We start from the raw sequence: 115,343 nt of genomic DNA, 5'->3' as shown, positions 1-115,343 counted from the left end.
TGTCACCTCCCGACAGAAACAACGCAAACGCAGGTTTACCGATCATTAACCGAAAAGCCCCCGGTGATCATTCACCGGGGGCTCTGGTGTTACTCAGGCACTGGCCTTAAGGATCAGAATGCCAGGCGTAACCCCACATTCGCTCCCCAGGGTTGCTCGATATGCCGACCTTTCATGTAATCGAAGTCTGCGTGCAGTTTCAGACGCTCGGACAGCGACACCGATACCCCGGCGCCCAGTTCGCCGCGCGAACCGAACAGGCTGTTATCGAATTTCACATCGTTGGCTTTCACCTCGTTGCGGCGCGAAAACTCCTGTGCAACGGCGACGCGCACATAAGGCTGCAATACCCCGCCGTCCTTGAGCGCGACACTGCGGCCCAGCGAGGTGCCCACCTTGCCCAATACCGATTGGGTCTGATCGTTCTTCGCTTTCATGCCGTTGTCCAGGCGCAGTTCCTGTCCCTGAACGACGACACTGGACAACTGAGCGAACGGTTCGAGAAAGTAATCGTCCGCCAGTTTGATGTGGCGGCCGAACTCTACCCAGCCCCCTACCCCGTTGTTGGTATAGTCACCCTTGGCCTTGCTTGCATCGCTCATGGCAACATCTGCCTTGTTGCGAAAGCGGTTGAGTTTGAGCACGCCGTCAACGTAGTAGCCATCGTCCGACAGCCAGGTGGCATAGGCGCCTGCATAGTAGCTGTCGACTTTACCCGTAGTACCACGGCTCAAATCGATACCGGACGTGCTGTACCCTCCCAGCACACCGACCACCAGTTGGCCGTTGCTGACCTCGACGGGCGCATCGGCCCCTAGCGACAGGCCACTTTGCTTCTGCCGATAGTCGACACCGTCACTGGTCGTGGCATTCAGCCTGTTGCCATAGGCGCGCATCCAGCCGCCCGCCCTGCCGCTAGCACGAACCTCGCCCATGCGCGAACGCAGGGTAGAGAGCTCACTCATCCAGATGGCAGGTGCCGCGCTATAAAGCGCAAGCGCGCTCTGGGTCGAGGGGCTTATGACCTTGTCTTTACCGACGATGAACCAGTCATTGCCCTGCTGTTCCAGCAAATACGAATAGGCGCCGAGGTCGACACGCCCGCCCAGCAGGCTGAATTGCGCGTCACCACCTTCGGTATGCACCACCTTGAGCGGTGCCATGTCAGCAGAGACAACCTCCACCCCCGTGTTGCGCACCCGCAACCCGAACTGACCACTGGCCTGGCCGTTGACGTCGATGAGATCTCCGACACCGTTGTCCAGATCCACGCGCAAACCAAACGTGCCGCCCCCTGACAACTCATTCAGCGAAAGTGTATGGAACCCTTCATCAGCAAACGAAACCCTCCCCCCGTGCAGGGAAAGCGACCTGACGGCATTGTCGCCCTGCATCTGCCAGTGACTGCCCGAGGTAATCGCCAGACGGTTGCCATTGACGATGTCGCCGTTCAATTGTGCGCCGTTTTGCAGCGTGATGTTCAGGGTGCTGGTGTCATCGGCGACAAGGTTGCCATTGAGGGTGCTGTTGTCGACGTTGAAGTTGACAGTGCTGTGATCTTCCACCTCCAGCAGGTTGCCATTTCCGGCCCATAGCTCGGAATGGTTTTGCACAGCAATGTCGGCCTCGATGTCGAACGTAGCGCGCTGGTTTACTTTGATAGCGGCCCCGGCCAAACCCTGGACTATCGATCGGTCAATCACAGCAACGGACTTGTTTCCGACCAGTATTCCGGCTTGGGATCCATCCACCAGATGGATTCCATTCATGTCGCCTGTCACATGACTGTTGTCGGCGATCAGCACATTGGCGCCAGAAACAAAAATCCCCTGGCCACTTTTGCTTTGCGACGCAAACCCGCGCACATCGGTATTGAAAATACTCAGCGCCCCCCACAACCCGACTGAAATACCGTCGCCCGATCCCGATACATCGCTTGAATGAGCCGATACCGTGGAGCCAGGGTTGATAGAGCCCATCACTCCATGAAGAACGATGCCGCTACCTGTCGCGTTTTTCACGGTAGCGTTGGAGAGATTACCCAGCGCATCGGAAAGGCTGATACCGCTCTCAACCACGCCGGACTGAATATTGACCGTAGCGTCTCTCACGACCACCTGGTCTGCTCGCCCACCGACAATATTAAGAACACTTTGATAACCAATGTGATAAGAATCGAAAGGAGTATCAGGACCTACGGTAATGATTTCAGCCCGTCTAACGGTTTCATCTGGCAACTCTTCATCCGGCCACAATCCGGTGACTGCTGCAGTGTCTAAAGGCAGACCATTATTATCGCCCGATGCCGCTGCCGACGCCTGTACATTAGCGAGAGCGCCAAAGGCAATCACGGCAAGTTGAAACGCGCCACCCCGCGACTTAACGACGTTACTTTTTCTACTAGACACCGTCCATCTCCTCGTTTTTTTGAGAGTGGAAAGATAGCTTACTTAATTCATAAACCCTGGCCCTGTTCAATACCCAAAACGTAGGAGCCTTCCCAAAATAATATAAGAAGTTTCTTACAGCGAGCATCCAAATGGGCGCCAAGCAAAAAACTCTCAAACTAATTAAATAATCCCCATACAACCACTTGACCAGCCCACCAAAACCCTATTACGTCCAATTTTGACTGAGAACATCATTGGCTCTTTCGCCAAGTACCAACCAAAAAAATCTCATTCAGAAACACGTTCGAAAAAAGTAGGAAATCCCCTACAAAATTTTAATGATAAGGCCTCTACACATGAAAAATTGCTCAAACAATTATCTCCCAACACCTGTTTCAATTTCCGGAAACAGGCATAGAAACTTGAATCTTGTATTGGCCGCACCCGATATTGCAGGCGCATTTCATGATCAGGATACGCCAGGGCTCATACCGGTCGCTGAGGCATCACAACCGTTGACGGTCGATCTCGTTGTATGGCCAGCGGCACTTCCTGGTTACACATATCAACTGCTGTTCAACAGTATCGCGACTGGCCCCCAAAAACTGATTCTGCCCTCACATGCACCAGGAGACCCCCTGCACTTGGAGATCCCGGCCGAGCTGTTGCTGGAAGGTTTCCACGATGTCGCGTACGTCGTTGTCAATCCGATCAATCAGGTAGAACAGAGATCGGAAATTTTCCGGATTCAGATCGACCGGACAGCGCCAGGCGCTCCGGAGCTTGCTGCCATACAGTTCCCAGCCGAGATCCAGAATGGTCTGACTGCCGCCGAGCTCGATCAACTGGGTGGCCAACTTGATGTGCAGATTCCCGGCTACACCGGTATGGCCAAGCATGACCGCATTCTGACCAGGTGGGGAGATATCGTAGGCCCCACTGCCGTCGTCAACGAAACCGACATGGGTCTGGACAAGGTCTCGGTCACTTTTACACGAGCGTTTCTGCAAACGTTGGGGGAGGAAGAAAAGCAGGTGTGTTACCAGGTCATCGACCGTGCAGGAAACCCTTCAATCCTCTCGAACACTGTAGCGGTGAAATTAAGGCTGAACGACTTGCCTTCTGATTATCCGGCACCTGTCATTGATCAAGCGGTAGGCGATCTGATTGATTATCTGGAAGCTCAGGCCGGAGTATTGGTCGACATCCCCCATTATCCAGGCGCGGCGGCGCTTGATAGCATCCAGCTATTCTGGGGCACCAATAATCCCTTGACCCCTGTCTTCGTTGCACCTGGCGACGAAAATGAAGCCGTCATACTCACGTTGAAACTGCCATTTGAGGCCATTGCCCAAGGTCCGCAAGGCGACACCGCGGTTCATTATGAAGTGTTTCGCAACGGCGAACTGACCGGCACATCGCTGGACACCCACATAGACGTTTTTACAACACTTCCCTTCCCCACCCCCTTGAACAATTTGACGATACAAGGGACGAGCGTACAAAACCCGAACACCCAGGACAACTTCATCGACGAAGACGATTACGAGTTGAACGGCAGAGGCGTAGTGCTCTGGAATACGGGATTCGAAATCAATGATGATTTGAACCTGTACTGGGGCAATCAGGTAAAAACGCAGTGGTATCAAATACGGTCTAGCGACGTTGCAGCGGCAAGAGACTTGATTATTCCGATTGATAACGAGCTGATGAAGTTGCAAGGCACCGGCGAGGCCATTCCGGTGTACTTCACAGTCACGCGTACAGGAAACCCAAACAGTATGACGAGTCCGACTCAGCCTGTAACAGTACGGTCTCGAGAAGAGCAACCCGGTGGCGAAAACGGATTGACCGGGCCCACGTTCAATCTCACGTCCAACGGAGTGCTGGGGCCCAATGAAAATCCAGACGGTGCCGATGTAAAAGTCTCACCTTATGTAAATATTGCCGAGGGCCAGAAGATCACCTTCACGTTCAAGGGTTTTGACGACTTCAACAATCCCATCGAAGCCGCTACTTATGTGACGACTCGTAAGCTCGATGAAGTGGATGTTGTGCAAGGGCATGTATTCAAGGTCCCTCAGATCAACACACTGCTTATTTGCACCGGGTTTGCGGAGGCGAGTTATACCGTCGACCCTGTCGAAGGCAGCAATCAAAGTCCGGCAACCTCCACGGTCACTCGCGTCATCGTGCATATGCTTAAACCTACCGACTTTACCTGTCTGAGTCGCTAAACCGTTGCGGGCTCACCAGGCCCGCAACTTTTACACGTAGAAGGAACGCCCATGTATAACCTTGCGACTGAAAAAAAAGAAAACGTGCTGACTTCGCCAGTCATCGCAGCCGCCTTGAACGGTGGACTATTACCCGTCGACAGTTTGAACACGCCCCTCGAAGTGCTGTTGAACGTCTGGCAAGGCGCGCGCCCCGGCTATACCTATCAGCTGTACTTCGATGGAGTGCTTATTGGTCTCAAGAAAGAGATACTGCTTTCGCAGATGCCAGGTGACGATCTCATGCTGCACATTCCATCCGAGCTGTTGACGGAAGGCCGTCACTCGGTGGCTTACGCGGTCGAAAACCCGATCAATATGGTCGTCGAGTTTTCTGCCGAGACAGTTGTAATCGTAGACCTTACCCCGCCTGGCGATCCGCTGCTGGCCCCCATCATTTTTCCCACGCAGGTACAGAACGGTCTGACCTCAGAAGAACTGCAAACCATGGGTAACGTGCTTTCAGGGACGATTGCCAGCTACAACGGCATGCAGGAGGGCGATGTTGTCCGCACCTACTGGAATGATCTGCCCGGTCCGATGGCGGTGGTGAGCAGTGATGACGTGGGTCTTAAACGAACAATGGTCGACTTCGCCAGGCCGTTTCTGGAGTTGATCGGTGACATTGAGGCGCCGGTCTACTACACGATTACAGATCTGGCAGGGAATCTGTCCATGGCCTCGGAGTCGGTGGACGTGAAGCTGCAACTCGCGCAAGCAACGCCCCTGCCCACCCCAACCATAAAAGAAGCCATCGGCACCATACTCGACCCGGCCAACGCTTCATCCGGTGCAACCGTGGTGATCGACGCCACCGCCAACCTGAAAGCCGGCGATCAGGTGATCGTGCAATGGCAAGGGCCGAACGGCAGTGACACCCAGGAAAAGACCCTGTCGAGCGCAGAAGCCGGCAAGACGCTGGAGATGCTGTTTGCGTTTGCTCTGGTAACGGCAAACGCCGGGCAGACGGTGGCGATTTCTTATGTGGTCAATCGCGTCAACGGTCTGGTGCAGGTATCCGGCATGCTGGCCTTGCAGATTCTGGCAGCGCAGCCCGAGTTGCTGCTGGACACCTCGCCGGTCACGCTGGCTGGCAAGGTGTATCTGCTTCCGGGCTCGCCGGACCTGTTGCCGAACTTCCCGTCCGATACCACCCTTCTGCGTCAGGCCAGTGGCGGACAGGCACCCTATCAGTACGCTTCGAGCGACCCGCTGGTCGCGAAAGTGGACAGCAATGGCCTGACCTCGGTTCGAGGCAACGGCACAGCCACCATTACGGCGACCGATGCTTCGGGCGCGAGTAAAAGCTACCTAATCACCGTCACCGGCGTCATCCATTGCATCGGTCTGGGCAGCGGCAGCTTTTCTCAGATCAGCAAAAATGCGGGCAACAACAGCGCGAGGATTCCGACCATTCACGAACTGGTGGAGATCTACAACCTGTACGGCAATCGCTGGCCGATGGGCAACGGCAACTATTGGTCGTCGACTGTTTCAAGCGCCGGCATCGGCGGATGGAACTGGTATTACGTGAAAAACATGGTCACTGGCGGCAACTTCAAACTGAAGAGTCACAATTCCAGTCTCGGCGTAGGCATCAGATGACCGATTGCTGAACCCATTGTTCATCCGGCAGGGCGTTGCGCTAAAGGCGTAACGCCCTGTCACCGTTTTCAGGAGTTTCCCAGGGCCAGCCCATGCACCGTCCGACTCCCTCACACCAACGCTGCGTTCAACCTGCAACCCATGAAGGCCGCTTTGCCGCGAGCATCAACTCACAGCCTTTCAGGACGTCCTCACTGACAGGTCGGCTGACGCTGAGATCGGAGCTGGAACAGTCCCCCGCTCAGTGGATATGGCAGGTCATCGCCGACGGCAAGGTGGGTAAAATGCGAACCACCATCGGCCTGCCTTGCCGGTGACTCAGACGCGCAGGAACCCGGCAATCTCTCTCGCGGACTCAGCCAGGCAGTGCTCATGGCTGATACCCGCGACCTTCAGGGGTTTGAGGTCGTGATTGGCAGTCGGCAACCAGTGCAGCCGAATGGCACTCGACAATGCATAGCCTTCTACGGCTTCGCGATTGCCTAGCGCGTCGCGTTCGCCCTGCACGATCAGTGTGGGTGTCTTAAGGTCGGCCAGATGCGCCACGCGTGGTTTTTCAGGCTTGCCCACGGCGTAGAACGGATACCCTAGACACACCAGCGCATCGACCTCAAGCTCATCGGCGATCAGGCTGGCCATCCGCCCGCCCATTGATTTGCCGCCGACCGCCAGACGCCCGCGGATGTGAGCACGCACACAGGCGAACACCTCTCTCCAGCATTCCAGCAATTGTGCCTGTGGATTGGGTGGACGCTTGCTGCCGCCCCGACGCCGCTGCGCCATATAAGGAAACTCGAAGCGCAGGACGCTGATACCTTGCGCCGCCAGATCAGCCGCCATGCGGTTCATGAAGTCGCTGTCCATCGGTGCACCTGCACCATGCGCCAGCAACAGGGTCGGCGCGTCCAGCGCACCCGCAAGTTGCGCGGGCGTCCACAGCCAGCCTCTTTCACTGACCAGCTGCAGCCATTGATCCTGACCGATACCGGGCTTAAAGCCGTTGCTCATGTTTGCCTCATTCAGGTGGGTCGCAAAGTAGCCCATCACTATAGCGGCGAACCGGGTCGCGAATCCCGTACGAATCGCGAGCGCACGGCGCATCAAGACGCCCCGCCCCGTCGGACAGCCGCCATTCAGGTCTGCCCGGGTACTCTGTCAAGGTGCACTAGGTAAAGTACCCAGGCGATGAGCGCCCCAAACCTGACACCGCCGGGCGGTTTCATTGACGGCACTGGCCTCGCACACTGCAACAACACCGCTGAGTCGGTCACCAGAGTCATATGCCTGCTCAGGCCGATTTGCTGGGCAATGACAGGTGTTACTGCCGACTGAACATACGTGACAGTCTTTGCGCGGGTCCTGATCAACTCGTCTGTACGCGAAGGTCGCCACCGCTGTGTTCCAGTCCAGCGGCGATGCGTGAACTCCGCACCCTGCAACGGGGTGCGGAATACTCGCTGACGCATTGCGCAGCATCTTTTCGTACAGAACCTGCGACTTCCCACACCCCCTGTTTCAACGCTAAACTCGTGACACGCGTCTGCCGCAGCCCTTTGACGCTCATTGATGTGCCTGTCTGTTCCTGCCCCTGCCTCTTCGGTGTGCTTCGATGCGATTGCCAGCGCTGCATCGCCCTGGCCCGATTACGTCTGCGGTAACCCTCTGAATCGTGGAAGTCTGCAATGAGCACAACAATCAGTCCTACAACCTACAACTACACCGTGGTGCGCCAGTTTGCCATCATGGCTGTGGTCTGGGGTGTGGTCGGCATGAGCCTGGGCGTGTTCATTGCTTCGCAACTGGTCTGGCCAGGGCTGAACCTGGAACTTGAATGGACCACCTTCGGACGCCTGCGCCCGCTGCACACCAATCTGGTGATCTTTGCCTTCGGCGGCTGCGCGCTGTTCGCCACCTCTTATTACGTGGTGCAACGCACTTGCCAGACGCGGCTGATTTCCGATGGTCTGGCGGCCTTCACCTTCTGGGGCTGGCAGGCCGTGATCGTCGGCGCCATCGTGACCCTGCCGATGGGCTACACCACCACCAAGGAATATGCCGAGCTCGAATGGCCGGTGGCGATTCTGCTGGCCATCGTCTGGGCCGCCTACGCTGCAGTGTTTTTCGGCACCATCGTCAAACGCCGCACCCGGCATATCTACGTCGCCAACTGGTTCTACGGCGCGTTCATCGTGGTGACCGGCATGCTGCACATCGTCAACCATATCTCGTTGCCGGTCAGCCTGTTCAAATCCTATTCGGCCTACGCTGGCGCGACCGACGCCATGATCCAGTGGTGGTACGGACACAATGCCGTCGGTTTTTTCCTGACCACCGGTTTTCTCGGCATGATGTATTACTTCGTGCCCAAGCAGGCCGAGCGCCCGGTCTACTCCTATCGTTTATCCATCGTGCATTTCTGGGCATTGATCACCCTGTATATCTGGGCCGGTCCGCACCATCTGCACTACACCGCGCTGCCGGACTGGGCGCAGTCGCTGGGCATGGTCATGTCGATCATTCTGCTGGTGCCCAGCTGGGGCGGGATGATCAACGGCATGATGACGCTGTCGGGCGCGTGGCATAAGTTGCGGACCGATTCGATACTGCGCTTTCTGGTGGTCTCGCTGGCGTTCTATGGCATGTCGACCTTCGAAGGCCCGATGATGGCAATCAAGACCGTCAACTCGCTTTCGCACTACACGGACTGGACCATCGGCCATGTCCACGCCGGGGCGCTGGGCTGGGTCGCGATGATTACCATCGGATCGATCTACCACATGATTCCGAAACTCTATGCCCGACCGCATATGTACAGCGTCAGCCTGATCAACACACACTTCTGGCTCGCGACCGTCGGCACCGTGCTTTACATCACCTCGATGTGGGTCAATGGCATCACCCAGGGCCTGATGTGGCGCGCGGTGAACGACGATGGCACGTTGACCTATTCCTTCATCGAAACCATGCAGGCCAGCCACCTGGGCTATATCGTGCGGGCCATCGGCGGCGCGATTTTCACCAGCGGTATGTTGCTGATGGCCTACAACGTCGTGCGTACGATACGTGCCTCGGACCCGCAGGCGGCCGAGGCGGCCACCCGCATCGCAGTCGCGGGGGCGCATTGATGAAGCATGATGCGCTGGAAAAAAACATCGGCCTGCTGGCCTTCTTCATGGTGATTGCCGTGAGCATCGGCGGACTGACGCAGATCGTCCCGCTGTTTTTTCAGGACGTGACCAACCAGCCTATCGAGGGCATGAAGCCACGCAGCGCGCTTGAGGTGGAAGGCCGTGATGTATTCATCGCCAACGGCTGCGTCGGTTGCCACTCGCAGATGATCCGACCGCTGCGCGCCGAAACCGAGCGCTACGGGCATTACTCGGTGGCAGGCGAAAGCGTCTGGGATCATCCTTTCCTGTGGGGCTCCAAACGCACCGGGCCGGACCTGGCACGGATCGGCGGTCGTTACTCGGACGAGTGGCACCGTGTACACCTGAACAACCCGCGCGACCTGGTCCCGACCTCGATCATGCCGGCTTATCCGTTTCTGGCCGAGAAGACCATCGACAGCACGCAGACTGCGAAAAAGCTGCAGGTGCTGCGTACCCTCGGCACCCCTTACACCGACACGGATATCGCCGGTGCGGCGGCTGCGGTGCAGGGCAAGACCGAAATGGACGCGCTGGTGGCCTATCTGCAAGGCCTTGGCACGCTCATCAAGAGCAAACGGTGATCATGATGGACATCGGAATGATTCGAGGCCTTGGCACACTGGTCGTGATGGTGGCGTTCATCGGCCTGATGCTGTGGGTGTTCAGCCCTGCCCGCAAGGCAGACTTCGACGACGCGACTCTGCTGCCTTTCGCGGATGACCCCGAGGCCATCGGCAAGGTCGAGCGCGCCAGAGCTGAACGGGGAGACCAACCATGAGTACCTTCTGGAGCCTGTACGTCGCGGTCCTGACCCTGGGCACCATCATCGCCATGCTCTGGCTGCTGCTGTCCACGCGCAAAGGTCAGCCCGACGAACCGACAGATGAAACCGTCGGCCACACGTTCGACGGTATCGAGGAATACGACAACCCATTGCCCAGATGGTGGTTCTACCTGTTTCTGGCGACCATCGTCTTTGCGCTGGGCTATCTGCTCCTGTACCCGGGACTGGGCAACTGGCAGGGTTTGCTGCCGGGTTATGAATACCGGGACCAAGACAGCAAGACGCAATTCGCCGACGGCCAGCAAGGCTGGACCAGTGTCCACGAATGGGAGCGGGAAGTGGCAAACGCCGAAGCCCGCTACGGGCCGCTGTTTGCCAGGTACGCCGCCATGCCCGTCGAGGAAGTGGCCAAAGATCCGCAGGCGTTGAAAATCGGTGCACGCCTGTTTGCCTCCAACTGCTCGGTCTGCCACGGCTCTGACGCGAAAGGTGCCTACGGCTTCCCCAACCTGACCGATGCCGACTGGCGTTGGGGAGGCGATGCCCAGGCGATCAAGACCTCCATCCTCGCCGGGCGTATGGGCGTGATGCCGGCTCTGGGCAGCGTGCTCGGCGAACAGGGTGTTCGCGATGTGGCGGCCTACGTGCTGACGCAGCTGGACGCCCGCCCGCTACCGGAGGATGCGAAAGCTGACCCGGTGGCCGGACAAAAGACCTTCGCCAGCCTGTGCGTTGCCTGTCATGGGCCAGAGGGCAAGGGAATGCCGATTCTCGGCGCGCCGGACCTGACCCACCCCAACGCGTTTATCTACGGTTCCAGCTTCGCGCAGTTGCAGCAGACCATTCGTGATGGCCGCCAGGGCCAGATGCCTGCTCAGCAGGCACTGCAAGGCAATGACCGGGTTCACATTCTGGCTGCCTATGTTTACAGCCTGTCGCGTCAGGAGAAACCGGCAGAGCCCAAGTGATGTTGTTTTGCCGATAGCAAAACCTGGCATCGTGATAGCGCAAAAAACTACGACTGCCATCAGCGACAGATCAAGGCTTGGGACTGCATCTCATCCGCATGCCGTTCAACGCAGAATCGTCATCGCTACCCTGATAGATTTCGACGCGGGTTTCAAAGCCGGTGGCAACCATTCCGGTGGGGCAACGGTAAGTTTTCCTCCAGACACCATAGTTTGTGTCGTAAGGTGCAGCTATATACTGACCTCCTTCACAGACGAGCCTGACGGAGTCCACCGCAGTGTCGTCACCGTTTCCTTGATGAGCCTCCATTTTCAACTGAAACCCGTCCACAGCTTTGCCTGAAGGACAGCGAACGATCGCGGTCCAGTCTCCCCAGCCCGCTTCCTCGCTCCTTAATACCTGATTATTATTGCAATACATAACGATCGCGTTGATGGCTGTATCGTCACTGTTACCTTGCCACTTTTCCGCTTTGACCTGAAAACCATTTATATGCTGCGTCTCTGAACAAGATGCCGTGCCCCCCCAGCGCCCCCAAAGCCCTGCATTGTCATATTCGTCAACGGGAGGAACAGCAACGGACAGTTTCAACGGCAACGCACCCAAATATTGAGCGGCTTGCGGATTATTGTTCTTAACGAGCCAAACCTGAAAAAGACTAGAACTTTCATTGACATCAACAATGAGAAAAGTTTCTTCAGTTGCCGAGCCACTCAGAAAAACAGGCACCCCATCATAAGTGCTGGAGTAGCGTCCAGCGCTGGCGTGGAAGTGGCCCGCAAAGATAGCTGAAACATCGTAGAGCTTTAGTAAGTTACGGAACCGAGTCAATATTTCTCTCGTGCGCGAGTTAGGGGAATACGTCCATTCAGCCGGATCATGCATGCCGATAATAACGAATTTCCTCTGAGCCCTTGCATCTATCAGCACACGCTCCAGCCAACCATTTTCGACAGGTGACTGGATATCAAACTCATACTTTGACCTGACCAGCGGTGTGCCTAAGGAATAAAACCAGTTGATATAAGAAGGCTCCAGATTCAATTGAATATACCGTACCCTACCCAAATCTTTATAGTAAGCAAAGCTTCCGGAATATCGCTTGGTTGGAGGAAGACCACCGCCATTATCCAGACTGTAATCCATATTATTACCGCCCATCCGGCCAATGAGGTCGTTCATACTGTCTCTGGCGCAGCCGTTGTTTTGGCAGTTACCCACATTGTTCTTATAATCATGATTACCCAGTCCAAAATACCAATTCGTCGACAATATTGAATCCAGTGTCCCGTACAAAAATGCCCTTTCATCGCCATGGCCAAACGCCGTCATGTCTCCGTTTATGATGACCGGGTTATTGCCTGTCCCGCCCATGGCTCCGGCACGCCATTTTTGTATCGCAGAATATTGATTTCTGATGAGGTCTTCAGTACTGACCTCGTTAACCGAGGAACGGGATGGCAGTAGGACGTCCTGCGATTGCTGGTGCGGCAAAGCGCCCAGACTGTCCTCTATGTTTTTTTTATCCTTTGACCAAGGGTATTGAGGGTCAGAAGCAAATATAATATGCCTTATTATGCCCTTCGGCCCGACCGCGCTCGCCACAGCGTCTGGGCTTTCATTTTTCACATCACTAACGCACCCGCACATCAATAACAATGTGCTGAACAACGCACAAGGAAAAAGCCTGTAGTTAGACATATCAAAACCCTCATGAAAACTAAAACCCCAGAACCAAAACACGGACAGAGAGCGTTACTCAGAGCATTTCGGCTGTACTCATTATTACAAACATCTGCTAAAACTCTACTATCAGAACTGATAGGTCGGCTATTAGATACCGATGGCAGTTCTTTGAGTGACAAACGGCACGACGTTTAATAAGTAGCCCAGTCATAGGGGCTGCTTATTACTCCACGCCTACGTGACGGGCTTCGGTAATAAATTTTGCATTTTTACAATCTGAAATACCAAGAGAAGCTGGCGACGCGCACTGACGCGCATGCAGATAAGCACTGCATACGCCGTAGTCAGCAAAGCTGACCCATATGCTGCGTCAGGAACCATCAGACCAAGTGGATTTTTAGCATCGGGATACCAGGCAAGCAGTGCGCGGTAGTAATTTGCGTCACTGCACGCATTGTAGTTACATCTCTACACGCTTAGAATTGCTCATTATGACAACGATGTGTCTGCCCATTCCAGAGGTCGCTTTCATGACAACAACCCTCTCAAGCCGCGAATTCAACCAAGACACCAGCGGGGCCAAGAAAGCGGCTAACGAAGGTCCGGTGTTCATTACCGACCGCGGCCGCCCGGCCCATGTGCTGCTTTGCATCGAGGATTACCTGAAGCTGACCGGCAGTGCGGCAAGCATCGCCGACATGCTGATAATGCCCACTGACATCGATATCGAGTTCGAGCCTCAGCGCGCCGTGATCACGCCCCGACAGGTTGACCTGTCCTGATGTTCCTGCTCGACACCGACGTGGTGTCCGAACTCAGAAAACGCAACGCCGATGCGAACGTGCTCCGTTGGTCGCGAACACAGATGGCCTCCAGCCTGTTCATCTCGTCCATCACGATTCTTGAGCTCGAAACAGGTATCCTGCGTATCGAACGCCGCGACCCGGCACAGGGCGCAGCATTGCGAATGTGGCTTGAGCAGCATGTAATGAAGGCGTTCGCCGGACGTATCCTGACAGTCGACACTCAGGTCGCAAGGCGCTGCGCGCAATTGCACGTTCCCGACCCGCGCAGCGAAAGCGATGCGCTGATCGCCGCCACTGCGCTGGTGCATGGCATGACCGTGGTCACACGCAACACAATGGACTTTCAGTCGTGCGGGGTCGCGCTGCTCAATCCCTGGGTCAGCCAGTTGAATGAAGAAGCGGCCGTTTATTCACGTGCATCACGTTGAACGCGGGTGTGAACCTGCCAGACCTTTATAGGCCGGGGCCAGGCCACCGCCGCTGGACTCATCGATGACCAAGCAGATTCCAGTACACGACATCACCCCGGCATCCGAAATAAACGGCGAATTCACCGACCTCTACGCTTCGCGCGAGAAAATCCAGACCCGCGCGTTCAAGGGTCTGTTTCGAAATGTGCGGATGCTCGGCGGCGCCCTGTTGCTGCTTATCTTCTTCGGCACGGTCTGGCTGAATCGAAGCGGGCATCAGGCGGTCTGGTGGAACCTGCCGGAACGCAAGTTCTACATCTTCGGCGCGACGTTCTGGCCACAGGATTTCATCCTCTTGTCCGGCATTCTGATCGTTGCAGCGTTCGGGCTGTTCTTCATCACCGTTTATGCCGGCCGGGTCTGGTGTGGCTATACCTGCCCGCAGAGTGTCTGGACCTGGATCTTCATGTGGTGCGAGAAAGTCACTGAAGGCGACCGCAACCAGCGTATCAGGCTCGACCATGCCCCGATGAGTGCCGGCAAACTGCTGCGCAAGTTCGCCAAGCACAGCCTGTGGCTGCTGATCGGGCTTGCCACCGGCATGACCTTCGTCGGGTATTTCTCACCCATCCGCGCGCTGTGCGTGGATCTGTTCACGGGCCAGGCGGATGGCTGGGCCTATTTCTGGGTCGGTTTCTTTACCCTGGCCACTTACCTGAATGCCGGCTGGCTGCGCGAACAGGTATGCATTTACATGTGCCCCTATGCGCGATTCCAGAGCGTGATGTTCGACAAGGACACACTGATCATCTCCTACGACCAGAATCGTGGCGAAGCCCGAGGCCCGCGCAAGAAGGAGGCTGATCCTCATGCACTGGGGCTGGGTGACTGTATCGACTGCACGATGTGCGTGCAGGTCTGCCCGACCGGCATCGACATTCGTGACGGCCTGCAGGTGGAGTGCATCAGCTGTGCGGCGTGCGTCGATGCCTGCGATACGGTCATGGACAAGATGGACTACCCTCGCGGCCTGATTCGCTACACCACCGAACACAATCTGTCCGGGCAACGCACCCGCACTCTGCGCCCACGTCTGGTCGGTTATGCGCTGGTCCTGCTGCTGATGATTGCGCTGCTGACGGCTGCTTTCTGCATGCGCACGCTGGTGGGTCTGGAGGTCAGCAAGGACCGCATGCTGTTCCGGGAAAACGCCGAAGGCCGGATCGAAAACGTCTACAGCCTGAAAGTGATGAACAAGGATCAGGTGGACCACACCTATGTGCTGCAGGCCAGCGGCCTGCCCGACCTGAGACTGCAGGGCCGTCGGGAAATCAGTGTCCCGGCGGGCGAAATCGTCAGCCTGCCGGTGGAGCTGTCCAGTGCGCCGGAAAAACTGCCGTCGCACAGCAACGAGGTAACCTTTACCCTCAAGGACATCGACAGCGATACTCAGGTCGAGACCCAAAGCCGCTTCCTCGGCCCACCCATTCGTTAAGAGCACCGTCATGCCCGCTGCGACTGCTGCAAGCCCCTGGTACCGGCACCTCTGGCCATGGATCATCATCGCCATCCTCACCGGTTCGGTGACCTTGAGCCTGTCGATGGTGTTCATCGCCGTGACCCACCCGGATCCGCTGGTCACCGATAACTATTACGAGGCCGGCAAAGGCATCAATCGCTCGTTGAATCGCGAAGTGCTCGCCCAGACCCTCAAACTGCACGCGCGCCTGCACCTGGATGAGCTGACCGGAGAAGTCGGGCTGGACCTGAGCGGCAACAGCAACCCGGAGCGTCTGGAACTCAACCTCATTTCGCCCACGCGCCCTGCCAGTGATCGCCGGGTGTTCCTGACCCGCAGCCCGTCGGAACCGGGCCGTTACATCGGTCAGTTGCAGGACAAGGTCGATGGTCGGCGTTTTGTGGAACTGCTGGGTGTCGAAGGCGAGCAGACCTGGCGCCTCTTCGAGGAGGAACAGATCGGCACTGACGACGTGACCCTGGGTGACGAGCCCCTGCAAGCCGCGCAACGCCGGAAAGACTGAGCGTGGCCAAGCCCTCCTCTCCTGCTCCGCTGCACTGCTACCACTGCGGCTTATCGGTTCCAGCGGGCAGCCATTTCAACGCGGTAGTGCTCGGTGCCACCCGACAGCTGTGCTGCCCCGGTTGTCAGGCAGTGACCGAGGCCATCGTCGCCAGCGGTCTGGACAACTATTACCGCCATCGCAGTGAAACCTCGGCCAACCCGGAAAGCCTGCCCAGCCAATCGTTCGAGGAACTGGTGCTCTACGACCGCACCGACGTACAGGCGCCCTTCGTGCGCCACGACGGCGACCTTTCAGAAGCCACCCTGCTTGTCGAAGGCATCAGTTGCGCGGCCTGCGGCTGGCTGATCGAGCAACGCTTGGGGCGGCTGCCAGCAGTGGCCGAAGCGCGCCTGAATCTGTCCACTCATCGCCTGCTGGTACGCTGGCACCCCGACCAGCTTGCGCTCAGCCAATTGCTGAGCGAGCTGCACGCGATTGGCTATGTCGCCCATCCATGGCAGGCCGACCGCGCAGCCGAACGCCTGGCGCGTGACAATCGTCTGGCGTTGCGACAACTGGGCGTAGCCGGCCTGCTGTGGTTTCAGGCCATGATGGCCACCATGGCCACCTGGCCGGAATTCAATATCGACCTCAGCCCGCAGATGCACACCATTCTGCGCTGGGTGGCGCTGTTTCTGACCACGCCGATCGTCTTCTACAGTTGCGCGCCATTCTTTCGCGGTGCCTTGCGCGACCTGCGCAGCCGTCACCTGACAATGGATGTCTCGGTGTCGCTGGCAATAGGCGCGGCCTACGCCGCGGGGATCTGGACCGCCGTCACCGGCGCTGGCGAGCTGTATTTCGATGCCGTCGGCATGTTTGCACTGTTCCTGCTGGCAGGACGTTACCTGGAACGCCGCGCCCGCGAGCGCACGGCAGCGGCCACGGCCCAACTGGTCAACGTGCTGCCCGCCTCATGCCTGCGCCTCAGCGACGACGGCCAGAGCCAGCGCATCATGCTCAGCGAACTGCACTTGGCCGATCGGGTGCTGGTACAGCCCGGTGCAGTGATACCGGCCGATGGCAAAATCCTTGAGGGTCGCTCCAGTATCGATGAATCGCTGTTGACCGGCGAATACTTGCCACAGATGCGCAGAGTGGGCGATGCGGTCACCGCAGGAACGCTGAATGTCGAAAGCCCACTGACCGTTGCCGTGACGGCGCTGGGCCACGAAACCCGTCTTTCGGCCATTGTCCGGCTGCTCGAACGCGCGCAGGCAGAAAAGCCCCGACTCGCGCAGATTGCCGACCGGGCGGCACAGACCTTTCTGCTGTTTTCGCTGATCGCGGCCGCACTGATCGGGGTGATCTGGTGGCAGCTGGACGCATCGCGCGCATTCTGGATCGTCCTGGCCATGCTCGTCGCCACCTGCCCCTGCGCACTCTCGTTGGCGACACCGACCGCCTTGACTGCGGCGACCGGCACGCTGCACAAACTCGGCCTGCTGCTGACCCGGGGTCATGTGCTCGAAGGCCTCAACCAGATCGACACGGTCATCTTCGACAAGACCGGCACTCTGACCGAAGGACGCCTGACGTTGCGCAGCATTCACCCATTGCGCGAGCTGGACGCCAATCGCTGCCTGGAACTGGCGGCGGCCCTGGAAAACCGCTCCGAGCACCCCATCGCCCGCGCGTTCGGTCGAGCACCAAAGGCTGCCGAAGAGGTGCTCAGCACACCGGGATTGGGGCTGGAAGGTCGTGTTGACGGGCATCTGCTGCGCATCGGCGAGGCGGCATTCGTCTGCGCGCTGAGCGGTGCTGAAACACCCTTGCCAACCGGGCGTTGCGGCCAATGGCTGTTGCTGGGCGATACGCAGGGCCCTCTCGCATGGCTGGTGCTGGACGACCGACTGCGCGAGGATGCCGACATCCTGTTACAGGCATGCCGGTCGCGAGGCTGGAAAACGCTGCTGTTGTCAGGCGACAGCTCACCGATGGTTGACAGCGTCGCGCAGGCGCTGGGCATCGACGAGGCGCGTGGCGGCCTGCGCCCGGACGATAAGCTGGAGGTGCTGCGCCGGCTTCAGGCTCAGGGGCGCAAGGTGCTGATGATCGGTGACGGGGTGAACGACGTACCGGTCATGGCAGCAGCCGACATCAGTGTGGCGATGGGCTCGGCCACCGACCTCGCCAAAACCAGCGCTGACGCAGTGCTGCTGTGCAACCGCCTCCCGGTGCTGATCGACGCGCTGAATCTGGCCCGACGCACGCGTAGCGTCATTATCGAAAACCTGCTCTGGGCCGGTCTGTACAATGGCCTCATGCTGCCCTTCGCGGCCCTGGGCTGGATCACTCCGGTGTGGGCGGCGATCGGCATGTCGATCAGTTCACTGACGGTAGTGCTCAACGCCTTGCGCCTGACCCGCCTGCCGCGTCGTGCCCTTGCCCCCCAATCTGCACCGGAGGTTTCATGCCCGCCCTTTACATCATGATCCCTGCCGCTCTGCTGCTGGTGAGCGTGGCGATCTACGTGTTCTTCTGGGCAGTGGACAGCGGTCAGTACGACGACATGGAAGGTCCGGCACACAGCATCTTGTTCGATGACACGCCGCCTGTGGAGCATGTCCCGCCTGAGTCTCCGCAGTCGGGCCCGGACGAGAAACGCGATGTTTGAACTCGCCTCGATGCTGTTCTCGGCGTTCATTCTCGGGCTGCTGGGCGGTGGTCACTGCCTGGGCATGTGCGGTGGCCTGATGGGCGCCCTGACGCTGGCCATCCCCAAGGAACAGCGCAGTCGCCGGTTTCGTTTGCTGCTGGCCTACAACCTGGGGCGCATTCTCAGTTACGCCGCAGCTGGCCTGTGTTCCGGACTGGTCGGCTGGGCGGTGGCACAAAGTCCGCTGGCGACGGGCTTGCGCATCGTCGCTGCCGTATTGCTGATCATGATGGGGCTGTACCTGGCCGGCTGGTGGAGCGGGCTCACTTATATAGAACGTCTCGGCCGAGGCCTGTGGCGCTATTTGCAACCCTTGGCCAGTCGACTGTTGCCGGTGTCCAGTGTGCCGCGCGCCGTGATGCTCGGTGCGCTGTGGGGCTGGCTGCCTTGCGGGCTGGTCTACAGCGCCCTGCTGTGGGCCGCCAGTCAGGGCAACCCTCTCGACAGCGCGCTGCTGATGCTGGCCTTCGGGCTGGGCACCTGGCCGGTTCTGCTGGCCACCGGTCTGGCTGCCGAGCGCACCACGGTCTTGTTACGCAAGCGTGGTGTGCGCATGGCGGGAGGTTTGCTGGTGATGGTCTTCGGTATCTGGACCTTGCCAGGCCCCCACCAGCACTGGCTGATGGGGCACTGACGCTGGCAGCTCTTGCCACTTGATCCACATCAACGCCGCCCCCCGGCCTCCTGCGTATGCTCGCGACATCGCCAGCCAGACCGGGAAACGCGCGCATGTTTGACGCCATTCGTTGGGATTCAGACCTGATCCATCGTTACGATGTGGCGGGGCCGCGCTATACGTCCTATCCGACTGCAGCGCAGTTCGATACCCAAGTGGGCGCCTTCGACCTGCTGCATGCGCTGCGCGAAAGCCGCAAGGCATCACGTCCGTTGTCGCTTTACGTGCATCTGCCCTTCTGCGCGAACATTTGCTACTACTGCGCCTGCAACAAAGTCATCACCAAGGACCGCGGACGGGCTCAGGCCTACCTGAAACGGCTCGAACACGAGATGCGAATGCTCGCCTGTCACCTGGCGCACGATCAGGTGGTAGAGCAACTGCACCTGGGCGGTGGTACGCCGACCTTTCTCAGTCACGACGAACTGCGCCGCTTGATGGCGCAACTGCGCTCACACTTCAACCTGCTGGACGACGATTCCGGCGACTATGGCATCGAGATTGATCCTCGCGAAGCGGACTGGTCGACGATGGGAATGCTGCGCGAGCTGGGTTTCAACCGGGTCAGCCTGGGCGTGCAGGACCTTGACCCGACGGTGCAGCGGGCGATCAACCGCATGCAAAGCCTGGAAGAGACCCGCGCGATAGTCGAAGCGGCGCGCACGCTGCAATTTCGTTCGGTGAATATTGATCTGATCTACGGCCTGCCCGCACAGAACCCGCAGACTTTCAGCCACACCGTGGACAAGGTCATCGATCTGCAGCCCGATCGGTTGTCGGTGTTCAACTATGCGCATCTGCCCGAGCGCTTCATGCCGCAGCGGCGCATCGACGCTGCGGATCTGCCGGATGCAGCGAGCAAACTGCTGATGCTGGAGCGCACCGTCGAGCAATTGGGCAACGCCGGTTATCGCTACATCGGCATGGACCATTTCGCCCTGCCCGACGACGACCTGGCCATCGCTCAGGAAGACCTGACCCTGCAACGCAACTTTCAGGGCTATACCACGCACGGTCACTGCGACCTGATCGGCCTGGGTGTCTCGGCCATCAGTCAGGTCGGTGAGCTGTACAGCCAGAACAGCAGCGACCTGAGCGAGTATCTGAGGCTGCTGGACAGCGACCAGCCCGCAACTCGACGTGGACTGATCTGCCACGATGACGACCGCATCAGGCGCGCCATCATTCAGCAATTGATCTGCGGCTTCACCCTGGATTTCGGCGAGATCGAGAAGACCTTTTGCATCGATTTCAGGGACTATTTCAGCGAAGCGTGGCCGCAACTGCTCGGCATGGCCAGCGACGGGCTGATTTCGCTGAGTGAGACGGGCATTGAAGTCAGACCGGCAGGCCGACTGCTGGTACGCGCAGTGTGCATGGTCTTCGATGCTTACCTGACCCGGCACAACAGACAGCAGTTCTCCCGAGTGATATGACCCGCGTCCAGGCTCTACATTTTGGCCAGAACCAGCATCCCCGCCTTGGTCTTGTCGGCGTCACTGGAGCCCAGGCCGTTCATGAGCGACGACATATCGGCCGTGGAATTGCTCACCTGCGCCTGCAACGTGCTGAGCACGGTCTGCAGTGCCGCGGCCTTGGTCCGTCGCTCCTCGGGGCTCAGGCTGGGGTCATTCAGGGCCTTCTGGATCTGCTCCATGGTTTCCTCGATCCTGCGCTGAAGCTCGCGAATCGCCTTGAGGATCTTCTGCACGGAAGCAGGCAGGCCGCTCTGCTCGATATCGGCGTTTTTGGAGGACGATGAAGCAGCCGCCTTGCCTTCTGCGGACAAATTGACCTGTATGCCCTTTGTCTCGCTTGCAGATGTCTCGGCAGTGCTTTGCTCGGCATAACTGTAGGTGGTCTGCGAGGTCGCAGTCCGTATCGTAATGCTGTTGATCAACGGGAGTGTCGTTGACATGCCAAGGCATCCTGATGTGGCTGAAGGAATACAGGGTTATCGGCAGACAGTCTGCGACCTTGATGACTGCGAAAGATTTGCGGGCTGGCCCCGACAAGCACGGGTGAGTTACCCTTACAGCTTATGTGTGATTTCCCACAAGGAATTAAGTGATGTCCGAGCCAGTCAAGTCGCGCGCTCAAACCCAGGCTCATTGCAAGGATTGCAGTCTCGCGCCGTTGTGCCTGCCCCTTTCGTTGAATACCGAAGACATGGACTGCCTTGACCAGATCGTCAAACGCGGCCGCCCCCTGAAAAAAGGCGAGTTTCTGTTTCGTCAGGGGGACACCTTCGAGTCGGTCTACGCGGTGCGTTCCGGGGCACTGAAAACCTTCAATATCAGTGACAGCGGTGAAGAACAGCTCACCGGCTTTCACCTGCCCAGCGAACTGGTGGGCATGTCAGGCATGGACGCCGAGGCTTACCCGGTCTCGGCGCAGGCACTGGAAACCACATCGGTCTGCGAGATCCCTTTCGAGCGTCTGGACGAACTGTCCGTGAAACTGCCGCAGCTGCGTCGGCAGTTGATGCGCGTCATGAGCCGTGAGATCCGCGACGATCAGCAAATGATGCTGCTGCTCTCGAAAAAGACCGCCGATGAGCGTATCGCCACCTTTCTGATCAATCTGTCTGCACGCTTCCGCGCCAGAGGCTTTTCGGCCAATCAGTTCCGACTGAGCATGTCGCGCAATGAAATCGGTAATCACCTGGGTCTGGCAGTCGAGACGGTGTCCCGTGTATTCACCCGGTTCCAGCAAAATCAGCTGATTTCTGCCGAGGGCAAAGAGATTCACATCCTCGCCCCCATCGAGCTGTGTGCGCTGGCTGGCGGGTCGATGCAAAGCTGAAACGTGCGATCTTTGGCGGGTCGGCTTAAACTGTCGGCCAAAACTGCCATGGAACCCCCTGATGACTTTCGATCAATCGAACTTCAAATCCCTCATCCGCCCGGTCGTGGACTTTCCCAAGCCGGGCGTGGTCTTCCGCGATATCACGCCCCTGTTCCAATCGCCCAAGGCCACCCGTCAGGTGATTGACAGCTTCGTGCAGCGCTACATCGATGCCGAGTTCAGCCATATCGGCGTCATGGACGCGCGGGGGTTTCTGATTGGTTCGGTGGTTGCCTATCAGTTGAACAAGCCGCTGGTGCTGTTCCGCAAACAAGGCAAACTGCCTGCCGATGTACTGTCAGAGGCGTATCAGACCGAATACGGCGAAGCGTATCTGGAGGTGCATGCCGACAGCCTGTGCGAAGGTGACTCGGTCATCATGTTCGATGACCTGATCGCGACCGGAGGCACGCTGATCGCCGCCGCCAATTTGATCCGCCGTATGGGTGCCGAAGTGTACGAGGCCGCTGCGATTATCGACCTGCCGGAACTGGGCGGTTCCAAGCGTCTTAACGACCTGAAGATCCCGACGTTCTGTCTGACCGAGTTTGCGCTGGACGAGCAGTAAGGGCGCAGGGACTGAGTTACAGGTTCCAAACTCTCCAGCGCTCACGGCTATCGTAAATGCGCTTTTTTATCGCGATGGCACTGACGACGCAGAGTGCGACGTTAGTGACAGGACGAAGGAACCCGACGAAGTGGGGCCGGAAACAGGAGCGAGGGGGTTTGGTTACTTTGGCCCGTCAAAGTAACTCGCCGAGGGGCGAAAAGGTGACCTGAGTCGAACCTCAATGCATCTGAAGTCGCAGAACCGCTGTGTGACGCAGAGCGTCACGAACTGCATTACCACGCGGAGCGTGGGAACGATAGCCATACGAACGAGAAACTAGCTCGCTGTATTACCGTGCAGTTTGGTCATCAATTGCGCTTCGGCCTGGGTCAGGCCGCAGGACTGGGTCAGCTCGTCGATGCTGGCACCCATGCCGACCAGACGGGCGGCCTGGGCGAAGGACAGCGTGGAGGGATCGCGCTGCTCCAGGGCGGTGAGCTTGTCGGGCAACGGCGCAACGACGGCACGCAGCTCATGCAACGCTTCGCCCATGCGCACCGTGCCGTTCTGGTAGTTGTCCAGACGCCTGGCCAACTCCTTGATCCGCTGATCCCGCAAGGCAGCCGCCTCGTCACGCCCGGCGTCGAGCTTGCGCTGACGCCTGGTATGGGCCAGGAACATAAACAGGGTGACAACCCAGAGAATGCCCAGGAAGACGACAGCTACCTCAAAGATCAATCAGATGTTCTCCAGCTCGGACCACTCTTCTTCGGACATCATTTTGTCCAGTTCAACCAGAATCAACAGTTCGCCGTTCTTGTTGCAAACGCCCTGAATGAACTTGGCCGATTCGTCGTTACCGACGTTAGGCGCAGTTTCAACTTCTGACTGACGCAAGTAAACCACTTCCGCCACGCTGTCGACCAGGATACCGACCACTTGCTTGTCGGCTTCGATGATCACGATACGCGTATTGTCGCTGACTTCAACCGGGGCCAGACCAAAACGCTGACGGGTATCGATCACGGTCACGACGTTACCGCGCAGGTTGATAATGCCCAGTACGTAGCTTGGCGCACCCGGCACCGGGGCGATTTCAGTGTAGCGCAGCACTTCCTGCACCTGCATTACGTTGATGCCATAGGACTCGTTGTCCAGGCGGAACGTAACCCATTGCAGAATAGGATCTTCGGAACCTTGTGCAGACGACTTATTCATAACCCCAACCCCTCACGTGTGTTCTTTGCAGGTGACGCCACTGGCACCGACCCATGATTATTTCGACTTGTTCAACTGCTTGACCGCGCCACTGGCTATCAGCTCGGCCAACTCTGCAACATCCAGCAACGCGCACATGTGCTCGATGACCGTGCCCGCCAGCCATGGACGATGACCTCGCTGCGCGCGCCATTTGATCTCGTTCGGATCAAGACGCAACGAACGACTGACCTGATGCACCGCCAGCCCCCACTCGTATCCCTGCACCGAAATCACGTACTGCAATCCCTGGCGAAAATCGTCGCGGTAGCGATCAGGCATGATCCAGCGCGCCGTATCCAACACTTTCAGGTTGCCTGCCTGACAAGGCAGGATCCCGAGAAACCAGTCCGGCTGACCGAACAGCGGCGTCAGCTCCTGCCCCGCCAGCGGATAAATCGACCCCAGGCACACCAACGGAACCGCCAGTGTCAGACCGGCCACATCGAACAACAGGCATTCGAACGGCTCGGCAGCCCATGCCGGACGACCATCACTGGTCGGCGGTGGTGTCGGTGTACGCTGGGCTGCCAGCGTGCTCAACTCGGCGACCGGTTCTACCAGCGCAACGGTTGGCACTGCCTCCTCAACCTGAGCCACTTCAACCTGCAGCGCTTCGGCAACGATCACCGGAGCGACTTCAACCACTGGCGCAGGCGCCTCAACCTTGACCGCTACCGCCACCGGAGCCGGTGCGGCAACCGCGACGGCCAGCGGCTTGATCTGCGCTTGCATCCGCGCATCAAAGGCCTGCTCTTCGAGCACAGCCGCCTGAAATTCATCGATGCTGCTGACGGGCTCTTCGAGCACTTCAGTCGCGTCGTACAACAATGCGTCCAGGTAGGACTGCAAAGCCAGTTTGGGTCGTGTTGCAACTTCTACAGGGCGGTTCATACCGGGGCCCAACAAAAAATGGAGCATGTGCAGCCTGATACAGTTATCGGCCGCATTGAGGCATCACTTGAGCAAACAATGTAGAAAGAGTAGACGTTCACGTCAGGCCACCTGCGCATTGAGCTGCTCGGCGAGCATATGCTTGAGCAATGCCCGGTAAGCGATCACACCACGACTCTTGCTGTCGTTCTGCGACGGCGTAAGCCCCAGTCGGCTGGCATCGCGCAATCGTGTATCGACCGGCACATAGGCTTGCCAGACATGCTCGGGGAAGCTGTCGCGCAGCAATTTCAAGGTGCCCAGCGATGCCTGGGTACGACGGTCGAACAATGTCGGCACGATGGTATAAGGCAGCGGCACCTTGCGCGAACGGTTGATCATGGTCAGCGTATTGACCATGCGCTCCAGACCTTTCACGGCCAGAAACTCGGTCTGCACCGGAATCGCCAGCTGCTGGCTGGCCGCCAGAGCATTGACCATGAGAACGCCCAGCAGCGGCGGACTGTCGATCAACGCATAGTCAAAATCCTGCCACAACTGAGCCAGACTTTTTGCGACAACCAGGCCCAGGCCGCTCTGACCCGGTGATTGACGCTCCAGTGTGGCGAGCGCGGTGCTGGAGGGTATCAGCGAGATACGTTTATCGCTGGTAGGCAGCAGCAACTGGCCGGGAAGACCCTCCGGCACCGCGCCTTTATGCAGAAACAGATCGAAAGCACTGTGTTCCAGTTCGTCCGGGTTATGCCCGAAATAACTGGTCATGGAGCCGTGAGGGTCCAGATCGACCACGACCACGCGCTTGCCTGAATCGGCCAGCAAACCGGCCAGGGCAATGGTCGTGGTGGTCTTTCCGACTCCACCTTTCTGGTTGGCTACTGCCCAGACTCTCATTAATGTTTTTCCTTCCGTACAGCGACGACCATACCGATACGATGTTTAGGGGGCGGGTGACGGAGAATTGACGGCGTTCGCGCGTACCGGCGGCTTTGCTGGCACCGGTGCAGTTTGTGTGCCAGCACGCCTCAATGCGGCATCCGGTTGCACATTGGCCGATCCAGCACTGGTCAGGCTGCGGCGAACATCCAGATTGCGCGAGATAACCAGCACTACACGGCGGTTCTTGGCGCGTCCGACGGTGCTGGTGTTGGGGGCGATCGGCTGAAACTCACCATAGCCCACCGAAGCGAGACGCGCCGGATTGACACCGTCCATGGCGAGCATGCGCACAATGCTGGCAGAACGTGCTGAAGACAGCTCCCAGTTGGTCGGAAATTGTGCAGTGCTGATCGGCTGGTCGTCGGTAAAGCCCTCGACATGGATCGGGTTGTCGAAGCGTTTGACGATCCCGGCGACCTTTTCGATGATGGTGAAGGCCTTGTCGCTGGGCATCGCATCGCCACTGCCGAAAAGCATGCTGGAGTTGAGTTCGATCTCGATCCACAGTTCGTTGCCGCGCACAGTCATCTGGTCGGACTTGATCAGGTCACCGAACGCATCGCGCACGTCCTGGGCAATGGTCTGCAACGGGTCATCGGACGCCTGACCTATGCCTGCGTCAGTCTGCTCGCTGTCCTTGACCAGCGGCTCGGCGGGCTTGACTGAAACCGGGCGCTGCTCACCGATGGGGATCGGCTTCATGGTGCGTTCGGTGTCATTGAACACACCGACCAATGCCTGGGACAGAATCTTGTACTTGCCTTCGTTGACCGAGGAAATCGAGTACATCACCACGAAAAACGCGAACAGCAAGGTAATGAAGTCGGCATACGACACCAGCCAGCGTTCGTGATTTTCATGTTCTTCGACCTGACGACGGCGAGCCATGCGCTGTTACTCCATGAAGCCTTGCAGCTTGAGTTCGATGGAGCGCGGGTTCTCACCCTCGGCGATGGACAACAGACCTTCAAGCAACATTTCGCGATAGCGCGCCTGACGGTGGGCGATGGCCTTGAGCTTATTCGCCACTGGCAGGAGGATCAGGTTGGCCATGGCCACGCCATAGATCGTGGCAACGAAGGCGACGGCGATACCGCTGCCCAGTTGACTGGGGTCAGCCAGGTTGCCCATGACATGAATCAGGCCCATGACCGCGCCGATGATACCCACGGTCGGCGCGTAGCCGCCCATGCTTTCGAATACTTTCGCAGCCTGGATATCGCGGGTTTCCTGGGTGATGAAATCCACTTCAAGAATGCTGCGAATCGCTGCAGGCTCGGCACCGTCGACCAACAGTTGCAACCCTTTGCGGGCATAACCGTCTGGCTCGGAATCGGCTACGGTTTCAAGACCCAGCAAGCCCTCTTTGCGGGCGGTCATGCTCCAGCCGATGACCCGGTCAACCCCACCGGGCAGATCGATACGTGGCGGGAAAATGATCCAGTGGATGATTTTCATGGCACGCATGAACGCACTCATCGGCGACTGCAACAGCGAAGCACCGAGCGTACCGCCCAGCACGATCAGAGCTGCCGGGCCATTGAGCAAGGCACCGAGGTGCCCGCCTTCGAGAAAATTACCACCAATGATTGCGACAAACGCCAGAATCAGACCGATAAGGCTCAGTACATCCATCAGAGACAGGCCTCTACCAAGTGCCGACCGATGTCGTCGAGGCTGTAGATCGCATCCGCGAGTTCGGCCTTGACGATGGCCATCGGCATGCCATAAATCACGCAGCTCGCTTCATCCTGCGCCCACACGGTACTGCCGGCCTGCTTGAGCAGTCGCGCGCCCTCGCGGCCGTCGGCACCCATACCAGTCAGGACCACCGAGAGCACCTTGTCGCCGTAGGACTTGGCAGCCGAGCCAAAGGTGATGTCGACGCACGGCTTGTAATTGAGACGTTCGTCGCCCGGCAGAATCTTCACCGTACCGCGCCCGTCAACCATCATCTGCTTGCCACCCGGCGCCAGCAGCGCCAGGCCAGGACGCAGCACGTCGCCGTCTTCCGCTTCCTTGACGCTGATCTTGCAGAGCTTGTCGAGACGTTCGGCAAATGCCTTGGTAAACGCCGCAGGCATATGCTGAATCAGCACCAGTGGTGCCGGAAAATTGGCTGGCAATTGAGTCAGCACCCGTTGCAGCGCGACCGGACCGCCGGTTGAGGTGCCGATGGCCACCAGTTTGTAGGCCTTACGCTTGGCTGTGCCTGAAGTAGTCGGGTGCGCCGGCGCATGAGTGGCCGGAGCAGCCGGAGCCGGAGCAGGTGTCGCCGTGCGTGACGGCACCGTCCTGGCAGGTGCAGGGGCTGGCGCAGACGCGCGGCTGGACAACGTCGAAGGAGCCGGTGCGGCCGGAGCTGCACTGGCTGAACCGAAGCCGCTGGAACGGCGGTTGCTGCGTGAAATGCTGTTGATTTTCTCGCACAGCAGTTGCTTGACCTTCTGCGGATTGCGCGAGATATCTTCGAAATTCTTGGGCAGGAAATCCACCGCACCGGCGTCAAGAGCATCCAGCGTCACGCGCGCACCTTCGTGCGTCAGCGACGAGAACATCAATACCGGGGTGGGGATACGCTGCATGATGTGGCGAACTGCCGTAATGCCATCCATCATCGGCATTTCGTAGTCCATGGTGATGACATCCGGCTTGAGTGCCAGCGCCTGCTCAATCGCTTCCTTGCCGTTGGTGGCGGTGCCGACAACTACAATGTTGGGGTCCGAAGAAAGAATTTCCGTAACGCGGCGGCGGAAAAAACCGGAATCATCCACCACCAGGACCTTGACTGCCATAAACACTCCAATAGGTGTCGCAGGCAGCCAGGCTGCCCGCAACCCCGGGTTCAGATACGCCGTGCGGCGTAACGCTTGAGCATGCTCGGTACATCGAGAATCAGGGCAATGCGACCGTCACCGGTGATGGTGGCGCCCGACATGCCCGGCGTACCTTGCAGCATCTTGCCCAGCGGTTTGATGACCACTTCTTCCTGACCGACCAGCTGATCGACGACAAAACCGATGCGCTGAGTGCCGACCGTCAGGATCACTACGTGCCCTTCGTGCTGTTCCTCATGAGCCGCAGAACTGACCAGCCAGCGCTTGAGGTAGAACAGCGGCAAGGCCTTGTCACGTACGATCACCACTTCCTGGCCATCAACCACGTTGGTAGTCGACAGGTTCAGGTGGAAGATTTCGTTGACGTTGACCAGCGGGAAAGCGAAGGCCTGGTTGCCCAGCATCACCATCAGGGTCGGCATGATCGCCAGGGTCAACGGCACCTTGATGACGATCTTCGAACCCTGGCCCTTGGTCGAATAGATATTAATCGAGCCATTGAGCTGGGAGATCTTGGTCTTGACCACGTCCATGCCCACACCGCGACCCGACACATCGGAAATCTCGGTCTTGGTCGAGAAGCCCGGCGCGAAGATCAGGTTGTAGCAATCGGTGTCACTCAACCGATCGGCTGCATCCTTGTCCATGACGCCGCGTTTCACAGCAATGGAGCGCAGGACGTTAGGGTCCATGCCCTTACCGTCATCGGAGATCGACAGCAGGATATGGTCGCCTTCCTGCTCCGCCGAAAGGATCACACGACCGCCGCGGGACTTGCCCGTGGCTTCGCGCTCTTCCGGCGTTTCGATACCGTGGTCGACAGCGTTGCGCACCAAGTGGACCAGCGGATCGGCGAGCGCCTCTACGAGGTTCTTGTCGAGGTCGGTCTCTTCACCGACCAGCTCCAGGTTGATCTCTTTCTTGAGCTGGCGAGCCAGGTCGCGAACCAGACGCGGGAAGCGACCGAAGACTTTCTTGATCGGCTGCATGCGGGTTTTCATCACCGCAGTCTGCAGATCGGCGGTGACCACATCCAGGTTGGAAACCGCCTTGGACATGGCTTCATCGCCGCTGTTGAGACCTAGGCGTACCAGGCGGTTACGCACCAGCACCAGCTCGCCGACCATGTTCATGATCTCGTCCAGTCGGGCGGTATCGACACGAACCGTGGTTTCGGCTTCTGTCGCCACCGGCTTTTCGCCGCTGGGTGCAGGAGCGCGCGCAGGGGCTGGCGCCGAAGCAGGTTTGGCCGGCTCTGCTTTCGCAGCAGACGCCGGAGCAGGCTTGGCAGCAGGTGGCGGCGGTGGCGGAGCAGCCGCTGCGGCTGCGGCTGCCGGAGCAGATGCCTTGGCAACAATCGCCTCAGGCTCGAACTTGCCCTTGCCGTGCAATTCGTCGAGCAGGTTTTCAAATTCGTGATCGGTGATTTCGTCCGACGCGGCCGCAGCAGCGGGCGCCTTGGCAGCAGCGGCTACGGGTGCAGCAGCTGCTGGCGTCGCTACCGCGGCGTCAAACGAACCTTTGCCGTGCAGTTGATCGAGCAACGCTTCGAATTCGTCGTCGGTGATTTCGTCACCGGCAGGCGCTGCACTGCCCTGCGCCACAGGTGCAGGGGCCGGAGCGGTTGCAGCATCGGCCGCAAATTTGCCCTTGCCATGCAACTGATCAAGCAGGGATTCAAATTCCTGATCGGTGATTTCGTCACCCGCCGGCGCAGCCGCTGCTGCTGGCGCCTGTGCAGGCGCTGCAGACACCGGGCTGGAGCCGTGCAGCGAATCGAGCAGTTGCTCGAATTCATCATCGGTAATCTCGTCGCCAGCCGCTGGCTCTGCAACCGCAGCAGCCTGGACTTCGACCACCGGCTCGGGCTCTGGCTCGGGAGCCGCGGCCTCGTCGGCGGATTGTGGCTCGGCCAGACGCGACAGCGCGGCCAGCAGTTCTGGCGTCGCCGGAGTTACGTCAGTCCGTTCACGTACCTGACCGAACATGCTGTTGACGGTGTCCAGTGCTTCCAGGACCACGTCCATCAGTTCGGAATCAACGCGACGCTCACCCTTGCGCAGGATGTCGAACACGTTTTCGGCGATGTGGCAGCACTCCACCAGCTCATGGAGCTGGAGGAAGCCGGCGCCCCCTTTTACAGTGTGAAAACCGCGAAAAATTGCATTGAGCAGATCAGCATCATCCGGTCGGCTTTCCAGCTCGACCAATTGCTCTGACAACTGCTCCAGAATTTCGCCGGCCTCTACCAGAAAATCCTGAAGGATTTCTTCATCGGCGCCGAAGCTCATGGGGTGCTCCCTAAAATTAACCGTCTACAGATCTTAGAAGCCGAGGCTCGATAGCAGATCGTCTACATCATCCTGTCCGGATACGACGTCTTCACGTTTATCGGCATGAATCTGCGGACCTTCACCCTGAGTGAGATGTTTTTTAGGATCTTTTTCATCGAGGATGGATTGTTCGTCATGTTCGATGCCTGCGAAGCGATCGACATGACTGGCCATGAGCACCAGTTTGAGCAGATTGCTCTCGACTTCGGTCACCAGTTGCGTCACACGCTTGATGACCTGACCGGTAAGGTCCTGGTAATCCTGGGCGAGCAGAATGTCGTTGAGATGCGCGGAAACCTGATGGGTTTCCTTCTCGGTACGCGTCAGAAAACCATCGACCCGCTTGGCCAGCTCGCGGAACTCTTCGGCACCGATTTCGCGGCGCATGAAACGCCCCCAGTCATCGCTCAACGCCTTGGCGTCGGAACTCAGGCCGTTCATGACCGGCGTACTCTCTTCCACCAGGTCCATGGTGCGGTTGGCCGCATTCTCGGTCAGCCTCACCACATACGACAGGCGTTCGGTAGCATCCGTGATCTGCGACACTTCCTCGGCTTGAGGCATGTGCGGATCGATGTGAAAGTTTACGATTGCACTGTGCAGCTCACGAGTCAGCTTGCCCACTTCCTGATAAAGGCCGCGGTCGCGTGTCTGGTTGAGTTCGTGGATCAGTTGCACAGCGTCACCGAAACGACCCTTTTCAAGGCTGGTGACAAGTTCCTGCGCGTGTCTTTTTAAGGTCGACTCAAAGTCGGCCATCGAATCATTGTTATCCATAGCGCCCTCGCGGCTTGCATCAGCTATTGACGCGTTCAAAGATCTTGTCGATCTTGTCTTTCAGGGCTTGGGCAGTGAATGGCTTGACTACATAACCGTTCACCCCAGCCTGGGCAGCTTCAATGATCTGCTCACGCTTGGCTTCGGCAGTGACCATCAGCACGGGAAGGCTCTTGAGGCGTTCGTCCTTGCGGACTTCGCGCAGCAGATCGATACCGGACATGCCAGGCATGTTCCAGTCCGTCACCAGAAAGTCAAAGGCACCGCTCTGCAGCATCGGCAATGCGGTCAGACCATCATCCGCTTCCGATGTGTTGGTAAACCCCAGATCACGCAAAAGGTTCTTGATGATCCGCCGCATCGTTGAGAAGTCATCAACGATGAGGATTTTCATGTTCTTGTCCAATTCGACCTCCAAGCAGTCTTTAACGCGTTCAGCACCTGAACACGCTGTTCACTCAATACTGGCACAGCACACCCCCGGCTGTACGAAACGACGACGGGCTTGGCACAACAACAGGCAAGGACCTGAGAAACAAGCCCATCGAGGCAATGCCTGACAGGCTTCTGACGGGTCCACCCCGTTACCACGTAACGCTCTGCACAGCCGGCTTGCAGTCAACGCGCGGCCATAGACCGCACATTGCCTGTCAACGCGCTCGCCACTCCCCCAAACGCCCTCGCAAACGAGCTGCGCACTGGCTGTGTAACTGACTGACCCGCGATTCGCTGACCCCGAGAACCTCTCCGATTTCCTTGAGGTTCAGCTCTTCGTCGTAGTACAGCGCCAACACCAGCCGCTCGCGCTCTGGCAGATTGGCAATTGCATCGGCCAACGCAGCCTGGAAGCGCTCGTCTTCCAGGTCGCGCGACGGCTCAAGCGATCCGCTTGCGCCATCCTCGTGCAGCCCTTCATGATCGCCGTCCTGCAGCAGGTCGTCGAAACTGAAGAGGCGGCTGCCCAAGGTGTCATTCAAAATCCCGTAGTAATCATCGAGACTCAACTGGAGTTCGGCCGCAACCTCGTGATCTTTAGCGTCACGGCCGGTTTTAGCTTCAATTGCCCGAATTGCGTCACTGACCATACGCGTATTACGGTGTACCGAGCGTGGCGCCCAGTCCCCCTTGCGCACCTCATCGAGCATCGCACCCCGGATGCGAATGCCGGCATAGGTCTCGAAACTCGCACCCTTGGTGGAATCATACTTGGTGGAGACTTCAAGCAGGCCGATCATGCCGGCCTGGATCAGATCCTCGACCTGCACACTGGCCGGCAAGCGCGCCAGCAGATGATAAGCGATACGCTTGACCAGTGGCGCATAGCGCTCGATCAACTCGTATTGTGAATTACGGGAAGCCTTGCTGTACATCTGGTAGCCGCTCGCAGTCATTGCACAGGCCCTGCACTGGTCTGGTGAACGAGTCGCTCAACGAAGAACTCGAGATGACCCCGCGGGTTGGCTGGCAACGGCCAGGTATCAACCTTCTGGGCAATGGCCTTGAAGGCCAGTGCACATTTGGAACGCGGGAATGCTTCGTAGACGGCGCGCTGTTTCTGTACCGCCTTGCGTACGCACTCGTCGTACGGCACGGCACCTACATACTGCAGCGCAACATCGAGAAAACGATCCGTCACTTTGGTCAGCTTGGCGAACAGGTTGCGCCCTTCCTGCGGGCTCTGTGCCATGTTGGCCAGCACCCGGAAGCGGTTCATGCCGTAATCGCGGTTAAGCAGTTTGATCAGGGCGTAGGCATCGGTGATCGACGTGGGCTCGTCGCACACCACCAGCAGCACTTCCTGAGCGGCGCGCACGAAGCTGACCACCGACTCGCCGATACCGGCGGCCGTGTCGATCACCAGCACATCGAGGTTGTCACCAATCTCGCTGAACGCCTGGATCAGGCCGGCATGCTGGGCGGGCGACAGATGCACCATGCTCTGGGTGCCGGAAGCAGCGGGTACGATTCGAACCCCGCCCGGCCCCTGCAACAGCACGTCGCGTAACTCACAACGCCCCTCGATGACATCGGCAAGCGTGCGCTTGGGCGTCAACCCGAGCAGCACGTCGACATTGGCCAGACCCAGATCGGCGTCCAGCAGCATGACGCGACGGCCAAGCTCGGCAAGGGCCAGTGAAAGGTTCACTGACACGTTAGTCTTACCGACGCCACCTTTGCCACCGGTCACCGCGATAACCTGTACGGGATGCATGCTGCCCATGTTATTTCTTTACCTTGTCTTGCGTAGACCGAAACCACATCGAGGGCTGCACGTTCGCGTATGAACACTGCATGGCAGACCGTTGACGCAGGGACATTCCAATAATATCCATCACTTAACCCACTCTCTTGCCAGGGGTGTGATAGAGGTCAGCAAACATATCAGCCATTGCTTCCTCGCTAGGCTCATCCTGCATCTGCACACTCACCGCGCGGCTTACCAGCTGATGACGACGCGGAATATGCAGGTCATCAGGAATGCGTGGTCCGTCCGTGAGATAGGCCACAGGTAATTCGTGACTGATCGCCAGGCTCAGGACTTCACCGAGGCTGGCTGTTTCATCAAGCTTGGTCAGAATGCATCCGGCCAGGCCACAACGCTTGTAACTGTGATACGCGGCTGTCAGCACCTGCTTCTGGCTGGTGGTTGCCAGCACCAGATAGTTGCGCGACTTGATGCCGCGACCCGCGAGGCTTTCCAGCTGCATGCGCAGCGCAGGATCACTGGCCTGCAGCCCGGCGGTGTCAATCAGCACCACGCGCTTGCGCAGCAGCGGTTCCAGCGCCTGAACCAGAGACTGGCCAGGATCGACATGGGTGACCGGCACGTTGAGGATGCGCCCAAGGGTCTTGAGCTGCTCCTGCGCGCCGATACGGAAACTGTCCATGCTGACCAGTGCGATATTCTGCGGGCCGTACTTCAACACATAACGTGCTGCCAGTTTGGCCAGGGTGGTGGTCTTGCCCATGCCGGCAGGACCGACCATTGCAATCACGCCGCCCTCTTCGAGCGGCTCGACTTCCGGCACGGCGATCATGCGTGCCAGATGAGCCAGCAGCATGCGCCAGGCCTGACGAGGCTCGTCGATCTCCGGGATCATCGACAGCAGATCGCGTGACAGCGGGCCGGACAAGCCGACACGTTGCAGGCGACGCCACAGATTGGCCTGCTGCGGACGACTGCCCTGCAACTGGTTCCAGGCCAGCGAGCCGAGCTGGACTTCCAGCAGCTCGCGCAGGCCGTTCAATTCGGAGCGCATCGAGTCATAAGCGCGCTGGCCAACGGCAGGCTCGGCGGCCTGTGGCGGTGCGTACGCGAATGGGCGCGGCGGCTCTTCGAGTGTCGGCTCGATGTGCGTATCGGCAGGGTTGACCGGCTTGCCGGAAAACAGCTGCAGGTTGACCGATGCGTCGCTGTCGCTGCGGTTGTTCAATTCGGCCTGGGCGGAGACGATGCGCGACTGAGTCTTGCGCAGCTCGTCTTCCAGCTCCATGTTCGGCACACGCGGTGCCAGGGCGGACAGCTTGTAATCCAGAGCAGCAGTCAGCTCTACGCCACCAGCAATGCGCCGGTTACCGATGATGGCCGCTTCAGCGCCCAGCTCATCGCGAACCAGCTTCATGGCTTGACGCATATCGGCGGCGAAAAATCGCTTAACTTGCATGACTCACTACCTCAGCCGTTTGGCCCGACAGTCGCTACGATGGTTACTTGCTTGTTGTCCGGAATTTCCTGATACGCCAGAACATGCATGTTCGGTACAGCCAATCGTCCAAATCGTGACAGCATCGCCCGGACAGGCCCTGCTACCAGAAGAATTACCGGCAACCCTTGCATCTCCTGACGCTGGGCGGCCTCAATCAACGAACGCTGGAGCTTCTCAGCCATGCTTGGCTCAAGAAGAACGCCTTCTTCCTGACCCTGACCAGCCTTCTGCAAACTATTGAGCAATATCTGTTCCAACCTTGGTTCCAGAGTGATAACAGGCAGCTCCGGCTCAACGCCTACAATGCTTTGGACGATTGCGCGGCTCAGACCCACTCGCACTGCGGCCACCAAAGCGGCGGTATCTTGACTCTTCCCGGCGTTGTTGGCGATAGCCTCTGCAATGCTGCGAATGTCCCGCACAGGTACGTGTTCAGCCAGCAGCGCCTGCAGCACATTGAGCAGCGAAGACAGCGACAGCACGCCAGGCACCAGCTCTTCAGCCAGCTTGGGCGAGCTTTTGGCCAGCAACTGCATCAATTGCTGGACTTCCTCGTGGCCGATCAGCTCATGCGAATGCTTGTAGAGAATCTGGTTCAAGTGGGTTGCCACTACAGTACTGGCATCGACGACGGTGTACCCCAGCGACTGCGCCTGACTGCGCTGGCTGATTTCGATCCACACGGCTTCCAGACCAAACGCCGGGTCTCTGGCGGTAATGCCGTTCAGGGTGCCGAACACTTGACCGGGGTTGATCGCCAGTTCGCGATCCGGGTAGATCTCGGCCTCGGCCAGAATCACGCCCATCAGCGTCAGACGATAGGCACTGGGCGCCAGATCGAGGTTGTCGCGAATGTGCACGGTGGGCATCAGGAAGCCGAGCTCTTGCGAGAGCTTCTTGCGCACGCCCTTGATACGCGCCAGCAGCTGACCGCCCTGGTTGCGATCCACCAGCGGAATCAGGCGGTAACCCACTTCCAGGCCGATGATATCGATGGGCGTCACGTCATCCCAACCCAGTTCCTTGGCGTCCTGAACGCGGGTCGGCGAAGGCAGCAGGTCCTGTTGACGCTGCACTTCGGCCAGCGCCTCGACTTTCACCTGATTTTCTTTCTTCCAGAGCAGATACGCGCCGCCTGCAGCCACCAGGCCGAGGCTGATGAAGGAGAAGTGCGGCATGCCCGGCACCAGCCCCATCACGATCATGACCGCAGCGGAAACCGCCAGCGCCTTGGGCGAAGCGAACATCTGACGATTGATGAGCTTGCCCATCTCTTCCGAACCGGAAGCACGGGTCACCATGATCGCGGCGGCGGTGGACAGCAGCAGTGATGGCAATTGCGCCACCAAACCGTCACCGATGGTCAGCAGGGTGTAAACGCGGCCTGCGTCGGCGAAGGTCATGTTGTGTTGCAGGATACCGACCAGCATGCCGCCAATCAGGTTGATGAACAGAATCAGCAGACCGGCAATCGCATCGCCGCGCACGAATTTACTGGCACCGTCCATGGAACCGTAGAACTCGGCTTCCTGGGCAACTTCGGCACGGCGGCGCTTGGCTTCCGGCTGATCGATGAGGCCGGCGTTGAGGTCGGCGTCGATCGCCATCTGTTTGCCGGGCATCGCGTCGAGGGTGAAGCGCGCGCTCACCTCGGAAATACGGCCGGCACCCTTGGTGATTACCACGAAGTTAATGATCATCAGAATCGCGAACACCACGATACCAACGACATAGTTACCACCGATCACCACTTCACCGAAGGCCTGAATAACCTTGCCCGCAGCGGCGTGGCCGTCCTGCCCGTGAAGCATGACCACCCGAGTGGAAGCGACGTTCAGCGCCAGACGCAGCAACGTGGCGACAAGCAGAATGGTCGGAAATACCGAGAAGTCCAGCGGCCGCAGGGCGTACACACACACCAGCAGCACGACGATGGACAGTGCGATGTTGAACGTGAAGAACACGTCCAGCAGGAATGGCGGCATAGGCAACATCATCATTGCCATCATGACCAGCAACAACAACGGAACGCCCAACTGACCACGGCCCAGGCCTGTGATATTGCTGCGTGCGCTACTGAGTAATTGAGAGCGATCCACTGATTCGTTACCTGCGCACTAGATCAAAACATTGACGCCGATGGCGCCCTGTATCGACCCTGTTGCAAAAAGCTGTCCAACTTTTACAAAGCCAGTGGCGGTAAGGCTTTAGACACAGAAATCACGTAAATCCAGTGCGCTGAGCGCAGTCAGAAAAATCTTCTCGTTTGCCTGTGCAAGAGCGGACGCGGAGCGTCTGAAACCAGGGCCTTTCAGATTGATGCCCGAACGTCGCGAGAGGGGACCGGACTACGCGTCGCGCTGCAGGTCGGGAGGGATTTTGATGTCGCCCAGAGGGTCGGGGCGCTTGCCCTGGCCGGCGCGGAACTGGCGGATCTGATAGACGTAGGCCAGCACCTGGGCGACGGCCAGATACAGGCCGGCGGGAATTTCCTGATCAAGTTCGGTGCTGTAGTAAATGGAACGCGCCAGTGCCGCAGATTCCAGAATCAGGATCTCGTTATGCGCGCCGATTTCGCGAATTTTCAGCGCCACCAGATCAGTACCCTTGGCCAGCAACATCGGTGCCCCGCCCTGCTCGGGATCGTATTTGAGGGCGACGGCGAAGTGTGTCGGGTTGGTAATGATCACGTCAGCCTCAGGGACGGAGGCCATCATGCGTCGCTGGGACATTTCACGCTGCAACTGGCGAATACGTTGCTTGACCTCCGGGCTGCCCTCGCTGTTCTTGTGCTCGTCGCGCACCTCCTGCTTGGTCATCAGCAGCTTCTTGTGCGCCTCATACAACACGAACGGCACGTCCGCCGCCGCGATGAATATCAGGCCACATGCCATCCAGAAACTGCTCCAGCCCACCACCATCAGGCTGTGAATCATGGCCTGCTCAAGCGGCTCGTGGGCAATCGCGACCAGGTCCTTGCGCTCATTGTTCAGGACCACCAGCGCAACCGCCAGAGTGATCAGGAATTTGCCGAAAGACTTGAGCAATTCGACCAGCGCATGCGGCGAAAACATGCGTTTGAGCCCTGCTGCCGGATTCATGCGGCTGAACTTGGGCATCAATGATTTGGTGGCGAACAGCCAGCCGCCGAGCATGATCGGCCCCACCAGTGCGGCAACCAGCATGGCGATCAGAAATGGCAGAACCACGACCAGCGCGTGCATCCCGGAACTGAGCAGCGCCTTGCCCATGTAGGACTGATCCATCAGGGTTTCGCGGGATATCGTGAAGTTGTCACGCATCAGCTCGGACATCATCAGGGCGATATCGGAGCCGAACATCAACAGCCCGCCCGCCCCCATCAGCATCACCACCAGCGTGGTCAGTTCCTTGGAGCGAGCGATCTGGCCGTCAGCCCGTGAGTCCTTGACCTTTTTTTCCGTGGGGTCTTCTGTCTTGTCCTGGCCATTCTCGTTTTCTGCCATTCAACGAGCCCTCACCATGTCGCGCAACGCCTGCAAGGCCTGCGTAGCGATCGGTTGATACTGATTGAGAATGTCGCCCATGGTCATCCACAGAATGACCATGCCCAACACCAGCGTGAGCGGGAAACCGATGGAAAAGATGTTGAGCTGCGGCGCGGCACGGGTCATGACGCCAAAAGCGATGTTAATGATCAGCAGCGCGGTAATCGCAGGCAACACCAGCCGCAGACCCGAAGCCAGTACCCAGCCCAGCCCGTTGGCCAGTTCCCAGAAGTTATTGACCAGCAAACCACTGCCGACCGGCATCGTGGTAAAGCTCTCGACGAGGATTTCCAGCACCACCAGATGACCGTTCATGGCCAGGAACAACAGGGTGACCAGCATCGTGAAGAACTGGCCAATGGTGGCGGAGGAGACACCGTTGGTAGGGTCGACCATCGAGGCAAAGCCCATCCCCATCTGCGTCGAGATGATCTGCCCGGCGACCACAAAGATATGGAAGAACAACTGCAGCGACAGGCCCATCCCGGCGCCGATGATGATCTGTTCGCCGATCAGCAATAGCGCGCTCAGGTCGAGCGCCTGCACGGGCGGCATGGCTGGCAGCGCAGGCGCGACAACCACGGTGATCGCCACGGCGAGGTACATGCGCACCCGACGCGGGACCAGCGTGGTGCCGATGATCGGCATGGTCATCAGCAACGCGATGATGCGAAACAGCGGCAACATGAAGCTGGCTACCCAGGTACTGATCTGGGTATCGGTCAGCGCGAGCATCGGCTGCATGCGATGCTAGCCGATCAGGGTCGGAATACTGGTGTACAACGACAGCATGTATTCCATGAATATTTTCAACAGCCACGGGCCGATGACGATGAGGGTGACGAGCATCACCAGCAGGCGCGGCAGGAAGCTCAGGGTCTGTTCGTTGATCTGCGTGGCCGCCTGAAACATTGCCACCAGCAGACCGCACAACAGGCTTGGCACAACAAGAATCGCAACCAGCACAGTGGTCAGCCACAGGGCCTCGCGGAACAGATCGACGGCTACTTCCGGCGTCATCGGGCAGACTCCTCAGTGAAACGGCTCATACGCCACCAAAACTGCCGGCCAGGGTGCCGACAATCAGCGCCCAGCCGTCCACCAGCACAAACAGCATGATCTTGAACGGCAGAGAAATGATCAGCGGCGACAGCATCATCATACCCATCGCCATCAGCACACTGGCCACCACCAGATCGATGATCAGAAATGGAATGAAGATCATGAAGCCGATCTGAAACGCTGTCTTGAGCTCCGAAATCACGAACGCCGGAACCAGAATGGTCAACGGCGCGGCATCCGGGGTCGGGATGTCGGTGCGCTTGGACAGGCGCATGAACAGCTCGAGGTCGCTGGTGCGCGTCTGGGCCAGCATGAAGTCCTTGATCGGCACTTGCGCCTTGGCCACCGCATCCTGCGCCGAAAGCTTCTCGGCCAGATAAGGCTGCAAGGCATCCTGATTCACCCGGTCGAATACCGGCGCCATGATGAACATGGTCAGAAACAACGCCATGCCGGTGAGGATCTGGTTCGACGGCGTCTGCTGCAAGCCGAGGGCCTGACGCAGAATCGAGAAGACGATGATGATCCGCGTGAAGCTGGTCATCAACATGACGAACGCCGGAATGAAGCTCAGCGCGGTCATGATCAGCAGAATCTGCAGACTGACCGAATACTCCTGCTGACCATCGGCACCATTGGACAGCGTGATCGCCTGGATCGACAGCGGATCGGCCGCCAGCGCAGCGGGCGTCACCATCACCAGCAACAGCAGTATCAGGAAACGCAAGGCGCCCATTACTTCTTGTCCTTATCCTTGCCCATCAGCTCCATCAGGCGCTGAGCGAATTCAGGGGTAGCCTGCTCGCGCACCGGCACCTGCACGGGCTCCTTGAGCACATGCAAAGGCGTGATTCGCCCGGGCGTAATGCCCAGCAGCACTTGTTCATTGCCGATCTGCACCAGCACCAGCCGATCACGCGGCCCCAGCGCGCGCGAGCTCACCAGCTCGATCACCTGATTGCTGTTCGGCCCGACGCGCTGCACCCGGCGCATCAGCCACGCGAGTACGAAAATCAGGCCAATCACCAGGATCAGACCGAACAGCAGTTGCACCACCTGCCCGCCCATACCGCCGGAGACCGTATTGGCCACTTGTGCAGGCGCCGCCTGAACGGCGGGTTCGGCGGCCCAGGCCAGCGATGGCAGGGTCAGCAGAACACTCAGCCAGCGCCTCACTTAGCGCAGCTTCTTGATGCGTTCGCTCGGGCTGATCACGTCGGTCAGACGGATGCCGAACTTTTCATTGACCACCACCACCTCGCCATGCGCGATCAGTGTGCCGTTGACCAGCACATCAAGGGGTTCGCCTGCCAGACGATCCAGTTCGATCACCGAGCCCTGGTTGAGCTGCAGCAGGTTGCGGATGTTGATGTCGGTACTGCCCACTTCCATGGAGATCGACACCGGAATGTCGAGAATCACATCCAGGTTGGGACCATCCAGAGAAACCGGACCGGTGCTTTTCGGCACGCTGCCAAACTCTTCCATCGCCATCCGGCTACCCGAATTTCCGGCATCCGCAGCCAGCAGCGCATCGATATCAGCCTGGCTGTCGCCAGCTTCGCCCAATGCAGCAGCCCACTCATCCGCCAATGCCTGATCTTCAGCAGACATCGTATCGTTTTCATCAGCCATCGGTTGTCCTCTGCACGCAGTATTTCAGTTACGCAACAATTTCCGACGTTGACCAGACTGGTCAGCGTCGCGCTATGGGTTCGATTACTTGCAGGGCCATCTTGCCCTTGTGCGAGCCAAGCTTGACCTTGAACGAAGGTACGCCATTGGCACGCAAGACCAGCGAATCGCCCAGTTCCACAGGGATCACATCACCAGGGCGCATGTGCAGGATGTCCCGCAATGGCAACTGGCGCTGGGCGATGGTCGTGGTGAGCGGAACGTTGACGTCCAGCACGTCTTCCTTGAGCGCGTTGACCCAGCGCTCGTCCTGGTCGTCCAGATCAGACTGGAAACCGGCATCGAGCATTTCGCGGATCGGCTCGATCATCGAGTACGGCATGGTCACGTGCAGATCGCCGCCACCGCCATCGAGTTCGATGTGGAAGGTGGAGATCACTACAGCCTCGCTCGGCCCGACGATGTTGGCCATGGCCGGGTTCACTTCCGAGTTGATGTACTCGAAATTGACTTCCATGATCGCCTGCCAGGCCTCCTTGAGGTCGACAAACGCCTGATCCAGCACCATGCGCACGACACGCAGTTCGGTTGGCGTGAACTCTCGGCCTTCGATCTTGGCGTGACGACCGTCACCGCCGAAAAAGTTATCCACCAACTTGAACACCAGCTTGGCGTCGAGAATGAACAGCGCGGTGCCACGCAGCGGCTTGATCTTGGCCAGATTGAGGCTGGTCGGCACGTACAGGGAATGCACGTACTCACCGAATTTCATGACCTGAACACCGCCCACCGCCACGTCAGCCGAGCGGCGCAGCAGGTTGAACATGCTGATACGTGTGTAGCGGGCGAAGCGCTCGTTGATCATTTCCAGCGTCGGCATGCGTCCGCGGACGATCCGGTCCTGGCTGGTCAGGTCGTAACTTTTGACACTGCCAGGTTCGCTGTTGTTGTCAGTCTGGACCATCCCATCGTCGACGCCATGCAGCAGCGCATCGATCTCGTCCTGGGAGAGCAGGTCTTGCACGGCCATGTGAGAGTCCTACTGCAATACGAAGTTAGTGAAGAGCAGCTGTTCGATCACAGTCTTGCCGAGTTCTTTCTGCGCGACTTCCTGAATGCTGGCGGTCGCTTTCTGACGCAGCATTTCCTGGCCGATCGGCGAAGCCAGCGATTCGAAGGGAATGGCTGCAAACAGCATGACCAGATTGTTGCGGATCAATGGCATGTGGACCTTCAGCGCTTCCATGTCGGCGGCGTTACGGCCCAGCATGGTGATGCTCACCTGCATATAGCGTTGGCGGCCATTGGCGTTGAAGTTGACCACAAAGGCCGGGGTCATCGGTTCGAACACCGCCACTGGCTTGACGTTGGCTGCCGCTGCGGCCGCCGCTGGATCTTCCTTGCTTTCGCTCTTGTGCATGAGGAACCAGGTCGCGCCCACCGACAAGCCTACGGCCAGCAGCAGCGCCACGACGGCGATGATAATGAGCTTGAGTTTGCCTTTACCTTTGCCTGTGGTCGCGGGGTCTTTAACTTCTTCGCTCTGCGCCATGCCAATAATCCGTCACTATTCAAGAGGTTCTTCAATACGTGACAGAGGCAGAGCAAGTGTTATGCCAGAGTTGTACGAGGCGGAGATGTATTGGACACAAACGGTTACGCGCCTGGGCGCGGAGGGATCGTGATTCTTGTGAAAGTACTTTAGGGCAGTTTGACTAAAGGCAAAGTTCGGGAGCTAATGACTATCGTTCCTCACGCTCCGCGTGGGAATGCAGTTCATGACGTCGTGTCGCGGCTGCCACGACTATCGTCCCCACGCTCCGCGTGGAAATGCAGTTCGTGACGCTCCGCGTCACACAATGGTTTTTCGTTCTCAGGTGGATTGAGGTTCGACTCAAGTCACCTTTTCGCCCCTCGGCGACCTACTTTGATGGGGCCAAAGTAGGCAAAACCCGCAACTCCGTTTCCGGCCCGACTTCGCCCTGTCACTTACGTCGCAATTTGGGTCGTCTGTGCCATCGCGTTAAAAAAGCATTTCTGCGCCATCAAGTTCATGCAATGCATGACATCGCGTCGCGGCTGCCATGCAACTCAAGAGCCTCACGCGTAATAATCGATCTCACTGGTGCCGATCACACGTGCCGCTGGCTGGCTGACCGGAATGGCTGCATCGACGCCTGCGATTTCATCGGAGGTATCGCTGGAACTCATGCCACCGCCACGACCGCTGCGCTGGGCACGGCTGGCCTGCTCCTGAGCCTGTTGCTGGGCCTGCTGTTGCGACTGGTCGGAAACATTGACGTCGACGTTGCCAAGCCCCTGCTGCACGAACGACTCACGCAACTTCGACATCTGGCTTTCCAGTGCATCACGTACACCCATATGGGCGCTCATGAAGGTCACCTGGGTCTGCTGCTCAGGCGCCATGTTGATACGAATATCGAGACGACCGAGTTCGGCAGGTTCCAGCTTGATATCGGCGGTCTTGAGATTCTGGCTCGACAGGTACATGACGCGGTCGACGATGCCTTCGGTCCAGCCGCTTTGATGCATGGCCAACGGCTGGTTCATCAAGGGCGCGGCAGGTGCTGCCGCTGCGCGTGCCGGTTGCGCGGCCTGACTGAGCGCAGCGAGGCGATCGGCAAAGTTGTCGACGCGCGTGTCGCCGGCGGCGCCTTTGACATCCTTCAGACCCTCACCGATCAAACCGCTGAACGACTTGTCACTGCTTTCAGTGCTGCTGCCTTCGGAGGGAAGTTGCTCGCTCAGGACCGACAGGTTATTGACGATATTCTGATTGGGGTCAGCTTCAGCGTTGCTCGGCGTCGCCTTGTTGGCAGCCTGAGCGTTCTGCGCAGCCAGTTGAGTCTTGGCAGTGGCGTTTTCCAGCGCCAACTGCACGGCATCCAGACCGTCCAGAGGATCGGCGTCGGGATTGAAGGCGTCTTCGGCCACGACTGGCGGTGCCGCCTGAGTGGTGGTGAGCGCCGAGACCACTGGTGCGGTGACAACTTCCGCACTTGGTGGCGCCTTGGCTACAGGCGCCGCGGGAGCCTGTGCGGCCATTGCCTGCAATGCCGGGTCAAGGGCCGGATCGACGACCGCCTGGCCCTCAGTCAGCGCCGGATCGGCAGAGGCCTGCGCATCGTCCTGCTTCGAGTCGGAATGCGCCGCGTCATCGTCCGCACTTGCCGACTTGGCTGGCAAATCATTGCCGCTATCGGCAACGCTCGACTTGTCGGCGGCATTCGTCTGATCGCTTGCAGGCTTGTCCTTGCCAGCGGCAACCTTGTCCTTGTCAGGCGCGGTCTTGTCGCGAGCTGGTTTTACGGGCGCATCGTCACGCGCAGGGACGGTGTCTTTCGCCTGCTTTGCATAGACATTGGAAAAGCTGGAGGCCCCGTCCTTGCTGCTGTCAGCAGACTTGACCGCATTATTGGCCACACCGGACCTGGCGGTCACAGGGGTTGTGGCCTGAAGAAGCGCATTGGTAGCAAGGGGCATTTCGGTCTCCGCATCAGCTGCTGGTTATCGCCTTACCAGAGTAGCTAGCAATATGCGGGCCAATTTTTAAATGATCTCCATAACGGGAATCGAGGGAGACTTCAGGGCTCAGCTGACGAACAGCTGCCGCTCGGAATTGAACAACCCGCGAATCGTCATGTATTCACTGTCGATTGTGCCAATCAATTCTGCCAGACCTGCGAACTGCTGCTGGCGGGCTTGCTCCTCGAGCTGGCGACATAGCTCGGAAAGCTGCAAGGCGCCCATGTTGCTGCTGCTGCCCTTGAAACTGTGAGCATTAAGGCTCAGTTCCTGGAAATCAGGATTGCGCGACCCGACAGCCAGACGCAACTGCGCGATACGCTGCTCGGAATCCTTGAGAAAAACATCCAGCAAGGTTGGATATTCGTCCTCCATGACCTCCTGCAAGGCAGTCAAAACGCTGTAATCCAGATGAATCGACACTTGTTCACTCCTTGATCAAGACTCCAGGCGGGGATTATGCCACTCCCTCCCAGCAAAATTCCACGCAGGCGGTCCTGCCATCCCTGGACCACCTGGCCTCGCGACTCAATTCACAGACCAGATGCAGCCCGCGACCATACAGTTCATTGCTGGCAGGCGTCAGCGTCCGGGTCTTTTCCACATCGAAACCCTGGCCGCTGTCCTCGACACTGAGGGTCAGCCGACCGCCCTGCTCGACCGCTTCGACCTGCAGGCTCACCCGGATGAAGCCTGACTGCAGCCTGTCAAGACGCTCTGCCCGCTGCTGATAATAGAGCGCGAACCCCGTTGCATCATGCTTGAGCGCCGAATCCAACCCTAGCACACCGTGCTCCAGCGCATTGCTGTACAGCTCGCCGAGCACCATGTGCAGTGCGGCACCCTGATCACGCAGGCCATGTACCTCCAGCAGCAATTGCAGGACATAAGGCAGAGGGTTGAAACGCTTGAGCGTCGAGGCACGAAACTCGAAACTGGCCGACCAGTCCAGCGGGCTGGAGGCGCCGCTGTCCGAATACATCATGACAGGCAAATTTTCCAGCGGCGCCTCGACAGCGCTGACCTCCAACAGGCTGACATCGTCACGCGCCTTGCCGCCAAACTCGTTGAGCGCCACGAGGATCTCCTCGATCAGCAAGTGCGGCTCGCGATTGGCAGACAGAACCTGTCGCAGACGTTGCGCGCCGAACAGCTCTTCCTGACTGTTACTGGTATCAAGCACGCCGTCGGACAGCAGAAATATGCGGTCACCCGGCGCCAACGGATACACGTCGGTGCGCGCGTCGAAGGCATCGACGCTCAATACGCCCAATGGCAGATGATTCGAGGCCAGCGGCACATGCTCGCCCTGCGCGCCGCGCAACAGGTAGCCGTCGGGCAGGCCACCGCTCCAGACCTCGACCTGCCGCTGCGGCAGATTGATACACAGCAGCGTCGCACAACAAAACATATCGACCGGGAGGATGCGTTTGAGCTTGGCGTTCATTTCACGGAGGATTTCAACCAGGCCATAGCCCTTGGCGGTCATGCCGTAGAACACTTCTGCAAGTGGCATCGCACCCACCGCAGCCGGCAAGCCATGTCCGGTGAAATCCCCGAGCAGCACCTGCATGTGCCCGGCGGGTGTGTAGGCGGCCAGCATCAGGTCGCCGTTGAACAGTGCGTAGGGGGACTGCAGGTAGCGGATATTGCTCGCCCCCAGGCAACCGGCGTGGGCGATCTGATCGAACACCGCCTTGGCGACACGCTGCTCATTGAGCAGATACTCATGGTGCCTGGCGATCTGGTCACGCTGCTGGCGGACAGTTTCGTGCAATACCCGCAGACGGTTCATGGCGTTGAGCTTGGCGGCCAGTACCAGCGGGTTGTAAGGCTTGGACATGAAATCGTCGCCACCGGCGTCCAGGCAACGTGCAAGCGCTTCGCCTTCGGTGAGCGAGGTCAGGAAGATGATCGGCACCAGCGATTCGCCGGTCAATGCCTTGATCCTTCGCGCCGCTTCGAAGCCATCCATGACCGGCATCATGGCGTCCATCAGAATCAACTGCGGGCTTTCAGCCTTGAAGATGGCGACCGCTTCGACACCATTGGCAGCGCTAAGAACCCGGTGCCCCTGCCGCGCTACGATAGTTGAAAGCAGAAGCCGGTCACTGGCGCTGTCGTCAGCGATCAGAATGCACAGTTTTTTCAGGGCTGGTTGCACTGGGTATGCTCAATTCGAACAGCTTCGAGAAATTGGAAATGGCCAGAATCTTCAGCACATCGGGCGTGCAGTTGACCAGGCGCACCAATGCCTTGTCACCCCCGGCGTGATCGCGCAGCAGTAACAGCATCCCCAGCGCAGAGCTGTCCAGGTAATGAGTACCGCGCAGGTCGACCACGTAATTCAGCGACTGCGGATAGTCCTCATAGGCAGCGCGAAACGCCTGATGGGAATTGAAATCGAAGCGTCCTTCGATAAAAAGGGTCAGCGTCTGGCCATCGGCAGAACGTTCGGAAGTGACAGTCATGGGAACCTCGAGGTGTTTCATCACCGAGACATTGATAGCGTAGACCAGCCAGAGAGATCACTGCGGTCTGATTGAGTCAAACGTCAGAATTGTTCATGGCGCGGCAGGCGCTGCGATAACTCGTCGAGCAGTTTCTGCTCGCGCTTGTCCTCCAGCCTGCGCGCCTCGTCCATGTAGCGCTGCACCAGCTTGCGCAAGCCCTCTACCCGCGCGTAGCAATCCTGCCAGGCGCTGCGCGCCCGATCCAGATTGGCTTTGTGCCATTCGAGACTTTTGTATTGCTGGGCAACGGCGACATCGAGCTGACTGAGAAAGCGCTGATAACCCAGCAGCCATTGCCCGGAAACCCCGGCACTGCCGCGCTGCAACCATTGCTGCTGATAATCCTGGCGAAACTGGTCAAGCTCCTGCAGCTTGTTGTTGGCAAGGTTGACCTGCCCCTGGAAGTGCCCAAGGCGCTGGGCGGCGGTTCGCTCGGCAGCTTCTGCCATCTCGACCACTGGCGCCAGACGCGCCGCTCGACTCTGGGCCATGGATTATCAGCCGCCAGGCGCTGGTGCGAAGATCGACGCCAGCGCCTCGCTGCTGCCTTGTATGCTTTCGTTGTCACGCAGGCCCTGACGCTGGTAGCGCACCAGTACCGGATGCAGCGCAATGGCCATGTCCGTTTCGCGATCGCCGCCTGCTACATAGGCCCCCACGCTGATGAGGTCGCGAGTCTGCTGATAGCGTGACCACAACTGTTTGAAATGCTGCGCACGCGCCATGTGCTCGGGGCTGACCACGGCGGGCATGACCCGGCTGATGGACGCTTCGATGTCGATGGCCGGGTAATGCCCCTCTTCGGCCAGGCGCCGGGACAACACGATGTGACCGTCGAGTACGCCACGCGCCGAGTCGGCAATCGGGTCCTGCTGGTCATCACCCTCCGACAGCACCGTGTAAAACGCGGTGATCGAACCACCACCCGCCTCGGCATTGCCGGCGCGTTCTACCAGTTTGGGCAAACGGGCGAACACCGAAGGCGGATAGCCCTTGGTGGCCGGCGGCTCGCCAATGGCCAGTGCGATTTCCCGCTGAGCCTGAGCAAAACGGGTCAGGGAGTCCATCAGCAACAGGACATTCTTGCCCTTGTCACGAAAGTATTCGGCGATTCGCGTGCAATACATCGCTGCTCGCAAGCGCATCAGAGGCGCGTCATCGGCTGGCGAGGCGACCACCACCGAACGTTTCAGGCCCTCTTCGCCGAGAATGTGCTCGATGAACTCCTTGACCTCACGGCCCCGCTCACCGATCAGGCCGACGACGATAATGTCCGCCTCGGTGAAGCGCGTCATCATGCCGAGCAGCACACTCTTGCCCACGCCCGTACCGGCAAACAGCCCGAGACGCTGACCGCGGCCAACCGTCAATAAACCGTTGATGCAGCGAATGCCGACATCCAGTGGCTGGCTGATGGGGTCGCGCTTGAGCGGGTTGATGGTCGGGCCATCCATCGGCACCCAGTCTTCGGCCTTGATCGGCGAGCGACCATCCAGCGGGCGACCGGCACCATCAAGCACCCGGCCCAGCATGCTCATGCCCATCGGCAGGCGACCGGTGTCGGCCAGCGGCACGACCCGCGCGCCAGGCGCGATGCCCGCCACGCTGCCGACCGGCATCAGAAACACCTTGCTACCGGAAAAACCCATCACTTCGGCTTCGACTTCAACCGGATGATGGCTGTCGTCATTGATGACCACACAGCGGCTACCCATTGCCGCACGCAGCCCCTCAGCCTCAAGCGTCAGGCCTACCATGCGCAGCAGGCGGCCTTCCACTACGGGTTGGGCAGGCAAACTGATCGACTCGGCATAGGAACCGAGGCGCTTGGCGAAACTGGTGCGTTCAAGGCGCATCGAGGGTATCCGCGTCGGATTCGTCAACATTGGCTGCATTGCCTGGCGAGGCATCCAGATCGACGCTCAGATCGGCTGCCGCAGGATGGGTTACCTGTTCATGCAACTGGTCGTGCATCTTGGAAATTGCCAGGGCGATGCGTGTTTCGACGCTGGCATCGATGCGGCTATGCTCGGTTTCGATACGGCAACCGCCCGGCAGCAAGTCTTCGTCTTCGACGATCTTCCACGACTCCTCATGACGTTCGCGCATGGCCTTGACCAGCAGAAAGTCCTGAGGATTTATGAAAATTCGCACATTCTGCGCGCCCATCGGTAATAGCTTGAGGGCATCGCGTAGGACGCTGGCAATCTGCGCAGAATCTGTGACCAGTTCACGCTGGATAACCTGACGCGCGATGTGCTCGACCAGAAGAATGACGGCCTTTTCGATCTGAGTATCCTGCTCGGCGATGGGTGTCAGCAGGTTACCCATCAGCTGTTCCAGGCTGGCGACTTTTGCCGCAAGAACGACCTCCGCTTCCTGACGCACTTTTAGCTGAGTACTGTGAAAACCTTCCTTTTCACCGGTGGCGAAGCCTTCGTTCCAGGCCTCCTGGCGAATACTTTCCAGCTCTTCCAGGGTCAGTGGCTGGACTTCCTCCAGCGGTACTTCTTCCATCTCGGCCGGTTCGTCGACCAGCTCGGGCTCCGGTTCTGGTTCTGGCTCAACGTGCGGATCGAAGCTGGGCAGCGCCCAGATGTCGAGTAACCCGGCGTCCTTGGCGCGAATGAGGTCGCTGGCCGATTCTTTATTGGAACTGGACATGAGTCGGCTGAATCCTTAGATCATTTCCTCGCCACCCTTGCCACCGAGTACGATCTCGCCGGCCTCGGCCATACGACGCGCAATGGTGAGGATTTCTTTCTGGGCGGTTTCCACATCGCTGACACGCACCGGACCTTTTGCTTCCAGGTCGTCGCGGAGCAGCTCGGAGGCACGCTTGGACATGTTCTTGAAGATTTTTTCCTTGATTGCTTCGTCGGAGCCCTTGAGCGCCAGTACCAGCACGTCCGAGGATACTTCGCGCAGCAGCGCCTGGATACCGCGATCGTCCACGTCGGAAAGATTGTTGAAGACGAACATGAGGTCTTCGATCTGCACCGACAGGTCTTCGTCGACCTCGCGGATCGAGTCCATGAGCGAACCTTCGATCGAGCTGTCGAGAAAGTTCATGATATCGGCCGCACGCTTGATACCGCCCAGTGTGGTACGCGACGTGTTGGCGTTACCGGAGAACTGCTTCTCGAGAATCTGGTTCAATTCCTTGAGAGCCGCTGGCTGTACGGTGTTGAGCGAAGACACGCGCAGGATGATATCGAGGCGCACCTTGTGATCGAAATGCCCAAGCACCTCGCCCGCCTGGTCGGCATCGAGATAGGCGACCACGATGGCCTGAATCTGCGGGTGCTCGAAACGGATCACGTCGGCGACCGCACGCGGCTCCATCCACTTGAGGCTGTCCAGGCCGCTGGTATTGCCACCCAGCAGAATCCGGTCGATCAGGCCGTTGGCCTTGTCCTCGCCCAGTGCCTGGGTCAGCATCTTGCGGATATAGCCGTCGGAACCGACGCCAAGGCTGGTCTGATCGCCGACGATGTCGACGAATTCGCTCATGACCTCTTCGACCTGCTCGCGATGCACGTTGCGCATCTGCGCCATCGCCACACCCACTTTCTGGACTTCCTTGGGGCCCATGTGCCGGAGCACCTGAGCCGCATCGGTTTCGCCCAGCGAGAGCAACAGTACAGCCGCTTTTTCAACTTTGGAGAGTTTGGCTACCATGGCTCGTTCATTCATCAGTGTTGATCCACTCTTTCACAACCTGAGCCACACGGCCAGGATCCTCAGCCACCAAACTCTTGATTGCATTCAGCTGTGCGTCATAGCCTTCGGTCGGGCTTGGCAGCAGAATGCTCTGCGGGCCACCCAGACTTACGCGATCGTTGGACAATTCGCCGTCCAGACCGCCCATGCCACCCAGTTCGGCGTCGCCGCCGAAACCTGCCAGTTCCTTGCGCTTGCCATTGGTGATGTTGTTCAACACCGGGCGCAGTACACCGAACACCAGGATCAGGATGAAGATCACGCCAACAGCCTGCTTAACGATGTCCCAGAACCAGGGTTGCGAATAGAATGACGCTTCAGGCAGCACTTCAGCGCGTTCGCTGGAGAACGGCACGTTGATCACGCTGACGCTGTCGCCGCGGCTGGCGTCGAAACCGACGGCATCCTGTACCAGCCGCGTGAAGCGAGCGAGATCCGCCGCGCTCCATGGAGCACGGGTGACTTCGCCATTGGCCGCGTTGGTCTTGACCATGTCATCGACCACTACCGCAACCGAAAGGCGGGTCAGACGGCCCTGCTGCTGCTTGGTGTGACTGATGGAACGGTCAAGCTCGAAGTTCTTGGTCGACTGCACGCGCTTGTCGGCCGGGTATGGCGCCAACGCGGGCTGACCGGTTGCCGGGTCCATGATCTGCTGACCATTGGCATCCAGCAGGGGTTGGCCTGGAGCGATAGGGCCGGCGGCACCGGCTGCACCACCGCCTGCAGTCTGCGGAGCCGTCGCCGGGCCGGGCGGCTGATTGCTCAGCGCCCCCGGAACGCCGCCCGAGCTTGAGCTGCTGGAACGTTGTTCATTGACCGACTGCTCGCTGCGCAAGGCAGGTTGATCAGGGTTGAAGCTTTCGGCGGTCGATTCGACAGCGCTGAAATCAACCACTGCCGAGACCTCGGCCTTATAGCGGTCATTGCCCAGAATCGGCTGCAGAATGTTCTGCACGCGCTGGGTGAGCATGCTTTCCATGCGACGGCTGTAGTCGAATTGCTTGCCGGCCATGGTCAGCTCGGAGTTTTCCGCCTGATCGGAAAGCAGAGCCCCCTTCTGGTCAACGACGGTAATCTGCGACTTGCTCAGCTCGGGAACACTGGTGGCCACCAGATTGATGATGGCCATGACCTGACTCGGCTCCAGCGAACGACCGGCGTACAGCTCGACCAGTACCGAAGCGCTTGGCTTGCGGTCATCACGGACGAATACCGAGCTTTTCGGAATCGCCAGGTGCACGCGGGCACCCTTGACGTTGTTCAACGCAGAAATGGTACGCGCCAGCTCGCCTTCCAGGCCACGACGATAACGCGTGGCTTCCATGAACTGACTGGTACCCAGCCCCTGATCCTTGTCGAGGATTTCGAAACCGATGTTGGCGTCGTTCTGTACCACACCCGCCTGAGCCAGCTGGATGCGCGCACGCTGCACATCATCGGACTTCACCAACAGCGCACCGGAGTTCGGCTCGACGGTGTAGTTGATGTTCGCTGCAGTCAGGGTGTCCATGATCTGCTTGCTGTCCATGCCCGCCAGACTGCCATAAAGCGGACGATAGTCAGGCTGCTGGGACCAGAGCACCACGGCGAAGCCGATGGCCACGCTCGCGGCAAGACCGACCATGAGGCCGATCTGACGCAGCATGGTCATTTCGGAAAGATTTTCCAGAAAAGACATACCGAACAACGGTTTTCTTTCGGAAGCGCCCGCTCTTGCAGGAACGGTATCGGCAGCTGCTTCAGCCATGACTCAGTACGTCCCTTAAACCGGCATCTGCATGATGTCTTGGTAAGCTTGAACCAGCTTGTTACGTACCTGGGTCAACGCCTGAAAAGACACGCTGGCTTTCTGCGACGAAATCATGACGTCGGTCAAATCCACGCCGCTCTTGCCGATTTCGAATGCATTGGCCAACTGGCTGGAAGCCTGCTGGGTCTGCGCGACCTTGTTGACGGCCTGACCAAGCATGTCAGCGAAGCTGCTGGCACCGGCTTCCTGCGCACCGGACACGGGCTTGGGCACAGACATCGCGTCCATCTGCATGGCCCGCATATCCAACATCAAGCGATTAAATTCAACACCTTGGCTCATGGACATATCTCTCGTAAGGCCCGCAAATTTTTGACACTGATTCAGCGGGTACAGAAGGTATAGCAACAACGATGCCAGCTAGATGGCGGCTATTTGCCACACCAGATGAGTGCATCATGTCGCTTGACACGAGGTCGCGCCGGACCGCCCGTATTCACGGGGCGCCGGGTTTAATTTCAGGCTTGCATCACAGCAAAAATATTCAGGGACCGCCGATCGGGAACGGCAATCACTGTGCGTTGCTCATGTGGCAAACAGATAGGCCTCCACATCCATTCCGGCGTCACGCATCTGCGCCAGCTTGTAACGCAATGTACGCGGGCTGATACCCAGGCGTTCCGCAGCCTCCTTGCGACGTCCCCGTTCAGAACGCAGGGTGTCGATGATCATTTGAAACTCGTGACGCCTGAGGTCATCGCCCAGCGCGCCGACCGATTCCGGACTGACACCGGCACCTGCATTCTCCGCCACGACAGTGCCAATCACAGCCGCTGCCGCCTCGACAGGCGCAGCAACAGGCAGGCTGGTGACCGGCCCGGACAGACAGAAATCCTGCGCCTGAATCACCCCGCCCTGCTGCAGAATCAAGGCCCGCTGCACGGCGTTATCCAGCTCCCGGACATTTCCGGGCCATGGATAGCTCACCAGACACTGTTGCGCTTCGGCGGAAAGACGCACCGGCGCATGCTTCATTTTATTGACGTGCTTGGCCAGAAGCCGCTCGGCCAATGGCAGAATATCGGCAGTCCTTTGACGCAACGCCTGCCATGCCAGTGGAAATACCGACAGGCGATAAAACAGATCTTCACGAAAACGCCCCGCCGCCACCTCACCCGCCAGATCGCGGTTGGTGGTCGCCACGACGCGAATGTCCAGAAGGATCGGTTTGCGCGCACCGACGCGCTCGACTTCGCGTTCCTGCAACACACGCAGCAATTTGGCTTGCAGCCCCAGAGGCATTTCGGAAATCTCGTCCAGCAGGATTGTCCCGCCGTCCGCCTGCTCGAACTTGCCAGCCTGTGCCGCAATGGCGCCGGTAAACGAACCCTTTTCATGGCCGAATAACGTGGCTTCCAGCATATTGTCCGGAATCGCTGCACAGTTGATCGCAATAAAAGGTTTATCGGCACGGGGCGAGTTTTGATGAATGAAACGCGCCAAAACCTCTTTACCGGTCCCGGACTCGCCGGAGATCAGCACGGTGGAATCGCTTTTCGCCACGCGGCTGGCCAGGTTCAGCAACTGGATACTGGCGGGCTCGACAGCAATCGGCCCATCGCGCTCGGCAGGCTCCAGACGACCCAGTGCGTGCCGCCCAACCAGCGCGATCAGCGCCTTGGGCTCGAAGGGCTTGACCAGGTAATCCGCAGCCCCCTGGCGCATGGCCTCGACCGCGCGCTCGACTGCGCCATGCGCAGTCATCAGCAACACCGGCAATTGCGGATGCCGGCTGCGCAACAGACTCAGCAACTGGTGACCGTCCATGCCCGGCATGTTGACGTCACTGATCACCAGACTGAAGGGCCGCGCCTCGGCGGCCACCAGCGCCTCTTCGGCGGAACCGACCGCCTGATAGCCATAACCGGCCAGCTCGAGGGTTTCCCCAAGCGCTTCGCGGAGCGAACGGTCATCCTCGACCAGCAGCACATTGATCGGCATCAGTTATTACCTGTCGAACTGGAAGCCGGGATCAATGGCAGACTGATAATGGCGCAGGTACCACGGCCAACCCGCGACAAATAATGCACGCGCCCCTGATGCGCACGCGACACCGCAGTTACCACGGCCAGACCAAGCCCTGTGCCAGTGGTCTTGGTGGTAAAGAACGGCTCACCGATGCGAGCCAGACCGGCCTTGTCAATGCCGCTGCCGTTATCGCTGAAGCAGATCCGCAGCACATTGCCGCGACTGTAGGCGTGAATCTTCAGCAGTGTCCGGCCAGCGCTGGCCTGGACAGCGTTTTCAATCAGATTGAGCAGTGCGCCGACCAATGTGTCGCGATTGCACAGCAGCTCGCCATCGATGCTGTCGCACTGCCAGCGTACCGACACGCCCTGAACATGCGTCGCAGCAGCATTTTGCAGCGCCTGAAACAGAGCACCAGGCGCCAGACGATCCGTCAACGGCAGCTCGCCCCGGGCGAACACCAGCATGTCGCGAACCTGATGCTCCAGCTCATGCAAACGATCCTTGAGCCGCGCAGCGAAACGTTGCTGGGTTTCCACCGGAAGTTCCTGCTCGGTCAAATGGCTGGCGTAGATCATGGCGGCGGATAACGGTGTACGAATCTGATGCGCCAGAGAAGCGACCATACGGCCCAGTGACGACAGGCGCTCGTGACGAGCCAGCTGTTCCTGAAGATGACGGGTTTCGGTCAGGTCATTGAGCAGCACCAGCTGCCCTGGCTCGGCATCCAGCGAACGCGTGGCAATGGAAAGCCTGCGGCCATCCTTGAGCGAGACTTCGTGGCCATCATCTTCACGGGGTGCAAAACAGCGGCTGATCACATGACGCCAGAGCATGCCCAACAGCGGCTGCCCAAGCAGGTCGATGGCCGCCGGATTGGCTTCGCGCACGACGCCCATGCCATCAATGACGATCACCCCGCCGGGCAGCAGATCGAGCAGATTCTGCAGTCGGTTGGCCAGGCGCTCTTTTTCCGCCAGCTCCTGAAGGCGCTGGGCACCGGCATGAGCCAGTTCGCCCTTGAGCTCGGTGACGCGCGCTTCAAGCAAGCCGTAGGAGTCGGTCAGTTGCGCCGACATTTGATTGAACAGCGAGAATGCCTGTTCAAGCCCCTGACGACTTTCCAGTTCCGGGGAGTACTGAGCCTGAACAGATAGGGCGGAAGTCAGTTGGGCGGCCTGGGACATGATTCATCTCTCTCGTGGCGAACCGTCAGTAAACGGTGTATTAAGAGAGACTTAGCAATCCCCGTGCCTAAAAAAAACCCCTGAAAAATCAGGGGCTTGGTTTTTGGCACAAAAAACCGGCGTCAATCATCTGCCTGTTCATCGCCCTCACGACGACTCATACCGTACTTGCGCATCTTCTCGACCAGCGTGGTCCGACGAATGCGCAGGCGCTCCGCAGCGCGAGCAACGATACCGTTGGCATCGTCCAGCGCCTGCTGAATAAGGCCCTGCTCCAGACCACCGAGGTAGTCTTTCAGATCGAGCCCTTCAGGCGGCAGCATCGCGCCGGAAGCGAAGTTCGGCGTATTGCTGTTGATCGCCACACGCTCTTCGATCTCGCTGCGCATGCTGTCGACCATCTGCTCGTCTTCGTCGTCGACGTAGCGAAACTTCTTTGGCAGCTCGGCTACACCAATCACACCATACGGATGCATGATCGCCATGCGCTCGACCAGGTTGGCCAGCTCACGGACGTTGCCCGGCCAGGCATGGCGACACAGCGACATGATGGCTGCGGAGTTGAAGCGAATCGAACCGCGCTTCTCGTGCTCCATACGCGAAATCAATTCGTTCATGAGCAGCGGGATGTCTTCGACACGCTCACGCAACGGCGCCATCTCGATCGGGAACACGTTGAGACGGTAGTAAAGATCTTCGCGGAAGCTGCCCAGCTCGATCATGGTCTCGAGATTCTTGTGCGTTGCGGCGATGATGCGCACATCGATGCTCTGCGTCTTGTTGCTGCCCACACGCTCGAACGTGCGCTCCTGCAAGACGCGCAGCAGCTTGACCTGCATCGGCAGCGGCATGTCGCCGATTTCGTCAAGGAACAAGGTGCCGCCGTTGGCCAGCTCGAAGCGGCCGGCACGGCTGGTGATCGCGCCGGTAAACGCGCCCTTCTCGTGTCCGAACAGCTCGCTTTCGAGCAGTTCGGCCGGAATGGCACCGCAGTTGACCGGCACGAACGGCGCATCTCGGCGCTTGGAGTGGTAGTGCAGGTTACGCGCAACCACTTCCTTGCCCGTCCCCGACTCACCAAGGATCAGTACGCTGGCGTCGGTATCAGCGACCTGCTGCATCATCTGCCGCACGTGCTGAATCGCACGACTGGTACCTACCAGACTGCGGAACAGGTTCGGTTCACGATGACGGCCGCGCTCGCGAGCCTGGTCGTACATCTCGCGGTAGACCTGGGCACGGTGCAGCGAATCGAGCAGTTTGCTGTAGCTGGGTGGCATTTCGAGTGCGGAGAGCACTCGCCTGCGCAAATCCTCGGGCAATTCGACAGAGGAATTTTCGCTCATCAGCAGCACAGGAAGGAACTCATCCCATGCCGCGATGGTCTTAAGGAGCCCTTGCAGGCTGCCCGGCGCGTTTACGCTGCCGACCAGTACGCACAGTACTTCTCGTGGAGACGCCAGAGAGCCGACCACCTGCTGCCAGTCCTGACTCGAACAGGAGAGATTTTCTTCGCCAAGAAAATTCAGGATCACCGCCAGATCCCGGCGGCGCTGGCTATCGTCATCGATTAGCAGAATCTTGATTTCACGCCACATGCAATAGCAACTTCCCTAGTCAACTCAATGCCCATGATTGGGGGGCAGCTTGGCTTCTCAGATGTATAAACCTTGAGACGCCAGAAAATAGTAAACATCACTAGTTAAGTCAAAAAAACGAACACAGTCAAATTTATGGCGAAATTCTTGTCGAACAATAAAAATGACAATTAAACATTAACCGAACAGATGGTATACCTTCGTAGCACTCTTCGCATTCTGGATTTGAGTCATTTCTTCGACAACCGCTTGACGCTCGCCGGTGGCAACATCAATCAATTGCCGATAGACCCCCAATAACTCCTCAAGGTTGCTGCGCAGAGCAGGTTCGTCATCGGGCGCTTCGCTCACCACCGCGTCAACACACTCGCGACACGCCAGATCAAGCTTGACGATAGCCTCCCAGTCACGCTCGGCCAGTGCCCCTACCAAGGCTTCCCGGGTTTCTTCGATACGCTTGAGCGCAGCACTCATTTTTATTCTCCTCGGAACAGCGGGTTATTGCATGGTACCGATTGCATCCCAGCCTTCCTTGACGGTGATCAACAGGCCAGCGACTTCATCGAGTATCTTCTGATCATTGCGAGCGTTGGCTTCCGCCAGACGCGTCATCATGTAGTGATACAGACTGTCCTGCCTGAGCAGCGTGTCACTGGGTGAATTTTCCAGATCCAGCCCCTCACGCAGACCGCCCACAATGTCGATGGCCTTGCTGATGAGTACGCCCTTGTTGGCGACGTCCCTGCGCGCCATGGCGCCCTTGGCCTGAGCGATGCGGTCGAGGCCACCTTCCATCAACATTTGCACCAGACGATGAGGGCTGGCCTCTGAGGTCTGGGCCTGGGAGCCGATCTTCTGATACTGCCGCAACGCTAACATCGGATTCATAAGGGGCCTCGTAACAAATCCAGAATACTGATACTCAAGCTATCGACGCAGTGCGCAGAAACTTTAGCCCAAAAGCAGAAACCCGACACAGAGTCGGGTTGCTGATACTTCCACACTCGTTTTTTACGAGGCGTTTTTCTGGGCGTTCATCGCTTCAAAAATCGAAGTAATGCTTGAAGCCGTTGCCTTTAACTGCCCGACGACCAAGTCCATTGCGTTGTATTTCTTGGTGAGGGTTGCCGTCAACGTGGTAATACGACGGTTGAGCGCCTCCTGATCACTGGCCAGTCGAGTCTGCACTTTATTGAGGCTGGTGGTCTTGCCAGCCAGAACGCCGTCGGCTTTCGTGTAGGGTTCAAGCGCAGTGTTCAAGCGTGCGATCAAGCCACCCGAGGTCGTGCCGTCAGCGCTGGTCACACCGGTGAACATCGCCTGAATCTGGCTGCCCAGCTTCTTGTCGCTCAACGCTGTAGTCAATTCGGTGGTGTTCAACGACAACTTGCCGTCAGCCTGCTGAGTTTTGATCCCCAATTGCGCCAGGGAACTCAAACCGGCATTCGACGTGGCAGTGGAAATCTGGTCGCGTATCGTTGCCAACAGCGCACGCGGGGTGGAGTCGCCGGTCAATGCAGCGGCAGTGTATTTACCCTCACTGTCGACAGTGCCCTTGGTCAACGAGGACACCAGTGAAACCAGCGTGTTGTAAGAGTCGACAAACGACTGCAATGAGGTTTTCAGACCATCGGTGTTGGTGGCGACCGTGACCGTGGTCGATGCCGAAGCAGCAGAAGAAGCGCTGGGCGCGACCAGCTCGAATGTCAGACCGGAAATGGCCGTGCTCACGGTATTGGTCTTGCTGGTCAGACTCAGGCCATCGACCGTGAATGCGGCGTCCTTGGCGACAGCGGTAATCGCACCGGCGCCAGGAATGGCGTTTCCATTGGCATCAGTGCCAGTACTGGATTCACTCATCAACTTGGTGCCATCGATGTTAAGTGCTTCCTGGCCGGAAGCACCCGTCACCGAAATGTCACTGCCCTTGCCGGTGGTCGTCGAACTGAACACCAGCCTGGAACCGTTGTTGTCGTTGATGATGTTGGCGGTGATGCCTTTACCCTGCAGCGTCGAGTTGATCTTGTCGCGCACTTCCTGCAGCGTCGAGGTCTTGTCGATCGCCACGTTGTAATCAGTGCCATTTTGAGTGATTTTCAGCGTACCACTCGGAATAGCACTCGACTGCGTCGAGTCCAGCGCGGCGGTAGCCACCTTCGAAGGTGTTGCCAACTGGCTTATATTAATCGCATAGGTGCCATTGACTGCCGTGTTGCCCGCAGTGGCCTTGACCACCGCTTCATTGGCAGACGTGGCAGCAAAGCCCTGGAAAGCAGGTGTGGTGGAACTGGCGAGAGTGTCCAGTGTTTTCTGGAAAGCAGCCAGTGCAGACGTCAACTGGCTGACACCCGACAGGGATGCAGTCGTGGAGGCGCTCTGCTTGTCGATCTGGTTTTGCTTGGGCGCTTTTTCAGCACCGACAAGACCTTCGACGATGGCGGAAATTGCCAGCCCCGAACCCAGGCCTGTTGAAGATGTAATCGGACTTGCCATGGTGCTTCTCCCTTCAAGAATGCCGCGGGGCTCGCCGCCCTTTCAAAAGGCGAATGACCCGGCAACACATACCGTACCGGCGATCAGGCCTTGGCGCGGAACAACAAACTGTTCGCATCACTCAGGCTATCGGCCAGCTTCAGGATTTCTGCATTGGGAATCTGTCGTACTACTTCACCGGAATCGCTTGCAATCACTTTGACAATGACTTTGCCAGAATCTTCGTCGATCGAAAACTCGAGATTGCGCTTGACCTCGTGAAAGAACTTCTGGATGTCCTCGGCGGCTGCCTTGACTTTGGCATCGTCCTTGGAATCATCCTTGTGCAGACCGGAGCCTTTACTTTCAGCCGTGGCGGCAACACGCTCGACGGGCGCCTTATCGGCAGGCTTGTCAACGGACGCGTCCGGCACAGGGGCCTGACTCGTCGGTTGAACGGCCGGATAAGTCACGTTCAACTTCACACTCATATCCATGACCATCACCTCAGAAAGTAAAAAAGCGAGAGAGCACCGTTAAGTACTCCCCCGCTAAAACTCACGCTGATATTACTGAAGCAGTTTCAGTACAGCGGATGGCAGCTGGTTAGCCTGAGCCAGAACAGAGGTGGAAGCCTGTTGCAGAGTCTGTTGCTTGGTCAGCTGTGCAGTTTCAGCAGCGAAGTCGGTATCCTGGATACGACCCAGTGCAGCACTGGCGTTTTCGTTGATGTTCTGCAGGTTGGAGATGGTGCTGGTCAGACGGTTTTGTGCAGCACCGAGATCAGAACGCGTGTTGTTGATGGTCTGCAGAGCCGAGTCGATAGCGGCCATTGCAGCAGAGAAGTTGGTCTCTGCAGCAGCACTGTCGGAACCGACGATGGTGATTGCCGAACCGACACCCAGGGTGTTTGCATCAAAGCTGGCGCTCAGAGTCAGAGTGATCTGGTTCGCGGAGCCGGAGTTGGAGCCAACCTGGAAAGTCATGGTGCTGGCAGAACCGTCGATCAGGTTTTTGCCGTTCAGGTTGGTGCTGTTGGCGATACGGGTCAGCTCAGAACTCATCTGGGTGAATTCTTTGTTCAGTGCAACGCGGTCAGTAGCGCTGTTGCTGTCGTTTCGCGACTGAACAGCCAGTTCACGCATACGCTGCAGAATGTTGGTCGACTCTTGCAGCGCGCCTTCAGCGGTCTGAGCAATGGACATACCGTCGTTGGCGTTTTTGATCGCCATGGTCTGACCTTTGATCTGCGAGTTGATCTTGGTGGCGATGTTCAGGCCAGCAGCGTCGTCTTTGGCGCTGTTGATTTTCAGACCGGAAGACAGACGAGTCATCGAGGTCGAAAGGGCGTCGGAAGCGCGACCCAGGTTCTTCTGGACGTTCAACGATGCTACGTTGGTGTTTACTGTTAAAGCCATGATGAATTCCTCGTTGGTTTGGTACTACGTGGCTTCCGGCCCCTGCAAGCGCCGGGTGTGCCTAGAGAACCTTCGTAATAGTTATCGTCGCGATGGCAGGTTGCTTGAGTGTTTTTTTTTAATATTTTGCCATCACCGTGACACCCCTTATAAAACAAGGGTTTGGGGGCATAAACCCGCGACGCAACAGAGAGAAATTCGTGACAGTCAGAAGTGGCGACAGGCGAGTGCGTTGTGCCACGAAGTTAAAAGTGTGACGTGGATCACTATTTAATTTAAAAACGCCTGGGGATTTATCCGCAGGCGTTCTTTGTCAGGCGAAGTAAACTCAGCCTTTATAGATAATTGCAGAGCCCCAGGAAAGCCCCACACCAAAACCACTCAAGGCGACGCGCGTCCATGAAGAGCCGAGCACGTGCTTTTCGATCAGCAGCGGAATGCTGGATGACACGGTATTGCCGGTTTCGACCATGTCCTTGAGAAACTTCTCGGGCTTGTCTTCAAAGCGCCGCGCGACCGCATCGACGATCGCCGCACTGCCCTGGTGAATACAGAAGGCATCGATGTCGTCGGGGGTCAAATCAGACTCGGCCAATAGCTCGTGCAGATGCGCTGGCACTTTCAACAGTGCGAAGTTGAACACCTGGCGACCGTTCATGAAGAAAATGCCGTTGCTGACCTTGAGATGTGGCGCACCGGAACCATCAGTACCGAATTTCGCCTTGCCCAGCTGCCATTCGGCCCCCTCGCCCATCCAGGTGGCCGTCGCAGCATCACCGAACAGCATGGTGGTATTGCGGTCTTCCGGGTCGACAATTTTCGAGTACGGATCGGCAGTGATCAACAGGCCGTTTTTCAAGCCTGCCGCTTCCATGAAGCCCTTGATCGCATAAATGCCGTACACATAGCCGGAACAGCCCAGCGAAATGTCGAATGCAGCAACGTTGGTCGACAGCCCCAGCTTGTCCTGAACGATGGCCGCGGTGTGCGGCAGCCCTTCCTCGTCGCCATTCTGGGTGACGACGATCAGCACATCGATACTTTCGCGCTTGAGCTGCGGGTTATTGGCAAACAGCGTATTGGCTGCCTCAACGCACAGATCCGAGGTTTCCTGGCCGGCGTCTTTGCGCGGCAGAAAGGTGGAGCCGATCTTCCCAAGGATGAATTCTTCATCCTTGCCGAATTTGGCGCCTTGAGCGTAGTTATCGACACCTGCAACAGGCACGTAACTCGCTATGCTTTTAATGCCAATCATCATGGCTTCCCGATGAGTAAACAGGTCATTTTTCGTCCCGATGAAATCGGAGCGCTACCGAATAGGGGTGATTTACGGACATTTTCAGGGCGCTTGGCAGGTTAAAGCAAGTCAGGCGCATGTCGCTCCCTGTAAAACAATACAGTGGAGATGCACGTTATGACCCGCAGGTCACTCCCGTCTGCATGCTTTACGATAATTTGCGTCGAGGGAACAGGCACTTGATCCTTGCCGACTGCTCTCTGCGAGGAAGCCTTCAAGGCAGCGAACCGGCCGCGAAGCAGCCGGTTTTACGAGGGCGGACGACTCAGCCGGCCAGAGTGAAACCCTTGCCGTCGAGATCCAGATTGGCGTTGTAGGCCTCATCCTGTGCGAACTGCGCTGACCACTTGTCCATCAATGCTTCGCGCGCCTGCTGCGGGGCATGCACCACACCGGAATGCACCACCTGCACATGCGGCGTCCATACCGTCAGGTAGCCGGCCTGCGCAGCCTTGAGGCAAAGATCGACATCGGCAAGCGCTTCGGCGAATAGATCTTCATCCAGACCGCCCACAGCGTTGTACAGCTCCTTGGCAATCATCAGGCAGGCCGATGACACGGCAGAGTAGTTCTGCTCGACCACCAGGCGCTGCATGTAGCCGGTGGCGGTCTTCGGCTCGCCGACAAACCCCGAACCCACGCCGCCATTCAGTCCCAGCACCAGACCGGCCTGAGTCACTGCGCCTTCGCCATTCACCAGCTTGGCGCCTACTACGCCCACTTCCGGGCGCTGCGCCTGGTTGAGCAGTGATTCGATCCAGCCGACATTGACGATCTGACTTTCGGCATCCAGCAGGATCAGGTATTCGCCACCGGCTTCCTGGCTGATCAGATTGCGCAGGGCCGCAGGGCTCATGCGCTGTTCGGCACGGAACACCCGCACGCGACCCGACACCTGCTCCTGCCGGTCAAGCCAGGTCGACAGTTCGGCAGAGGTGCTGGCGTTGTCACCGATCAGCACTTCATAACGCTGATAGCGGGTGCGTTGCAGAATGCTTTGCAGGCAGCGCTGCAATTCGGGCAGGTTGTCCTGGCTGTGCAGCAGGATCGAAACCACCGGCCGATGGGCGTGGCGATAATCGATCTTGTAGGTGCCAGGCTGCGCCGAGCTGACTTCCGCCTGATAACCGCGCTTGCCAAGATGGCGCTTGAGCGCTTTCTGTTCGTCCGGATTGTCTTTCAGTTCGGGCGCATCACAGATCAGCAACGGTTCGCTGAGATGGGCCAGACCGCTCATGCCGCCCTGCTCGATCAGACGCAGCAACAGATCGAATTCCAGCGCCTCGGGAAACTCGCGCGAGTAACCACCCGCCTCGACCAGCAACTCACGGCGCACCAGCCAGTGACGAGCCATCAATGCCGGCAGGCTTTGCAGCAGATCAAGGTTGAAGCCGGGACGGAACACCGGGGTCAGTGTGCCATTGGCTTGACGCTGAATCTCGTCCACGGCAACAGCCCGGCATTGCGCCGCATCGATCAGCTCGGCGCTGGCCAGCAGCAGACCGCTGCGGGTGAACTCTTCGCCGGCCCGTGCCAGCATCAGCCAGTCGCTGGGTGACTGCTTGACGACCTGGTTGATCTTGTCGACGTAGTTGCTTTCGGTGACTTTCACAAAGTGCAGGGTATTGTGCAGCGCGGTCACCGCTGGCAATTCCCCGGTGGTGAACACCACCACCCTGAAGGCCTTGTAGTGACTGTTGATCAGGCTGTCGAACGTGGCCTGCAGCTTGAAGACGTCCGCGTCCAGGTCCAGCAGCAAGATACCGATCTGCGACCCGGCCGGTTTGCTGGCGAGCCTGTCGCTGATCTGCTTGAGGGCCTCAGGCGCCGGATCGCGCGAATCGAGCCAGTTGAGCAGTCGACCGGAAGCCATGCCATCGAACAGCCGACCGTTGTCGAAACCGGATGCCGCCTGCAGACGCTGGCTCCAGGCCGAAACCATTTCGATCTGCTTTTCACTGTCCTTGCCTTTGCTGCTGATCAACTCCGCGATCAGGCTCTGCACGACACCCAGGTTAAAAGCGTAGGTTTCGTAGGCATACCACAGGCGGCTGATGCGCGCTTCAGCATCCGGGTTGCTCTGCTCGCGCAACAATTCAGCCTGCTTGAGCAGCACCGCTTCCAGCCCTTCCAGCTGCAAACGACCCGCTGGCATGATGTGGATCAGGAATTCGATTTTGGCCAGCTCATCGAACAACGCCTGGTTGTAGAACGGCATTTCGACAAACTGACGAGGCTCGAACAGCGCGTCCGATTGCTCAAGGCCGACATTCCACACCGCGCTGATGATTTTCTCATCGCCCTGGAAAGCCTGGGTCTTAAGGCATTCGCCCATGACTGCAAGGCCAGCCTGGATCTTTTGCAGGCCCTGTGCGCCTTCAAAGCCCGAGCCTTCGCCGAGCAGCGCGACCAGTTTTTCGGCGAATGCGTCGCGGGCGGCCCTGGCTTTGGGATCAGTGTGTCTGACGGCTGCGGCAATGGCGGTGCCGTGACGTAGCTCGACCTGCTTGCCCGAGGTGAAGTGCAGTGCATAAGGGATTGGCAGGATGCGCAGGCGGGCCGCAGCAACCAGGTAGTTCATGTGGCCGATTTCCTGCCAGTGCGGCTCGGTGTCATCGGCAACCGAGGTGAACCACTGCTGCGCCAGTTCCGTGCGCGTCACTGCGCTGAGCAGCGACAGACTTTCGCTCATGAAACCCAGAACCCGCTCGCCCGCATCATCTGCGGCATAGTCTTCGCAGGTTTTGCGATCGCGGCGGAAATAGTCCACCTGACCGACCTGCGCCTGATAGCTCAGGCTGTAGCCCTGACAGGCACCGTAGGTCGGGTTGGCCTCAAGAAAGCTCAGCGCTGCGCGCAGTGCATCAGGCAGCAAAAAACTGTCGACCGGAGCCTGGACCACGAAGGGTGTGGTCACCTGTTTGAGCCCCTCTGCGACCCTGACGCCAAGGCTGGCATTGACCAGCGCGTCACTCTGCAGGTAATGCAAGCCAGCGCTCGCGGCAATTTCCGCATCAGGCTGGGCCGATGCATCGACCACTACCAGGTTGCACGGAAACTCGCTGTAATACTTCAAGGCGCGGCGCAGGAAGTCTGGCTGATCCCTGGCCATCAACAGCAGGGTCAGACGCTGATTCAAAGCGTTATGTTCATTTCCCGAATGGCTTTGCATGATCTTTCCTTATAACGAATCGATTGCGCCTTCAACCGCAGCGGGCGTTGAAGCAAGAGCGTAGCGTGACCGCGCCGGCAGGCAACCTGCTGGTGCGTGTTCAAACGGATCGGATCAGTCCGGCAACCAGCCGTTGGCCCAATATTGCAGGTTTTCGCCGCGCAACATGAAGTCGCGCAGTACTGTCTCGCGCAACTCGTCACCCATGCGGTAGCTGGCATTGGGGTCGGACAAGTGCATGCGGATTGCCTGCAACCATTCATCCGAGCTGTTGGTGTACACACGGGTCGCTGGCAGATGGCCCCGATACGCTTCGGTGTCGGAACAGATCACCGGGTAGCCGCAGGCGCCGTACTCAAGCAACCTGAGGTTACTTTTGCAGTCATTGAAAATATGGAATTCCAGCGGCGCCAGTGCCAGATCAAGGTTCAGGCTGGCGAGCTTGGCCGGGTAGGTTTTCAGGCTGACCCCCGGATGGAACTCATGGATGTAGGGCTTGAGCAGGTCCGGGCACATGCCGAAGAATACCCACTCGACTTCATCAGCCAGTTCGCGCACCACATCGACAATCAGCTCCAGGTCCCCGCGATGGCTGGTTCCGCCGCCCCAGCCGATACGCGGCTTGTCGGAGCTGCGACGCTGGCTCCTGAGATTGCTCCACAAATGCGTCGCCAGCATGTTCGGCACGACGCGAATATCGCTGTGCATGCCCGACAACGCCTCGGCCAGCGGGTGAGTCGAGACCACCACGCGATCACACAGACCTATGCCCTTGCGCAGCATGGCGCCGATATTGTCCGGCATGTTGCGCTTGTGCTCATTGCGCTCGGGGACATCGGCGATGTAGTCATCGAGCTCGAAAATACGCATGGCATTGGAGTAGTTCTTTGCCAGCTCGATGTCCGGGACCTTGGCTTCTGTGTACCGGCCCTGAAAGACGATGACATCTGGCGACTGGCGCTCGATTTCGACGGGCGTTGCGGTCTCGTAAGTCATCCGGCCAACCACCCGCCCGGCCGCCATCAACTCCAGCAGGGGCTGGCTGACCCGGTAGTGACCCACCGCCGAAGAGTTGACCGCCATACCGAAAATGAAAGGCAGATGGCGGGTGCAGAACGGACTCCAGCCCGCCAGCAGACCGGGATCGAGGGTGAACGACAGCGCCTCGTTGAGGTACAGGTTGGGATTGTAGGCCTGATCCCTGGCCATTTTCGGCAGCCACTTCTGAAAGAACGATTTCTGCTCGTCATCGAGCGCCTGGCGAGACGCCTCATTACGTTCAACGGCAGCAGGCTCGGCCAGTACCAGCGATGCATCCGGGGTGCCAACGATCAGGTAACCCTCGCGCCCGACGCGCATGCACAGGTCCAGGTCCTGCAGACCCTGCGTGAAGGTCGCCGCCTCCAGTGCGCCAACAGCGTCGAACACCTCCTTGCGCACCATCAGGCAATTGCCACTGACCGCGCTCCAGTTCTGGGTCAACTGCAGACGCTGCATGTAGCCGCTGGCCCCTGCGGGGAAATTGATGAACGGCCGACCGGCCAAGCCATCCATGCCCATGACCATGCCGGCGTACAGAATATTGCCTTGCGGATTGAGGATGCGTGGACCGACGATCCCGACCTCGGGACGCTGGGCATGGTGGATCAGCCCCTGCAGCCAGTCCGCCTGATGGATCAGGGCATAGGCGCTGAGCATCAGCAGATAATCACCACGCGCCTGACCGGCGGCATGATTCTGGGCGGTTGCTTCGCTGCCAGCCTCGGACAGGGAAACAATCCGCAGCTTGTCGCTGCCCAGCTCACTCATCGCCGTGAACCATGCACGCGCTTCGGCGCTTTCGCTGGCGTTGTCGACGATCAGGACTTCGTAATTCGGGTAGGTGGTGTTGCTGAGCAGACTGTCTATGCAGCGCTCCAGGGCGCCGAGTTGATCCCTGGCGGTGATGATGATCGAGACCAGAGGCAGCGACGGATGAACGTACTCGATGCGATTGAGCAACGGCAACTGATCGTGATGAATGACGTGCTCTCTGCCGATCCGCGACAGGTGGGCCGCAACCAGAGGTTCGCTGTGCTCGATGACACAAGGCAGTGACAGCCAGTCGGCGAATGCCAGACGCGACTCGACCTGCACTTCGGCGATGTGCTCGATGCTCTGCGGCCCTGCCCCCTCGACCAGACGCCAGATCACATCGTGCGGGGCGAGCTCATCGAAGGCCGGATCGAAACCACCCATGTCCAGCAGATTTCGCCGCTCGAACGCCAGCGTGCGCCCGACATAGGGATAGGCACGCAGCAGATCCAGGTTGAAGCCCGGTTTGAAAATAGGCTCTCTGGACTCGTCCTCAACCAGCGCGCCTTCGTCGCTGTAGACACACAGCAGACCGGGAGTCTGGGCAATACGCTCGGCCAGAATCAGCAGCGCCGGCTGCGTCAGCCGGTCACCGGCGCGCAACAGGTAGACCCAGTCGGCACTCTCCAGCAGTGGCAATACTTCGTTCAGCTGCCGAGCCCAGTCCGGCTGCAGAGAAAAACGCAGCACCTGCGGATCGTCGACACTGGCGTTGGTCAGTACCACCACCGAGTCTGCGGCATAGTCCTGTTCGGCCAGGCTGCGCAAGGTGATGTCGAGGGCTTCGGCATCACCCTGCTGATCGATGATCACCGGCACAATACGTGGCTGCCATGCCCAACTCACTATGCGTTGTTCGAGCAGCTTTTTTTGCGGCTCGGAAAACCGGCGGCAGGACAGCCATTCGGCGTACAGTTCGGCATAGCTGTCACTGGCACTGCCGACGCGGCTCATCATCACGCCCTGGCGACCCGCCATCACCCCGTAAAGGCCGACCTCGTCCCACTCGCGCGGCTCTTCGTGCGCGCGGCGCAGAGGCAGAAAACGTACCCAGCCCTGAGCCGGTGCGTCTTCGCCGCTGCGCGCCTTGAGCATTTCGTTCAGCCAGCCCCATTCGGTGGTGGCTTTCTGGTACATATCGCCCTGACTGCTGAAGCGCCCCGGGTGCAGGCGTTCGGTACTCTGGATGCTGTGCAGCACAACCAGATTGCCGCGCCGCAGCAGGCAGATGAACAGCGTGAAATCCAGCAGCGCAACGAAGCCTTGCGGCAGCGCAATGGACGGCAGGTATTCCTGCACATCGGCGCGACGCATCATCGCGCCACTGAAACCGCCCAGATAATTGCGCGGCGTGCGCTCGAAAATCGCCAGCATGTCCTCGCCCTTGAACACAGCGTCGTAAGGCACCAGACCAACGTTTTCCATGCGGGCCGGCAGGACATAGTCATCGACGTCCACCAGATGGCGTTTGCTGACGACGAGCTGGACATCCTTGTAGGTATCGAGGGTTTGCGCCTGATGCGCAACGCAGTAGTTATAGAGGCGGTCGTCATCGCAGAGAAACTTGATGTATTCGCCGCTCGCCTGCTCCAGACACTTGAGCAGATTGCCCTGAAATCCCAGGCGCTGAGGATTGCGCAGGTAACGGGCCCGGTCGCTGTCGGGAGCTACCAGCTCGTCGAAAATCGCCTTGATCTCGTCGCTACGGCAATCGTCACAGACGATGATTTCGAGATTGTCGTAGACCTGGTCGAGCGCACTTTGCAGCGCTGCGCGGAAGAAGCGCGAATTGAAGGCGGGAATGACAATACTGACGAGGGGGACTGAATTCACTATGACTGACTCGCGAGCGGCTGGGGGCCCTTCAGTCGAGTGGCCCCCCTCACCGCTGAAAAAAGACGGCGGATGCTCAACGTCAGAACTCAAAGCTGACTGAACAGGTTCAACTTGGATAGCATGGTAAACACCTGCTGAGAAGCGTCCAGCATGGTTTTCTGCAATGTAAGGCGGGTGGTCGCCTCGACGATGTCAGCGTTTACGTAAGTACCTTGCTCAGTAGTGTTGTTGCCTTTGAGCAGATCGTTGGTCGTACCTTGGGCGGTTGCCGCCAGCTGACGCGCGCCGCCACTGGAACGTGCCGTAGAAGCTTGTTCGATGGCGCTGCTCATGTTGCCCAGCGCAGAGTTCAGCGCTGCCGTCATATTCTGCGAGGCCACCAGGTTGCCATCGGTGGGCGTCGACAGGGCTTTGATCGCCGCTGTCAGCGTATTGAGAATGTTCTCGGTCTGGTGCGTGCCAGACTCGACGATGAACTGATCACCGGCAGCCGGTGTACCGCTGATATTGAAGTTCACACCGGAGGCGTTGGCCGTCGAGCCGGTCATGGTGCCGCTGGACACTGGCTTGCTGCTGGTGGTCAACGGCGCGGCGTACAGCTCGTAATCGGTCGGGCTGGTGAACTTGAGGATCGCGCCGTCTGTCGGGAAGGTATTGTTGAAAGCAGTCCGGTCCGCAGCGGTATTGCCCACGACAGAGCTGCTGACGGTCGCCGTTGACGTATTGCCGGCGCTGCGCGAGGTGGAAACACTGTCCGGTGTCGACGCCAGTTGATAGCTGCGATTGGCCAGCGCCGCATCTGCGGTAGCGTCCGAGACCCGGTCAGCGGCCGGCAGGTTGACGTTGAGCGTCATTTCCACGCCGCGGAAGGTAAACGTCTGGGCATCGAACGAGCCGTGGGAAAACTTGCCGCCAGTCGAGGTATCGGAACTCACGTCAGTGCCACTGGCATCAGTGATCTTGAATTGCGTACCGCTGAGAAAAGTCAGCGTATAGGGCTCGCCGCCCTGGTAGCTGGAGTTATAGGTCGGAGTGGACGTCACCAGGCCACTGCTGAGGCCGATCTTGCCGTCATCGGTTGCAGGCGAAAGCAGTGTGGCAGACGTACGGGTTGTGTTGACCGACTGCTCGAAGGCCTCGAAACCTGTCGTGTTGCTGGCCATGACCAAACCATCACCTACCGCCAGATTGACGCTGGTCTGGTCGCCCTTGTAGCTATAGGAGCCATCGGCGTTCAGCGAATACGGTGGCGTCGAGGCCTTGGAACCGGAAAATATGTACTGACCGTTAGGGTCCTGGCTGTTCATCAAGCCCAGAATCTGACTCTGGTACTGCTTGAGGGCCGAAGCCTTGGCGAGCCGGTCCGAGTCGGTAAACGCGCCACTGCCTGCCGATACGATCTGCTCCCGCGCAGCCTGCATCGTGTCGATGATGCTGGTCAGCGTGGTCTCGGTGGTCACCGCGTTGGTATTGATCGTGCCGATATTGGTTTCGTACTGGGTCAGCATGGAGTTCTGCTGCGCCAGTTGCAGTACGCGCGCGGCACCTACCGGATCATCGCCTGCGGTATTGAGCTTGATGCCGCTGGAGACCTCTTCGCTGGTCTTGTTCAGGTTCGAATAGTTACGCTGATAATTGGTGTTCGTGGATTCGAAGAACTGGGTAGTCGAGATACGCATGGCTCACGATTCCTTAAAGACTGTTGATCAGCGTGCTGAAAATGGTTTGTGCTGCCTTGATGATCTGCGAAGAGGCGGTGTAGTACTGCTGATACTTGATCAGGTTGGACGCCTCTTCGTCGAGCGATACACCCGAGACCGAGTCGCGTGACGATTTGGCCTGGCTGACAACGGCCGCAGTGGCGGTCACATCGTTCTTGCTCTGGCTCGCCAGCGTACCCACAACCGATACCGTATCTGCATACGAACCGGACAGGCTGGTGCCCACGCCACCGTTGACGACACCGACGGTCTTGGCGGTCTGCAGGCCGACCACTGCCAACGCGTTGCGGTTGTCGGACGAGCCGCCACCGGTCATGCCGATGCTGAACGTGTCATTGGCAACCGGCGAGCCGGAGATGGTCATTTCCAGCTGGAACGCAGTGCTGCTGCTCGGCGTCGTTGTGGTGTCGGTATAGCCGACGTTCAATTTGATCGTGTTGGCCTGGCCCTGGATGATCGAGCCACCAACGGCATTGCCGTTCTGGTCGAGCACCGCCCCGCCACTCGCATTGATCAGGGTGTAACTCTGCACGCCGGTACTGCTGACCGCACCCATCACCAGTTTCATCGGGGTGGAGTCTTTGAGCGCATTGCGCAGGTCAGCGGTCTGAGTGCTGTCGTAGATATCCGACTTGGTGTTCAGCACCGGCTGGGTGAAGCCACCAGTACCGGAGTTGCTGGATCCCGCCGTTGCCGTCAAGGGCGCGGCCGCTGCAATATCCTTGGCGTCGGTCAGAACCACCGAGATCCCCGACGCGCCAGTGCGGGTCGGGATGACCTTGAAACTGTCACCGGCTGCCAGCGTATTGCCGTTGAGGCTCACACTGAAGCCATCGAACTGTTTGGGCGGATTGTCAGCCAGCGAACCGGCACCGACGCTCTCGCCGTTGGGCAGACGACGTACGGTGAAATTCGACGAGTCGCTGAACGTCACTTCATAATCGTTGGCGGTCAGCTTGCTGGTGTCGCCAATGGTGACGTTGAGGTTGCCGGAGCCGACACTGTTGGTGGTTTTGCCGATGCTGCGCTGGGTAATGGCTTCGGCACTGTTGATGCTGGAATACAGGTTCGAACCGAAATTGCCCTTGCTGTCGATGCCCTGGTTCATCTGGCTGTTGACCTGGTCCGACAATACCATCGCGGTACGGCCCAGTTCGTTGGTCGCAGGCACCAGCACTTCGTTGCGGTAACGCAACAGACCACCGATCGAGCCGCCAGTGAGCACTGAGGTCACATCGGTCTGGGTCTGGCCGTAGGCAACCTGCACGTTGTACTGCAACGGATCGGACGGGCTCGGGCTGGCCGACATCTTGTAGGACGTGCCGCCACTGACCAGTGATTGTCCGGTACCGGTATAGATGTCGAAGTTACCGTTGTTCTCGACCACTTTCACACCGACCAGCTCGTTGAGCTGACGAACCGCTTCACTGCGCGAGTCAAGCAGGGTGTTCGGCGTGGCGTTGCCCGCAGACGCTTGTGTGATCTGCTTGTTCAGGCTCGCCAGGGTGGTGGTCAGCTCGTTGACCTGTTTGGTGAAGGTGTTGAGCTGCGTGTTGACGTTATCGTTCTGCGTGGACAACTGCGACGAAACCGAGTTGAAGCGTGCGCTCAACGCGCCAGCCTGGGTCAGGAACGACGAGCGTTCGGCCGACTGCGTGGCGCTGGTGGCGATGCCCTGCATCTTGGTGAAGAAGTCCGCCAATTGCACGGAGATCCCCGTCGCATTGTCTGACAGTAATGTATCGGTCTTGCTGGCCTGACCGGAATAAGCCACTGCATCCGCGCTGAGGGCGGTGCTCGATTGCAATTGGGTGTCCAGATAGCTGTTGTAGATGCGACGTACGTCCGACAGCGTAGTGCCGGTACCGATGTAGCCTACACCCTGACCAAGAGCGATCTGCGCCGAAGCCGTGGTCAGCACCTGCTGACGCGAGTAACCCGCGGTATCCACGTTGGCCGTGTTGTTACCGATGGTGTTGATCGCGGCACTGCTGGCATTGATACCTGAGAGCCCAATTGAAATCAGCGACATGAGTCAAACCTTATAAAGTCGTGGAAGAGCCCGCTGCAGCGGCGTAAGTCTGGTAACTCTTCATCTGCTTCGCAATCTGCGAAATCTTGCTGGCATAGTCCGGGTCAGTGGCGTAACCGGCCTTCTGCAATTCTTTTACAAACTGTTCCGGTTTATCGGCCGAATTGACCACTTCTTTATAGCGGCTGTTGTTCTGCAACAGACTGACCAGGTCGTGGAAGCTGTCGGCGTAGGAATCATAGGAACGGAAATCCGCCGCTTCCTTGACCATCTTGCCGTCGCGGAACTCGCTGGTGATCGCACGCGCTTCGGCACCCTTCCAGCTGCCCGCCGCCTTGATGCCGAACAGGTTGTGACTGCTGCTACCGTCCTGCTGACGCATGATCGATTTGCCCCAACCGGTTTCCAGTGCCGCCTGCGCCACCAGCATGACCGGGTCGACGCCGATACGCGCTGCGGCTTCCTTGGCCAGTGGCAACATGGTTTCGACGAACTGATCGGCGTTGCTGAACGCGCGCTTGGCCGGTGCCAGCGGTGGCTGGGCCATGGAGCGCACGTATTCCGGCGCGGGGGCCAGGTTCGGATCGAGTGTCCAGTCGCCGTTGTTGCCTGAAGTACCGGCTGTCGCACGAGCCGGCACCGGGCTGTTGCTGACGGCTGTGGTGGCAGAAGGCACGATGCCGGCCAGCAGACGATCGGTGAGTTTGGCGGGCAGCGACAGACGACGCGCATTGAGCAGCGCCATGTCGTTGCGCCCTTCTCCGGACGCCGAGGCCGCAGCCGCCGCCTGATCGGCAGCCGCCGAGCGCGTGGCCCACAACGGACGCTGATAGACGCTGGTCGCCAGACCGGTCTTGGCCGGCGCAGCGTCAGTAGCGGCCGTTGCAGCGTCGGTCGTATTGACCGGCGCAGCGTGGTTTATCCCCTTGTCTTTCGACAATTGGCGCATCAGCACGTCCTGCAAACCGATACCGTTGCCACGGGTGGACAGCGTGACCGCCAACTGCTGGTCATACATATCCTGATACTGCCGCGTGGCCGGGGTGTTCATCGGATTGTCCTTGGCCAGCACTTCGTTGGCCGAGCGCATGGCCTTGAGCATCTGGCTGACGAACAGCGACTCGAACTCGCGGGCCACCTTCTTCTGGTTTTCCACACTGTCCTTGTCGCCATGCTTCAGCGACGCCAGACGGTTGACGTCGGTGTAGGCACCCGAATCGACCGCCGACGAAATTCCGCTCTTGGGCATATCCATGCTCGAATCCTCAGATCACGATCAGGTCGGCTTGCAACGCGCCGGCCTGCTTAAGGGCTTCGAGGATGGCCATCAGGTCACCGGGCGCAGCGCCCACCTGATTGACCGCGCGAACGATCTCATCCAGCGTGGTGCCTGGACCGAACTTGAACATCGGGTGCAGTTCCTGCTGGGCGTTAACCCGCGAGCGAGGCACTACCGCCGTCTGTCCGCCGGACAATGCGCCCGGCTGGCTGACGATCGGGTCTTCGGTGATGGTCACGGTCAGGCTGCCGTGGGTGACGGCGGCAGGTGAAACCTTGACGTTCTGGCCGATGACGATGGTGCCGGTCCGCGAATTGATGATGACCTTGGCAGCGGTCTGGCCCGGATCGATTTCCAGGTTTTCCAGAATCGACAGGTAATCCACACGCTGGCTTGGGTCGAGCGGCGCAGTCACGCGCACCGAACCACCGTCCAGCGCCTGAGCGACGCCAGGGCCAAGCATGTCGTTGATCTTGTCCACGACGCGCTTGGCAGTGGTGAAGTCGGAGCGATTCAGGTTCAGCGTCAGGGTGTTGCCCTGGTTGAAGCCGCTCGGTACAGCGCGTTCTACCGACGCACCACCGGGGATTCGACCCGACGACGGAACGTTGACGGTAATCTTCGAGCCGTCACGGCCTTCCGCGTCGAAACCGCCGACCACCAGGTTGCCCTGAGCGATGGCGTAAACGTTGCCGTCGACACCTTTCATCGGTGTCATCAACAGCGCACCACCGCGCAGGCTTTTGGAGTTACCGATCGAGGAAACAGTGATATCGACCGTCTGGCCCGGTTTGGCGAACGCTGGCAAATCTGCGTACACCGCAACCGCCGCGACGTTTTTCAGCTGCACGGTGCCCGAACCCGACGGCACCTTGATGCCGAACTGCGACAGCATGTTGTTGAAGGTCTGCAGGGTGAACGGGGTCTGGGTGGTCTGGTCACCTGTACCGTTGAGACCCACGACCAGACCGTAACCGATCAACTGGTTGGCCCGTACGCCGGAGATGCTTGCGATGTCCTTCAGACGCTCGGCATGCACGCCGAACGCTGTGGACAACAACAAGGTCGCCGCTATCAGTTGCTTGAGCTTGATCATGTCTATCCCGCTATCAGAAAGGGAACAACGGGCTGAGGAAGAACCGGTCGAACCAGCCTGGCTGGCTGGTATCGGCAAAGGCTCCGGTCCCCGAATAGGTAATACGTGCATCGGCGATACGGGTGGACGACACGGTATTATCGGTCGCGATGTCGTCAGCCCGGACCAGGCCGGCAATCCGCACCAGTTCGTCACCGGTATTGAGGGTCATCCACTTCTCGCCACGCACCGCCAGAATGCCGTTGGGCAGCACATCCGCAACCGTCACGGTGACCGAGCCGGTCAGACTGTTGCTCTGTGCGGCCTTGCCATCACCCTTGGTAGTCCGCGCGCCGTTGTAACCAGCGTTCAGGCTCAGGTCGTTACCGCCAATCGGGTTGTTGGTGGTCAGACCCGAACCGAACAGCGAGGTCAGACCAATGCTGTTGGTGCTGTCCTTGGTCATCGCCGAAGTGGCCGCCTTGCTCGCCGCCATACGCTCGGAAAGCGTGATGGTGATGATGTCGCCAATACGGAAGGCCTTGCGGTCGCCGTACAGGTTCTGCTCGAAACCGGCCTGATAGATGGCGCCATTGTTGGCAGCCGCCGACATGGGCGTACGCGGCAACACCGGAGCGTAATAAGGGTCATTGGGCTTGGCCGTCGGCGCAACACAGCCGGACAGCAGGGTGATCCCGCACAATGAAGCGATCAACACTGAAAAACGCGGAACACTAAGGCGGTTCATGACACTTGAAACCTCGCGGTGTAACAGGCGCTTATCAGGCGCCCCATCGGATTGAGCGGTTCTACGAGCAGCGACATCAAGGACTTACAGGTTCTGAGTCAGGTTTTGCAGCATCTGGTCAGCGGTCGAGATCACTTTGGAGTTCATCTCGTAGGCGCGCTGGGTAGTGATCATGTTGACCAGTTCCTCAACGGTGCTGACGTTGGAGTTTTCAAGGGTGTTCTGCAGGGTCGGGCCAAGGCCGTTAAGGCCAGGGGTGCCGATCTGCGGCGCGCCGCTCGAACCGGTTTCCAGGTACAGGTTGCCACCGATGGCCTGCAGGCCGGCGGGGTTGATGAAGTCGGCGGTCTGGATATTGCCGATGATCTGCGGCGTAGCGGTTGCGCCTGCCAGCGTGACGGAAACAGTACCGTCCTGACCGACCGTAAAAGTCTGGGCGTTCTGCGGAACAACGATCGCAGGCTCGAGGGCATAACCGTTGGCCGTGACGATCTGGCCGTTGGCGTCGAGGTGGAACGTACCGTCACGGCTGTAGGCAATGGTGCCGTCCGGCTGGGTCACCTGAAAGAAACCACGACCGTTGACCGCCAGGTCCAGCGGGTTGTTGGTGGTCTGCAGGCTACCGGCAGTGAAGTTCTTCTGCGTGCCGACAATACGCACACCGGTACCCAGTTGCAGGCCGGAAGGCAGTTCGCTGTCCTGAGTGGACTGGGCACCCGGCTGGCGTTTGATCTGATACAGCAGGTCCTGGAACTCGGCCCGGTCACTCTTGAAACCGGTGGTCGAGACGTTCGCCAGGTTGTTGGAGATGGTGGTCAGGTTGGTGTCCTGAGCGGCAAGACCGGTTTTGGCGACGTATAGTGCAGGAAGCATGTGTGTTCTCCTCGAGCGCCGGTTTGTCGGCGCAAGCTGTCATTGATTAGCCAAGTTGCAAGACGCGAGCCATAGACTGATCGTCTTCTTCGGCGGTCTTCATCATCTTGACGTGCAATTCGAATTGACGGGACAAGGCCAGTACCGAGGTCATTTCCTCGACCGCATTGACGTTGCTCGCCTGCAGAAAGCCGGACTCGACCTGAACGGTGGCATCTGCATCGGCAGGCCGGCCGGTCTTGGTGTGGATCAGGCCATCAGGGCCCTTCTCCATGGTCTTCAGGTCAGGCTTGACCAGCTTGATGCGGTCGACCTGCGCCATCACCTGAGGACTCTCGCCCAGCGAACGAATACTGATCGTGCCGTCGGCGCCGATCTCGATCTGCTGCTGAGGCGGCACGGCAATCGGACCGCCGTTGCCCATAACCGGCAAACCACTGCCGTCGCGCAACACGCCCAGGGCATCGATGTTCATGCCGGAACTGCGGGTGTAGGCTTCACCGCCGTCGGGCGTCTGCACTGCGATCCAGCCATCACCCTTGACGGCGATGTCCAGCTCACGACCGGTCTGCACCATCGCACCGGCGGAAAAGTCGGTCCCGGGACGCTCGCTCATGGCGTAGGCTCGCGACGGCATGACCTCGCCAAACACCGGCATCGAGCGGGCCTGTTCCAGGTCACGCATGAAACCGTTGGTCGAGACGTTTGCCAGGTTGTTGGCATGAGCCTTTTGCGCGATCGCGTTTTCGGATGCACCGCTCATTGCGACGTAAAGCAACTTGTCCACAGTCTTCCTCCTCCGACAGACGCTTGCCGCCTGTAGCTGTTCTGAAAGGGTTAAAGCAATTTTTGAACCAACTTGTCAGGCTCGATACAAATGCCTGATTAGCCAGTAAAAACTGGCGATCGCCGATGGCTTGAGGAAAGAGCGCCAACCAATAGCGGCGGTGGACTGCCGCCTGCCGCTTGCCAGACAGGAAACACCGCCAAAAAAACTTCATCGAACTGCGCCGAGAACCGGATCGACAGTGATAATCTTGCCGACACCGCAACCGTGACCGGGAACCGTCATGCCTTTTCGTGCGTGCATCATCGGTATCGCGAGCGCGAGCCTGATGACCTTTGCCCTGCTCTCTCAGGCCGCTCCCGCCCACTATTACAAATGGCAGGGCGACAGCCGGATCGTCTGCGCCCAGGCCAGCCCGGGCCCAGGCTGGAAACGCTTGAAAGGCCACTTCATCAAAGCCGACTGCTCGATCTGATCAGGTCGACTGGATCAGCGTCTGCATCAGCGTCACTTCGGTGGATATCGCCTTGGAGTTGGCTTGATAGGCCGTCTGGGCCTGGATCAGCGCAATCAGCTCATCGGCCAGCACGACGTTCGAACCTTCCAGTGCGCCACTGACGATGCTGCCCAGCGTACCGACGCCCGGCACATCATATTCAGCCACTCCGGAATCGGCAGTGGCGGTCCAGCGTGTATCGCTACGCGGCTGCAAGCCATGCGGATTGGCGAAACTGGCGAGCATCACCTGACCGATATCTTTAGTCATGCCATTGGTAAACCCCGCACGCAGAATGCCGTCCCGGCCAACGTCGAGGCTTTTCAATTCCCCTGCCGAATGGCCATCCACGTATGCGGCGGAGCGCGAACTGGCAGCGTTGTGCTGAAGCAGATGGGTGAAGTCGATGGTGATGCCGTCAGCGCTGCCAGCCGCCCCATTGGATATCCAGCGCTCGCGACCGGTGCCAGGATCAACCGCCATCACAGGCGACCAGCCCGTGAGCTTCAGCTGATCGCCATTGCTGCTCAGGCCCGGACTGCCGGTCAACGACGCGACGGCGCCATGGGAATCGAAGACGATGTTTGCCGTCAGCGGCGTGGTGGACCCGGAGTTCTGCGGGTTTCGATCGTCGATCAGTACGTGCAGGCGCCAGCTGTTGGTGCCGTCCTTCACGAAATATTGTTTCAGCTCATGGGTGTTGCCCTGACTGTCAAAGATCTGGTTACCGAACATCCTGCTGTAGGTGTTCAGATCTGCGGGGTTGAAGTGCGGAACCGGCCGATGCATGACCGTATCGCCCGGGTCGAGCAGACTGGCCCCGGCGTCGCTCAACGGCAACGAAACAGCCCCGCCGTTCAGGGAGCCATTTGCCGCCCAGGCGCCATTGATCTGCGCGGCAGGCACCCAACCCTGCAAGGCAAACTCGGTGTCCGAAAGCTTGCGCAGATGCTGATCATTGCCGCTGTACGACAGGGAACCGTCAGGCTTCAGCTCAAGGCTTACCTGCAACGGCGCTACGCTGTCGGGATCCACCGGGTTGCGCCCGTCCACCAGTACATACATCGACCACTGATCAGCCTCGGTCTTGACGAAATACTGCTTCAGTTCATGGTCGGATGCGGGCACCGGAGTGATCCCCACATCCTGGATGGTCCGGGTGGCAACCCGTGTATAGGTCGCGGGGTTGTCCGGGTCAAAGGTCGGCAAGCGGGCGAGTGACGGCAGCGAGGCATCCAGATTGATGGTTTCGGCCACCCGGGTCGTGGCCCGAGCACCGACGTTGGACGTATCGATCTGCAAGTCCGTGCGGATACCACTGGCAATCTCGCCCTTGTCGTTTGCGGCATAACCCTGCAAACGCCCACCATCGCTGTCGACGACAAAGTTGGCAGCATCCTTCAGAAAGGCGCCGGCCCGGGTATAGGCCAGTGAACCCTGATCACTGACCACAAAAAAACCGTTACCCTGAATACGCATATCCAACGCATTGCCGGAACTGATCACGGTTTCACCCTGATTGAAATTCTGCTGCACCGAAGCAAGTCGTACGCCATCCCCGACAGCGTGCTGCCCGGCCCCCAACTGTGCGGACGCATATAGAGCAGAAAACTGCGCACGAGACGACTTGAACCCCAGGGTGCCGACGTTGGCAATATTATTACCCGCTACTTCCAGTCGTTTATTGGCAGCCTGAATACCGCTGATCGCTGTATTGAATGACATGAGAACTCCCTTGCCATAAAGGCAATTCATAGAGGAGTTTTATTCTCACACCATCGTGCGTAGGAAGTTTCCAAGTAGGCTGAGGGAGTAATCCGTAACTTTCAGCACTAAAAAAGACATGACAAAATACTTTGCAGACAACCATAAAAAAGCCCCTTTTTACAGGGGCTCTTTCAGCACGTATCAAACAACGCGTATTACGTCATCTGAATAGTGGTCTGCATGATGGTGCTTTGGGTGGAAATGGTCTTGGCGTTAGCCTGATAGTTGCTCTGCGCCTTGATCAGGTTAACCAGTTCCATGGTCAGGTCGACGTTGGACTCTTCCAGCGCCTGACCGGTGATGTAACCCAGCGTACCCGACTGTGGTGCGCCGCTCACCGGTACACCGGAAGCGAACGTTTCACGCCAGTTGGTGCCGCCGGCCTGCGCCAGACCCTGCACGTTGGCGAAGCTGGTCAGCGAAGTCTGACCGATCACCTGCGACTTGCCGTTGGTATAAGTGGCGAACAGGTTGCCGCTCGAGTCAACGTTCATGCCGCTCAGCTGGCCAGTGGCGTAGCCATTCTGATCCTGTTTGAGCAGACCGGATACCGAAGCGGTCTGGGTAGTGCTCGACATGTCCAGCTTGATCGAAGCAGCGCCCGTCGCACCGTTGGCTGCCCAGGTAGCTGTCGTGCCAGTACCGACCTGCACGCCAGGCACCCAGTTGGTCACGGCGAATGTACCGTCAGCATTGAACTTGATGTTGGCGCTGTCGGTAGGAACAGAGCCGCCGGCAGTGGTCACCAGATTGCCCGAGGAGTCGAATGTCAGGTTATTCTTGTCCGGCGTGGTGGACGTCGGATCGGAAATGCTGCGCCCGTCCATCAGAGAATACATCGACCAGGCATTGGTGCCGGTCTTGACGAAATACTGATCCAGGGTATGCGCATTACCCTGAGTGTCGTAAGTCGGGGTGCTGTACTTGACGTTGTAGCTATTGGTGTCGGTGGCATCGAACGTCGAAACGGTCGGCAGCGCGGTTGTCGAGTTCAGGTTGGCGGAGTTGGTGATTGTGGTCGTCGCCTTGGGCTCCAGGTTGGACGCGTTCACACGCAGATCGCTGAGCGCGCCAGTCACCACTGAGCCATTGGCGTCAACGTTGTAACCCTGCAGCTTCATGTTGCTGCTGTTGACGACATAGCCTTCCTTGTCGGTGTGGAATGCACCGGCACGGGTATACAGCTTCTCACCGTTATTACTGAGCATGAAGAACCCGTCGCCATTGATGGCAAGGTCCAGACTGTTGGCTGTTCCGGTGGTCAGACTGCCCTGGGAGAACTGCTGGGAAACCGCAGCGGTAGTCACGCCACTGCCGACGCTGGTATTGCCGGAAGTACCGCGAATCGACTGAGCATATTGATCAGCGAACTCGGCACGTGACGATTTGAAACCGGTTGTCGCGACGTTGGCAATGTTGTTGCCGGTAACGTCGAGACTTTTGTTTGCAGCATAGAGCCCACTAAGGCCGATATTGAAAGACATGTTTCACTCCTGCGCCGTAGCGGCTCTACAATCCGATAGTTTGAACTTTGGACAGGGCGACACTGCCGCTGGCCAGGTTAAGCGTTGTTTCTGCGCCATTGACACCCAGCGTGACACTGTTGACCGTGGCGGGCAGGTAAGTTGAAAACTGCGTGTTCTTGCCTTCCACCGAGCCTTCAGCCTTGAAGCTGTAAGTGCCCGATGGCAGCTGGGTACCGCTTGAGTCCGTACCGTCCCAGGCAAAGCTGGTGGTACCGGCTTTTTGCGTGCCCAGGTCGACACTGTCGACCAGATTCGATTGCGCGTCGTACACCTTGACGGTCGTCAGCGAGCTTTCGCCCGGCACCACGATCGAACCGGTCAGGCCTTTGGTGGTATCGACCGAAGTACTGCTCGCATCAATGATCACCGAGCGACCGACCAGTGACGAGGCCTGCAAGGCCTGCGACGACTTGTAGCTGCTGGCGATCGTATCCACCGTCGACGTCAGGTTCTGCATGCTTTCAAGGCTGCTGAACTGCGCCAGTTGCGCCACGAACTGCGTGTTGTCCTGCGGGTCCAGAGGATTCTGGTTCTTCATCTGCGTGACCAGCAGTTGCAGAAACGAATCCTTGCCCAGCGTGCCGGTAGAGTCCGTCTTGGTCGGCGTCGGGTTCTGCAGCGTATTCAGGAATGTCGATGAAACGCTGGTTGCTGAGGTGTTATCAACGGCCATAACTTTCGCCTTCTATCACTGACCGAGGGTCAGAACCTTCTGCATCATGGATTTAGCGGTGTTCATGATTTCTGCGTTGGTCTGGAAAGACCGGCTGGCAGAAATCATGTCGGCCATTTCTTCCACGACATTGACGTTGGGGTAATAGACATACCCGTCCTTGTCAGCGGAAGGATGATTGGGCTCGTAACGTGCTTCCAGGTTCGAGCTGTCTTCGATGATGCCGTTGACCTGAACGCCCTGCCCGGCTTCGCCTTGGTCCTGGAACAGCGAACCACCTGTGGACTGCTGACCCTGCATCACGGTGGCGAACACCGGGTGACGGGCGCGGTAGGTCTGGTCCATGCTCGAAGACACGGTCTCGGCGTTGGCGATGTTACTGGCCGTGGTGTTCAGACGCGTGGTCTGGGCACTCATGGCGCTACCGGCAATGTTGAACACATTGGCTAGTGACATGAATTATTCTCCGCGAAGGGCTGCAACCAGCCCCTTGAACTTGCTGTTGAGCAATGTGAAGCTGGCCTGGAAGCCCATGGCGTTCTCGGTGTAGCTGGCCTGCTCGACCTGGGAATCAACGGTGTTCTGGTCCAGCGAAGGCTGCGACGGCGTGCGATACATCAGCGTACCGTCGTCATTGCCCATGCCCTCTGCTTCGATATGACGGCTGTTGGTCTTGTTCAGCGCGAAGTGACCGTTCTGGACCTTGTCGTTTTCGGCAGCCAGCACCGACGAGAAGTCCAGATCGCGAGCCTTGAAGTTCGGGGTGTCGGCGTTGGAGATGTTGTTGGCCAACACCTCTGCACGCTGAGCCCGGAAGTTCAGAGCCTTTTCATGTATGCCTAGCGCTTTATCGAAGCTGATGCTCATTTCGGGAAACCTTTGCCGGTTGACCTGATTCTGTTGTTACTGACAAAGCAATCGGCGTGCCATGTTGTAAAAGCCAATGATTGCGGGGGCCGTAGGCAGCGGTGAGGCGGCAATGCCAGAAAAGCGGCAAGGCATTTCCGCTGTGGAGGGGCAAAGCGGCAAGGTGGGTGCCGTTTTTTTGCCAGTATGGGGGCAGCGTTGGCGAATCTCGTATCTGCACTACAGGATTGTGGTGATGACCGATACACTCAAGCGCACAAGGATTGGGAATTGGAAAGGAGCTTCATCTTGGTCGACTCAATAGGCATTCACAACAACTCGGTCATTAACACCGCGAAAGCTGTGGCGTCCCCCGCCACCTCACCCTCCCCCCGTGCCCCTTCTGCCACCTCAAACAAAGCGCAGGACTCAGGCAAACTTTCTTCTCTTTCTGTGCAACTCAGCGAAAGCGCGACGCGTGCGGCGTCAAGAGATGCGAGCCTTGATCATGATGCACTGGGGGCGAAAGCAGCTGAGAAGCTTGACCAGATCATTGGCCGAAGCTACGACGTCAACAAGGCTAAAAATGATGCCGAGGTGCCTGACACGACTGATCCCGAACTGCTGGCACACGCGAAAAAAGCAACTCAATTCGTGAACGGCGGTAGAGAGAATCCTTTCGCAGGCATGGCTAGAGATCAAAGCTTATTTGGCGACAGTGCATCAGCTACCGACGCACCCGCCACCGAATGAAAGTCCGGGCGGTTTTCGATCATTTCCGCCCGGACAGCGCTTTCAATCAGAGACCCAGCTCACTCAAACCCGGGTGATCATCCGGTCGGCGCCCCAATGGCCAATGGTATTTGCGCTCGGACTCGGCGATCGGCAAATCGTTGATGCAGGCAAAGCGCCGCTGCATGAGGCCGTTTGCAGCGAACTCCCAGTTTTCGTTGCCATACGAACGGAACCAGTTGCCGGAGTCGTCATGCCATTCATAGGCATAGCGCACGGCTATGCGGTTATCCGTGAATGCCCAGAGCTCCTTGATCAGCCGGTAGTCCAGTTCCTTGCGCCACTTGCGTTCCAGAAAGGCCTGAGCCTCTGCGCGGCCATTGATGAACTCGCTGCGGTTACGCCAGTAGGTGTCTTCGGTGTAGGCCAGCGCAACTTTAGCCGCATCGCGAGAGTTCCAGCCATCCTCGGCGCCACGGACTTTCTGGACAGCCGTCTCCAGGGTAAAGGGTGGAAATGGCGGTCTTCCTTTATCACTCATACCAGCGTCCTCAGAACGGTTTGTAGGGCAGAAATTTTCCATCGAGGGTGATCACGGCTCGCTCGCCCCCTTCCGGATCTTCGACTTTCTTGATGTCGAGCTTGAAGTTGATTGCGCTGATGATGCCGTCGCCGAACTGCTCATGCACCAATGCCTTCAGCGTTGTGCCGTAGACCTGAACCATTTCGTGGAAGCGATAGATCGTCGGGTCACTGGAGACGTCTTCGACATTGCCGCGCAACGGGATGGTTTGCAGTTCGGCGACCGCATCCCTGTCCAGCCCGAGACGCTCGGCGACCACCTCGGCCACCGCTTCCGGCAAAGGGTGCTGACCGAGCAACGCAGCGGTGACATACACCACGCTCAACCCCGTACCTTCTGCGAGCCCTGCCCAGGTCAGGTTCTTTGCAGTCTTGGCCTGCAGCACACGTTCAGTCAGATGCTGGCGCGGCGCTCTGGAAATATTGCTGTGCGGCATAGGTAACCCTCCGGAATGAATTCACGTCAATCACAGCATCGGCAACTATCACCATAAGATCCAAGACTGATTTATGATCATCGCCATAACCCTGACTTATGGTGATGCCATGCTGTTACGCCATATACGTTATTTGCTGGCGGTCGCCGATCATGGCAATTTCACCCGGGCGGCCGAGGCCCTGCATGTCTCGCAACCGGCGTTGTCGCAACAGATCAGGCAGCTGGAAAGCAGCCTGGGTGTGCAACTGTTCGACCGCACCCGCCGCAGCGTCGTGCCGACCGATGCCGGCCGCGTGTATCTGGACCACGCGCGTCGCTGCCTGCTTGAGCTGGAGGCCGGGAAGCGTGCGCTCAACGATGTCAGCGACCTGTCACGCGGACACTTGCGCCTCGGCGTCACGCCCACCTTCAGTGAATACCTGATAGCGCCGCTGATCGACCGCTTCAGCGCGCTGTATCCCGGCGTGGCAATCATCCTCACGGAGCTGCCTCTGGAGCGGATCACCGAGGCATTGATCAGTGACTCGCTCGATCTGGCCATCGGTTTTGCCGGCAGTCATGCCGTCGAGATAGACAGCCAGCCTCTGTTCGATGAACAACTGTGCCTGGTCATGGCCAAGTCTGCCCCCGAAAAACAGACCGTGCTGACACTTGAGGACCTGCAAACGCTTCGCTTTGCCTTGCTCGCCCCCGGATTCGCCACTCGCCAATTGCTGGATGCCTGGTGCCATACGCAGAACTTCAAGCCGACGGTCGGCCTCGAGGCGAACTCGATTGCCATTTTGCTCAAGGTCGTTGCCCAGGGCCGCATGGCGACCATTCTTCCCGATGCCATCGTTCGCGAGCAGCCTGGGTTGTGCGAAGTTCAGACGATCCCTGCCTTGCCCGGGCGGACGGTTGCGCTGCTGCGGCGTAAAAACGGCTACCAGAGCGCCGCCGCCAACGCTTTTGCAAAACTGGTGAGCAACAGTACGCAAACATGAACCGGTGGGCAGACGATCAAAGCTGTTTTCAGCCGCGCACAAAAAAAGAGACCCGAAGGTCTCTTTTTTCATCTCAGGCAACTGACAGACCGTCACTTGGCCTTATAGATGATCCCGGGGCTGCACTGAACCATCTGGTAGTGATCCGGCAAACCATTGAGTGCTTCGGAAGCCCCCAGAAACAGGTAACCGCCTGGCTTGAGCGTACCGTGGATACGCAGCAGGATGTCTTTCTTCACTTCAGCGGAGAAGTAGATCAATACGTTACGGCAGAACACGATGTCGAATTTGCCCAGCGAGGCGTAGCTGTCGAGCAGGTTGAACGAGCGGAACTCCACACGACTCTTGATCGGCGCCTTGACCACCCAGCGGCCCGGGCTTTTAACGTCAAAAAAGCGCTGCAGACGATCCGGCGACAGGCCGCGACCGATGGCCAGACTGTCGTATTCGCCGGTCTTGCAGTTATTGAGCATCAAGCCCGACAGATCGGTTGCGACGATCTGCACGCCCGATTTGAGTTGACCCTGATTGGCACGCTCGAACTCGTCGATGGACATCGACAGCGAATACGGTTCCTGACCCGATGAACAGGCGGCCGACCAGATACGCAGTCGCTGACCAGGGCTGGCCTTGATCTGCTCGGGCAGCACCTTGTTCTTCAGCACTTCGAACGGATAGGTGTCGCGAAACCACAGGGTTTCGTTGGTGGTCATCGCATCGACGACCTGCTCGCGCAAACCACTGCGCGGCTGGGTCTGAATACGCTGGACCAACTCGCCAAGCGACTTGATGCTTTGCTGCTCCATCAATTTGTTGAGGCGGCTGGACACCAGGTACTGCTTGTTTTCCCCAAGCAGAATGCCACAGGCTTTTTCCAGAAATACCCGGAACTGATCAAAATCCAAATTACCCGTAGACAAAGTGCCGCCTCTCAAATCATGTGAATCACCGGGGACGACGCCCCCGGCTGGTTATTCTGCTGCATTGATCCGCGCAACGACCCTGGCCGCCAGATCATCAGGCCGGAATTTCGCGAGAAAGTCATCCGCGCCGACTTTCTTGACCATCGCCTGGTTGAATACCCCTGACAACGAGGTATGCAAGGTGATGTGCATCTTCTGCATGCGTGGATCATTACGTATTGCTGCGGTAAGGGTATAGCCATCCATCTCCGGCATTTCAATGTCGGAGATCATCATCAGGAACTCTTCTTCAGGCTTTTTGCCTTCTGCGACCATATTGAGCAGGTAGTCCAGCGCCTGACGACCATCGTTGAGCGCGACGACCTCCACCCCGACGGTTTCCAGGCAGCGGCTCACTTGCTTGCGGGCCACCGACGAGTCATCGACCGTCAGCACGCGCATGGAGACAGCCTTGTGCTGAACCTCGGCGTCAATGACACCGACCGAGATTTCTTCGGACACTGGCGCGACTTCGGCGAGAATTTTCTCGACGTCGATGATTTCCACCAGTTGGTTATCAACCCGGGTGACGGCGGTCAGGTAATGATCGCGCCCGGTGCCCTTGGGTGGTGGATGAATCTCTTCCCAGTTCATGTTGACGATGCGTTCGACAGAATGCACCAGAAAGCCCTGAACCTTGGTGTTGTACTCGGTAATGATGACGAAGGAGTTAACCAGCGAAATCATCCCTGTGGATCCTGTCGCCATTGCCAGATCCATGATCGGGATCGTGCCGCCACGAATATTGGCCACGCCCCGAACGATCTTGCTCGATTTGGGCATGATGGTGAGTTTCGGGCATTGCAGTACTTCTTTCACTTTGAAGACGTTGATCCCATAGAGCTGCTTGCCGTCGAGACGGAACAAGAGCAGCTCCAGGCGATTCTGACCCACCAGCTGAGTTCGCTGGTTTACCGAATCCATTACACCTGCCATGCCGAACCCCCTTACAAAATGACCGCCGCCCAGACACCAGATCAACAAGCGGCACGGGCTTTGCTATTTATTACGTCATGAACGCAAAGACGACAATTTCTCGACACCTCGCATTAGAAACCCGCAGGCTTCTGTGCGCAATCGCTCTGCTGTGCCTTTCCAGCACGGTGACCCTCGCTCGTGCCGAGAATTTCACACTGCCTGAACAGCTTATCGGCGTCACCCAAGGGTTTCTTGAGTTCACAGTAGAAGACTATTTGGCAACCAACCAGATTGACGGGCGCCATGAGATACAGGTCAAGCAGCTCGACCCGCGTTTAAGGATGGGTGCCTGCGACAAGGATTTGACAGCCACACTGGAAAGTCCGCGCCCGGTTGGCCGGGTTACCGTGCGCGTGCGCTGCGAAGGTTCTTCGCCCTGGACGGTGTTTGTGCCCGCTCAGGTATTGCTGTATCGCAACGTCGTGACCGTGATGCGCCCGCTCAAGCGTGACGCGATCGTCACCGAAGAAGACGTCGCGATGCGTGAGCGGGATGTCGGCAGTCTGGGTCAGGGTTTCCTGGCGTCGCTGGATCAGGCGGTCGGTCAGAAGGTTGTCCGACAAATGGTCATCGACCAGGTCATTACCCCGGTGGCGCTTGAGCAGCCACAGATGGTTCACAAGGGCGATCAGGTGGTGATCATCGCGCGCAGCGGCTCGCTGGCGGTTCGCATGCCCGGCGAAGCAATGTCCGACGGAGGCTTCAACGAACAGATACGGGTGAAAAACCTCAATTCCCAGCGGGTGATCAAAGCAAGTGTCACCGGCCCAGGGCAGGTGGAAGTCGCTATGTAGTGCATTGATGGTGGCGCGAAGGGTGTGTTTTTTTTAGACTGCGGGGAATGCCCGACGGCAAATGTCGTCTATTGGGAAGCTTTCTCACAATCAGCCTAAAGTTTGACAGGGGTTGGCCGAAAACAAGGCAAGCGTCCAAACACCCAGAGGTTTTTTCAATCATGGTCATAGATTTCAGTCGCCTTAACAACTCACAGGCTGTTGCCGGTACTTCACGTACCAGCGCCAGTAAAGACACCGCCAAAACCGATGCCCCAGCCCCTGCCGTCACCGCAGGTGTCAAAAGCACCGGGGAAACTTTTTCCTTGAGCAGTGAGGCTCAACAGTTGCAGAAAATCACGGACAAGCTGACCGATCTGCCAACCGTCAACAGTGCTCGCGTTGCCGAGCTCAAACAGGCCATCGCCGACGGTAGTTACACAGTGGACAGCAACCGTGTCGCCAGCAAACTGTTGAATTTCGAAACCCAACGCTAAGCCAAGGCTGGCGCTGGATATTCTGGACGCTTAAAAACCAGAGCATGCGATGCACGACACTACTTTGCTGCAGATGATCACTGACGACATGGTTTCAGCCCGACAGCTTCTTGAGTTGTTGCAGGCCGAATCATTGATTCTTCACGGCCGCGACATGGGCGAGATGGAGCAGGTGCTGGCGCAGAAACAGGCGCTGGTCATTCTTCTCGACCAGCACGGCCGCAAGCGTAGCCAGGTGCTTGCGGGCATGGGCCTGCCAGCCAATCGCAGTGGTCTCCAGCAACTGGCCAGCCAGTCGGATATCGGTGAGCAATTGCTGCTGGCCGCCGACGAACTGAATACACTGATCAACGAATGCCAGACGCTCAACGAGCGCAATGGTAGTCTGATCCAGCTGCAACAGGTCAGTACCGCTCACCAGCTTCGCATATTGAACGGTGGCGATACGCCTACACTCTATGACAGTCGCGGATCGACTGCCCTTAGAGCAAAACCACGCCCCCTGAGTCAGGCGTAACTTCCTGTATCAAGGTTTCGTGCATAGTGGCAGAATGCCTGCTGTTGCGTTGCCGTAGTATTTTGCCTGGAGATTCAAGAACGTGAATGGCTCAAGCGCGGACGATGCTCCGCAGCCCCCGAAGGTTCTCAATACACCTTTGGAAATCGCCGCCAACCTGCGGCTGCTACTCGAGAGTCATGATCCTCTGATCATTACCTTCCATGAGCGTCCCCAGCGCTTTCAGAGTTATCTGCTTGAAGTCGACCGTGACAACAACGTCATGGCTCTCGACGAGATGATCCCCCGTGATGGCGAACGCTTTCTGAGCAACGGCGAATCCTTCCGTGTCGAAGGCTTTCATGACGGCGTGCGGATTGCCTGGGAAAGTACTGCGCACATGGACATCCTCAGCACTGACGGTCAACGCATGTACCGTGGCCCGATGCCTGAGGAAGTGGTCTATCACCAGCGGCGCAACGCATTTCGGGCTGCGCTGAAGCTGGCACAACTGGTCGATGTAGAAATCGGCGGTGACCGCTTGAAGTTCACGCTGGCCGGCAAGCTGCTGGACATTTCTGCCACAGGTTGCAAGTTGCGCTTCGAGGGCGACGTGTCCGATCGCATGCAGTTGGGCCAGGTATACGAGCGTTTCGTCGCCAAGCTGCCTTTCGGCGCCATGACAGCACCTGTCGAGTTGCGCCACCTGCATTTCGAAGAACGATTCAACACCACCTTTGCCGGCGTCCGCTTCCACAACATGAGTGGGCTGGTGCAGCGTCAGGTCGAGCGCTTCGTCTATCAATTACAGCGCGAAGCACGACGCTTCGACAAAGACGAGGACTTCTGACACTCACCTGAATCCTTCGGCGATTGCGGCAATGCTGCCGCAATCATGCACTACCCTGCACTCTCCCCTCAGGCCTTCCAGGTCTCGCTTTCACGCTCGCGTTCATGCTCATCGGCTTCAGCTGGTTCCGCTCCGGCAGCCGGCTCGGTCTGCGCCAGAACCTCGCTTTCTGCATCGACCTCAGCTTCAGACACCGCCTCGGGCTCCGACTCAGGCTCAGGCTCAACGGTTGCCTGCATCTGTTCCTGAACCACCTGCTCATCGACACGCGGGTCAAGTGCAACCACCAGTGGCGAACTGGACATACTGTCCGGCATCGCAACGTGGTGCAGCGGTGCGTTTTCGACCTGATGCAAGTGAGTGACCGCCTTGGGCCTGATCAGCAGTACCAGAATCACACCCGCGCCACAGACGAACGCATAGAGCATGTGACCGCCAAACTGCTTCATCACCACACCCGCGGCCAACGGACCGATACTGGCGCCAATGCCGTAGGTCATGAGCAACATGGCCGTCAGCGATACCCGGCGCTCGGCCTCGACGTGGTCATTGGCGAAGGCCACTGCCAGCGGATAAAGGCAGAACTGCATCAGCGAAGCCAGAAACCCGACACCGAACAGCACCTCGACCGGCACACTGGGAAACACCGCCAGCGGTAATGACGCCACCACCAGTGCGGCGGCAAAGATGCGCATCAGTACGGAACGGTCATAGCGGTCGGACAGCAGGCCCAACGGCCACTGCACCAGAAACCCGGCCAGAATGCAGCAGCCCATGAACAGACCGACCTGCTCGGTGGACAGCCCCTGCTCAGCGGCGTAGACCGGTGCCAGACCATAGAACGAGCCGATGATCAGGCCGGCGCCCAGTACCGCCGTCAACGACTGCGGCACACGCTTCATGAAGAAGCGCGGCTCCAGTGGTGCCGGATGCAGGGGTGCCGGGTGAATCGCCCGGGTCATGGCGACCGGCACCAGGCACAGTGCGAAACACAGCGCTACCAGCATCAGCAGCTCAGGCCCCAGTTGCGGGTGAACCACCAGCACCAGCTGACCCAGCACCAGCCCCAGGTAGGAGGCAATCATGTAACCGCTGAAGACCATGCCGCGCTGTTTGGCGGCCGCCTGCTCGTTCAGCCAGCTCTCGATGACCATGTATTGGCACATCATGCCCAGACCTACGATGACCCTCAGCACCAGCCAGGCCGGCAACCAGCTGATCAGGCCATGCCCGAGTACCGCCGCGCCGACGATGCCGGCACAGGTGGCGTAGGCGCGAATGTGACCGACACGGCCGATCAGGCGGTGACCGATCTTGCCGCCCAGCACCAGACCGAAATAGTTGGCGGCCATCAACGCACCGACCCACAGGCTGTCAACCTGATCGGCCGCCAGGCGCAGGGCCAGATAAGTGCTCAGCAGACCCGAGCCGATCAACATCATCAACGAGGCAAAATAAAGCGCTCGAAAGGACTTCCAGATTTGGCGCATCAACTTTCCAAAAATAGGGAGTCGCCCGACTGGGCGAGCCCAACACTGCGATTCTTAAACCTGAGCAGCCAGCACGCGCCGTTCCCAGGGGGTTATCTCGTCAAAAAAACTGGTCAGTTCCAGGGTCTTCGACGCGATGTAGCCTTCGATGAATTCATGACCAAACAGTTCCTTGGCCAACTGACTGCTTTTCAGACGCTCCAGAGCAGCGTGCAAGGTACACGGCAATAACAATTCTTCCGGCACCTCGAGTTCGCCCTGCAGCGGCGGCGTCGGTTCCAGCCGTTGCTCGATGCCATGCAGCCCGGCCGCCAGACTTGCGGCAATGGCCAGATAGGGATTGGCATCAGCGCCCGGCAGACGATTCTCCACCCTTCTGGCCGCCGCTGCACTCGACGGTATACGTAATCCGGCAGCGCGATTGTCGTAGGACCAGCAGGCGTTGTTGGGCGAGGCATACGGATGGCACAGGCGCTGGTAGGAATTCACATTGGGCGCGAACAGCGCGGTGAAGTCCGCCATGCAGGCTTGCTGGCCAGCAATGAAATGACGAAACGTGTCGGTCGGCTCACCCTGCGCATCACTGAAGATGTTCGTTGCGGTCTCTGCTGTCACCACGCTCTGATGAATATGCATCGAACTGCCCGCTGTATGGGCGAGCGGCTTAGCCATGCAGACCACAATCAGCCCGTGCTTGAGCGCGACTTCCCTGAGCAGGTGCTTGAACAGAAAGGTCTGATCGGCCAGCAGCAGCGGATCGCCATGCAGCAGGTTGATCTCGAACTGGCTGACGCCCATCTCGTGCATCACCGTGTCACGCGGCAGGCCCAACGCCGCCATACAGGCGTATACCTCGGCGAAAAAAGGCCGCAAGCCATTGTTGGAGCTGATACTGAACGCTGAATGCCCCTGCTCGCGTCGTCCGTCCAGCCCTGTCGGCGGTACGAACGGATACAGCGGCTCGGGGTTGGGCGCAAAGACAAAAAACTCGAGTTCAGTGGCCACCACCGGCACCAGGCCCTGCGCAGCGTAACGGGCGATAACTGCCTTGAGCTGATTACGGGTGGAGAGCATGCAGGGCTGACCATTGAGGTCCTGCGCATCACAGATCGCCAAGGCGCGCGGCGATGTGCTCCAGGGCAGACGGTGGAGCTGCTGTGGATCACTGATCAGCGCCAGATCGCCGTCGTCACTGCCGTAGAAGCGCGCCGGCGGATAGCCGCCCATGATGCATTGCAGCAACACACCGCGCGCCAGCTGCAAACGGCGGCCCTCGAGAAAACCTTCAGCGGTCATTACCTTGCCGCGCGGTACACCGTTCAAATCCGGGGTTACACACTCCACTTCATCAATGCCCATCAGCATTTCTTTCTGCGAATGGGGGTCATTGCCTGTCATGGGTCAGTCCTTTTAGTTGAGCAGCAAACGCCAAGCTTCAACCTTCAGACTGCAATCTTCAAGCACCGCGCTTCAGGCTGTCGGCCTGCCGCGTCAGAGAACCGGGTTATGGAAAGGCGTCCCGGTCACTTCGATGAACTCCTTTCGGTAGTTTTCGTTTTCCGGGTCGACCACAAGGGCCTGACGCAGGAATTCGACGCCTTCGGCCACATTGCCCAACTGACGACTCAGAGCGCCGGCAAGGTGCAGCCTGGTGGCATCGAAAAAATTGAATGACAGCATGATTTTGGTCAGCGTCAGCGCGTTCTCGAGCTTGCCCGCCATCAACAACTGATTGAACTGGGTATTGAAGTCGCCGACGTCCTGCCACTTTTCCGCAGACAAGCCCTCCACTTTGCGGAGCACGACGGTGTGGCCGTTGCCTACTTTCGAATCGGTTTCTTCGACGCACTCGATGTACCAGCAACCCAGGCCTGACGAGTTAACATAATTGACTGCGCGGAGCATGCTTTGCAGGGAAAAGACCTGATAGTGACCGCGCCACTCGCCTTCAGTGACGGTGGTCATGTCGACCTTGTTTTCATAGTCCTCGATCATCTGCGCCAGCGTCGTCAAACGACGGGCCCGATCAGTCTTGGCTGCGGTGCGCTTGGGAAAGATGCAGAAGAATACCCCGCCGTTCTTCAGCACTCTGAAGGATTCGACGTAGGCAGAGAGCAGGTTGGGGACGTGCTCGATGACGTGCGAACTGATCAGATAGTCAACTGACGAGTCGGCCGTATGGATGCACTGAAAATCGCCCAGCATGTCGACCTTCGAAACGTCGCCCGACACTTTCATCTGCTCGACGAAGTACTGCTGATAGTCTTCCATGTCGCGAGGGTGCAAAAAATCCACACCGTTGCACGGCGCAACGTTCAGGCAATTGGCAAGATTGAACGCATTGTGAGCCGCTGCGCCCAACTCTATACCATGCCCCTGGCAGTACTTTTTAGCTAACAGCATCACCCACCCACCGCTCATCGTGATATCGAATACAGTCTTTCATCGGTTTCGGCGGTGTCCGCTAAAACTTTAACCGGCACCGCTCCAGGTCTTTGGCGTGCCCGCAATTGGCGCAAATATTGCAATCCACCGCGTACATACGTCGATTGACGTCAGCGCAGGCCTGAACCACTCGCCACGCTGCGACGCCAATCAACAAACAATCACGCTAACGCCCAAGAGAACAGAGGATCACCATGATCAATGGTCAAAAGGTTGGCTGCGGAATCGTCACCTACAACCGTCCTGCGCTGCTGAAAAAACTTTACGATTCCCTGCCTGCCGAGATCATCGACTGCGTTGTCATCATCAATGACGGCGATGTGTATCCGGAGTTTTCCGCGTATGACAGCGAGGTTTTCTTCAATAACGAAACCAATCTCGGCGTTGGAAAATCCAAGAACAGAGCCTTGTCGCGACTGATGGATGCCGGGTGCGAGCATCTGTTCCTGATCGAAGACGACATCTACATAAAAAGCCCGGAAGTCTTCGAGCTTTATATTCTGACTTCGACACTGACCGGTATTCAGCACCTCAATTACAGCCAGCATGGCCTGATGAACAAGACGCCGTCCGGCGAGGCCAATGCGGTGTACAGGATTGACTACGGCAATGGCATCAACCTGCCCTTGTACCGCCATTGCGTCGGCGCGTTTTCCTACTATTCCAGACGGAGCCTGGAAGCGGCCGGCCTGATGGACGAGACGTATCACAACGCCTTCGAACACGTCGACCACACCCTGGCCATCATCAACCAGAACATGCACCCGCCGTTCTGGTTTTTTGCCGACATCGATAATTCGCAGCTGTATCTGGGGGACGAGCCCTGGACGCTTGAGGGCTCAACGATTTCGTCCGATACCCTGCATCGGCAAAATGCTCTTGCGGCCATCGAGCACTTCACGCTCAAGCACGGCTGCGAACCGGTCAGACATCCGTTGGCGTCTGATCAGGACCTGATGGACAGCCTGAACAGCATCAAACAGAACTTCGGGCTGAATATCTAAGCGCCGAATACGCCCCGCAATCCTGACTAGGCGTTGCGGGGTGCTCTTGGAAAGGCTGCGGCCTCTCAGGGCAGGGTCATACTGAACATCGCCCCGCCCAGCACGCCGCCGTTGGCGATTTCAATGCGCCCGCGCATGCCGTTGCGTACATGCAGCCGGGCAATGTGCGCAGCGAAATACAAGCCCAGGCCGGTACTGCCGCTGCCCTGGTTGATGCCCTGCACATAGTCGGTCTGGCGTTCGATCAGATACGCCGGGTAGCCGGGGCCATCGTCATTGATGGTGATCTTCAGCTGCCCGCCTTCATCACCGACACTGACAACAATCTGCTCGCGGGCAAAGCCGATGGCGTTGACGATGATATTGCCCACCACCGAGCCGATCAGTTCGCGGTCGAAAAAGCCCAGGGGGCTAACCACATCGATCGCATGACGCGCGGCAATCCCGCGGCTGGCCAGCACGTCCTGATGATGGGCCAGTTGCGCTTCGATGAAATCGTCCAGTTCGTGGTAGTCCGGACGCAACGGCATCTGGTTGACACCCAGCTTGTAAAGGCCGAGCAACTGCACGAGCATCCCGTTGAGGTTGGCGAACTCGTAGTTGATGACGCCATGCTCCGGCGTATCGCGCTGCTGGACCGAAAGCTTCGCCTGCCACTGGCTGTGTGCCTGGATCAGCGTCGCCAGCGAGTTCTTCATGTCGTGCACCGTGGAGGCGATCACCATGGAAAAGTCGAGGCCCTGCTCTATCTCCTCACTCATGCGCTGAATGCCCTCTCCCTGAGTTTCTGGTAGCGCTCATAGCGTGGATCGCTTTCCGGGATCTTGCCAAGCATGGTCAGGCTGGCACGGCACTCGTCAATTCCGGCCTGGCCCAGATTCTGGCCAGGGTGAAGCAGCGACTGCACCATGTTCAGCGCAATACTGATGTTCTTTGGCTGCAGCCCCAGCGCACTGCGGAAAAATGCCTGTGCTTCCGTAAGATTGCCGGCCTTGTAGCTGCGCACGCCTTGCAGGTTGAAATCGACAGCCGCCTTGCTGGCACCCAGAATCGCCGGATCATCGGTCATGCTGGCAATGCTTTTCATCACCGCAGGATCATCGCCATAGGCTCCCGCACAACTCTTCAAGACGCCGGCACCGGCCTCTTCCTGACCAAGCTTCTTCAGTTGCGCAGCCACCATCAGTGCGGCATCGGCACTGAGCACCTGCTCCATGCCATCCAGTCTGGCCATTGCCTGCTCGGTCAGCTTGGCTGCGGTTTCCGGGTCCGAATGCTGCAGGCTGGCCGCTTTCATCAAGCGGGTGCGCACTTGCAGACCCTCGTCGTCGCCATGCTCCTTGGCCACGTCGACCAGGGCGTTGTTGATCTCGACACGGGTGCGCGCATCGAGCCCCTGATCACCGCCTTTGCTGATCAGCGCATGCGCCAACCCCAGGTTGGTTTCCGGATCCTTGAAACGCGAATGCTGACCTTGGGAGACGGCCTGGCGATATGCCTTGGAAGCGCTTTCGAAGTCCTCGTTGCCCAATGCCAGCTTGCCCAGCAGCTTCTGCCGACGCACCGCCAGCGGCGACAGGCGCACTGCGCTTTCCAGCACGGACTGCGCGCGCTTGCCATCGCCAAGCGCGACCAGCACATCAGCCAGGCCATCGAACAGCGCAGGCATGGTCGGAAATGCCTTGATTGCCTGTTCGTAGACAGCCTGCGCCTCGGCGGTCTTGCCGCGCTTGAGCAGCAGGCTGCCCAATGCACCGTAGGCCCACGGCGTGGCCCGATCGGCCAGAATGGTCTTGAGGAACGCTTCCAGGGGCTCGTTCTGCTTCAGGTCACGCAGGGCATCGGCCTTGTAGCGCAGGCACAACGGCGCATAACGTGGGTCCTGCTCGATCAGCTTGTCGCACGCGGCCAGTACTTCGGCCGGTTTGCGACGGTCGAGGGCCTGCAGAATCGGCTTGAGCAAGGTCTTGCGCTGCACCAGCTTTTCCAGGCGCTGGGCCAGCCCGGCGCGGTTGAACGGCTTGGTCAGGTAACCATCCGGCTCCCACTCAAGCGCACTCATGACCATCGCCTGACTGTTTTCGGCAGTGACCATGATGAATACGCTTTCGTAACTCAGCAGCCGCTCGATCATCAGGTCTTCCAGCACTTGCTGACCGTTCTTGCGACCATCACCCAGGTTGAAATCGTGCAGCACGAAGTCATAACGCTTTTGCGAGCACATGCGCAGAGCCTGCTCGCCGGTGTCGGCGGTGTCCACTTCCTTGACGCCCAACTCACGCAGCATCGATCTCACTGAACTGCGAAAGTCAGAGAAATCATCAACGATAAGAAAGCTTTTTTGGTTGTACGCCAGCATCCGGATTCCTGCACAGGAGAGGGTGAAAATATGAGACCCGCAGCCTGAAAATCATTCAGGCCCGACTCGGCAGCCCATTTTTCAGGACGCACATAATAACTGATAGCAAAAAGCCATAACACAACTTGCCGGTCCCCTCCTCCTATGCGTCAGCGCAGGAGGTTGAGGGCGACACTCAGTTTTTCGACCATCCACGCAGAAACTGTAGAACGAACATCAACTTCGCGCACGAACCCTGTGCCAGGCAGGCATAAAGAGTGTGGGCTGTATCTTGGTTGCGGCAGGGGAAAGGCATTTTCGGAGAGGTCCGTCACACATCGGCTGCGCACTCGATAAAACGCACAGCGTGGCGGACAACATGCCAGCGCGGGGCGCTGGCATGTGAGGTAATCAAGGTGGTTTACACCCAGCCGTCGTTCTTCTTACGGCCCTTGGTCAGCGCCGGAAGGATCAGGCCGACCAGCAAGCCGGCACCGGCAATGCTGCCGCCGTAGACCATGTAACGCATCATCACTTGCTTGTTCTCATCGCCAAGTCGTGCCTGAGTCGCACGCAATTCAGCCTGAGAGTCGGCCAGTTGATCGTTGAGGGTCTTGGTGCGCGCCTCCAGCTCATCGACCAGTTTCTTGCGCGCGTCCAGCGTTTCCTGCATGCCCTGCACGCGAGTCTTCCAAGTGTTGTCGATGCCCGCCAGCTGCTCGGTCAGATCGGCGACCTGCTGAGTCAGTTGTGGGACACGCTCGGCCTGGCCAGGGACTTCCTGCAAGTCGCTGCTCGGAATCCACACCGTGGAACCGCCTTCGCCGCGCACCTGGCTGAACTTGCCCGAAGCGCTGAGCAGCTCGACCTTCTGCCCGGATTTCAGCGTTCCCACAATCCGGTGATCATCGGTTGGTCCGCTGCGTACATAAGTCGTAAGACTGTCGCTAACCCAGCGATCGCTGCCTGCGGCCTGTGCGCTGCCAGGCACGACAACGGTCAATGCAGCGCCAACCAGGCCTGCGCCGAGCAAGCGACGCGAAACGACGAACAGGCCAGGGGCTCGGGAAAGAAGTGCGGAAAAATGACGAGACATGGCGATAATTATCTTTATCTGAAATGAAAATAAAGCCTCGTTTAACGGGCCGGCTAAGGATGGGAGCGGCAAGTGATCAACGGTTTTGCAACTCCTGCCCGGACGGAATGTCTGCCTATCAGGCGCGCTGAAAAAGCACCTGATGATCCCTTTCGTGCAGGCCGTCCAGAAAGTCCATCAGCTAACAGACTCCGTTAACGGGGTCAGGTTCACTATTGCCCGTTGTCCGCGTCAAAATTCAGCCGCACGGTCATGCGAAGCAAGTGCCTGCTTTCAAAAGAATTCACCTGCCGATTCAATCCTGCGACGACGCACAACGGCTCAAACAGGGGACGTCTGCGGTCCGGCGTTTGCTTTCCCGGCCAAGTGCTGTAGAAAAGGCTCCACAGGGGTGAATGTTCTCGATATTCACCATCCTGATGCTCGACTGCATCGCTCTAATGGAAAATAGAATGATCCCAAGACAAGTGATTAACGCCACCGTAAGCCCGAAAGGCAGCCTTGAAACCCTGTCCCAACGTGAAGTGCAGCAGCTCAGCGCGGCCGGTTCAGGCAGCACCTATACCCTGTTTCGCCAGTGCGCCCTGGCCATTCTCAATACTGGCGCCCACGTCGATAACGCCAAGACCATTCTTGAAGCGTACGAGAGTTTTGAAGTCCGCATCCATCAACAGGACCGCGGCGTTCGCCTGGAGCTGCTCAACGCTCCGGCCGATGCCTTCGTCGACGGCGAGATGATCGCCAGCACCCGCGAAATGCTGTTCAGCGCCTTGCGCGACATCGTCTATACCGAAAGCGAGCTGGACAGCCAGCGCATCGACCTGAGCAATTCCCAGGGCATCACCGACTACGTGTTCCACCTGCTGCGCAACGCTCGTACCCTGCGTGCCGGTGTCGAGCCGAAGATGGTGGTGTGCTGGGGCGGCCATTCGATCAATACCGAAGAATACAAATACACCAAGAAAGTCGGCCACGAACTGGGCCTGCGCAGCCTGGATATCTGCACCGGCTGCGGCCCCGGCGTGATGAAAGGCCCGATGAAAGGCGCGACCATCGCGCACGCCAAGCAGCGTATCGTCGGCGGTCGCTACCTGGGCCTGACCGAGCCGGGCATCATCGCTGCCGAAGCGCCCAACCCGATCGTCAATGAGTTGGTGATCCTGCCGGACATCGAAAAACGCCTCGAAGCGTTCGTCCGCGTCGGTCACGGCATCATCATTTTCCCTGGTGGCGCAGGCACTGCCGAAGAGTTCCTGTATCTGCTGGGCATTCTGATGCACCCGGACAACAAGGACGTGCCGTTCCCGGTGATCCTGACCGGCCCGAAAAACACCGAGCCGTACCTGCAGCAACTGCACGCATTTGTCGGTGCCACGCTGGGTGAAGAGGCGCAGCGCCACTACCAGATCATCATCGACAACCCGGCAGACGTTGCCCGGCAGATGACTCAGGGCCTTAAGGAAGTGAAGCGGTTCCGCCGCGAGCGTAATGACGCGTTTCACTTCAATTGGCTGCTGAAGATCGAGGAAAGCTTCCAGCACCCTTTCGATCCGACCCACGAGAACATGTCCAGACTGCAACTGAACCACGATGTGCCGACTCACGAACTGGCCGCCAATCTGCGCCGGGCGTTTTCCGGCATCGTCGCCGGCAACGTCAAGGACAAGGGCATTCGCCTGATCGAACAGCACGGTCCTTATCAGATCCACGGCGATCCATCGATCATGGGCCCGCTGGACAAGCTGTTGCAGGCCTTCGTCGATCAGCACCGCATGAAGCTGCCAGGCGGCGCGGCGTACGTGCCGTGCTACCAGGTCGTGACCTGACCGCACAGCGACCTGCGACAAGCCAACGGGGTGCTCTTGAGCACCCCGTTTCTATTGCTGCTGGCGAAATGCCTTGGGTGATTGCCCGGTAGCGCGCTTGAAGAAACGCGAAAAATACGCCGGCTCGGAAAAGCCCAGGCTGTCTGACACCTGATTGATGGTCAGGGTGGTGTAGATCAGGTTGCGCTTGGCCTCCAGCAGCAAGCGCTCACTGATGATCTGCAAGGCCGACTGGTTGCACAGCCGCCGACACAGAGCGTTCAAATGCGCGGCGCTGATGCCCATCGCTTGGGCATGCTGGTCAATCGACCAGTGCTCGCGAAAACTCGCTTCCAGTTGATGCATGAACACCTGCAAATGCTCGCGGCCGCGATCCATGGCGTGAGTCTCTTCGCCAGCACCTTCACTGCTGCGCCGACTGAGCCACACCGCCAGCACACTGACCAGCGAGTGCAGCATCAGATCGCGGCCCGCTCTGGGCTGCCGGTATTCATTGGCAATGGCATTGAACAGCGTGTCGACATAATCGCTGTCCGCCCCGAGCGCATAGCAGCGGGCAGCGCTGAGGGCAGAGACGTCGAGCGCAGCCTCGAGTTGCTCCACCAAGGGTCTGGCCAGGCTGAGAATATGGCCCTGAATATCTCTGGAAAACCTGAAGGTGTGCACGCTCAGTGCGGGCACGACCTGCAACGAAGGCATCTCGACCTCGCTGACCCGGTCCTCGACCTTGAGCATCGCCTTGCCCGACTGCACGTAAAGCAGCTGAACCAGATCGCCATGCCGATGCGGCTTGATCTCCCATTCGTGAATCCTGCTGCGCTCGGGGATCGACTCACAGTGGATCAGATCGGGGGTCGGCCAGGCCGCGGTTTCCCCATAGAGTTTGAACACCGGTATCGCTGCTGTGGCAGGTCTGGCCATGTCGTCCTCTCTGGTCCGGACCCTCGAAAAGTCCAGATAATGCAGCGGATATTGCCTTCTTATCTCGACGGCATCCATTAAAAATGCAGGAGACAAAAACAAACATTTCCCGCTGACTAAACCTGGCAGGGATCAAAAGACAGGACTATCGCCATGAAAACCAAGGTTGCCATTATCGGTTCAGGCCCTTCCGGATTGTTGCTGGGCCAACTGTTGCAACGTGCCGGCATCGATAACGTCATCGTCGAGCGCAAGGACCCCGACTACATCCTGTCGCGTATCCGCGCCGGCGTGCTGGAACAAGGCATGACCGACCTGTTGCGTGAAGCGGGCGTCAGTGAACGCATGGACGCAGAGGGCATGATCCATGACGGCTTCGAGCTGGCGTTCGCCGGTCGTTGCGAGCGCATCGACCTGAAGAGCCTTGCCGATGGCAGGACGGTGATGGTCTACGGCCAGACCGAGGTCACCCGCGACCTGATGGCCGCGCGCGCAGCCAGCGGTGCAATGACGATCTATGACGCCGCAGACGTCAAAGCGCACGACCTCAAGAGCGATAGTCCGTACCTGACCTTTGTGAAAGACGGCGAGACCGTGCGCCTGGACTGCGATTACATTGCCGGCTGTGACGGCTTTCACGGCGTGTCACGGCAATCGATTCCCGCCGACGCCCTCAAGGTATTCGAACGCGTTTATCCGTTCGGCTGGCTCGGCGTACTGGCCGATACGCCGCCGGTCAACGAAGAGCTGGTCTATGCCAATCACCCGCGCGGCTTTGCCTTGTGCAGCATGCGCTCGGCCATTCGTACCCGCTATTACGTGCAGGTCAGTGCCGACGAGAAGGTCGAAGACTGGTCGGACGAGCGCTTCTGGGATGAACTCAAATCCCGCCTGCCCGAGCATCTGGCAGAGCGCCTGGTGACCGGCCCGTCCATTGAGAAAAGCATCGCGCCGCTGCGCAGCTTTGTGGTTGAACCCATGCAGTACGGTCGCCTGTTCCTGCTCGGCGACGCCGCGCACATCGTCCCGCCGACCGGTGCCAAGGGGCTGAACCTGGCGGCCAGCGATGTCAGCACGCTGTACCGCATCCTGCTCAAGGTCTATCAGGAAGGCCGCACTGACCTGCTGGAAAAGTATTCACAGATCTGCCTGCGCCGAGTGTGGAAAGCCGAGCGCTTCTCTTGGTGGATGACGTCGGTGCTGCACAACTTTCCCGACACAGACGCATTCAGCCAGCGCATCCAGCAGACCGAACTGGACTACTACGTCGGCTCGGAAGCCGGGCGCAGGACCATTGCCGAGAATTATGTGGGCTTGCCGTATGAGGCTGTCGAGTAGAGCATTGGCCCCGGCGCAATGATTTTCGTTGCGTGCTGACATTCGCGGCAAGCCATAAGCTCCCCGGGGGCACGCGTTGTGCAATCACACAACGCGTGCCCCCTGCCGCCGTGCAAAACCCCAAAGCGTTTTTGTCACTGCCCACCTATGATCAGGAGTGCATCCAGTAGCTATCCGGCTATATAAAAACAACAAGCACAGAGGAACACCCGCCATGACACCTGTCTCGACCCACGAGGTGGGCGACGCCGAAGGCAATCATGTCTACCGTCGCATTACCCTGCGCCTTATCCCGTTTATCTTCATTTGTTACCTGTTCAATTACCTCGACCGCGTGAACGTGGGCTTTGCCAAGCTGCAGATGCTCGATGCCCTGAGTTTCAGCGAGACGGTCTATGGCCTCGGTGCCGGTATCTTCTTCATTGGCTACGTGCTGTGTGGCCTGCCCAGCAATCTGGCGCTGAACCGCTTCGGGCCGCGTCGCTGGATCGGTCTGATGATGATTACCTGGGGAATCTTCTCGACCTGCCTGCTGTTCGTCACCACGCCGGTCGAGTTCTACGTGCTGCGCTTTCTGACCGGCATGGCAGAGGCCGGCTTCTTCCCCGGCATCGTTCTGTACCTCTCGCGCTGGTATCCGAACCAGCGTCGCGGACGGATCATGGCACTGTTCATGTCGGCCATTCCGGTCTCCGGCCTGCTGGGCGGTCCTTTTTCCGGATGGATTCTCAACCATTTCGCTGCGGGCCAGGGCGGAATGGCCGGCTGGCAATGGATGTTTCTGATTCAGGGGCTGCCGACCGTGGCGCTGGGTGTGCTGGCCTTCGTTCTGCTGTGCGACAGGGTCGAGGATGCCCGCTGGCTGACGCCCGCGCAGCGTCAGCGGGTCAAGACCGATATCACCAACGATGAACTGAGCCGTCCGGTGCACGGCAAGAGCTCGGTGGCTTCAGTGCTGACCATGCCGTTCATATGGATTCTGGGCTTTATCTACTTCTGCATTCAAAGCGGCGTCTACGCGATCAATTTCTGGCTGCCGTCGATCATCAAGAACCTCGGTTTCAGCGATGCACTGGTGATCGGCTGGATCAGTGCCGTGCCGTACCTGATGGCGGGCGTGTTCATGCTGCTGGTCGGCCGCTCCGCCGACCTGCGTAATGAGCGCCGCTGGCATCTGGTGGTGCCAATGCTGATGGGCGCGACCGGCCTGATCATTGCCGCCAACTTCGCGACGCTGCCCATCGTTGCCATCATCGGGCTGACTATCGCGACCATGGGTGCGCTGACCAGCCTGCCGATGTTCTGGCCATTGCCAACCGCCCTGCTGAGCGCCAGCGTTGCCGCAGGCGGGCTGGCGCTGATCAACTCGATCGGGCAGATGGCAGGCTTTCTCAGCCCTTACCTGGTGGGCTGGATCAAGGATCAGACCGGCTCGACTACCCTGGCGCTGTATTCACTGGCCGCGCTGACCATCGTCGGCAGTCTGGTGGCCTTGCGGGTCAGTCGTTTGTCGGCAATCAAGGTGACTAGGCCCGCCTGACCTTTTCGATACCTCATCTAGAGCCAGGCCTTGTGCCTGGCTTTTTGATCGGTTCTTTCATTTTTACTGCATCACCCTACTCCTTCGTGAAAAAAACGCTCAAAATGCTTGCCAGTAATGATCGATTCAATCACTATCGTTTTACTAAAAATAAAACGAGAACCTGGCCATGCAATTTCGCGGCATCATTCCAGCTCTGGTCACGCCCTTCACCGAAGATCAGCAGCTCGACGAGCAGGCCCTGCGCAATCTGATCGAAAACCTTCTGAATGCAGGTGTTCACGGGCTTTTCGTACTGGGCACCAACGGTGAGTTCTTCGCCCTTTCCGAAGCGGAAAAACTAAAGATCGCTCGTATTACCGTCGAAGCGGCGGCAGGACGCGTACCTGTCGTGGTCGGCACCGGTGCATTTGCCACGCACGAAGTGATTGAAATGAACAAAAAGATGATCGATGTGGGCGCCGATGCCCTGTCGATCATCACGCCGTACTTCAATGCTGTCAGCCAGCGCGAGCTGATCAAGCACTACACCAGCATCGCCGATGCGTCCGAACTGCCGCTGATGATGTACAACATTCCGGCCAAGACCGGCATGTCGATCGGCATGGATGCCGTGGCCACCCTTAGCCAGCATCCGCAGATCAAGGGCATCAAAGACAGTGCTGGCAACTTCGATGCACTGGTGCAGATGATGAAGTACCGCAGCGACGACTTCGCGGTATTCGCCGGAACCGACTCGCTGATCCACTGGAACCTGCTGGCCGGCGGTGACGGCGCGGTGGCTGCAACCGCCAACGCGGTGCCGGGTCTGGTCATGTCGATCTGGAACCACTTCCAGTCGGGCAATCATGACGCTGCCCGCGCCGCGCAGGAGTCCCTGCGCCCGCTGCGCGATGCCTTCGCGCTGGGCACCCTGCCTGTAGTGCTGAAAACAGCCACGCAACTGCTCAATGTACCGGTCGGCCCCTGCCGTGCGCCGGTACAGCCGCTCGACGCCGCCGCGCTGGAAAAACTTCACAGCCTGTTGGCCGTTTACCGCCAAGCCTGAGGTCATTGCGATGTCTGCTACCTACCATTTCCAGACCGTGAAGCATGTTGTCCACGGTCCCGGCAGCCTGGATCTGCTGGGCGAAAAGCTGCCACTGCTCGATGTGCCGGTCAGGACCGTCATTCTGGTCACGCAAAACGCCATGCATAACCTTGGTGTCACCCAGCGCGTCACCGATCAGCTACGCGACCTGAATATCCGCGTGCACATGCTCGACAACGTCGAAATCGAACCGACCCTGGAAAACATCGAACGTGTGTTCCGTGACGACGTCGCTCCGCATGCGCCGGACGCCCTGATCGCCATCGGTGGGGGCAGCGTGCTGGATGCCGCCAAGCTGTTCGCCGTCATGTTGACCAATGACACGCCACTCAGAGACCTGCTGGGCATCGACAAGGTGACCCACCCCGGCAAGCCCATGGTGCTGGTGCCCACCACATCCGGTACAGGATCGGAAGTGACACCCAACGCGATCGTCACGCTGCCCGATGAAGAACTGAAGATCGGTGTGGTCAGCCGCCATCTGCTGCCGACGCTGGTGATTCTCGATCCATTGCTGACCCTCAGCCTGCCCCAAGCGATCACTGCCGCGACCGGAATGGATGCCTTCACGCACTCGCTGGAGTCCTTCATTTCCACCAAGGCCAACCCGATCAGCGATGCTTTTGCCCTGGAGTCGATGCGTCTCATCGCAGGCAGCATTGTGGAAGCCTGGCAACAACCGGAATCAGTGCGCGCTCGCGGCGACATGCTGCTGGGTTCGATGTACGGCGGCCTGGCGCTGACGGCTGCCGGGACCGCTGCAGTGCATGCGCTGGCCTACCCGCTGGGAGGCAAGTTTCACGTCACTCACGGCGTAGCCAACGCCATGCTGCTGCCCCACGTGATGGCCTTCAATCTGGACAGTTGCGCCGAACGCCTCAAGCGCGCGGCACTGATCTGCGGTGTAGCACAGCAGGACGACAGCAATGAGGCGGCGGCCCACAAGCTGATCGAACAGATTCGCCAATGGACTCAAGTGCTGAACATCCCGCAGAACCTGCGTGAGTTTGGCGTGGCCGAAGAGCATCTGGCTGACATGGCCGTGGCGGCCTCAAGGGTCACCCGCCTGATGACCAATAATCCCAAGGCGCTCAGCCTTGACGATATCCAGCAACTGTACCGGTGCCTGCTGCCATGAGTCACGTCGAGTTTCCCGGCCTGTTGATCATCGCCGATGACTTGTCCGGGGCCGCCGATTGCGCGGCGGATTTCGCCTCGCGGGTCGATACCCATGTGCTGCTGAGCAACGGCGCCCCAGACCTGCAAGGGGTCATCGCCTTCGATACCGATTCGCGTCGCCTGGCGCCGCAACAGGCCGCCGAACAGAACCGCGTAGCGCTGCAACAACAGTCCCGCGCAGGCATGGCGCTGTACAAGAAAATCGACTCGACACTGCGCGGCAATATCGCCAGCGAGGTCGATGCCTTGCAGGGGCTGCGCGGCATGGCGCTGGTCGCTCCGGCGTTCCCGGCCATGCAGCGCACCACCGTGATGGGTGTGCAATTGATAAATGGTGTGCCGGTCGATCAAAGTGATGTGTGGCGCAACGAGCACCTGCAGGGCACCGGCGACCTGCTTGAGCTGTTTGCCGCGCAGGGCCTGCACACGCAATGGCTGGGGCTCGACGCCATTCGCGACCCTGCCGGTCTGAAAACCGCTCTGCGCAGCGCGCTTGAGCAGGGTGTGCAGGTGCTGGTCTGCGACGCTGAACTGGACAGTGACCTGCTGCGTCTGGCCGACGCGTCAGTGGGCTGGCACGACGAGCTGTTCTGGGTCGGCTCTGCCGGGCTGGCTCGCCATCTGCCACAAGCGTTCGGTCTGGCCGCAGCCCTGCCGATCAGTGTCAGACCACGCTCACCGGTGCTGACCGTGATCGGCAGCATGTCCCGGCACTCTCAAGCCCAGGCCGACAGGCTCGCGCACGCCAGTCAGGCACTGTGCATGACGCTGCAACCTTCGACGCTACTCAATGAAGAGAGGAGCACCGAGCGCGATGCCCTGAGCGAGCAGCTTCAGCAACACCTAGCCGCCGGGCAGGATGTACTGGTGCGCCTCGATCAACAACAGCGCGATCCAGCCCGGGCAGCCACCTTGAATCACGCGCTGGCGCAATGGCTGGCACCCGCCCTGCCCCATGCAGGCTCGCTGATCGCCACGGGCGGCGAAACCGCCAGGGCGATCCTGATTGCCGCCGGTATCGAACGCTTGATGCTGTCTGGCGAACTGGCCACCGGCGTGGTTCTGGCCGAAGCGCAACTGGGCAGGCACACACTCAATGTAGTGACCAAAGCCGGCGCTTTCGGCGACCCCGACACGTTGCTTGACGCCTGGCAACGGCTCCACGCAACGGCTGCGACCGACACCCCTTTCAACGAGGAAGCTTCCTATGTCTGAACGTCCCGTCATTGGTATCACCATGGGCGACGCCGCCGGGGTGGGACCGGAAATCATCATGAAAATGCTCACCCATGCCTCGGTGTACGCGACTTGCCGGCCGTTGGTGATCGGCGATGCGCAACGCCTGGAAGACGCCAACCGCATCGTCGGCAGCCAACTGCGCGTCAACAGCATCGCCAGCCCGGCAGAAGCGCGCTTCATTCAGGGCAGCGTGGACTGCATCGACCTGGGTCTGATCCCCGCCGACCTGCCTTATGGAAAACTCTCGCCGGTCGCCGGTGATGCGGCCTTCCGCTATATCGAGCGTACGGTGCAACTGACTCAGGCCGGCGAGCTGGATGCGATCTGCACCGCTCCGTTGAACAAGGAAGCCCTGCACGCAGGCGGGCATATCTTCCCCGGTCACACCGAAATGCTCGCGCACCTGCTGGGCATCGAAGAAGTGTCGATGATGCTGATGACCCCGACATTACGGGTAATTCACGTCACAACCCACATCGGCATCATCGACGCCATTGCGCGCATCGAACCTGGGCTGGTCAAGCGCACCATCGAGCGCGCCAGAGAGACGCTGACCCGCGCAGGCATCGATAACCCGCTGATCGCGGTCTGTGGCATCAATCCTCACGCCGGGGAAAACGGCCTGTTCGGCTATGGCGAAGAAGCCACCAAGATCCAGCCTGCGATTGATGAACTGCGCGCCCGTGGCTGGCGCGTGGAAGGCCCGCTGCCCGCCGATACGTTGTTCTTCCGTGCCGGACGCGGCGACTTCGATGCCGTGGTTGCGATGTACCACGATCAGGGCCACGGCCCGGTCAAGGTCATGGGTCTGGAGGCCGGGGTCAACGTGACCATCGGCCTGCCGGTGATCCGCACCTCGGTGGATCACGGCACCGCTTTCGACATCGCCGGCAAGGGCATCGCCGACGAACGCAGCCTGATCGAAGCCATGCGCCAGGCCGTGGAGCTGGCCACCCGAAAACGCGACACCCGCAATTCCATCGCCGTCTGAGGTCGTTACCGGTACTGACCCAACGATCCCCAGCGGCACCCCATAACGCGCCAGAACAAAAACAATGGAGCGAGACTGATGGATACCTTCAACGCGCAAGACACCTCGATCATCATCGGTATGGTGGTCGTCTACATCCTCATAACCACCTGGATGAGCATGCGCCTGCGCAGCAAGACCAGTGAGCAATACATGGTCGCCTCGCGCACCATGCCCGCCTTTGTCGTCGGCGTGCTGATGATGTCCGAATTCATCGGCGCCAAGTCTACGGTCGGTACGGCACAAGCGGCCTTCGAAAGCGGTTTTGCCGCCTCCTGGTCAGTGATCGCCGCAGCCATCGGCTTCCCGCTGTTCGGCCTGCTGATGGCGCGCAAGCTGTACAGCTCCGGCGAATTCACCATTTCCGGCTTCATCGCCAAAAAATACGGCACCTCCACCAAACTCGCAGTCTCGATCATCATGATCTACGCGCTGTTGCTGGTGAACGTCGGCAACTACGTCAGCGGCGCGGCGGCCATTGCCACGGTTCTGAAGATCAACCTGACCACTGCGGCCTTCATTACCGCGATCATCAGCACGCTCTACTACGTGTTCGGCGGCCTGAAAAGCGTGGCTTACATGAGTATTCTGCACACCGGGGTGAAATACATCGGCGTGCTGATCGTGCTCGGCGTGGCACTGAAAATGACTGGCGGCTTCAGCCCCGTGGTGCAGAACATGCCCGAGCATTACTTCACGTGGGACGGCGCCATCGGTGGTTCGAAAATCCTCGCCTGGATCATCGGCACGGTCGGCGCGATTTTCTCCACGCAGTTCATCATTCAGGCCATCTCCTCGACGCAGAATCAGAACGCAGCACGCCGCTCGACCTTCTATGCCTCGCTGCTGTGCATCCCGATTGCCCTGGCGCTGGGCTTCATCGGTGTCGCGTCCAAGTACCTGCACCCGGAAATGAGCAGCCTGTACGCGCTGCCGATCTTCCTGCAATCGATGAGCCCGGTATTGGCAGGCGTAGTGACCATCTCGCTGGTCGCTTCGATTTTCGTCAGCGTCAGTACGGTAGCGCTGGCCATCGCCTCGCTGGTCGTCCGTGACTTCTACGTACCGTGGCGCAAACCGTCCGTGGATCAGGAATTCAAAACCACACGCCTGATCGCGTTGGTGATCGGTTTCGTGCCGCTGTTCTTCGTGTTCTTCGTCCCTGAAATCCTCAACCTGTCATTCTTCACTCGCGCCCTGCGCCTGTCGATTGCCGTTGTCGCCATGATCGCCATCTACCTGCCGTTCTTCGGTTCGGGCCGAGGCGCCACGCTGGGTCTGATCGCCTCAGCGATTACTACCAGCGTCTGGTATCTGTTGAACAACCCTTACGGCATCGACAACATGTACATCGCCCTGGTGACACCTGCCATTGTGATTGCCATCGAGCGCCTGCTGCCCCAGTCCGCGCCGAGCCAACCTGCCAATCCTGTAGAAACCGAGGTCCCCCATGCCAACCGCTGATACCCGTCAGGACGCGTTCCTGCCAACGCCTTACGCACAGAACCATGCGGCAAACCTGCACGAGCTGGCCGACGGCACAGTGCTATGCACCTGGTTCGCGGGGACTCAGGAGGGTATGGCCGACATCTTCGTACTGCTGTCGCGCCGTGACCCGGTGACGGGCGTCTGGAGCGAGCCCCGGAAAATGTCCGAAGACTCGACCCGCTCCGAACAGAACCCGATTCTGTTTCAAGCACCCGACGGCCCGCTGTGGTTGATCTGGACCGCACAGATTTCCGGTAATCAGGAGACCGCGATCATCCGCCGTCGCCTGTCGCTGGACCACGGCCAGAGCTGGGGGCCTATAGACACCCTGTTCGACGAGCCGGGCACCTTTGTACGCCAGCCGCCGGTGGTACTGGATAACGGTGACTGGGTATTGCCGGTCTGGTACTGCATCACCGGCCCCGGTGAAAAGTGGGTCGGCAACCATGACGTCAGTGCAGTAATGATCTCCACCGATCAAGGACACAACTGGTCACGCCACGACGTGCCTGACAGCACCGGCAGCGTGCACATGAATGTTCATCAGTTGGCGGATGGTAGCCTGCTCGGTCTGTTCCGCAGCCGCTGGGCAGACTTCATCTACAGCAGCCGGTCCAGCGACCGGGGACGAACCTGGAGCGTGCCGGCACCGACCGAATTGCCCAACAACAACTCGTCGATCCAGTTCGTGAGACTGGCGACGGACGAGCTGGCACTGGTCTATAACCCTGTCAGCGCCGACGGCCACGCCCAGCGCCGCGCCTCGCTGTACGACGAAATCGAAGACGAAGGTGACGAGCGGATCACACCGGGACCGCGTGAGGACGGCAAGGCTGCAGTGTGGGGCATCCCCCGTGCACCAATGAGCCTGGCGGTCTCGCGGGACGGCGGTGGTACCTGGCCGACCCGTCTGGACCTGGAGCTGGGCGACGGCTTTTGCCTGACCAACAACTCACAGGAAAAGCTCAACCGCGAATTCTCCTACCCCAGCATCATCCAGGCCGCGGATGGCAGCCTGCATGTCGCCTTCACCTACTTCCGACAGAAGATCAAACATATTCACTTGCCGCTGAACGCGATCCGTTGACCCACCCGCGTCGATCAGCCTGCTGCCGATCGACGCCTTTGCGGAACCCATGCCATGCCCGAACCGATTCAGTCCGTACTCGTCACCGGTGCCAGCTCCGGCATTGGCAAAGCCATTATCACGCGCTTGCTGACACAGGGCTTGCAGGTCACCGGTCTGAGCCGCCGCACGCCAGACCTGGAACACAAGAACTTCACCTGGCGAGCGTGCGACCTCAACGACTTCAACGCGCTGGACGCAGCCCTGCAGCAAACACCGCGCATCGATGCACTGATCCATGCGGCCGGCTTCATGCGCACTGCAGCGCTTGGCGAACTGGACGATGCCGATGGCCAGGCGATGTGGCATCTGCATGTGGCCGTTGCCAGCCACATGGTCAATGCGCTTTACCCACGCCTGCGCGACGGTGCCCGTATCCTGATGATCGGCAGCCGCACCATGCAGGGCGCGGCGCAACGCAGCCAGTACGCAGCGACCAAGGCGGCGCTGCAAGGCATGGTTCGCTCATGGGCGATCGAGCTGGCCCCGCGTAACATCACCGTCAACCTGATCGCCCCCGGCGCGACCGAAACGCCGATGCTGCTGGACCCGGGACGCAGTGGCACGCCGCCGCGAAAGCCTCCGATAGGCCGCTTCGTGCAACCCGAGGAAATCGCCGGTCTGGCGGCGTTTCTACTCGGCCCCGACGCGGGTGCAATTACCGGGCAAAGCCTGGTGGTATGCGGCGGTGCGTCGTTGTAAGGTTGCATCCCGCTTCCAGGCTTTAGTGCAAGGGCTGTAATGAAAGTCGCCAACCGTCGTCAAGCGATACTCGAACTGGTTCTTTCCGGCAAATCCAACGTGGACGAGCTGTGCGCCCAACTCGGCGTCTCGGAAGCCACGGTTCGCCGCGACCTGACCGCCCTGGCCGAACACGGCTTGATCCTGCGCACCTACGGCGGCGCGGCACACGTCGGTCAGCGCGAGCCGGAAACTTCTCTGGAAGAGCGCAGCCGTCAGCACAGCCAGGAAAAAATGGACATCGCCCGTGCCGCACTGGCGCACATCGAGGATCACGACACGCTGTTTCTCGAAGGCGGTACCAGTACCAGCGCGCTGGCGCACATTCTCAATCAGCGGCGCGGGCTGCATGTGATCACCAATAACCTGCTGGCGCTGAGCGATCTGGCGTTGATCCCCGATGGGCGCATCACCGTGCTCGGCGGCACGCTGCGCGCATCGAGCATGTCGACCTATGGCGTGGCGGCGCAGGCAGCCCTGGAACACCTGAGTGCCGACAAACTGTTCATCAGTGCCGATGGCGTGGTAGCGGAGCTGGGTCTGTGCGAGGCCAGCGCCGAACAGGCGTATCTGAAGGAAAACATGGTGGCACGCGCCGCTCAGGTCTTTGTCCTGGCTGACGTCACCAAGCTGGGCCGAGCTCGTCAGCAGCACTGGACACCCTTGCGCCAGCCCTGGACGCTGATTACCAACCCGGTGGATGACGAATCCCTGCTCGCTCCGTTCAAGGCACGCAAGAGTATTCAGGTGGAAATTGCACTGCCTGCCTGATTCGGCAAACGACCTGATTTCCTGTTCGTGGCACTTGGCGCGGGCCGTGCAGACTTTTGCGCACCCAATACCTAAATAAAATTGACCAAGGCTTGTACTCAAAGCGATGCAGCGAGCATGCGCGAGTCAGCGCACGTGTGCAGATACTTGCGCACTATTTCACGCTTTTCTTGCTCGATGTCTTTGCTTTAAATCCCTATCTATTTGTTTTTTATAGATAAGTAGACAGTCGGCACATATCTTGGAATGCACCTCTGCATACAGCGGGCGATATCGACCGTTTCTGCGCAGAGATTCCATGCATGACCGACAAATCCGGCACCCATACTCAACGACGTGCTGCAACGTTCGCCAAAACTCCCGCCACGGCCACCAGCCTGTGTCCCTTCCGCGGACCTGACGTCGCCATCGTGCCCGTGCGCTATGCGCTGGATCGCTCCCGCTACGATACCGCTCCCCAGAAGCTGAAACCGCTACTCAAGGGCAGCCGCTGGGCGGTGATGCCGAAGCTGAAAACACGCAGCTATACCCTTCGCCAGCTGTATGACGGTTACGTATATGTCTATGACGAGACTGCCGAAACGTTGCACGAGTACGCGGTGTCAGCCGCCACCGGCAACCTGAGCCGTATTGTGTGGGCCGATACGCAGCTTGGCAGTGACCGGCGAAGCGGTGCCGACGATGGCAAACCCTTCCTGCTCTATCCGCGAAACAACCGGCTTCATATCGCCTTTTCTCCGCTGCAATGGACGTGGCGAACATGCGAACACCTGCGTTCGAACCCGGCAAGCCGCTCTGCATGGATGAAAGCGCTGGATCTGAAACGCTACTGCATGACCATGGCCGAGCCGGATACCTTGCCGTTGAACCGCATTGCCGAAGCGGTGGCGGACATCGACAAGGAGCATGTGGTTGACGATGGCCGCTTTGCAGACTCGACGATTCCTACATCCAAGGCCTCCAGCGAAGAAACCCAGCCGTTGTTTTCGCCAATCGGCGCTGACGTTTTCTGGCAGGGCAGCGTTGAAGACCAGCACAGTTCACTGCTCATTGCCCTTGATGACCCGCTGGCCATTTTCAACGATCTGGGTATGCAACTGGCCGCCGATCAGGCCGCTTACCGCAACTGGCAAGCCGAGTACGAACACAGGATCCAGATCGCCCAGACGGTTACCGCACTGTGTGGCGCTGAAGGCGAACCGGAGAAATTGCCGGCATCGGTGCGCGACAATGCGGCGCTCACCCATCAGTACCTGGGCGAGCTCGAAGCTTACTTCGAGCAGTGCATCCTTGAGGAAGCGCAGATCAGC

Annotated in this window: 107 protein-coding genes (1 of these 107 running past the window's edge); 37 read left to right on the top strand and 70 right to left on the bottom strand. The window is 58.8% G+C overall.

The genetic code is table 11. The annotated features are described in order from the left end of the window. Positions 1 to 49, top strand: the end of a protein-coding gene (locus tag BLR16_RS19630; protein ID WP_161437909.1) for a hypothetical protein. The gene continues 476 nt to the left of window position 1, outside the view; the window shows 49 of its 525 coding nt (coding positions 477–525); the start codon falls outside the window, past its left edge; the stop codon is at positions 47 to 49. Positions 50 to 113: 64 nt separating this feature from the next. Here BLR16_RS19630 and BLR16_RS19625 read toward each other — a convergent pair whose 3' ends face one another. Beyond that, positions 114 to 1,979: an autotransporter outer membrane beta-barrel domain-containing protein gene (locus BLR16_RS19625; RefSeq protein WP_003436167.1), complete on the bottom strand. Its 1,866-nt coding sequence runs from the start codon at positions 1,977 to 1,979 to the stop codon at positions 114 to 116. 767 nt (positions 1,980 to 2,746) lie between these two features. On the opposite strand from BLR16_RS19625, the gene BLR16_RS19615 reads away from it, so the two are divergent. Together BLR16_RS19615 and BLR16_RS19610 are read left to right on the top strand one after the other, a co-directional pair. Beyond that, a complete protein-coding gene (locus tag BLR16_RS19615) occupies positions 2,747 to 4,627 on the top strand; it encodes a hypothetical protein (protein ID WP_054081574.1) in 1,881 nt (626 codons plus the stop codon). Positions 4,628 to 4,678: 51 nt separating this feature from the next. Continuing rightward, the gene (locus BLR16_RS19610) at positions 4,679 to 6,271 is read left to right on the top strand and encodes an Ig-like domain-containing protein (RefSeq protein WP_054081573.1); all 1,593 of its coding nucleotides are present in this window, start codon (positions 4,679 to 4,681) and stop codon (positions 6,269 to 6,271) included. A 318-nt stretch (positions 6,272 to 6,589) separates the two neighbouring features. On the opposite strand, the gene BLR16_RS19600 is transcribed toward BLR16_RS19610, so the two are convergent. Next, positions 6,590 to 7,279, bottom strand: a complete 690-nt coding sequence (locus tag BLR16_RS19600; RefSeq protein WP_058397974.1) for an alpha/beta family hydrolase — start codon at positions 7,277 to 7,279, stop codon at positions 6,590 to 6,592. Positions 7,280 to 7,953: 674 nt separating this feature from the next. Here BLR16_RS19600 and ccoN point away from each other — a divergent pair. Genes ccoN through ccoP form a run of 4 tightly spaced genes read left to right on the top strand, consistent with a single transcriptional unit; the run spans position 7,954 to position 11,175 of the window. Then, complete coding sequence (gene ccoN, locus BLR16_RS19590) at positions 7,954 to 9,396, top strand: cytochrome-c oxidase, cbb3-type subunit I (protein ID WP_003370235.1); 1,443 nt, start codon at positions 7,954 to 7,956, stop codon at positions 9,394 to 9,396. Continuing rightward, the gene (gene ccoO, locus BLR16_RS19585) at positions 9,396 to 10,004 is read left to right on the top strand and encodes a cytochrome-c oxidase, cbb3-type subunit II (protein WP_003370233.1); all 609 of its coding nucleotides are present in this window, start codon (positions 9,396 to 9,398) and stop codon (positions 10,002 to 10,004) included. The genes ccoN and ccoO overlap by 1 nt, the downstream gene beginning before the upstream one ends. A 5-nt stretch (positions 10,005 to 10,009) precedes the next feature. Next, a complete protein-coding gene (locus tag BLR16_RS19580) occupies positions 10,010 to 10,201 on the top strand; it encodes a CcoQ/FixQ family Cbb3-type cytochrome c oxidase assembly chaperone (protein WP_003436156.1) in 192 nt (63 codons plus the stop codon). Further along, complete coding sequence (ccoP, locus tag BLR16_RS19575) at positions 10,198 to 11,175, top strand: cytochrome-c oxidase, cbb3-type subunit III (RefSeq protein WP_003436155.1); 978 nt, start codon at positions 10,198 to 10,200, stop codon at positions 11,173 to 11,175. The genes BLR16_RS19580 and ccoP overlap by 4 nt, the downstream gene beginning before the upstream one ends. Before the next feature lie 70 nt (positions 11,176 to 11,245). On the opposite strand, the gene BLR16_RS19570 is transcribed toward ccoP, so the two are convergent. Continuing rightward, positions 11,246 to 12,877, bottom strand: coding sequence for a metallophosphoesterase (locus tag BLR16_RS19570; RefSeq protein WP_074808712.1), 1,632 nt, complete (start codon positions 12,875 to 12,877; stop codon positions 11,246 to 11,248). A gap of 515 nt (positions 12,878 to 13,392) precedes the next feature. Here BLR16_RS19570 and BLR16_RS19565 point away from each other — a divergent pair. The 8 genes from BLR16_RS19565 to hemN all read left to right on the top strand — a co-directional run bounded on the left by BLR16_RS19565 (position 13,393) and on the right by hemN (position 20,933). Then, positions 13,393 to 13,644: a type II toxin-antitoxin system prevent-host-death family antitoxin gene (locus tag BLR16_RS19565; RefSeq protein WP_002554250.1), complete on the top strand. Its 252-nt coding sequence runs from the start codon at positions 13,393 to 13,395 to the stop codon at positions 13,642 to 13,644. Further along, positions 13,644 to 14,096 carry a type II toxin-antitoxin system VapC family toxin gene (locus tag BLR16_RS19560; protein WP_003436144.1) on the top strand — a complete coding sequence of 151 codons (453 nt, stop codon included), beginning with the start codon at positions 13,644 to 13,646 and terminating at the stop codon, positions 14,094 to 14,096. Before BLR16_RS19565 ends, BLR16_RS19560 begins: the two co-directional genes overlap by 1 nt. Before the next feature lie 64 nt (positions 14,097 to 14,160). Then, on the top strand, positions 14,161 to 15,573 hold the full coding sequence (gene ccoG / locus BLR16_RS19555) for a cytochrome c oxidase accessory protein CcoG (RefSeq protein ID WP_054081570.1): 1,413 nt from the start codon (positions 14,161 to 14,163) through the stop codon (positions 15,571 to 15,573). A 10-nt stretch (positions 15,574 to 15,583) separates the two neighbouring features. Then, the gene (locus BLR16_RS19550) at positions 15,584 to 16,120 is read left to right on the top strand and encodes a FixH family protein (RefSeq protein ID WP_054081569.1); all 537 of its coding nucleotides are present in this window, start codon (positions 15,584 to 15,586) and stop codon (positions 16,118 to 16,120) included. A 2-nt stretch (positions 16,121 to 16,122) separates the two neighbouring features. Beyond that, positions 16,123 to 18,597, top strand: coding sequence for a heavy metal translocating P-type ATPase (locus BLR16_RS19545; protein WP_058397979.1), 2,475 nt, complete (start codon positions 16,123 to 16,125; stop codon positions 18,595 to 18,597). After that, complete coding sequence (gene ccoS, locus BLR16_RS19540; protein WP_058397980.1) at positions 18,576 to 18,779, top strand: cbb3-type cytochrome oxidase assembly protein CcoS; 204 nt, start codon at positions 18,576 to 18,578, stop codon at positions 18,777 to 18,779. The genes BLR16_RS19545 and ccoS overlap by 22 nt, the downstream gene beginning before the upstream one ends. Then, positions 18,772 to 19,455 carry a sulfite exporter TauE/SafE family protein gene (locus BLR16_RS19535; protein ID WP_044309019.1) on the top strand — a complete coding sequence of 228 codons (684 nt, stop codon included), beginning with the start codon at positions 18,772 to 18,774 and terminating at the stop codon, positions 19,453 to 19,455. The genes ccoS and BLR16_RS19535 overlap by 8 nt, the downstream gene beginning before the upstream one ends. 95 nt (positions 19,456 to 19,550) lie before the next feature. Beyond that, entirely contained in the window at positions 19,551 to 20,933 is a 1,383-nt protein-coding gene (gene hemN / locus BLR16_RS19530) for an oxygen-independent coproporphyrinogen III oxidase (RefSeq protein ID WP_060708030.1), read from the top strand. A 14-nt stretch (positions 20,934 to 20,947) separates the two neighbouring features. Here the strand turns inward: hemN and BLR16_RS19525 are convergent, their stop codons facing one another. Then, the gene (locus BLR16_RS19525) at positions 20,948 to 21,415 is read right to left on the bottom strand and encodes a hypothetical protein (RefSeq protein WP_003436132.1); all 468 of its coding nucleotides are present in this window, start codon (positions 21,413 to 21,415) and stop codon (positions 20,948 to 20,950) included. A 152-nt stretch (positions 21,416 to 21,567) separates the two neighbouring features. Here BLR16_RS19525 and fnr point away from each other — a divergent pair, with 152 nt between their 5' ends. Both fnr and BLR16_RS19515 read left to right on the top strand, forming a co-directional pair. Next, the gene (gene fnr / locus BLR16_RS19520; protein WP_003370208.1) at positions 21,568 to 22,302 is read left to right on the top strand and encodes a fumarate/nitrate reduction transcriptional regulator Fnr; all 735 of its coding nucleotides are present in this window, start codon (positions 21,568 to 21,570) and stop codon (positions 22,300 to 22,302) included. Positions 22,303 to 22,363: 61 nt separating this feature from the next. Further along, positions 22,364 to 22,912 (top strand): adenine phosphoribosyltransferase, encoded by a 549-nt coding sequence (locus BLR16_RS19515; RefSeq protein ID WP_003370206.1) that lies wholly within the window; start codon positions 22,364 to 22,366, stop codon positions 22,910 to 22,912. 318 nt (positions 22,913 to 23,230) lie between these two features. Here the strand turns inward: BLR16_RS19515 and BLR16_RS19505 are convergent, their stop codons facing one another. From BLR16_RS19505 to BLR16_RS19255, 50 genes are all read right to left on the bottom strand, one after another. Then, positions 23,231 to 23,632 (bottom strand): DUF2802 domain-containing protein, encoded by a 402-nt coding sequence (locus BLR16_RS19505; protein ID WP_003370204.1) that lies wholly within the window; start codon positions 23,630 to 23,632, stop codon positions 23,231 to 23,233. Then, complete coding sequence (locus tag BLR16_RS19500) at positions 23,633 to 24,112, bottom strand: chemotaxis protein CheW (RefSeq protein ID WP_003370201.1); 480 nt, start codon at positions 24,110 to 24,112, stop codon at positions 23,633 to 23,635. It abuts the gene before it with no gap. Positions 24,113 to 24,169: 57 nt separating this feature from the next. After that, positions 24,170 to 25,072 (bottom strand): CheW domain-containing protein, encoded by a 903-nt coding sequence (locus BLR16_RS19495; RefSeq protein ID WP_003436127.1) that lies wholly within the window; start codon positions 25,070 to 25,072, stop codon positions 24,170 to 24,172. A gap of 75 nt (positions 25,073 to 25,147) precedes the next feature. Further along, positions 25,148 to 25,936 (bottom strand): ParA family protein, encoded by a 789-nt coding sequence (locus BLR16_RS19490; protein WP_003370196.1) that lies wholly within the window; start codon positions 25,934 to 25,936, stop codon positions 25,148 to 25,150. Between the two features lie 45 nt (positions 25,937 to 25,981). Further along, entirely contained in the window at positions 25,982 to 26,869 is an 888-nt protein-coding gene (gene motD / locus BLR16_RS19485) for a flagellar motor protein MotD (RefSeq protein ID WP_003370193.1), read from the bottom strand. A gap of 6 nt (positions 26,870 to 26,875) precedes the next feature. Next, positions 26,876 to 27,616, bottom strand: coding sequence for a flagellar motor protein (locus BLR16_RS19480; protein WP_003436124.1), 741 nt, complete (start codon positions 27,614 to 27,616; stop codon positions 26,876 to 26,878). Then, positions 27,616 to 28,776: a protein-glutamate methylesterase/protein-glutamine glutaminase gene (locus BLR16_RS19475; RefSeq protein WP_058416901.1), complete on the bottom strand. Its 1,161-nt coding sequence runs from the start codon at positions 28,774 to 28,776 to the stop codon at positions 27,616 to 27,618. The genes BLR16_RS19480 and BLR16_RS19475 overlap by 1 nt, the downstream gene beginning before the upstream one ends. Before the next feature lie 50 nt (positions 28,777 to 28,826). Then, positions 28,827 to 31,109, bottom strand: a complete 2,283-nt coding sequence (locus BLR16_RS19470; RefSeq protein WP_092194475.1) for a chemotaxis protein CheA — start codon at positions 31,107 to 31,109, stop codon at positions 28,827 to 28,829. A gap of 33 nt (positions 31,110 to 31,142) precedes the next feature. Continuing rightward, a complete protein-coding gene (locus BLR16_RS19465) occupies positions 31,143 to 31,928 on the bottom strand; it encodes a protein phosphatase CheZ (protein ID WP_003370183.1) in 786 nt (261 codons plus the stop codon). Between the two features lie 19 nt (positions 31,929 to 31,947). After that, on the bottom strand, positions 31,948 to 32,322 hold the full coding sequence (locus tag BLR16_RS19460; protein ID WP_161420660.1) for a chemotaxis response regulator CheY: 375 nt from the start codon (positions 32,320 to 32,322) through the stop codon (positions 31,948 to 31,950). A 256-nt stretch (positions 32,323 to 32,578) separates the two neighbouring features. Continuing rightward, positions 32,579 to 33,319, bottom strand: a complete 741-nt coding sequence (gene fliA / locus BLR16_RS19455; RefSeq protein WP_002554271.1) for an RNA polymerase sigma factor FliA — start codon at positions 33,317 to 33,319, stop codon at positions 32,579 to 32,581. Further along, complete coding sequence (fleN, locus tag BLR16_RS19450; RefSeq protein WP_003412391.1) at positions 33,316 to 34,149, bottom strand: flagellar synthesis regulator FleN; 834 nt, start codon at positions 34,147 to 34,149, stop codon at positions 33,316 to 33,318. The genes fliA and fleN overlap by 4 nt, the downstream gene beginning before the upstream one ends. 115 nt (positions 34,150 to 34,264) lie before the next feature. Then, positions 34,265 to 35,593 carry a flagellar biosynthesis GTPase FlhF gene (gene flhF, locus BLR16_RS19445; RefSeq protein ID WP_003436114.1) on the bottom strand — a complete coding sequence of 443 codons (1,329 nt, stop codon included), beginning with the start codon at positions 35,591 to 35,593 and terminating at the stop codon, positions 34,265 to 34,267. Between the two features lie 11 nt (positions 35,594 to 35,604). Further along, entirely contained in the window at positions 35,605 to 37,734 is a 2,130-nt protein-coding gene (flhA, locus tag BLR16_RS19440; protein WP_003436113.1) for a flagellar biosynthesis protein FlhA, read from the bottom strand. A 249-nt stretch (positions 37,735 to 37,983) separates the two neighbouring features. Beyond that, entirely contained in the window at positions 37,984 to 39,120 is a 1,137-nt protein-coding gene (gene flhB / locus BLR16_RS19435; RefSeq protein ID WP_046719191.1) for a flagellar biosynthesis protein FlhB, read from the bottom strand. Beyond that, positions 39,121 to 39,906 (bottom strand): flagellar biosynthetic protein FliR, encoded by a 786-nt coding sequence (gene fliR, locus BLR16_RS19430; RefSeq protein WP_032609911.1) that lies wholly within the window; start codon positions 39,904 to 39,906, stop codon positions 39,121 to 39,123. 6 nt (positions 39,907 to 39,912) lie between these two features. Further along, on the bottom strand, positions 39,913 to 40,182 hold the full coding sequence (locus BLR16_RS19425) for a flagellar biosynthetic protein FliQ (protein ID WP_002554277.1): 270 nt from the start codon (positions 40,180 to 40,182) through the stop codon (positions 39,913 to 39,915). A gap of 25 nt (positions 40,183 to 40,207) precedes the next feature. Further along, entirely contained in the window at positions 40,208 to 40,960 is a 753-nt protein-coding gene (gene fliP, locus BLR16_RS19420; RefSeq protein ID WP_003370151.1) for a flagellar type III secretion system pore protein FliP, read from the bottom strand. After that, entirely contained in the window at positions 40,960 to 41,400 is a 441-nt protein-coding gene (gene fliO / locus BLR16_RS19415; RefSeq protein WP_003436111.1) for a flagellar biosynthetic protein FliO, read from the bottom strand. The genes fliP and fliO overlap by 1 nt, the downstream gene beginning before the upstream one ends. After that, positions 41,401 to 41,859, bottom strand: coding sequence for a flagellar motor switch protein FliN (gene fliN, locus BLR16_RS19410; RefSeq protein ID WP_003370145.1), 459 nt, complete (start codon positions 41,857 to 41,859; stop codon positions 41,401 to 41,403). 61 nt (positions 41,860 to 41,920) lie between these two features. Continuing rightward, the gene (gene fliM, locus BLR16_RS19405; protein ID WP_003412410.1) at positions 41,921 to 42,889 is read right to left on the bottom strand and encodes a flagellar motor switch protein FliM; all 969 of its coding nucleotides are present in this window, start codon (positions 42,887 to 42,889) and stop codon (positions 41,921 to 41,923) included. Between the two features lie 9 nt (positions 42,890 to 42,898). After that, entirely contained in the window at positions 42,899 to 43,411 is a 513-nt protein-coding gene (gene fliL / locus BLR16_RS19400) for a flagellar basal body-associated protein FliL (RefSeq protein WP_003370139.1), read from the bottom strand. 548 nt (positions 43,412 to 43,959) lie between these two features. After that, positions 43,960 to 45,363: a flagellar hook-length control protein FliK gene (locus BLR16_RS19390; protein WP_074808705.1), complete on the bottom strand. Its 1,404-nt coding sequence runs from the start codon at positions 45,361 to 45,363 to the stop codon at positions 43,960 to 43,962. 108 nt (positions 45,364 to 45,471) lie between these two features. Then, the gene (locus tag BLR16_RS19385) at positions 45,472 to 45,828 is read right to left on the bottom strand and encodes an Hpt domain-containing protein (protein WP_003370135.1); all 357 of its coding nucleotides are present in this window, start codon (positions 45,826 to 45,828) and stop codon (positions 45,472 to 45,474) included. A gap of 34 nt (positions 45,829 to 45,862) precedes the next feature. Further along, the gene (locus tag BLR16_RS19380) at positions 45,863 to 47,569 is read right to left on the bottom strand and encodes a fused response regulator/phosphatase (RefSeq protein WP_003370133.1); all 1,707 of its coding nucleotides are present in this window, start codon (positions 47,567 to 47,569) and stop codon (positions 45,863 to 45,865) included. Beyond that, positions 47,529 to 47,876: an STAS domain-containing protein gene (locus BLR16_RS19375; RefSeq protein ID WP_003370131.1), complete on the bottom strand. Its 348-nt coding sequence runs from the start codon at positions 47,874 to 47,876 to the stop codon at positions 47,529 to 47,531. The genes BLR16_RS19380 and BLR16_RS19375 overlap by 41 nt, the downstream gene beginning before the upstream one ends. Positions 47,877 to 47,959: 83 nt before the next feature. Beyond that, a complete protein-coding gene (gene fliJ / locus BLR16_RS19370) occupies positions 47,960 to 48,409 on the bottom strand; it encodes a flagellar export protein FliJ (protein WP_002554288.1) in 450 nt (149 codons plus the stop codon). 6 nt (positions 48,410 to 48,415) lie between these two features. Then, entirely contained in the window at positions 48,416 to 49,774 is a 1,359-nt protein-coding gene (fliI, locus tag BLR16_RS19365; protein ID WP_003370128.1) for a flagellar protein export ATPase FliI, read from the bottom strand. Continuing rightward, complete coding sequence (fliH, locus tag BLR16_RS19360) at positions 49,764 to 50,582, bottom strand: flagellar assembly protein FliH (protein ID WP_044309029.1); 819 nt, start codon at positions 50,580 to 50,582, stop codon at positions 49,764 to 49,766. The genes fliI and fliH overlap by 11 nt, the downstream gene beginning before the upstream one ends. A 15-nt stretch (positions 50,583 to 50,597) precedes the next feature. Further along, entirely contained in the window at positions 50,598 to 51,614 is a 1,017-nt protein-coding gene (fliG, locus tag BLR16_RS19355; protein WP_003316807.1) for a flagellar motor switch protein FliG, read from the bottom strand. Next, the gene (gene fliF, locus BLR16_RS19350) at positions 51,607 to 53,391 is read right to left on the bottom strand and encodes a flagellar basal-body MS-ring/collar protein FliF (protein WP_003436100.1); all 1,785 of its coding nucleotides are present in this window, start codon (positions 53,389 to 53,391) and stop codon (positions 51,607 to 51,609) included. Before fliF ends, fliG begins: the two co-directional genes overlap by 8 nt. 15 nt (positions 53,392 to 53,406) lie before the next feature. Then, positions 53,407 to 53,736, bottom strand: coding sequence for a flagellar hook-basal body complex protein FliE (gene fliE / locus BLR16_RS19345; RefSeq protein WP_161437908.1), 330 nt, complete (start codon positions 53,734 to 53,736; stop codon positions 53,407 to 53,409). 243 nt (positions 53,737 to 53,979) lie between these two features. Further along, the gene (locus BLR16_RS19340) at positions 53,980 to 55,395 is read right to left on the bottom strand and encodes a sigma-54-dependent transcriptional regulator (protein WP_054081562.1); all 1,416 of its coding nucleotides are present in this window, start codon (positions 55,393 to 55,395) and stop codon (positions 53,980 to 53,982) included. Continuing rightward, positions 55,395 to 56,609 carry a sensor histidine kinase gene (locus tag BLR16_RS19335; RefSeq protein WP_003370117.1) on the bottom strand — a complete coding sequence of 405 codons (1,215 nt, stop codon included), beginning with the start codon at positions 56,607 to 56,609 and terminating at the stop codon, positions 55,395 to 55,397. The genes BLR16_RS19340 and BLR16_RS19335 overlap by 1 nt, the downstream gene beginning before the upstream one ends. A gap of 122 nt (positions 56,610 to 56,731) precedes the next feature. Continuing rightward, positions 56,732 to 58,207, bottom strand: coding sequence for a transcriptional regulator FleQ (gene fleQ, locus BLR16_RS19330; RefSeq protein ID WP_003316803.1), 1,476 nt, complete (start codon positions 58,205 to 58,207; stop codon positions 56,732 to 56,734). Positions 58,208 to 58,384: 177 nt separating this feature from the next. Next, complete coding sequence (fliT, locus tag BLR16_RS19325) at positions 58,385 to 58,681, bottom strand: flagellar protein FliT (RefSeq protein ID WP_003370114.1); 297 nt, start codon at positions 58,679 to 58,681, stop codon at positions 58,385 to 58,387. A gap of 24 nt (positions 58,682 to 58,705) precedes the next feature. Continuing rightward, positions 58,706 to 59,095, bottom strand: coding sequence for a flagellar export chaperone FliS (fliS, locus tag BLR16_RS19320; RefSeq protein WP_003370112.1), 390 nt, complete (start codon positions 59,093 to 59,095; stop codon positions 58,706 to 58,708). Positions 59,096 to 59,218: 123 nt separating this feature from the next. After that, positions 59,219 to 60,700: a flagellar filament capping protein FliD gene (fliD, locus tag BLR16_RS19315; protein ID WP_003370109.1), complete on the bottom strand. Its 1,482-nt coding sequence runs from the start codon at positions 60,698 to 60,700 to the stop codon at positions 59,219 to 59,221. Between the two features lie 83 nt (positions 60,701 to 60,783). Then, positions 60,784 to 61,176, bottom strand: coding sequence for a flagellar protein FlaG (locus BLR16_RS19310; protein WP_003370107.1), 393 nt, complete (start codon positions 61,174 to 61,176; stop codon positions 60,784 to 60,786). A 72-nt stretch (positions 61,177 to 61,248) separates the two neighbouring features. Next, positions 61,249 to 62,097 carry a flagellin domain-containing protein gene (locus BLR16_RS19305; protein WP_003370106.1) on the bottom strand — a complete coding sequence of 283 codons (849 nt, stop codon included), beginning with the start codon at positions 62,095 to 62,097 and terminating at the stop codon, positions 61,249 to 61,251. Positions 62,098 to 62,425: 328 nt separating this feature from the next. Further along, the gene (locus BLR16_RS19300; RefSeq protein ID WP_003436094.1) at positions 62,426 to 63,352 is read right to left on the bottom strand and encodes a ketoacyl-ACP synthase III; all 927 of its coding nucleotides are present in this window, start codon (positions 63,350 to 63,352) and stop codon (positions 62,426 to 62,428) included. A 307-nt stretch (positions 63,353 to 63,659) separates the two neighbouring features. Continuing rightward, a complete protein-coding gene (locus BLR16_RS19295) occupies positions 63,660 to 66,566 on the bottom strand; it encodes a TIGR00180 family glycosyltransferase (protein ID WP_092194474.1) in 2,907 nt (968 codons plus the stop codon). Positions 66,567 to 66,680: 114 nt separating this feature from the next. Beyond that, the gene (locus tag BLR16_RS19290) at positions 66,681 to 70,253 is read right to left on the bottom strand and encodes a glycosyltransferase (RefSeq protein ID WP_058397990.1); all 3,573 of its coding nucleotides are present in this window, start codon (positions 70,251 to 70,253) and stop codon (positions 66,681 to 66,683) included. Positions 70,254 to 70,342: 89 nt separating this feature from the next. Then, the gene (locus BLR16_RS19285; RefSeq protein WP_003370095.1) at positions 70,343 to 71,935 is read right to left on the bottom strand and encodes a flagellar hook-associated protein 3; all 1,593 of its coding nucleotides are present in this window, start codon (positions 71,933 to 71,935) and stop codon (positions 70,343 to 70,345) included. 13 nt (positions 71,936 to 71,948) lie between these two features. After that, positions 71,949 to 74,009: a flagellar hook-associated protein FlgK gene (flgK, locus tag BLR16_RS19280; RefSeq protein ID WP_003436083.1), complete on the bottom strand. Its 2,061-nt coding sequence runs from the start codon at positions 74,007 to 74,009 to the stop codon at positions 71,949 to 71,951. Between the two features lie 10 nt (positions 74,010 to 74,019). Further along, on the bottom strand, positions 74,020 to 75,264 hold the full coding sequence (flgJ, locus tag BLR16_RS19275) for a flagellar assembly peptidoglycan hydrolase FlgJ (protein ID WP_092194473.1): 1,245 nt from the start codon (positions 75,262 to 75,264) through the stop codon (positions 74,020 to 74,022). Positions 75,265 to 75,274: 10 nt separating this feature from the next. Then, complete coding sequence (locus tag BLR16_RS19270; protein ID WP_003436081.1) at positions 75,275 to 76,384, bottom strand: flagellar basal body P-ring protein FlgI; 1,110 nt, start codon at positions 76,382 to 76,384, stop codon at positions 75,275 to 75,277. 13 nt (positions 76,385 to 76,397) lie between these two features. After that, positions 76,398 to 77,111, bottom strand: a complete 714-nt coding sequence (gene flgH, locus BLR16_RS19265; protein ID WP_003370084.1) for a flagellar basal body L-ring protein FlgH — start codon at positions 77,109 to 77,111, stop codon at positions 76,398 to 76,400. 84 nt (positions 77,112 to 77,195) lie between these two features. After that, positions 77,196 to 77,984: a flagellar basal-body rod protein FlgG gene (gene flgG / locus BLR16_RS19260; protein WP_003412455.1), complete on the bottom strand. Its 789-nt coding sequence runs from the start codon at positions 77,982 to 77,984 to the stop codon at positions 77,196 to 77,198. 46 nt (positions 77,985 to 78,030) lie between these two features. Beyond that, a complete protein-coding gene (locus BLR16_RS19255) occupies positions 78,031 to 78,771 on the bottom strand; it encodes a flagellar basal body rod protein FlgF (protein WP_003370079.1) in 741 nt (246 codons plus the stop codon). A 283-nt stretch (positions 78,772 to 79,054) separates the two neighbouring features. Here BLR16_RS19255 and BLR16_RS19250 point away from each other — a divergent pair, with 283 nt between their 5' ends. Then, complete coding sequence (locus BLR16_RS19250) at positions 79,055 to 79,246, top strand: hypothetical protein (protein ID WP_032609907.1); 192 nt, start codon at positions 79,055 to 79,057, stop codon at positions 79,244 to 79,246. Here the strand turns inward: BLR16_RS19250 and BLR16_RS19245 are convergent, their stop codons facing one another. The 5 genes from BLR16_RS19245 to flgB form a co-directional block, all read right to left on the bottom strand. Beyond that, entirely contained in the window at positions 79,247 to 80,992 is a 1,746-nt protein-coding gene (locus BLR16_RS19245) for a flagellar hook protein FlgE (RefSeq protein WP_074808700.1), read from the bottom strand. 197 nt (positions 80,993 to 81,189) lie between these two features. After that, on the bottom strand, positions 81,190 to 82,518 hold the full coding sequence (flgE, locus tag BLR16_RS19240; RefSeq protein ID WP_092194472.1) for a flagellar hook protein FlgE: 1,329 nt from the start codon (positions 82,516 to 82,518) through the stop codon (positions 81,190 to 81,192). A gap of 25 nt (positions 82,519 to 82,543) precedes the next feature. Continuing rightward, a complete protein-coding gene (flgD, locus tag BLR16_RS19235; protein WP_003370069.1) occupies positions 82,544 to 83,233 on the bottom strand; it encodes a flagellar hook assembly protein FlgD in 690 nt (229 codons plus the stop codon). A gap of 15 nt (positions 83,234 to 83,248) precedes the next feature. Beyond that, entirely contained in the window at positions 83,249 to 83,689 is a 441-nt protein-coding gene (gene flgC, locus BLR16_RS19230; RefSeq protein ID WP_002554316.1) for a flagellar basal body rod protein FlgC, read from the bottom strand. A gap of 3 nt (positions 83,690 to 83,692) precedes the next feature. Then, the gene (gene flgB / locus BLR16_RS19225) at positions 83,693 to 84,100 is read right to left on the bottom strand and encodes a flagellar basal body rod protein FlgB (protein WP_003370068.1); all 408 of its coding nucleotides are present in this window, start codon (positions 84,098 to 84,100) and stop codon (positions 83,693 to 83,695) included. 288 nt (positions 84,101 to 84,388) lie between these two features. Between flgB and BLR16_RS19220 the strand changes: the two genes are divergently transcribed. Then, positions 84,389 to 84,832 carry a hypothetical protein gene (locus tag BLR16_RS19220; RefSeq protein ID WP_074808697.1) on the top strand — a complete coding sequence of 148 codons (444 nt, stop codon included), beginning with the start codon at positions 84,389 to 84,391 and terminating at the stop codon, positions 84,830 to 84,832. Between the two features lie 46 nt (positions 84,833 to 84,878). On the opposite strand, the gene BLR16_RS19215 is transcribed toward BLR16_RS19220, so the two are convergent. Together BLR16_RS19215 and cynS are read right to left on the bottom strand one after the other, a co-directional pair. After that, entirely contained in the window at positions 84,879 to 85,352 is a 474-nt protein-coding gene (locus BLR16_RS19215; RefSeq protein WP_003370064.1) for a nuclear transport factor 2 family protein, read from the bottom strand. A 10-nt stretch (positions 85,353 to 85,362) separates the two neighbouring features. Further along, a complete protein-coding gene (gene cynS, locus BLR16_RS19210) occupies positions 85,363 to 85,830 on the bottom strand; it encodes a cyanase (RefSeq protein WP_003370061.1) in 468 nt (155 codons plus the stop codon). A gap of 73 nt (positions 85,831 to 85,903) precedes the next feature. Between cynS and cynR the strand changes: the two genes are divergently transcribed. Continuing rightward, positions 85,904 to 86,815: a transcriptional regulator CynR gene (cynR, locus tag BLR16_RS19205; protein WP_003436073.1), complete on the top strand. Its 912-nt coding sequence runs from the start codon at positions 85,904 to 85,906 to the stop codon at positions 86,813 to 86,815. Between the two features lie 92 nt (positions 86,816 to 86,907). Here cynR and cheR read toward each other — a convergent pair whose 3' ends face one another. Then, complete coding sequence (gene cheR / locus BLR16_RS19200; protein ID WP_003347319.1) at positions 86,908 to 87,735, bottom strand: protein-glutamate O-methyltransferase CheR; 828 nt, start codon at positions 87,733 to 87,735, stop codon at positions 86,908 to 86,910. A 51-nt stretch (positions 87,736 to 87,786) separates the two neighbouring features. Then, positions 87,787 to 88,713: a chemotaxis protein CheV gene (locus BLR16_RS19195; protein ID WP_003436070.1), complete on the bottom strand. Its 927-nt coding sequence runs from the start codon at positions 88,711 to 88,713 to the stop codon at positions 87,787 to 87,789. Between the two features lie 77 nt (positions 88,714 to 88,790). On the opposite strand from BLR16_RS19195, the gene flgA reads away from it, so the two are divergent. The 4 genes from flgA (at position 88,791) to BLR16_RS19175 (ending at position 91,371) form a co-directional block, all read left to right on the top strand. After that, complete coding sequence (gene flgA / locus BLR16_RS19190) at positions 88,791 to 89,549, top strand: flagellar basal body P-ring formation chaperone FlgA (RefSeq protein WP_074808694.1); 759 nt, start codon at positions 88,791 to 88,793, stop codon at positions 89,547 to 89,549. 161 nt (positions 89,550 to 89,710) lie between these two features. Further along, positions 89,711 to 90,025 carry a flagellar biosynthesis anti-sigma factor FlgM gene (gene flgM, locus BLR16_RS19185; RefSeq protein ID WP_003370051.1) on the top strand — a complete coding sequence of 105 codons (315 nt, stop codon included), beginning with the start codon at positions 89,711 to 89,713 and terminating at the stop codon, positions 90,023 to 90,025. A gap of 49 nt (positions 90,026 to 90,074) precedes the next feature. Continuing rightward, positions 90,075 to 90,542 carry a flagella synthesis protein FlgN gene (locus tag BLR16_RS19180; RefSeq protein WP_003370050.1) on the top strand — a complete coding sequence of 156 codons (468 nt, stop codon included), beginning with the start codon at positions 90,075 to 90,077 and terminating at the stop codon, positions 90,540 to 90,542. An 82-nt stretch (positions 90,543 to 90,624) separates the two neighbouring features. Further along, positions 90,625 to 91,371, top strand: a complete 747-nt coding sequence (locus BLR16_RS19175) for a flagellar brake protein (RefSeq protein ID WP_003370048.1) — start codon at positions 90,625 to 90,627, stop codon at positions 91,369 to 91,371. 68 nt (positions 91,372 to 91,439) lie between these two features. On the opposite strand, the gene BLR16_RS19170 is transcribed toward BLR16_RS19175, so the two are convergent. The 3 genes from BLR16_RS19170 to BLR16_RS19160 form a co-directional block, all read right to left on the bottom strand. Next, complete coding sequence (locus tag BLR16_RS19170; RefSeq protein ID WP_074808691.1) at positions 91,440 to 92,861, bottom strand: MFS transporter; 1,422 nt, start codon at positions 92,859 to 92,861, stop codon at positions 91,440 to 91,442. A 54-nt stretch (positions 92,862 to 92,915) separates the two neighbouring features. Beyond that, positions 92,916 to 94,157, bottom strand: coding sequence for a glutamine synthetase family protein (locus BLR16_RS19165; protein WP_161437912.1), 1,242 nt, complete (start codon positions 94,155 to 94,157; stop codon positions 92,916 to 92,918). Positions 94,158 to 94,352: 195 nt separating this feature from the next. Continuing rightward, entirely contained in the window at positions 94,353 to 95,264 is a 912-nt protein-coding gene (locus tag BLR16_RS19160) for a methyltransferase domain-containing protein (protein ID WP_074808685.1), read from the bottom strand. Between the two features lie 236 nt (positions 95,265 to 95,500). On the opposite strand from BLR16_RS19160, the gene BLR16_RS19155 reads away from it, so the two are divergent. Further along, complete coding sequence (locus BLR16_RS19155; RefSeq protein ID WP_003370038.1) at positions 95,501 to 96,310, top strand: glycosyltransferase family 2 protein; 810 nt, start codon at positions 95,501 to 95,503, stop codon at positions 96,308 to 96,310. A gap of 65 nt (positions 96,311 to 96,375) precedes the next feature. Here BLR16_RS19155 and BLR16_RS19150 read toward each other — a convergent pair whose 3' ends face one another. The 3 genes from BLR16_RS19150 to BLR16_RS19140 form a co-directional block, all read right to left on the bottom strand. After that, positions 96,376 to 97,071: a sensor histidine kinase gene (locus BLR16_RS19150; RefSeq protein WP_003370036.1), complete on the bottom strand. Its 696-nt coding sequence runs from the start codon at positions 97,069 to 97,071 to the stop codon at positions 96,376 to 96,378. After that, positions 97,068 to 98,669 carry a tetratricopeptide repeat-containing response regulator gene (locus tag BLR16_RS19145; RefSeq protein ID WP_003370034.1) on the bottom strand — a complete coding sequence of 534 codons (1,602 nt, stop codon included), beginning with the start codon at positions 98,667 to 98,669 and terminating at the stop codon, positions 97,068 to 97,070. Before BLR16_RS19145 ends, BLR16_RS19150 begins: the two co-directional genes overlap by 4 nt. 400 nt (positions 98,670 to 99,069) lie before the next feature. Next, positions 99,070 to 99,744: a TIGR04211 family SH3 domain-containing protein gene (locus BLR16_RS19140; RefSeq protein ID WP_003436066.1), complete on the bottom strand. Its 675-nt coding sequence runs from the start codon at positions 99,742 to 99,744 to the stop codon at positions 99,070 to 99,072. Between the two features lie 452 nt (positions 99,745 to 100,196). On the opposite strand from BLR16_RS19140, the gene ppnN reads away from it, so the two are divergent. Beyond that, positions 100,197 to 101,570 carry a nucleotide 5'-monophosphate nucleosidase PpnN gene (gene ppnN / locus BLR16_RS19135; RefSeq protein ID WP_003436065.1) on the top strand — a complete coding sequence of 458 codons (1,374 nt, stop codon included), beginning with the start codon at positions 100,197 to 100,199 and terminating at the stop codon, positions 101,568 to 101,570. Positions 101,571 to 101,621: 51 nt separating this feature from the next. Here the strand turns inward: ppnN and BLR16_RS19130 are convergent, their stop codons facing one another. After that, complete coding sequence (locus BLR16_RS19130) at positions 101,622 to 102,491, bottom strand: helix-turn-helix domain-containing protein (protein WP_058397999.1); 870 nt, start codon at positions 102,489 to 102,491, stop codon at positions 101,622 to 101,624. Between the two features lie 153 nt (positions 102,492 to 102,644). Between BLR16_RS19130 and pobA the strand changes: the two genes are divergently transcribed. The 11 genes from pobA to BLR16_RS19075 form a co-directional block, all read left to right on the top strand. Beyond that, positions 102,645 to 103,829: a 4-hydroxybenzoate 3-monooxygenase gene (gene pobA, locus BLR16_RS19125; RefSeq protein ID WP_003436055.1), complete on the top strand. Its 1,185-nt coding sequence runs from the start codon at positions 102,645 to 102,647 to the stop codon at positions 103,827 to 103,829. A 214-nt stretch (positions 103,830 to 104,043) separates the two neighbouring features. Next, a complete protein-coding gene (locus tag BLR16_RS19120; protein ID WP_074808682.1) occupies positions 104,044 to 105,369 on the top strand; it encodes an MFS transporter in 1,326 nt (441 codons plus the stop codon). A gap of 169 nt (positions 105,370 to 105,538) precedes the next feature. Continuing rightward, positions 105,539 to 106,417, top strand: a complete 879-nt coding sequence (gene dapA / locus BLR16_RS19115; RefSeq protein ID WP_003370023.1) for a 4-hydroxy-tetrahydrodipicolinate synthase — start codon at positions 105,539 to 105,541, stop codon at positions 106,415 to 106,417. A gap of 10 nt (positions 106,418 to 106,427) precedes the next feature. After that, positions 106,428 to 107,597 carry an iron-containing alcohol dehydrogenase gene (locus BLR16_RS19110; RefSeq protein WP_074808678.1) on the top strand — a complete coding sequence of 390 codons (1,170 nt, stop codon included), beginning with the start codon at positions 106,428 to 106,430 and terminating at the stop codon, positions 107,595 to 107,597. Continuing rightward, positions 107,594 to 108,853: a four-carbon acid sugar kinase family protein gene (locus BLR16_RS19105; protein ID WP_074808675.1), complete on the top strand. Its 1,260-nt coding sequence runs from the start codon at positions 107,594 to 107,596 to the stop codon at positions 108,851 to 108,853. The genes BLR16_RS19110 and BLR16_RS19105 overlap by 4 nt, the downstream gene beginning before the upstream one ends. Next, a complete protein-coding gene (gene pdxA, locus BLR16_RS19100) occupies positions 108,846 to 109,868 on the top strand; it encodes a 4-hydroxythreonine-4-phosphate dehydrogenase PdxA (protein ID WP_003436046.1) in 1,023 nt (340 codons plus the stop codon). Before BLR16_RS19105 ends, pdxA begins: the two co-directional genes overlap by 8 nt. Positions 109,869 to 109,946: 78 nt before the next feature. Beyond that, positions 109,947 to 111,371, top strand: coding sequence for a sodium:solute symporter family protein (locus tag BLR16_RS19095; RefSeq protein ID WP_044309054.1), 1,425 nt, complete (start codon positions 109,947 to 109,949; stop codon positions 111,369 to 111,371). Continuing rightward, the gene (locus BLR16_RS19090; protein WP_003370014.1) at positions 111,358 to 112,482 is read left to right on the top strand and encodes a sialidase family protein; all 1,125 of its coding nucleotides are present in this window, start codon (positions 111,358 to 111,360) and stop codon (positions 112,480 to 112,482) included. Before BLR16_RS19095 ends, BLR16_RS19090 begins: the two co-directional genes overlap by 14 nt. Before the next feature lie 54 nt (positions 112,483 to 112,536). Further along, entirely contained in the window at positions 112,537 to 113,223 is a 687-nt protein-coding gene (locus tag BLR16_RS19085) for an SDR family NAD(P)-dependent oxidoreductase (protein ID WP_072366876.1), read from the top strand. A 39-nt stretch (positions 113,224 to 113,262) separates the two neighbouring features. Beyond that, positions 113,263 to 114,033 carry a DeoR/GlpR family DNA-binding transcription regulator gene (locus tag BLR16_RS19080; RefSeq protein WP_003436038.1) on the top strand — a complete coding sequence of 257 codons (771 nt, stop codon included), beginning with the start codon at positions 113,263 to 113,265 and terminating at the stop codon, positions 114,031 to 114,033. A 302-nt stretch (positions 114,034 to 114,335) separates the two neighbouring features. Continuing rightward, positions 114,336 to 115,343 (top strand): toxin VasX (locus BLR16_RS19075; protein WP_368086295.1); only part of this gene is annotated, 1,008 nt, incomplete at its 3' end.

This window comes from Pseudomonas sp. BS3767, assembly GCF_900099665.1.
Classification (GTDB): Bacteria; Pseudomonadota; Gammaproteobacteria; order Pseudomonadales; family Pseudomonadaceae; genus Aquipseudomonas; species Aquipseudomonas cerasi.
Note: the sequence above shows the minus strand (reverse complement) of the source record. Positions and strands in the feature narration are given on the sequence as shown.

Coding starts and splice junctions, on each gene's coding strand:
- flgE (WP_092194472.1), bottom strand. CDS start 82,518: ATGTCTTTCAATATCGGCCTTAGTGGGCTCTATGCTGCAAACAAAAGT.
- flgB (WP_003370068.1), bottom strand. CDS start 84,100: ATGAGCATCAGCTTCGATAAAGCGCTAGGCATACATGAAAAGGCTCTG.
- fliG (WP_003316807.1), bottom strand. CDS start 51,614: ATGAATGAACGAGCCATGGTAGCCAAACTCTCCAAAGTTGAAAAAGCG.
- BLR16_RS19550 (WP_054081569.1), top strand. CDS start 15,584: ATGCCCGCTGCGACTGCTGCAAGCCCCTGGTACCGGCACCTCTGGCCA.
- fliT (WP_003370114.1), bottom strand. CDS start 58,681: ATGAGTGCTGCGCTCAAGCGTATCGAAGAAACCCGGGAAGCCTTGGTA.
- flhF (WP_003436114.1), bottom strand. CDS start 35,593: ATGCAAGTTAAGCGATTTTTCGCCGCCGATATGCGTCAAGCCATGAAG.
- BLR16_RS19270 (WP_003436081.1), bottom strand. CDS start 76,384: ATGATCAAGCTCAAGCAACTGATAGCGGCGACCTTGTTGTTGTCCACA.
- fliD (WP_003370109.1), bottom strand. CDS start 60,700: ATGGCAAGTCCGATTACATCTTCAACAGGCCTGGGTTCGGGGCTGGCA.
- fliJ (WP_002554288.1), bottom strand. CDS start 48,409: ATGGCCCAGAGTCGAGCGGCGCGTCTGGCGCCAGTGGTCGAGATGGCA.
- fleN (WP_003412391.1), bottom strand. CDS start 34,149: ATGGGCAGCATGCATCCCGTACAGGTTATCGCGGTGACCGGTGGCAAA.
- BLR16_RS19570 (WP_074808712.1), bottom strand. CDS start 12,877: ATGTCTAACTACAGGCTTTTTCCTTGTGCGTTGTTCAGCACATTGTTA.
- fliS (WP_003370112.1), bottom strand. CDS start 59,095: ATGAATCCGATGTTAGCGTTGCGGCAGTATCAGAAGATCGGCTCCCAG.
- BLR16_RS19480 (WP_003436124.1), bottom strand. CDS start 27,616: ATGGATGTACTGAGCCTTATCGGTCTGATTCTGGCGTTTGTCGCAATC.
- BLR16_RS19110 (WP_074808678.1), top strand. CDS start 106,428: ATGTCTGCTACCTACCATTTCCAGACCGTGAAGCATGTTGTCCACGGT.
- motD (WP_003370193.1), bottom strand. CDS start 26,869: ATGGCTCGCCGTCGTCAGGTCGAAGAACATGAAAATCACGAACGCTGG.
- BLR16_RS19515 (WP_003370206.1), top strand. CDS start 22,364: ATGACTTTCGATCAATCGAACTTCAAATCCCTCATCCGCCCGGTCGTG.
- ccoS (WP_058397980.1), top strand. CDS start 18,576: ATGCCCGCCCTTTACATCATGATCCCTGCCGCTCTGCTGCTGGTGAGC.
- BLR16_RS19310 (WP_003370107.1), bottom strand. CDS start 61,176: ATGGATATGAGTGTGAAGTTGAACGTGACTTATCCGGCCGTTCAACCG.
- BLR16_RS19300 (WP_003436094.1), bottom strand. CDS start 63,352: ATGATTGGCATTAAAAGCATAGCGAGTTACGTGCCTGTTGCAGGTGTC.
- flhB (WP_046719191.1), bottom strand. CDS start 39,120: ATGGCAGAAAACGAGAATGGCCAGGACAAGACAGAAGACCCCACGGAA.
- ccoO (WP_003370233.1), top strand. CDS start 9,396: ATGAAGCATGATGCGCTGGAAAAAAACATCGGCCTGCTGGCCTTCTTC.
- BLR16_RS19155 (WP_003370038.1), top strand. CDS start 95,501: ATGATCAATGGTCAAAAGGTTGGCTGCGGAATCGTCACCTACAACCGT.
- flgG (WP_003412455.1), bottom strand. CDS start 77,984: ATGCTTCCTGCACTATACGTCGCCAAAACCGGTCTTGCCGCTCAGGAC.
- BLR16_RS19180 (WP_003370050.1), top strand. CDS start 90,075: ATGCACGACACTACTTTGCTGCAGATGATCACTGACGACATGGTTTCA.
- pobA (WP_003436055.1), top strand. CDS start 102,645: ATGAAAACCAAGGTTGCCATTATCGGTTCAGGCCCTTCCGGATTGTTG.
- fliE (WP_161437908.1), bottom strand. CDS start 53,736: ATGAGCCAAGGTGTTGAATTTAATCGCTTGATGTTGGATATGCGGGCC.
- BLR16_RS19390 (WP_074808705.1), bottom strand. CDS start 45,363: ATGCCCCTTGCTACCAATGCGCTTCTTCAGGCCACAACCCCTGTGACC.
- fliM (WP_003412410.1), bottom strand. CDS start 42,889: ATGGCCGTGCAAGACCTGCTCTCCCAGGACGAGATCGATGCGCTGCTG.
- dapA (WP_003370023.1), top strand. CDS start 105,539: ATGCAATTTCGCGGCATCATTCCAGCTCTGGTCACGCCCTTCACCGAA.
- pdxA (WP_003436046.1), top strand. CDS start 108,846: ATGTCTGAACGTCCCGTCATTGGTATCACCATGGGCGACGCCGCCGGG.
- BLR16_RS19565 (WP_002554250.1), top strand. CDS start 13,393: ATGACAACAACCCTCTCAAGCCGCGAATTCAACCAAGACACCAGCGGG.
- BLR16_RS19095 (WP_044309054.1), top strand. CDS start 109,947: ATGGATACCTTCAACGCGCAAGACACCTCGATCATCATCGGTATGGTG.
- BLR16_RS19465 (WP_003370183.1), bottom strand. CDS start 31,928: ATGGATAACAATGATTCGATGGCCGACTTTGAGTCGACCTTAAAAAGA.
- BLR16_RS19080 (WP_003436038.1), top strand. CDS start 113,263: ATGAAAGTCGCCAACCGTCGTCAAGCGATACTCGAACTGGTTCTTTCC.
- BLR16_RS19375 (WP_003370131.1), bottom strand. CDS start 47,876: ATGACTGTCACTTCCGAACGTTCTGCCGATGGCCAGACGCTGACCCTT.
- cynR (WP_003436073.1), top strand. CDS start 85,904: ATGATCATCGCCATAACCCTGACTTATGGTGATGCCATGCTGTTACGC.
- hemN (WP_060708030.1), top strand. CDS start 19,551: ATGTTTGACGCCATTCGTTGGGATTCAGACCTGATCCATCGTTACGAT.
- fliN (WP_003370145.1), bottom strand. CDS start 41,859: ATGGCTGATGAAAACGATACGATGTCTGCTGAAGATCAGGCATTGGCG.
- BLR16_RS19615 (WP_054081574.1), top strand. CDS start 2,747: ATGAAAAATTGCTCAAACAATTATCTCCCAACACCTGTTTCAATTTCC.
- fliP (WP_003370151.1), bottom strand. CDS start 40,960: ATGGGCGCCTTGCGTTTCCTGATACTGCTGTTGCTGGTGATGGTGACG.
- BLR16_RS19535 (WP_044309019.1), top strand. CDS start 18,772: ATGTTTGAACTCGCCTCGATGCTGTTCTCGGCGTTCATTCTCGGGCTG.
- ccoG (WP_054081570.1), top strand. CDS start 14,161: ATGACCAAGCAGATTCCAGTACACGACATCACCCCGGCATCCGAAATA.
- BLR16_RS19215 (WP_003370064.1), bottom strand. CDS start 85,352: ATGAGTGATAAAGGAAGACCGCCATTTCCACCCTTTACCCTGGAGACG.
- flgD (WP_003370069.1), bottom strand. CDS start 83,233: ATGGCCGTTGATAACACCTCAGCAACCAGCGTTTCATCGACATTCCTG.
- fliL (WP_003370139.1), bottom strand. CDS start 43,411: ATGGCGCAGAGCGAAGAAGTTAAAGACCCCGCGACCACAGGCAAAGGT.
- BLR16_RS19525 (WP_003436132.1), bottom strand. CDS start 21,415: ATGTCAACGACACTCCCGTTGATCAACAGCATTACGATACGGACTGCG.
- BLR16_RS19090 (WP_003370014.1), top strand. CDS start 111,358: ATGCCAACCGCTGATACCCGTCAGGACGCGTTCCTGCCAACGCCTTAC.
- BLR16_RS19495 (WP_003436127.1), bottom strand. CDS start 25,072: ATGCTCCATTTTTTGTTGGGCCCCGGTATGAACCGCCCTGTAGAAGTT.
- BLR16_RS19625 (WP_003436167.1), bottom strand. CDS start 1,979: ATGGGCTCTATCAACCCTGGCTCCACGGTATCGGCTCATTCAAGCGAT.
- BLR16_RS19425 (WP_002554277.1), bottom strand. CDS start 40,182: ATGACGCCGGAAGTAGCCGTCGATCTGTTCCGCGAGGCCCTGTGGCTG.
- cynS (WP_003370061.1), bottom strand. CDS start 85,830: ATGCCGCACAGCAATATTTCCAGAGCGCCGCGCCAGCATCTGACTGAA.
- flgC (WP_002554316.1), bottom strand. CDS start 83,689: ATGTCACTAGCCAATGTGTTCAACATTGCCGGTAGCGCCATGAGTGCC.
- BLR16_RS19460 (WP_161420660.1), bottom strand. CDS start 32,322: ATGAAAATCCTCATCGTTGATGACTTCTCAACGATGCGGCGGATCATC.
- ppnN (WP_003436065.1), top strand. CDS start 100,197: ATGATCCCAAGACAAGTGATTAACGCCACCGTAAGCCCGAAAGGCAGC.
- BLR16_RS19140 (WP_003436066.1), bottom strand. CDS start 99,744: ATGTCTCGTCATTTTTCCGCACTTCTTTCCCGAGCCCCTGGCCTGTTC.
- ccoN (WP_003370235.1), top strand. CDS start 7,954: ATGAGCACAACAATCAGTCCTACAACCTACAACTACACCGTGGTGCGC.
- BLR16_RS19250 (WP_032609907.1), top strand. CDS start 79,055: ATGCCTTTTCGTGCGTGCATCATCGGTATCGCGAGCGCGAGCCTGATG.
- fliF (WP_003436100.1), bottom strand. CDS start 53,391: ATGGCTGAAGCAGCTGCCGATACCGTTCCTGCAAGAGCGGGCGCTTCC.
- BLR16_RS19105 (WP_074808675.1), top strand. CDS start 107,594: ATGAGTCACGTCGAGTTTCCCGGCCTGTTGATCATCGCCGATGACTTG.
- BLR16_RS19150 (WP_003370036.1), bottom strand. CDS start 97,071: ATGAGTGAGGAGATAGAGCAGGGCCTCGACTTTTCCATGGTGATCGCC.
- BLR16_RS19285 (WP_003370095.1), bottom strand. CDS start 71,935: ATGCGTATCTCGACTACCCAGTTCTTCGAATCCACGAACACCAATTAT.
- flgH (WP_003370084.1), bottom strand. CDS start 77,111: ATGAACCGCCTTAGTGTTCCGCGTTTTTCAGTGTTGATCGCTTCATTG.
- BLR16_RS19160 (WP_074808685.1), bottom strand. CDS start 95,264: ATGCTGTTAGCTAAAAAGTACTGCCAGGGGCATGGTATAGAGTTGGGC.
- BLR16_RS19305 (WP_003370106.1), bottom strand. CDS start 62,097: ATGGCTTTAACAGTAAACACCAACGTAGCATCGTTGAACGTCCAGAAG.
- BLR16_RS19580 (WP_003436156.1), top strand. CDS start 10,010: ATGGACATCGGAATGATTCGAGGCCTTGGCACACTGGTCGTGATGGTG.
- BLR16_RS19500 (WP_003370201.1), bottom strand. CDS start 24,112: ATGAATAAGTCGTCTGCACAAGGTTCCGAAGATCCTATTCTGCAATGG.
- fliR (WP_032609911.1), bottom strand. CDS start 39,906: ATGCAGCCGATGCTCGCGCTGACCGATACCCAGATCAGTACCTGGGTA.
- BLR16_RS19245 (WP_074808700.1), bottom strand. CDS start 80,992: ATGTCATTCAATACAGCGATCAGCGGTATTCAGGCTGCCAATAAACGA.
- flgA (WP_074808694.1), top strand. CDS start 88,791: ATGAACGCAAAGACGACAATTTCTCGACACCTCGCATTAGAAACCCGC.
- BLR16_RS19560 (WP_003436144.1), top strand. CDS start 13,644: ATGTTCCTGCTCGACACCGACGTGGTGTCCGAACTCAGAAAACGCAAC.
- flgJ (WP_092194473.1), bottom strand. CDS start 75,264: ATGGATATGCCCAAGAGCGGAATTTCGTCGGCGGTCGATTCGGGTGCC.
- BLR16_RS19610 (WP_054081573.1), top strand. CDS start 4,679: ATGTATAACCTTGCGACTGAAAAAAAAGAAAACGTGCTGACTTCGCCA.
- fliI (WP_003370128.1), bottom strand. CDS start 49,774: ATGCGCCTTGAACGCACCAGTTTCGCCAAGCGCCTCGGTTCCTATGCC.
- BLR16_RS19120 (WP_074808682.1), top strand. CDS start 104,044: ATGACACCTGTCTCGACCCACGAGGTGGGCGACGCCGAAGGCAATCAT.
- BLR16_RS19295 (WP_092194474.1), bottom strand. CDS start 66,566: ATGCAAAGCCATTCGGGAAATGAACATAACGCTTTGAATCAGCGTCTG.
- BLR16_RS19340 (WP_054081562.1), bottom strand. CDS start 55,395: ATGCCGATCAATGTGCTGCTGGTCGAGGATGACCGTTCGCTCCGCGAA.
- BLR16_RS19165 (WP_161437912.1), bottom strand. CDS start 94,157: ATGACCGCTGAAGGTTTTCTCGAGGGCCGCCGTTTGCAGCTGGCGCGC.
- flgM (WP_003370051.1), top strand. CDS start 89,711: ATGGTCATAGATTTCAGTCGCCTTAACAACTCACAGGCTGTTGCCGGT.
- BLR16_RS19130 (WP_058397999.1), bottom strand. CDS start 102,491: ATGGCCAGACCTGCCACAGCAGCGATACCGGTGTTCAAACTCTATGGG.
- BLR16_RS19195 (WP_003436070.1), bottom strand. CDS start 88,713: ATGGCAGGTGTAATGGATTCGGTAAACCAGCGAACTCAGCTGGTGGGT.
- BLR16_RS19470 (WP_092194475.1), bottom strand. CDS start 31,109: ATGAGCTTCGGCGCCGATGAAGAAATCCTTCAGGATTTTCTGGTAGAG.
- BLR16_RS19145 (WP_003370034.1), bottom strand. CDS start 98,669: ATGCTGGCGTACAACCAAAAAAGCTTTCTTATCGTTGATGATTTCTCT.
- BLR16_RS19335 (WP_003370117.1), bottom strand. CDS start 56,609: ATGTCCCAGGCCGCCCAACTGACTTCCGCCCTATCTGTTCAGGCTCAG.
- BLR16_RS19085 (WP_072366876.1), top strand. CDS start 112,537: ATGCCCGAACCGATTCAGTCCGTACTCGTCACCGGTGCCAGCTCCGGC.
- flgK (WP_003436083.1), bottom strand. CDS start 74,009: ATGTCGCTGATTTCAATTGGGCTCTCAGGTATCAATGCCAGCAGTGCC.
- fleQ (WP_003316803.1), bottom strand. CDS start 58,207: ATGTGGCGTGAAATCAAGATTCTGCTAATCGATGACGATAGCCAGCGC.
- BLR16_RS19475 (WP_058416901.1), bottom strand. CDS start 28,776: ATGGCAGTCAAGGTCCTGGTGGTGGATGATTCCGGTTTTTTCCGCCGC.
- fnr (WP_003370208.1), top strand. CDS start 21,568: ATGTCCGAGCCAGTCAAGTCGCGCGCTCAAACCCAGGCTCATTGCAAG.
- BLR16_RS19490 (WP_003370196.1), bottom strand. CDS start 25,936: ATGAGAGTCTGGGCAGTAGCCAACCAGAAAGGTGGAGTCGGAAAGACC.
- fliH (WP_044309029.1), bottom strand. CDS start 50,582: ATGTCCAGTTCCAATAAAGAATCGGCCAGCGACCTCATTCGCGCCAAG.
- fliA (WP_002554271.1), bottom strand. CDS start 33,319: ATGACTGCGAGCGGCTACCAGATGTACAGCAAGGCTTCCCGTAATTCA.
- BLR16_RS19600 (WP_058397974.1), bottom strand. CDS start 7,279: ATGAGCAACGGCTTTAAGCCCGGTATCGGTCAGGATCAATGGCTGCAG.
- BLR16_RS19170 (WP_074808691.1), bottom strand. CDS start 92,861: ATGCGCCAAATCTGGAAGTCCTTTCGAGCGCTTTATTTTGCCTCGTTG.
- ccoP (WP_003436155.1), top strand. CDS start 10,198: ATGAGTACCTTCTGGAGCCTGTACGTCGCGGTCCTGACCCTGGGCACC.